The sequence below is a fragment of the Brevibacillus antibioticus genome (assembly GCF_005217615.1).
Lineage (GTDB): Bacteria > Bacillota > Bacilli > Brevibacillales > Brevibacillaceae > Brevibacillus > Brevibacillus antibioticus.
The window spans coordinates 4,835,001-4,950,343 of sequence record NZ_SZNK01000001.1; the positions used below are offsets into that span (position 1 = coordinate 4,835,001).

Annotated in this window: 106 protein-coding genes, 10 tRNA genes and 2 pseudogenes (2 of these 118 cut by a window edge); 75 read left to right on the top strand and 43 right to left on the bottom strand. The window is 45.2% G+C overall.

The window, feature by feature from the left end; genetic code table 11:
- The 16 genes from E8L90_RS23455 to dnaA form a co-directional block, all read right to left on the bottom strand.
- Window positions 1-21, bottom strand: a tRNA-Gln gene (locus E8L90_RS23455); it reaches 54 nt to the left of the window's first position.
- An 18-nt stretch (window positions 22-39) separates the two neighbouring features.
- A tRNA-Tyr gene (locus E8L90_RS23460) sits at window positions 40-124 on the bottom strand.
- A gap of 47 nt (window positions 125-171) precedes the next feature.
- Window positions 172-247, bottom strand: a tRNA-Thr gene (locus tag E8L90_RS23465).
- A 14-nt stretch (window positions 248-261) separates the two neighbouring features.
- A tRNA-Phe gene (locus E8L90_RS23470) sits at window positions 262-337 on the bottom strand.
- Window positions 338-372: 35 nt separating this feature from the next.
- Window positions 373-449 (bottom strand) — tRNA-Asp (locus E8L90_RS23475).
- A gap of 25 nt (window positions 450-474) precedes the next feature.
- A tRNA-Val gene (locus E8L90_RS23480) sits at window positions 475-550 on the bottom strand.
- A 33-nt stretch (window positions 551-583) separates the two neighbouring features.
- A tRNA-Glu gene (locus tag E8L90_RS23485) sits at window positions 584-657 on the bottom strand.
- Between the two features lie 7 nt (window positions 658-664).
- Window positions 665-740 (bottom strand) — tRNA-Asn (locus E8L90_RS23490).
- A 17-nt stretch (window positions 741-757) separates the two neighbouring features.
- Window positions 758-833: transfer RNA gene (locus tag E8L90_RS23495), tRNA-Ala, on the bottom strand.
- A gap of 44 nt (window positions 834-877) precedes the next feature.
- Window positions 878-954: transfer RNA gene (locus tag E8L90_RS23500), tRNA-Ile, on the bottom strand.
- 219 nt (window positions 955-1,173) lie between these two features.
- On the bottom strand, window positions 1,174-3,099 hold the full coding sequence (gene gyrB / locus E8L90_RS23505) for a DNA topoisomerase (ATP-hydrolyzing) subunit B (RefSeq protein ID WP_137031561.1): 1,926 nt from the start codon (window positions 3,097-3,099) through the stop codon (window positions 1,174-1,176).
- Window positions 3,099-3,386 carry an extracellular matrix regulator RemB gene (gene remB / locus E8L90_RS23510; RefSeq protein WP_137031562.1) on the bottom strand — a complete coding sequence of 96 codons (288 nt, stop codon included), beginning with the start codon at window positions 3,384-3,386 and terminating at the stop codon, window positions 3,099-3,101. Before remB ends, gyrB begins: the two co-directional genes overlap by 1 nt.
- 11 nt (window positions 3,387-3,397) lie before the next feature.
- Entirely contained in the window at window positions 3,398-4,516 is a 1,119-nt protein-coding gene (recF, locus tag E8L90_RS23515) for a DNA replication/repair protein RecF (protein WP_012683787.1), read from the bottom strand.
- 16 nt (window positions 4,517-4,532) lie between these two features.
- Window positions 4,533-4,748: a S4 domain-containing protein YaaA gene (yaaA, locus tag E8L90_RS23520; RefSeq protein ID WP_017246846.1), complete on the bottom strand. Its 216-nt coding sequence runs from the start codon at window positions 4,746-4,748 to the stop codon at window positions 4,533-4,535.
- Between the two features lie 32 nt (window positions 4,749-4,780).
- Window positions 4,781-5,920: a DNA polymerase III subunit beta gene (dnaN, locus tag E8L90_RS23525; RefSeq protein ID WP_137031563.1), complete on the bottom strand. Its 1,140-nt coding sequence runs from the start codon at window positions 5,918-5,920 to the stop codon at window positions 4,781-4,783.
- A 207-nt stretch (window positions 5,921-6,127) separates the two neighbouring features.
- The gene (dnaA, locus tag E8L90_RS23530; protein ID WP_017246844.1) at window positions 6,128-7,489 is read right to left on the bottom strand and encodes a chromosomal replication initiator protein DnaA; all 1,362 of its coding nucleotides are present in this window, start codon (window positions 7,487-7,489) and stop codon (window positions 6,128-6,130) included.
- A gap of 584 nt (window positions 7,490-8,073) precedes the next feature.
- On the opposite strand from dnaA, the gene rpmH reads away from it, so the two are divergent.
- From rpmH to E8L90_RS23610, 16 genes are all read left to right on the top strand, one after another.
- Window positions 8,074-8,208 (top strand): 50S ribosomal protein L34, encoded by a 135-nt coding sequence (gene rpmH, locus E8L90_RS23535; protein WP_007720125.1) that lies wholly within the window; start codon window positions 8,074-8,076, stop codon window positions 8,206-8,208.
- A 162-nt stretch (window positions 8,209-8,370) separates the two neighbouring features.
- On the top strand, window positions 8,371-9,339 hold the full coding sequence (locus E8L90_RS23540) for a hypothetical protein (RefSeq protein WP_137031564.1): 969 nt from the start codon (window positions 8,371-8,373) through the stop codon (window positions 9,337-9,339).
- A gap of 142 nt (window positions 9,340-9,481) precedes the next feature.
- Window positions 9,482-9,850 (top strand): ribonuclease P protein component, encoded by a 369-nt coding sequence (gene rnpA / locus E8L90_RS23545; protein ID WP_137031565.1) that lies wholly within the window; start codon window positions 9,482-9,484, stop codon window positions 9,848-9,850.
- Window positions 9,851-9,854: 4 nt separating this feature from the next.
- Complete coding sequence (gene yidD, locus E8L90_RS23550) at window positions 9,855-10,079, top strand: membrane protein insertion efficiency factor YidD (protein WP_205669431.1); 225 nt, start codon at window positions 9,855-9,857, stop codon at window positions 10,077-10,079.
- A gap of 38 nt (window positions 10,080-10,117) precedes the next feature.
- Window positions 10,118-10,876: a membrane protein insertase YidC gene (gene yidC / locus E8L90_RS23555; protein ID WP_137031566.1), complete on the top strand. Its 759-nt coding sequence runs from the start codon at window positions 10,118-10,120 to the stop codon at window positions 10,874-10,876.
- The gene (jag, locus tag E8L90_RS23560; RefSeq protein ID WP_137031567.1) at window positions 10,873-11,502 is read left to right on the top strand and encodes an RNA-binding cell elongation regulator Jag/EloR; all 630 of its coding nucleotides are present in this window, start codon (window positions 10,873-10,875) and stop codon (window positions 11,500-11,502) included. The genes yidC and jag overlap by 4 nt, the downstream gene beginning before the upstream one ends.
- A 289-nt stretch (window positions 11,503-11,791) precedes the next feature.
- Entirely contained in the window at window positions 11,792-13,168 is a 1,377-nt protein-coding gene (mnmE, locus tag E8L90_RS23565; protein WP_137031568.1) for a tRNA uridine-5-carboxymethylaminomethyl(34) synthesis GTPase MnmE, read from the top strand.
- Window positions 13,169-13,183: 15 nt separating this feature from the next.
- Window positions 13,184-15,082 carry a tRNA uridine-5-carboxymethylaminomethyl(34) synthesis enzyme MnmG gene (gene mnmG, locus E8L90_RS23570; protein ID WP_137031569.1) on the top strand — a complete coding sequence of 633 codons (1,899 nt, stop codon included), beginning with the start codon at window positions 13,184-13,186 and terminating at the stop codon, window positions 15,080-15,082.
- A gap of 11 nt (window positions 15,083-15,093) precedes the next feature.
- Complete coding sequence (gene rsmG, locus E8L90_RS23575) at window positions 15,094-15,810, top strand: 16S rRNA (guanine(527)-N(7))-methyltransferase RsmG (protein WP_137031570.1); 717 nt, start codon at window positions 15,094-15,096, stop codon at window positions 15,808-15,810.
- Between the two features lie 297 nt (window positions 15,811-16,107).
- Window positions 16,108-16,530 carry an MgtC/SapB family protein gene (locus tag E8L90_RS23580; protein ID WP_137031571.1) on the top strand — a complete coding sequence of 141 codons (423 nt, stop codon included), beginning with the start codon at window positions 16,108-16,110 and terminating at the stop codon, window positions 16,528-16,530.
- Window positions 16,531-17,165: 635 nt separating this feature from the next.
- The gene (noc, locus tag E8L90_RS23585) at window positions 17,166-18,020 is read left to right on the top strand and encodes a nucleoid occlusion protein (protein WP_137031572.1); all 855 of its coding nucleotides are present in this window, start codon (window positions 17,166-17,168) and stop codon (window positions 18,018-18,020) included.
- Window positions 18,021-18,502: 482 nt separating this feature from the next.
- On the top strand, window positions 18,503-19,261 hold the full coding sequence (locus E8L90_RS23590) for a ParA family protein (protein WP_015894094.1): 759 nt from the start codon (window positions 18,503-18,505) through the stop codon (window positions 19,259-19,261).
- On the top strand, window positions 19,258-20,103 hold the full coding sequence (locus tag E8L90_RS23595; RefSeq protein WP_137031573.1) for a ParB/RepB/Spo0J family partition protein: 846 nt from the start codon (window positions 19,258-19,260) through the stop codon (window positions 20,101-20,103). The genes E8L90_RS23590 and E8L90_RS23595 overlap by 4 nt, the downstream gene beginning before the upstream one ends.
- A 15-nt stretch (window positions 20,104-20,118) precedes the next feature.
- Complete coding sequence (locus tag E8L90_RS23600; RefSeq protein WP_137031574.1) at window positions 20,119-21,273, top strand: aminotransferase class V-fold PLP-dependent enzyme; 1,155 nt, start codon at window positions 20,119-20,121, stop codon at window positions 21,271-21,273.
- A 30-nt stretch (window positions 21,274-21,303) separates the two neighbouring features.
- Entirely contained in the window at window positions 21,304-22,017 is a 714-nt protein-coding gene (locus E8L90_RS23605) for a DUF554 domain-containing protein (RefSeq protein ID WP_137031575.1), read from the top strand.
- A gap of 167 nt (window positions 22,018-22,184) precedes the next feature.
- Window positions 22,185-23,084, top strand: a complete 900-nt coding sequence (locus tag E8L90_RS23610; protein ID WP_137031576.1) for a diacylglycerol/lipid kinase family protein — start codon at window positions 22,185-22,187, stop codon at window positions 23,082-23,084.
- Window positions 23,085-23,173: 89 nt separating this feature from the next.
- Here E8L90_RS23610 and yyaC read toward each other — a convergent pair whose 3' ends face one another.
- Window positions 23,174-23,779, bottom strand: a complete 606-nt coding sequence (gene yyaC / locus E8L90_RS23615) for a spore protease YyaC (protein ID WP_137031577.1) — start codon at window positions 23,777-23,779, stop codon at window positions 23,174-23,176.
- 210 nt (window positions 23,780-23,989) lie between these two features.
- On the opposite strand from yyaC, the gene E8L90_RS23620 reads away from it, so the two are divergent.
- From E8L90_RS23620 to E8L90_RS23635, 4 genes are all read left to right on the top strand, one after another.
- A complete protein-coding gene (locus E8L90_RS23620; protein ID WP_137031578.1) occupies window positions 23,990-24,271 on the top strand; it encodes a putative Se/S carrier protein in 282 nt (93 codons plus the stop codon).
- Window positions 24,268-25,143 carry a mechanosensitive ion channel family protein gene (locus E8L90_RS23625; RefSeq protein ID WP_137031579.1) on the top strand — a complete coding sequence of 292 codons (876 nt, stop codon included), beginning with the start codon at window positions 24,268-24,270 and terminating at the stop codon, window positions 25,141-25,143. Before E8L90_RS23620 ends, E8L90_RS23625 begins: the two co-directional genes overlap by 4 nt.
- Before the next feature lie 15 nt (window positions 25,144-25,158).
- Window positions 25,159-25,368, top strand: a complete 210-nt coding sequence (locus E8L90_RS23630; RefSeq protein ID WP_007720174.1) for a DUF951 domain-containing protein — start codon at window positions 25,159-25,161, stop codon at window positions 25,366-25,368.
- A 114-nt stretch (window positions 25,369-25,482) separates the two neighbouring features.
- Window positions 25,483-26,262: an Ig-like domain-containing domain gene (locus tag E8L90_RS23635; RefSeq protein WP_137031580.1), complete on the top strand. Its 780-nt coding sequence runs from the start codon at window positions 25,483-25,485 to the stop codon at window positions 26,260-26,262.
- Between the two features lie 226 nt (window positions 26,263-26,488).
- Here E8L90_RS23635 and E8L90_RS23640 read toward each other — a convergent pair whose 3' ends face one another.
- Complete coding sequence (locus tag E8L90_RS23640) at window positions 26,489-26,575, bottom strand: YjcZ family sporulation protein (RefSeq protein WP_017246824.1); 87 nt, start codon at window positions 26,573-26,575, stop codon at window positions 26,489-26,491.
- Window positions 26,576-26,931: 356 nt separating this feature from the next.
- Between E8L90_RS23640 and pepF the strand changes: the two genes are divergently transcribed.
- Window positions 26,932-28,842, top strand: a complete 1,911-nt coding sequence (pepF, locus tag E8L90_RS23645) for an oligoendopeptidase F (protein ID WP_137031581.1) — start codon at window positions 26,932-26,934, stop codon at window positions 28,840-28,842.
- A 66-nt stretch (window positions 28,843-28,908) separates the two neighbouring features.
- Here pepF and E8L90_RS23650 read toward each other — a convergent pair whose 3' ends face one another.
- Window positions 28,909-29,532, bottom strand: a complete 624-nt coding sequence (locus E8L90_RS23650; protein ID WP_137031582.1) for an NAD(P)-dependent oxidoreductase — start codon at window positions 29,530-29,532, stop codon at window positions 28,909-28,911.
- A gap of 164 nt (window positions 29,533-29,696) precedes the next feature.
- Here E8L90_RS23650 and E8L90_RS23655 point away from each other — a divergent pair, with 164 nt between their 5' ends.
- Together E8L90_RS23655 and E8L90_RS31435 are read left to right on the top strand one after the other, a co-directional pair.
- Window positions 29,697-30,047, top strand: coding sequence for an N-acetylmuramoyl-L-alanine amidase (locus E8L90_RS23655; protein WP_244297366.1), 351 nt, complete (start codon window positions 29,697-29,699; stop codon window positions 30,045-30,047).
- Window positions 30,034-30,297: a sigma factor-like helix-turn-helix DNA-binding protein gene (locus tag E8L90_RS31435; RefSeq protein WP_137031583.1), complete on the top strand. Its 264-nt coding sequence runs from the start codon at window positions 30,034-30,036 to the stop codon at window positions 30,295-30,297. Before E8L90_RS23655 ends, E8L90_RS31435 begins: the two co-directional genes overlap by 14 nt.
- Window positions 30,298-30,386: 89 nt before the next feature.
- Here E8L90_RS31435 and E8L90_RS23665 read toward each other — a convergent pair whose 3' ends face one another.
- Window positions 30,387-31,247, bottom strand: coding sequence for a stalk domain-containing protein (locus E8L90_RS23665; RefSeq protein ID WP_137031584.1), 861 nt, complete (start codon window positions 31,245-31,247; stop codon window positions 30,387-30,389).
- Between the two features lie 424 nt (window positions 31,248-31,671).
- On the opposite strand from E8L90_RS23665, the pseudogene E8L90_RS31440 reads away from it, so the two are divergent.
- The 11 genes and pseudogenes from E8L90_RS31440 to E8L90_RS23720 form a co-directional block, all read left to right on the top strand.
- A pseudogene (locus E8L90_RS31440) lies at window positions 31,672-31,761 on the top strand (excalibur calcium-binding domain-containing protein); the annotation flags it as partial.
- Between the two features lie 158 nt (window positions 31,762-31,919).
- Window positions 31,920-33,020 (top strand): redox-regulated ATPase YchF, encoded by a 1,101-nt coding sequence (gene ychF, locus E8L90_RS23675; RefSeq protein ID WP_137031585.1) that lies wholly within the window; start codon window positions 31,920-31,922, stop codon window positions 33,018-33,020.
- Window positions 33,021-33,163: 143 nt separating this feature from the next.
- Complete coding sequence (rpsF, locus tag E8L90_RS23680) at window positions 33,164-33,451, top strand: 30S ribosomal protein S6 (protein ID WP_007720183.1); 288 nt, start codon at window positions 33,164-33,166, stop codon at window positions 33,449-33,451.
- A gap of 29 nt (window positions 33,452-33,480) precedes the next feature.
- Window positions 33,481-33,960, top strand: coding sequence for a single-stranded DNA-binding protein (locus E8L90_RS23685; RefSeq protein ID WP_137031586.1), 480 nt, complete (start codon window positions 33,481-33,483; stop codon window positions 33,958-33,960).
- A 40-nt stretch (window positions 33,961-34,000) separates the two neighbouring features.
- Entirely contained in the window at window positions 34,001-34,231 is a 231-nt protein-coding gene (gene rpsR / locus E8L90_RS23690) for a 30S ribosomal protein S18 (RefSeq protein ID WP_016739387.1), read from the top strand.
- Window positions 34,232-34,332: 101 nt separating this feature from the next.
- Window positions 34,333-35,265, top strand: coding sequence for a DUF2232 domain-containing protein (locus E8L90_RS23695; protein WP_137031587.1), 933 nt, complete (start codon window positions 34,333-34,335; stop codon window positions 35,263-35,265).
- A gap of 4 nt (window positions 35,266-35,269) precedes the next feature.
- Window positions 35,270-37,207 (top strand): DHH family phosphoesterase, encoded by a 1,938-nt coding sequence (locus E8L90_RS23700; protein ID WP_137031588.1) that lies wholly within the window; start codon window positions 35,270-35,272, stop codon window positions 37,205-37,207.
- Between the two features lie 26 nt (window positions 37,208-37,233).
- Window positions 37,234-37,677, top strand: coding sequence for a 50S ribosomal protein L9 (gene rplI / locus E8L90_RS23705; protein ID WP_015894079.1), 444 nt, complete (start codon window positions 37,234-37,236; stop codon window positions 37,675-37,677).
- 24 nt (window positions 37,678-37,701) lie between these two features.
- Window positions 37,702-39,051: a replicative DNA helicase gene (gene dnaB, locus E8L90_RS23710; protein WP_017246818.1), complete on the top strand. Its 1,350-nt coding sequence runs from the start codon at window positions 37,702-37,704 to the stop codon at window positions 39,049-39,051.
- A gap of 181 nt (window positions 39,052-39,232) precedes the next feature.
- Entirely contained in the window at window positions 39,233-40,519 is a 1,287-nt protein-coding gene (locus E8L90_RS23715) for an adenylosuccinate synthase (protein WP_137031589.1), read from the top strand.
- Window positions 40,520-40,650: 131 nt separating this feature from the next.
- Window positions 40,651-40,866 carry a hypothetical protein gene (locus tag E8L90_RS23720; RefSeq protein WP_020477510.1) on the top strand — a complete coding sequence of 72 codons (216 nt, stop codon included), beginning with the start codon at window positions 40,651-40,653 and terminating at the stop codon, window positions 40,864-40,866.
- Window positions 40,867-40,933: 67 nt separating this feature from the next.
- On the opposite strand, the gene E8L90_RS23725 is transcribed toward E8L90_RS23720, so the two are convergent.
- Window positions 40,934-41,389: a hypothetical protein gene (locus E8L90_RS23725; RefSeq protein WP_137031590.1), complete on the bottom strand. Its 456-nt coding sequence runs from the start codon at window positions 41,387-41,389 to the stop codon at window positions 40,934-40,936.
- A 173-nt stretch (window positions 41,390-41,562) separates the two neighbouring features.
- Here E8L90_RS23725 and E8L90_RS23730 point away from each other — a divergent pair, with 173 nt between their 5' ends.
- From E8L90_RS23730 to E8L90_RS23755, 6 genes are all read left to right on the top strand, one after another.
- Window positions 41,563-43,059, top strand: a complete 1,497-nt coding sequence (locus tag E8L90_RS23730) for a LysM peptidoglycan-binding domain-containing M23 family metallopeptidase (RefSeq protein WP_137031591.1) — start codon at window positions 41,563-41,565, stop codon at window positions 43,057-43,059.
- A gap of 205 nt (window positions 43,060-43,264) precedes the next feature.
- Window positions 43,265-43,975 (top strand): response regulator YycF, encoded by a 711-nt coding sequence (yycF, locus tag E8L90_RS23735; protein WP_048035465.1) that lies wholly within the window; start codon window positions 43,265-43,267, stop codon window positions 43,973-43,975.
- On the top strand, window positions 43,972-45,795 hold the full coding sequence (gene walK / locus E8L90_RS23740; RefSeq protein WP_137031592.1) for a cell wall metabolism sensor histidine kinase WalK: 1,824 nt from the start codon (window positions 43,972-43,974) through the stop codon (window positions 45,793-45,795). The genes yycF and walK overlap by 4 nt, the downstream gene beginning before the upstream one ends.
- Window positions 45,792-47,174, top strand: a complete 1,383-nt coding sequence (locus E8L90_RS23745; RefSeq protein ID WP_137031593.1) for a YycH family regulatory protein — start codon at window positions 45,792-45,794, stop codon at window positions 47,172-47,174. Before walK ends, E8L90_RS23745 begins: the two co-directional genes overlap by 4 nt.
- The gene (locus tag E8L90_RS23750; protein ID WP_137031594.1) at window positions 47,161-47,934 is read left to right on the top strand and encodes a two-component system regulatory protein YycI; all 774 of its coding nucleotides are present in this window, start codon (window positions 47,161-47,163) and stop codon (window positions 47,932-47,934) included. The genes E8L90_RS23745 and E8L90_RS23750 overlap by 14 nt, the downstream gene beginning before the upstream one ends.
- Window positions 47,935-47,977: 43 nt before the next feature.
- Window positions 47,978-48,766: an MBL fold metallo-hydrolase gene (locus E8L90_RS23755; protein WP_106835570.1), complete on the top strand. Its 789-nt coding sequence runs from the start codon at window positions 47,978-47,980 to the stop codon at window positions 48,764-48,766.
- Here E8L90_RS23755 and E8L90_RS23760 read toward each other — a convergent pair.
- Window positions 48,761-48,997, bottom strand: coding sequence for a hypothetical protein (locus tag E8L90_RS23760; RefSeq protein ID WP_137033573.1), 237 nt, complete (start codon window positions 48,995-48,997; stop codon window positions 48,761-48,763). The two genes, E8L90_RS23755 and E8L90_RS23760, sit on opposite strands and share 6 nt — an antisense overlap.
- Window positions 48,998-49,278: 281 nt before the next feature.
- Between E8L90_RS23760 and E8L90_RS23765 the strand changes: the two genes are divergently transcribed.
- From E8L90_RS23765 to E8L90_RS23855, 19 genes are all read left to right on the top strand, one after another.
- Window positions 49,279-50,511, top strand: coding sequence for a S1C family serine protease (locus E8L90_RS23765; protein ID WP_137031595.1), 1,233 nt, complete (start codon window positions 49,279-49,281; stop codon window positions 50,509-50,511).
- Between the two features lie 679 nt (window positions 50,512-51,190).
- The gene (locus tag E8L90_RS23770) at window positions 51,191-51,457 is read left to right on the top strand and encodes a CxxH/CxxC protein (protein ID WP_244297369.1); all 267 of its coding nucleotides are present in this window, start codon (window positions 51,191-51,193) and stop codon (window positions 51,455-51,457) included.
- A 3-nt stretch (window positions 51,458-51,460) separates the two neighbouring features.
- Window positions 51,461-51,940, top strand: coding sequence for a 23S rRNA (pseudouridine(1915)-N(3))-methyltransferase RlmH (rlmH, locus tag E8L90_RS23775; RefSeq protein WP_015894066.1), 480 nt, complete (start codon window positions 51,461-51,463; stop codon window positions 51,938-51,940).
- 278 nt (window positions 51,941-52,218) lie between these two features.
- Window positions 52,219-53,529: an SIR2 family NAD-dependent protein deacylase gene (locus E8L90_RS23780; protein ID WP_137031596.1), complete on the top strand. Its 1,311-nt coding sequence runs from the start codon at window positions 52,219-52,221 to the stop codon at window positions 53,527-53,529.
- Window positions 53,516-54,007: a hypothetical protein gene (locus E8L90_RS23785; protein ID WP_137031597.1), complete on the top strand. Its 492-nt coding sequence runs from the start codon at window positions 53,516-53,518 to the stop codon at window positions 54,005-54,007. Before E8L90_RS23780 ends, E8L90_RS23785 begins: the two co-directional genes overlap by 14 nt.
- Window positions 54,004-55,995 (top strand): coiled-coil domain-containing protein, encoded by a 1,992-nt coding sequence (locus tag E8L90_RS23790; RefSeq protein WP_137031598.1) that lies wholly within the window; start codon window positions 54,004-54,006, stop codon window positions 55,993-55,995. The genes E8L90_RS23785 and E8L90_RS23790 overlap by 4 nt, the downstream gene beginning before the upstream one ends.
- A 389-nt stretch (window positions 55,996-56,384) precedes the next feature.
- Window positions 56,385-57,380 carry a tyrosine-type recombinase/integrase gene (locus E8L90_RS23795; RefSeq protein WP_162309115.1) on the top strand — a complete coding sequence of 332 codons (996 nt, stop codon included), beginning with the start codon at window positions 56,385-56,387 and terminating at the stop codon, window positions 57,378-57,380.
- A gap of 544 nt (window positions 57,381-57,924) precedes the next feature.
- The gene (locus tag E8L90_RS23800) at window positions 57,925-58,692 is read left to right on the top strand and encodes a restriction endonuclease (RefSeq protein ID WP_162309116.1); all 768 of its coding nucleotides are present in this window, start codon (window positions 57,925-57,927) and stop codon (window positions 58,690-58,692) included.
- Window positions 58,693-58,974: 282 nt separating this feature from the next.
- Window positions 58,975-59,499: an SRPBCC family protein gene (locus tag E8L90_RS23805; RefSeq protein WP_137031601.1), complete on the top strand. Its 525-nt coding sequence runs from the start codon at window positions 58,975-58,977 to the stop codon at window positions 59,497-59,499.
- Between the two features lie 246 nt (window positions 59,500-59,745).
- Window positions 59,746-60,573, top strand: coding sequence for an AraC family transcriptional regulator (locus E8L90_RS23810; RefSeq protein ID WP_137031602.1), 828 nt, complete (start codon window positions 59,746-59,748; stop codon window positions 60,571-60,573).
- A gap of 87 nt (window positions 60,574-60,660) precedes the next feature.
- A complete protein-coding gene (locus tag E8L90_RS23815; protein WP_137031603.1) occupies window positions 60,661-61,644 on the top strand; it encodes an ABC transporter substrate-binding protein in 984 nt (327 codons plus the stop codon).
- Between the two features lie 29 nt (window positions 61,645-61,673).
- The gene (locus tag E8L90_RS23820) at window positions 61,674-62,012 is read left to right on the top strand and encodes a cupin domain-containing protein (protein ID WP_003333727.1); all 339 of its coding nucleotides are present in this window, start codon (window positions 61,674-61,676) and stop codon (window positions 62,010-62,012) included.
- A 247-nt stretch (window positions 62,013-62,259) separates the two neighbouring features.
- Window positions 62,260-63,180, top strand: a complete 921-nt coding sequence (locus tag E8L90_RS23825; protein WP_137031604.1) for a helix-turn-helix transcriptional regulator — start codon at window positions 62,260-62,262, stop codon at window positions 63,178-63,180.
- A gap of 79 nt (window positions 63,181-63,259) precedes the next feature.
- Entirely contained in the window at window positions 63,260-64,111 is an 852-nt protein-coding gene (locus E8L90_RS23830; protein WP_137031605.1) for a DUF2785 domain-containing protein, read from the top strand.
- Window positions 64,112-64,437: 326 nt separating this feature from the next.
- A complete protein-coding gene (locus E8L90_RS23835) occupies window positions 64,438-66,111 on the top strand; it encodes a DUF6138 family protein (RefSeq protein ID WP_137031606.1) in 1,674 nt (557 codons plus the stop codon).
- Between the two features lie 96 nt (window positions 66,112-66,207).
- The gene (locus E8L90_RS23840; protein ID WP_137033577.1) at window positions 66,208-66,705 is read left to right on the top strand and encodes an imm68 putative immunity domain-containing protein; all 498 of its coding nucleotides are present in this window, start codon (window positions 66,208-66,210) and stop codon (window positions 66,703-66,705) included.
- Between the two features lie 122 nt (window positions 66,706-66,827).
- Window positions 66,828-67,340, top strand: a complete 513-nt coding sequence (locus E8L90_RS23845) for a DUF4303 domain-containing protein (protein ID WP_137031607.1) — start codon at window positions 66,828-66,830, stop codon at window positions 67,338-67,340.
- A gap of 28 nt (window positions 67,341-67,368) precedes the next feature.
- Window positions 67,369-67,782, top strand: coding sequence for a hypothetical protein (locus E8L90_RS23850; RefSeq protein WP_167497568.1), 414 nt, complete (start codon window positions 67,369-67,371; stop codon window positions 67,780-67,782).
- A 55-nt stretch (window positions 67,783-67,837) separates the two neighbouring features.
- Window positions 67,838-68,260, top strand: coding sequence for a tetratricopeptide repeat protein (locus tag E8L90_RS23855; protein ID WP_137031609.1), 423 nt, complete (start codon window positions 67,838-67,840; stop codon window positions 68,258-68,260).
- 206 nt (window positions 68,261-68,466) lie between these two features.
- On the opposite strand, the gene E8L90_RS23860 is transcribed toward E8L90_RS23855, so the two are convergent.
- On the bottom strand, window positions 68,467-69,510 hold the full coding sequence (locus E8L90_RS23860) for a zinc-binding alcohol dehydrogenase family protein (RefSeq protein WP_137031610.1): 1,044 nt from the start codon (window positions 69,508-69,510) through the stop codon (window positions 68,467-68,469).
- A 125-nt stretch (window positions 69,511-69,635) separates the two neighbouring features.
- Between E8L90_RS23860 and E8L90_RS23865 the strand changes: the two genes are divergently transcribed.
- A complete protein-coding gene (locus E8L90_RS23865; protein ID WP_137031611.1) occupies window positions 69,636-70,013 on the top strand; it encodes a winged helix-turn-helix transcriptional regulator in 378 nt (125 codons plus the stop codon).
- A 160-nt stretch (window positions 70,014-70,173) separates the two neighbouring features.
- Here the strand turns inward: E8L90_RS23865 and E8L90_RS23870 are convergent, their stop codons facing one another.
- From E8L90_RS23870 to E8L90_RS23915, 11 genes are all read right to left on the bottom strand, one after another.
- Window positions 70,174-71,196 carry an ATP-grasp domain-containing protein gene (locus E8L90_RS23870; RefSeq protein ID WP_137031612.1) on the bottom strand — a complete coding sequence of 341 codons (1,023 nt, stop codon included), beginning with the start codon at window positions 71,194-71,196 and terminating at the stop codon, window positions 70,174-70,176.
- Between the two features lie 72 nt (window positions 71,197-71,268).
- The gene (locus tag E8L90_RS23875; protein WP_137031613.1) at window positions 71,269-72,159 is read right to left on the bottom strand and encodes a TerC family protein; all 891 of its coding nucleotides are present in this window, start codon (window positions 72,157-72,159) and stop codon (window positions 71,269-71,271) included.
- A 17-nt stretch (window positions 72,160-72,176) separates the two neighbouring features.
- Entirely contained in the window at window positions 72,177-73,409 is a 1,233-nt protein-coding gene (locus E8L90_RS23880; protein WP_137031614.1) for a TerD family protein, read from the bottom strand.
- Window positions 73,410-73,538: 129 nt separating this feature from the next.
- Window positions 73,539-74,123: a TerD family protein gene (locus tag E8L90_RS23885; RefSeq protein ID WP_137031615.1), complete on the bottom strand. Its 585-nt coding sequence runs from the start codon at window positions 74,121-74,123 to the stop codon at window positions 73,539-73,541.
- A gap of 36 nt (window positions 74,124-74,159) precedes the next feature.
- Window positions 74,160-74,741 carry a TerD family protein gene (locus E8L90_RS23890; protein ID WP_137031616.1) on the bottom strand — a complete coding sequence of 194 codons (582 nt, stop codon included), beginning with the start codon at window positions 74,739-74,741 and terminating at the stop codon, window positions 74,160-74,162.
- 51 nt (window positions 74,742-74,792) lie between these two features.
- Entirely contained in the window at window positions 74,793-75,401 is a 609-nt protein-coding gene (locus E8L90_RS23895; RefSeq protein WP_137031617.1) for a TerD family protein, read from the bottom strand.
- Window positions 75,402-75,591: 190 nt separating this feature from the next.
- The gene (locus E8L90_RS23900; protein WP_137033579.1) at window positions 75,592-76,407 is read right to left on the bottom strand and encodes an HAD family hydrolase; all 816 of its coding nucleotides are present in this window, start codon (window positions 76,405-76,407) and stop codon (window positions 75,592-75,594) included.
- Entirely contained in the window at window positions 76,404-77,549 is a 1,146-nt protein-coding gene (locus E8L90_RS30475) for a cysteine protease StiP family protein (RefSeq protein ID WP_208759443.1), read from the bottom strand. The genes E8L90_RS23900 and E8L90_RS30475 overlap by 4 nt, the downstream gene beginning before the upstream one ends.
- 21 nt (window positions 77,550-77,570) lie before the next feature.
- Window positions 77,571-78,950, bottom strand: a complete 1,380-nt coding sequence (locus E8L90_RS30480; protein ID WP_244297373.1) for a phosphoribosyltransferase family protein — start codon at window positions 78,948-78,950, stop codon at window positions 77,571-77,573.
- On the bottom strand, window positions 78,883-80,088 hold the full coding sequence (locus E8L90_RS23910; RefSeq protein ID WP_137031618.1) for an HpcH/HpaI aldolase/citrate lyase family protein: 1,206 nt from the start codon (window positions 80,086-80,088) through the stop codon (window positions 78,883-78,885). The genes E8L90_RS30480 and E8L90_RS23910 overlap by 68 nt, the downstream gene beginning before the upstream one ends.
- An 80-nt stretch (window positions 80,089-80,168) precedes the next feature.
- Window positions 80,169-80,624 carry a tellurite resistance TerB family protein gene (locus E8L90_RS23915; protein WP_137031619.1) on the bottom strand — a complete coding sequence of 152 codons (456 nt, stop codon included), beginning with the start codon at window positions 80,622-80,624 and terminating at the stop codon, window positions 80,169-80,171.
- A gap of 343 nt (window positions 80,625-80,967) precedes the next feature.
- Here E8L90_RS23915 and E8L90_RS23920 point away from each other — a divergent pair, with 343 nt between their 5' ends.
- Window positions 80,968-81,624: a hypothetical protein gene (locus E8L90_RS23920; RefSeq protein WP_244297375.1), complete on the top strand. Its 657-nt coding sequence runs from the start codon at window positions 80,968-80,970 to the stop codon at window positions 81,622-81,624.
- Window positions 81,625-81,660: 36 nt separating this feature from the next.
- On the top strand, window positions 81,661-82,401 hold the full coding sequence (locus E8L90_RS23925; RefSeq protein ID WP_137031621.1) for an ATP-grasp domain-containing protein: 741 nt from the start codon (window positions 81,661-81,663) through the stop codon (window positions 82,399-82,401).
- Window positions 82,402-82,806: 405 nt separating this feature from the next.
- On the opposite strand, the gene E8L90_RS23930 is transcribed toward E8L90_RS23925, so the two are convergent.
- The 4 genes from E8L90_RS23930 to E8L90_RS30485 form a co-directional block, all read right to left on the bottom strand.
- Window positions 82,807-84,648: an ABC transporter ATP-binding protein gene (locus E8L90_RS23930; protein ID WP_137031622.1), complete on the bottom strand. Its 1,842-nt coding sequence runs from the start codon at window positions 84,646-84,648 to the stop codon at window positions 82,807-82,809.
- Between the two features lie 19 nt (window positions 84,649-84,667).
- Window positions 84,668-85,981 (bottom strand): lanthionine synthetase C family protein, encoded by a 1,314-nt coding sequence (locus E8L90_RS23935; protein WP_137031623.1) that lies wholly within the window; start codon window positions 85,979-85,981, stop codon window positions 84,668-84,670.
- Window positions 85,971-89,192 (bottom strand): lantibiotic dehydratase, encoded by a 3,222-nt coding sequence (locus tag E8L90_RS23940; RefSeq protein ID WP_162309117.1) that lies wholly within the window; start codon window positions 89,190-89,192, stop codon window positions 85,971-85,973. Before E8L90_RS23940 ends, E8L90_RS23935 begins: the two co-directional genes overlap by 11 nt.
- 145 nt (window positions 89,193-89,337) lie before the next feature.
- Entirely contained in the window at window positions 89,338-89,517 is a 180-nt protein-coding gene (locus tag E8L90_RS30485; RefSeq protein WP_137031625.1) for an FDLD family class I lanthipeptide, read from the bottom strand.
- Window positions 89,518-90,399: 882 nt separating this feature from the next.
- Between E8L90_RS30485 and E8L90_RS23950 the strand changes: the two genes are divergently transcribed.
- From E8L90_RS23950 to cysI, 7 genes and pseudogenes are all read left to right on the top strand, one after another.
- The gene (locus E8L90_RS23950; RefSeq protein ID WP_162309118.1) at window positions 90,400-91,491 is read left to right on the top strand and encodes a BC_2427 family protein; all 1,092 of its coding nucleotides are present in this window, start codon (window positions 90,400-90,402) and stop codon (window positions 91,489-91,491) included.
- A gap of 139 nt (window positions 91,492-91,630) precedes the next feature.
- Window positions 91,631-92,380 carry a CsxC family protein gene (locus tag E8L90_RS23955; protein ID WP_137031627.1) on the top strand — a complete coding sequence of 250 codons (750 nt, stop codon included), beginning with the start codon at window positions 91,631-91,633 and terminating at the stop codon, window positions 92,378-92,380.
- 333 nt (window positions 92,381-92,713) lie between these two features.
- Window positions 92,714-92,995: pseudogene (locus E8L90_RS23965) on the top strand (BBE domain-containing protein); the annotation flags it as partial.
- A 174-nt stretch (window positions 92,996-93,169) separates the two neighbouring features.
- A complete protein-coding gene (locus E8L90_RS23970) occupies window positions 93,170-94,027 on the top strand; it encodes a class I SAM-dependent methyltransferase (protein WP_137031628.1) in 858 nt (285 codons plus the stop codon).
- Window positions 94,028-94,155: 128 nt separating this feature from the next.
- Entirely contained in the window at window positions 94,156-97,293 is a 3,138-nt protein-coding gene (locus E8L90_RS23975; RefSeq protein WP_137031629.1) for a hybrid sensor histidine kinase/response regulator, read from the top strand.
- A 156-nt stretch (window positions 97,294-97,449) separates the two neighbouring features.
- Entirely contained in the window at window positions 97,450-99,276 is a 1,827-nt protein-coding gene (locus E8L90_RS23980; RefSeq protein ID WP_137031630.1) for an assimilatory sulfite reductase (NADPH) flavoprotein subunit, read from the top strand.
- Between the two features lie 34 nt (window positions 99,277-99,310).
- Window positions 99,311-101,032, top strand: coding sequence for an assimilatory sulfite reductase (NADPH) hemoprotein subunit (cysI, locus tag E8L90_RS23985; protein WP_137031631.1), 1,722 nt, complete (start codon window positions 99,311-99,313; stop codon window positions 101,030-101,032).
- 52 nt (window positions 101,033-101,084) lie between these two features.
- Here cysI and E8L90_RS23990 read toward each other — a convergent pair whose 3' ends face one another.
- Complete coding sequence (locus E8L90_RS23990; RefSeq protein WP_137031632.1) at window positions 101,085-102,464, bottom strand: SMI1/KNR4 family protein; 1,380 nt, start codon at window positions 102,462-102,464, stop codon at window positions 101,085-101,087.
- 130 nt (window positions 102,465-102,594) lie between these two features.
- Between E8L90_RS23990 and E8L90_RS23995 the strand changes: the two genes are divergently transcribed.
- Window positions 102,595-103,041, top strand: a complete 447-nt coding sequence (locus tag E8L90_RS23995; protein ID WP_137031633.1) for a DMP19 family protein — start codon at window positions 102,595-102,597, stop codon at window positions 103,039-103,041.
- Between the two features lie 43 nt (window positions 103,042-103,084).
- On the opposite strand, the gene E8L90_RS24000 is transcribed toward E8L90_RS23995, so the two are convergent.
- On the bottom strand, window positions 103,085-103,633 hold the full coding sequence (locus E8L90_RS24000) for a hypothetical protein (protein WP_137031634.1): 549 nt from the start codon (window positions 103,631-103,633) through the stop codon (window positions 103,085-103,087).
- A gap of 349 nt (window positions 103,634-103,982) precedes the next feature.
- Between E8L90_RS24000 and E8L90_RS24005 the strand changes: the two genes are divergently transcribed.
- Window positions 103,983-105,482: a malate:quinone oxidoreductase gene (locus tag E8L90_RS24005; RefSeq protein ID WP_137031635.1), complete on the top strand. Its 1,500-nt coding sequence runs from the start codon at window positions 103,983-103,985 to the stop codon at window positions 105,480-105,482.
- 146 nt (window positions 105,483-105,628) lie between these two features.
- Here E8L90_RS24005 and E8L90_RS24010 read toward each other — a convergent pair whose 3' ends face one another.
- On the bottom strand, window positions 105,629-108,742 hold the full coding sequence (locus E8L90_RS24010) for a S8 family serine peptidase (RefSeq protein WP_137031636.1): 3,114 nt from the start codon (window positions 108,740-108,742) through the stop codon (window positions 105,629-105,631).
- A gap of 231 nt (window positions 108,743-108,973) precedes the next feature.
- On the opposite strand from E8L90_RS24010, the gene E8L90_RS24015 reads away from it, so the two are divergent.
- Complete coding sequence (locus tag E8L90_RS24015) at window positions 108,974-110,053, top strand: ankyrin repeat domain-containing protein (protein ID WP_137031637.1); 1,080 nt, start codon at window positions 108,974-108,976, stop codon at window positions 110,051-110,053.
- Window positions 110,054-110,148: 95 nt separating this feature from the next.
- Here the strand turns inward: E8L90_RS24015 and E8L90_RS24020 are convergent, their stop codons facing one another.
- Entirely contained in the window at window positions 110,149-111,576 is a 1,428-nt protein-coding gene (locus E8L90_RS24020; protein ID WP_137031638.1) for a M56 family metallopeptidase, read from the bottom strand.
- 3 nt (window positions 111,577-111,579) lie between these two features.
- On the bottom strand, window positions 111,580-111,957 hold the full coding sequence (locus tag E8L90_RS24025; RefSeq protein ID WP_047070220.1) for a BlaI/MecI/CopY family transcriptional regulator: 378 nt from the start codon (window positions 111,955-111,957) through the stop codon (window positions 111,580-111,582).
- A gap of 189 nt (window positions 111,958-112,146) precedes the next feature.
- Here E8L90_RS24025 and E8L90_RS24030 point away from each other — a divergent pair, with 189 nt between their 5' ends.
- From E8L90_RS24030 to E8L90_RS24040, 3 genes are all read left to right on the top strand, one after another.
- A complete protein-coding gene (locus E8L90_RS24030; RefSeq protein WP_137031639.1) occupies window positions 112,147-113,289 on the top strand; it encodes a YcdB/YcdC domain-containing protein in 1,143 nt (380 codons plus the stop codon).
- Window positions 113,290-113,583: 294 nt separating this feature from the next.
- Window positions 113,584-115,137, top strand: coding sequence for an RtcB family protein (locus tag E8L90_RS24035; RefSeq protein ID WP_244297376.1), 1,554 nt, complete (start codon window positions 113,584-113,586; stop codon window positions 115,135-115,137).
- A gap of 132 nt (window positions 115,138-115,269) precedes the next feature.
- Window positions 115,270-115,343, top strand: partial view of a hypothetical protein gene (locus tag E8L90_RS24040; protein ID WP_137031640.1) — the beginning only. Its footprint extends 1,057 nt past the window's final position; the window shows 74 of its 1,131 coding nt (coding positions 1-74); the start codon lies at window positions 115,270-115,272; the stop codon falls past the right edge of the window.

The following is a 115,343-nucleotide window of genomic DNA, read 5'->3' on the forward strand; positions in this document are numbered from 1 at the left end:
TTACCGCTTGGCTATACCCCAATAGCCATGAAGTAAAGATGGTGGGGAGAGACGGATTCGAACCGCCGAACCCGGAGGGAGCAGATTTACAGTCTGCCGTGTTTAGCCACTTCACTATCTCCCCAAGCTTGTCCTTCAAAAGCAAAGCTTATTCAACTTTCAAAGAAAAAATGGTGCCGGCAATAGGACTTGAACCCACAACCCCCTGATTACAAGTCAGGTGCTCTACCAATTGAGCTATACCGGCGTGTTTTGTACAAATGGTGGCTCGGGACGGAATCGAACCGCCGACACGAGGATTTTCAGTCCTCTGCTCTACCGACTGAGCTACCGAGCCTCAAGCGTAATTGTTTCGCCATCGCTTGAGAAAAATGGCGGAGCTGACGGGACTCGAACCCGCGACCTCCGGTGTGACAGACCGGCGTGAACTCCAACTTCACCACAGCTCCATGTAAAACATTCAGTTGTTAAAAGTGGTGGAGGCTGACGGGATCGAACCGCCGACCCTCTGCTTGTAAGGCAGATGCTCTCCCAGCTGAGCTAAGCCTCCAGGACCCCTGCAATTGCAGGGCGTTTTGCTAGGTGACCCGTAGGGGATTCGAACCCCTGTATGACAGCGTGAAAGGCTGCTGTGTTAAACCGCTTCACCAACGGGCCATCTGAATGGCTCCTCGGGACGGACTCGAACCGCCGACCGATCGGTTAACAGCCGATTGCTCTACCAACTGAGCTACCGAGGAATAATGATGTTTTAGAATGGTGGAGCTGAACGGGATCGAACCGATGACCTCCTGCTTGCAAGGCAGGCGCTCTCCCAACTGAGCTACAGCCCCATCCTAACGCTTTCGTGACACGCTTGTCATGTCAGCTATGTAAGTGGTGGGCCTAGGCTGACTCGAACAGCCGACCTCACGCTTATCAGGCGTGCGCTCTAACCAACTGAGCTATAGGCCCGTAATTACTTCCGGAACTTTAATCTATCACACCTTTAAGTTCATTGCAATAGAAAATTTGTTTTTTTTTATTGTGTGGGTGAACTTTTTTGTGAAAGACGAGGTTAACAAAAGCAAAATCTATTATAAGTCATGTTCATCGTATATTTCAAATGTATTTTTATATTTTCATTAAGAAAAAGCTTGCCCGGTAAAGGACAAGCTTTTCTTCGTTCCCAATTTAAATATCTAGATCGCGTACATTTGCCGCGTATTGCTCTATAAACTCCCTGCGAGGCTCTACTTCGTCACCCATTAGGGTCTCAAACACCATATTGGCATCCATAGCATCCTCCAGATCCACCTGAAGCAACGTACGGACTTCTGGATCCATTGTAGTCTCCCACAATTGATCGGCATTCATCTCACCTAGTCCTTTATAGCGTTGGACGTTCGGCTTCGGTTGAGCCTTCAAGGTAGCGAGAACCTCATCACGCTGCTTGTCGGTATAAGCATAATGCAACGTCTTCCCTTGCTTGATGCTGTAGAGAGGCGGCTGCGCAATATAAATATACCCCGCTTCAATCAATTGTTTCATGTAGCGGAAGAAGAACGTCAGTAGAAGCGTACGAATATGCGATCCGTCGACGTCGGCGTCCGTCATAATAACGACTTTGTGGTAGCGTGCCTTTGTAATATCAAAGTCTTCGCCAACACCCGTTCCCAAAGCCGTAATAATAGCACGGATCTCGTTGTTGCCGAGAATTTTGTCCAGACGCGCTTTTTCTACGTTCAATACCTTACCACGAAGAGGAAGAATAGCTTGGAAATGACGATCCCGTCCCATCTTCGCAGAACCGCCCGCAGAGTCACCCTCTACAATGAACAGTTCAGATTCGGATGCGTCCTTGGAAGAGCAGTCCGCCAGTTTACCTGGCAAAGCACTTACTTCCAGAGCACTCTTGCGACGAGTCATTTCACGTGCTTTACGAGCTGCCTCACGGGCACGAGAGGCCATGAGCGCTTTTTCCACAACTTTTTTGGCTACACCCGGGTTTTCTTCCATAAAGGTGTTAAAACGGTCACCGAAGACAGACTCAGTAATGCTACGCGCTTCCGAGTTACCCAGCTTTGTCTTTGTTTGTCCTTCGAACTGAGGCTCTTGAATTTTTACGGAGATAATCGCGGTAATGCCTTCACGCACATCGTCCCCGGAAAGATTCGGATCCTTTTCCTTCAGGAAGTTAAACTTGCGGCTGTAGTCGTTAATAACACGGGTAAGAGCCGTTTTAAATCCGGTTTCGTGAGTACCACCCTCATGCGTGTTGATGTTATTGGCAAAAGAGTAGATGTTGCTCACATAGCTGTCGTTGTACTGAAGGGCAACCTCCACGACAAGACCTTCTTTTTCTCCTTCGCAATAAATCACATCGTCATGTAGAGCTTCCCGGTTTTTATTCAAGTGTTCTACGAACTGGATGATACCGCCCTCGTAGCAGAAAGACTCTTCCTTCTGGTGATCTGGACGTGCATCCTTCAGCGTGATGCGCAATCCTTTGTTAAGGAACGCCAGCTCGCGAATACGTTTTTGCAAAATCTCGTATTCAAATACCGTTGTTTCGGTAAAAATAGTCGGGTCGGGTTTGAAGGTAACTTTTGTTCCTGTCTCTTCGGTCTCGCCCACAACAGCAAGATCGGCATCCGGTGCGCCTACTTTAAAGCGCATGAAGTATACCTGGTTATTTTGTTTAACCTCAACTTCCATCCATTCGGATAGCGCGTTTACTACCGAGCTACCTACCCCGTGAAGACCGCCAGACACTTTATATCCGCCACCGCCGAATTTACCACCGGCGTGCAATACAGTCAAAACGGTTTCAACAGTAGATTTCCCGGTCTTTTCATGAATGCCGGTCGGGATTCCTCGACCGTTATCGGTTACGGATACGGAGTTGTCTGGATGAATGACCACCAAGATCTCGTCGCAATAACCGGCTAGCGCCTCGTCAATGGCATTGTCGACAATCTCCCATACCAGGTGATGCAAACCTCGGCTGCTGGTCGACCCGATGTACATGCCGGGACGTTTCCGAACTGCCTCTAACCCTTCCAGTACCTGAATCTGACTCGCATCGTAGTTTGTATCTTTCGTCGTCACTTGATCCACTACTCTGTCAACTCCTCCACTTCAGCTTGTACAAAGGGAAACTGATCCAAGCTGTCCACGAACTGAGCGCGTCGCTTCAGCGTCAGAGAAGAAATAGGTGAACAGTAAATGGCGTTCTTGGTGATTACATAAGACTTCGTTTCTTCCTCGCTATGGTCAACAACTGTCTTACTTTTTTCGAGTAAGAACGCTTTATTGATTTTTGAGGATTTCACAGTCTGATGATCAAGAATGGAAATGACTTCCTTCGTGCTCACCACAGTATCTCCACCAATGTGAATAAACATCCCTGTACCCCCTACCTTTCTCCGGAGATTTTCCCTTCCCTCACGTAAAAACGAGAGGCTTGCTGGAGAACCTGATGCTTTAAGCCTTCCACACCTGTGGTACTTACAAACGTCTGTACTCGATCCTGAATGGTTTCGAGCAGCAATGTTTGCCGATGTTCATCCAACTCTGACAAGACATCATCCAACAACAGAACGGGGTATTCTCCCACTTCTTCTTTAATCAGCTCAATTTCGGCTAATTTAATGGACAGCGCACTGGTGCGTTGCTGTCCCTGGGAACCATACGTTTGCACATCCATGTTGTTCACTTTAAGTGAAAAATCATCACGGTGTGGCCCAATCAGGGTGCTCCCCCGCATGATTTCCCGGTCGCGAACCTCTTCGTAGGCAGCAAGCATTTTATCTACAGCCTGATCTATCGTCATTTCTTCTGTTACGGGCGATGAGTTAACGTAATGCAAAGAAAGTCTTTCCCTGCCATCGGTAATGCCAGTGTGGATTTCCTGTGCCCACGTCTCCAGCTTCCGAATGAACTCAAAACGCTTCCGTAACAATTTTACCGCTAAATCGGCTAATTGGGTATTCCAAATTGCCAGCATTTCCAGCGAGTTACTTTTTTTCATGGCCAAATCCTTTAAAAGCTGATTTCGCTGGGCCAGTACTTTGTTGTAATTGCTCAAATAATAAAGATACGTAGGTGAAACCTGACCGATTTCCATATCGATGAAGCGTCTGCGCTGGGCAGGTGCGCCTTTGACAATGGAAAGATCCTCGGGTGCAAACATGACGACATTCAATGCCCCCACATAAGCACTCAGCTTCTGCTGTTCCATTCCGTTGATTTTGGCCCGCTTTCCCTTGGTTGTCAACTGCAGCTCTAAACGAACAGAACCGTAGCGACGAAGAACATCGCTACGGATCGTGGCATAATCGGCATCCCAGGAAATTAGCTCCTTGTCGCGGGGCGTTCGGTGGGATTTGGCGAGTGCCAAAACATAGATCGATTCGAGAGCATTCGTTTTCCCTTGAGCGTTGTTGCCAATAAACAACTGGATGGGACCGTCAAACGACAGGGACATCGTTTCGTAGTTGCGATAATTGGTTAGCGACAGGTTCTTGAGAAACAAGAATCACGCTCTCCTCTCAGGGGCGTACCACTTGATAGCGACCATAGCCTTCAATCGCTACTTCATCGCCAGGATATAACTTGCGTCCACGTCTGTTGTCCAACTCTCCATTGACCTGGATCGGAACCTCAGCCAAAAAAGCTTTGGCCATTCCCCCCGTATCAATGATTTCAGCCAGCTTCAAAAATTGGCCGAGAGCAATATAGTCTGTGCTAATGGAAACCTCACGCATGGCTTGGCTCCTTTCTTTTACGTAAAAACTAATTAGTACGTACGAACTGGCAAAATCAGATGGAGCATCCAGTCATGATCGGTCGGACGAATCACAAATGGACTCATCGGGCCACTGAAGCTCGCTTTAATTTCCGCGCTATCGATTGCACGCAGCGCATCGATCATGTATTTGGCGTTGAATGAAATTTTCAATTCTTCGCCATTCATTGCTTTTGGCATCAAAATGTCCGTTACTTTCCCGATTTCGGGTGCATTGGACGTAATTTCGACGGTTCCATCAGGCATCGTAACGAGCTTGACTACGTTCGATTTGCCTTCGCGGCTCAGCAAGGAAGCGCGCTCAATGGATTGCAAAAACTCCTTGGTGCTAACGGTGATCTCCGTTTTGCTTCCTTGTGGAATAATTCTGGTCGTGTCCGGATAGGTTCCTTCCAAGAGACGGGAATAGAACAGAATATGCTTGGACTTCACCAAAATTTGATTGTCCGCAACAACGATGTCCGCGAGATTTTGGTCGTCATCTAATATCTTTACCAATTCATTGCAGCTTTTACCCGGAACAACCACGTTATGGAAAGAAAGATCCTCTGGGCATTCGACCATTGCGGTACGGCTAGCCAAGCGATGACTGTCGGTTGCCACAAAACGCAATTTTCCTTGATCAAGCGACCACATCAATCCGGTCAAGATCGGACGCATTTCGGAAGTGGAGACACCAAAAACAGTCTGGCGAATCATTGCCTTCAGTAAATCACAGGGAACACTGAAGACTTTATCTTCTTCCAGATGCGGCAGTTGTGGATATTCGCTGGCATCCATTCCGTTAATGGTGAACTCAGCTTGTCCGGAACGAATTTGGGTTACGAGACGATCATCGACTTGAATATCGATTTCATTGCTTGGCAGCTTGCGCACGATTTCGCTGAAAATACGTGCAGTCAATACAATACTGCCAGGTTGATGTACCGTTACTCCCCATTCTCCGGCTTCTTCCAGCGGGATCTGAACTTCAATAGACACATCAGAATCGCTTGCTGTCAGTGTCAAACCTTCATCATCCGTTTTGATTTTAATCCCGGTCAAAATTGGAATCGTAGTTCTGCTAGATACTGCTTTGCTAACATGCGATACGGCGTTCGACAGCTTTTCACGCTGAACGGTAATATGCATCGACGTGAGCCTCCCTCTCCGGCGCCATTATTTTTGGTTGGAATCTGCATAATGGCTGCGCCTTTATCATAACTTATTAGGATAGATCTTTTTAACAGAAGTAGTAATAGGGCCTGTGGATTTGTGGATATGTGGGTCAAATACGTAAAAGAGAGCCTATACACATGTGGGTAAGTTGTGTATAGGCTTTTTGCGTTATGCACAGGTTTAATGGTTTGCTTTTAACTTTTCAATGAGCGACTGAATGGTTGTTTGCATATGAGGGTCATTTGCCAGCGCACGAGAGATTTTCTCATGGGCATGGATGACTGTCGTATGGTCACGGCCGCCAAATTCATCACCGATTTTCGGCAAGGAGGCATCCGTCAGCTCTCTGGAGAGATACATCGCAATCTGACGGGGGAAAGCGACGGTTTTTGTCCGTTTTTTCGCCTTAAAATCTTCTAGTTTCAGGCTGAACGCTTCTCCGACCGTTCGTTGGATGTCCATAATGGTAATCACGCGTGGGCGAGAGGAAGGAATAATGTCTTTCAGTGCTTCCGCTGCCAGCTGCGTGTCGATATCGCGATTAATCAAGGAGGAGTAGGCAACGACACGAATCAGTGCGCCTTCCAGCTCCCGGATGTTGCTGTCGATCTGGTTGGCGATGTACGCCATTACCTCATTAGGGATATCGAGATTTTCTGCTTTCGCCTTTTTGCGCAAAATCGCAATCCGCGTTTCGAGGTCTGGCGGCTGAATATCAGTAATCAGTCCCCATTCGAAGCGTGAGCGGAGGCGATCCTCCAGTGTCGGGATCTCCTTAGGAGGTCGATCGGAGGAGATGATGATTTGTTTGCTTTCTTCATGCAAGGCATTGAACGTATGGAAAAACTCTTCTTGTGTCGATTCTTTGCCTGCTAAAAACTGAATGTCATCAATTAAAAGAACGTCAACACTCCGGTATTTATTGCGGAACTCGACGGCTTTGTTGTCACGGATAGAGTTGATGAATTCATTGGTGAATTTCTCAGACGACAAATAGACCACTTTCGCCGATGGGTTGTGCTGAATGACATAATGGCCAATCGCATGCATTAAGTGGGTTTTGCCAAGTCCGACTCCTCCGTAAATGAAGAGGGGATTGTAAGCTTTTGCAGGAGCTTCAGCAACCGCAAGCGATGCGGCGTGAGCGAATCGATTCCCTGAGCCAATGACAAACGTGTCAAAGGTGTATTTGGGATTTAAGATACTGGGTGGCTGGTCATCCGCGACTGTTGGCGGTTCGCTCATTTTCACCCGTGGGGCAGGTTGTTCGTCGGCAAAAGCCGCATCAGGATTTTGCATTGCGACGAACTTTACTTTCATATTGATACCCGTCACTTCATATAGTGTATCGGTAATCAGTTGTGCGTACCTAGTTTCTAGCCAATCACGAGCAAAGTCGTTTGGTGCGACGACGATCAGTGCATCCTCTTCTAATGTAGTTGCCTTTGTCGCCTTCAGCCAGGTATCAAAACTGGGTTTGCTTAGCGATTTTTCTATCTTGGCAAGTACTTTGCGCCATAGTTCGCTAATCGCTGCATCCAACCAGAATCCCTCCCTCTGGACCATCCGAAAAATTGATGAAGCACCGATCCATAATGATCGAGAAAAAGTGCAAAAACCTGCTATGTTGTGACCTAATTGTCAACACAGCCGTTTGTAGCGACTGTGGATAAAAAAAGTCGAAATATAGGGATTCCGCTCGTAGAAGTGAAAAAAAGCAGACGGTTATCCTCAATCCTGTGAGTAACGACATACACAAAGGAAAGAATCTGTCCACAAACTTATCCACACCCTGTGGAAAAACCGATTTACGCATCGGAGTTATTCACGCTTCAAAACAAAAACATAATAACAGATATAAGGCATGGTATCAATGGTTTTTTCATACTTATCCACAAACACAACTTCTGGTACTCCCCACATATTCACATCTCTATATTTTGTGTACAAGCTGTAGATAAACTTGTCGAAACCTGTTTTTGTGGATAAAATGATATCCACAGGTCCGGGAAATAGTTTTATGGGGATATTTGCCTTGGTAATGAAATTCCACGGTTACTTGACTTTTTAGGCATATGTTCTTATAATGCAAAAGAATGTCTTTGCAAGACGGAGGTGTATACGTAATGAAACCATCTTTTAATCCTAACAACCGCAAGCGCAAAAAGGATCATGGATTCCGTAAGCGCATGAGCACAAAGAATGGCCGTAAAATTTTGGCTGCTCGTCGTCAAAGAGGTAGAAAAGTTCTTTCCGCTTAGGCCACACTTTCAGTGGCCTTTTTGTTTGTTTACGTATGTCTGAAAATTCTTTGTTCTTATAAAAGAGGAAGGTTTACTCCGATGTGGAAACCTTTTGAGGGATAATCGTTACCTAGCTACCGAAAATCCTACTATTTTTATTGAAGAGACAGGAGAAGGCCGATGGAGCAACGTAAGGATGTAACCGACTTTTTTCTATCGTTGGCGCGCGAGTTTCTTGATGAATGTCCTCTAGCCAATCTGGTATGTGCTTATGCTGGTGGATCTGTCGGGAGGGGAGAAGCGGACGCGTACAGCGACCTCGATTTACACATATTTGTGGAGGGAGAAGGTGATCATTCCTTTGAAAATCGTCTGTTTAGAGGGCATATGATACAGCTGCAGGTCCAAGCTGCTCCTACAGATGAAGAAGTATACGAGAATCCGTGGGCATGGCGTTACTTAAAGGAAGCAAAGGTTGTTCTGGACCCAGAGGATCGGTTCACTTCCTGGATGAATGACATGTGTGCCTATATGGATTCTCCGGCTGGAAAAGAGAAAATGTTCGCACAGGCAAAAACGGAGGTAGATTCGTTCCACGAAGAGGCTCAGGCTGCCTTAATAGAAGGCTTTCCTTACTCCGCTTATTTGGCTGCATGGGCAGGATGGATCGGTGCACTACAAATGAGTGCTGTCTTCCAGGGGCATTCATTGAGCGATGCACAGTTGTATCAGCTGATTCAGAAAGCAAGACGTTCGGATGGTAGAGGTGGCTTTTTTCAGGAGACATACTTGAGTAATCATGATGTACAGGATGCGCTCATGCTATTGACGGACTATCGGGCTCATCTACGGTCAATAAATGAGGGGAACCAGTTTGCGCTGGCAGCTGAGAATGATTGGTTAGTAAAGAGGAAGGTTCAGAGATTGCAGGAGAAAAATCAGCATGATATGGCTGGGTTTTTATTATTTTCAGAGGCGATCTGGTTATATCATAGCGTGGATTCTAATGAATGGCTGGAGAATCATTGGGCGAATCTGCCCACCCAGCTTTCCTTGTCTCTTCAAAAATTGGGCTTTTTCCAAGCGGATGAGCAATTGCTCGCTCACTTGTGCCAAGCGAGTGCAGAAATCATCGCAGAAATTCGCTGATAGCCTATCGTTTTTTCGCTGAATTTTTGATTTTGTTGTAAACCGAGTATACTTAGGGGAAAAAAGTGAACGAAACAAGGATATACTGGTAGATGCTGTTTACGTTTTCTACTATAATTGTGATGTTAGGGGTTGTTTACCTTTGCATCGTTCACACCGGCTCAAAAAAAATGAGCAATTCCAAGCTGTGTTTCAACGAGGAAGTTCTGCTGCTAATAAGCAGTTTGTCTTGTATTCAGCAAAGCAAGAGGGGCAAGCGGCTTTTCGCGCTGGAATTTCCGTCAGTAAAAAAATTGGCAATGCTGTTGTCCGCAATAGAGTCAAGCGGCTTATACGCGAAGCAGTAGCCCGAATGGAGTCTGATATTCCAGTCGGTCTCGATCTCGTCATCATCGCCCGTCCGGGTGTGGAAGCGATGACGCTTGAAGCCATTGAGCAATCTCTGTTACATGTGATGAAGCGAGCCAAAGTGATCAAACAGGCACCCGTACATAATGGAAAAAGAAGGTGAAACGATGATGGTGAAGATCATGGTTTGGTTGATTCGAGGATACCAACTGATGATTTCTCCGTATAAACCACCTTCATGCAGATTCGCGCCAACCTGTTCCCATTACGCAATCGAGTCGATTCGTCGATTCGGAGCGTGGAGGGGAGGCTGGTTGGCCCTTCGTCGCATCTTGAAATGCCACCCGTTCCACCCGGGCGGGTATGATCCAGTCCCGGATCAGCACAAATAAGATTACCTCAATTGAAGCGGGGAAAAGGAGGATCACCCTTGAGTAGACGTACACTCAGCATTCTTATGCTGACTATGCTGGTTCTAGTTTTGTCGGGCTGTAACCCCCAAGCTGCAGCACCAATTGGCCCTGACGCAACCGGCATTTGGGACAAGTATTTTGTTTATCCACTGTCCTGGCTAATTAAAGAGAGCGCGTTGATACTCGGAAACAATTACGGTCTGGGTATCCTGGTCGCTACGATCATCATTCGAATCATTGTGCTTCCATTGATGGTCAAGCAAATCAAGAGCTCCAAGAAAATGCAAGAGATTCAACCGGAGATGCAAAAGATCCGTGACAAGCACAAGAATGATCCGCAAAAAGCACAAGCGGAAACAATGGCCTTGTTCCAGAAGAGCGGTGTCAATCCGTTGGCTGGATGCTTGCCAATGTTGGTACAAATGCCGATTTTGATCGCGTTCTACCATGCGATCATCCGTACGACCGAAATTAACTCACAAACGTTCTTGTGGTTGACGTTGGGAGAAAAAGACCCGTATTACATCTTGCCAATCATTGCTGCGATTACGACGTACCTGCAGTCCAAGATGATGGGTCAGGCAAACCAAGGAAACCCACAAATGCAAATGATGATCATCATGATGCCGCTGATGATTTTGGCGATTGCTGTCACATTACCTTCAGCGCTGTCTCTGTACTGGGTATACGGTAACCTGTTTACCATTGTACAAACGTACTTCCTGTATCGTGATAAAGGTAATATGCCTACTCCTAAGGGGGGAGCCTCCAAGTGAAAAAGGTGGTAGCTACGGCAAAAACGATCGACGATGCTGTGCAAAAAGCTTTGCTGGAATTGGGAGTGCCGCGTGAGCGGACAACGATCCAAGTTCTAGAGGAACCAAGCAGAGGATTGTTTGGACTGATTGGGGCAAAGGACGCTAAAGTGCAAGTAGAATTTCACTTTGATCCGGCTGCACAGGGACGTGACTTTCTTCAAGACGTTTTGTCGAACATGAAGGTGAATGCCAAAGTGGAGACGCGTACAAATGAAGAGGGCATGCTGTTTGACATCCAGGGAACCAATCTGGGAATCATTATTGGCCGCAGGGGACAAACTCTTGATTCATTACAGTATCTCGTAAACGTCGTAGCGAACCGTCATGCGGACAAACATGTACGTATCACTCTGGATGCCGAAAATTACAGGCTGCGTCGCAAGGAAACATTGGAGCAGCTCGCAGATCGTGTGGCCAAAAAAGCATTATCGACCAAACGGGATGTACGTCTGGAACCAATGTCTGCTGCTGAACGGAAAGTAATCCACGCCTTCTTACAAAAGAGAGCGGATGTGGTTACCTTCAGTGAAGGAGACGAGCCAAATCGTTATATTGTGATTGCACCGAAAGAAGCCTCTCGCTAGGCTTCTTTTTTTTGCCTGAATACAAGTGAGCAAGCGACGACATTTTGAACAATCTCCTTCAAAAAGTTGTCCACTGTGGATAATTGACCAAATGGTTGAGGATTTGCGAAAATGATTATACTGTGGATAACCAAAACGGACAGCAACCTTGGAGAACGGGTTGCTTTTTCCTATTGGGTGTTTAGTCAGATGGATTGGCTGCACTTTCTTTTGGAATTTTTCTAGACGATCTGTTATGCTAGTAAGTTAGTGGCTGACTTGTAAGAGTGGAAAGCTTGAGGTGAACAGCATGAAATTCGATACAATAGCGGCGGTCGCAACACCGATGGGTGAAGGCGGTATTGCCGTGATCCGGGTAAGCGGTACGGAAGCGATCGAAGTTGTGGATAAGATATATAAAGGAAAGCAGCGGTTGTCCACTGTGGACAGCCATACGATCCATTATGGGCACTTGTATGAGCCAAACACAGGTGAGCGAGTGGAAGAGGTACTGGTTTCCGTAATGAAGGCTCCCCGTACATTTACGAGGGAGGATGTAGTTGAGGTTAACTGTCACGGAGGAATTGTTTCCGTTGAAAAGGTTCTGGAGTTAATCTTGGATAATGGAGCAAGATTGGCTGAGCCGGGTGAGTTTACGAAGCGTGCTTTCTTAAATGGACGTGTCGATTTGTCTCAGGCTGAGGCCGTCATTGATTTGATCCGGGCCAAAACAGACAGGGCGATGAAGGTCGCATTGAATCAAGTAGAAGGGAAGCTGTCCAGGCTCATTCGGCAGCTGCGTCAAAACTTGATCGAAGCAATGGCTCATATAGAAGTAACACTGGACTATCCAGAGCATGACGTTGAGGAGTTTACACAAAATTTCTTGCGCGGAAAGTGCCTGGAGGTTAAAGGTGAGATCCAACGACTGTTGCAGACAGCACAGCAAGGAAAAATTTTGCGTGAAGGCTTGTCGACCGCGATTATTGGACGCCCGAATGTAGGGAAATCCTCTCTATTAAATAGTCTGGTCCAAGAGGAAAAGGCGATTGTGACTGACGTTGCGGGAACGACACGCGATGTCATCGAAGAGTATGTCAATGTGCGCGGGGTTCCTTTGCGGCTCATCGATACAGCAGGAATTCGCGATACAGAGGACATCGTGGAGAAAATCGGGGTAGAGAAATCGAGACAGCTGCTGCAAAAGGCTGACCTCGTGTTGCTCGTGATCAATTACAATGAGCCTCTCTCTGCTGATGATTACGCGATTTTTGAAGCGGCAAAAGGGTTCCATGTGATTGTGATTGTTAATAAATTCGACCTGCCGCAAAAAGTGGATTTGGAAGAGGTCAAGCGTCATTTCCCTCAGCAGCCGTTGATTATGACGTCTGCGCGTGAGGAGACGGGTATCGATCTTCTGGAGCAGGCTATTGGGGAGATTTTCTTCAGTGGCCGTGTGCAGCAGGATGACTTGACCTACGTGAGTAATGCTAGACATATTCAACTGCTTCGTCAGGCAGAACGAGCCATAGATGAAGCGCTGGGTGGAATCGATGATTTGATGCCAGTAGACATGATTCAGATCGACATTAAAAAGTCGTGGGAGCTGCTTGGTGAAGTCATCGGGGAAAGTGTCGGCGAGGATTTGATTGACCAGATTTTCTCCCAGTTCTGTCTGGGTAAGTGATTAGGAGGACAAAAAATGAACGTTGTACCTGCATATGAAGCGGGCTCGTTTGACGTCATTGTCATTGGTGCGGGTCATGCCGGTGCGGAAGCGGCATTAGCGGCTGCACGTATGGGCTGTAGTACATTGCTGTTGACGATCAACCTGGATGCTGTGGCGTACATGCCATGTAATCCTTCCGTAGGTGGTCCGGCAAAAGGCCACGTCGTACGCGAATTGGACGCGCTTGGTGGAGAGATGGGACGCAATACTGACAAAACCCATATCCAAATGCGTATGCTGAATACAGGGAAAGGACCTGCTGTGCATGCCTTGCGCGCACAAGCAGACAAATTTGCGTATCAGCATGAAATGAAGAAAACGATTGAAAATACTCCGAATTTGATCCTGCGTCAAGCGATGGTGGAAGAGCTGATCGTGAACGATGGAGTCTGTGAAGGGGTGATTACGCAAACTGGGGCGCGATACATGGCCAAATCCGTTGTATTGACGACCGGAACTTATTTGCGCGGAAAGATCATCCTCGGAGATCTCCAATACGAAAGTGGACCAAACAACATGCGTCCGTCCATTCGTCTGGCCCATCATTTGAAGGAACTCGGTTTTGAAATGACACGCTTCAAGACGGGGACGCCTCCACGTGTTCATAGCAGCAGTGTGGATTTCTCTAAAATGGAGATTCAGCCTGGTGATCCGGTACCGCGTGCTTTTTCTTATGAAACAACGGAATTTATTATGGACCAGCTTCCTTGCTGGTTGACATATACAAATGAAGAAACGCATGGACTCATCAATAGCAATCTGCATCGTGCGCCTATGTATTCGGGAATGATCGAAGGAACAGGCCCGCGTTATTGCCCTTCGATTGAAGATAAAGTAGTTCGTTTTAACGATAAGCCGCGTCACCAAATTTTCTTGGAGCCAGAAGGACGCAATACCGAAGAAATGTATGTACAAGGCTTGTCGACCAGCTTGCCGGAGGATGTTCAGCTTTCCATGCTGCGCTCCATGGCTGGAATGGAAGAAGTCAAAATGATGCGCCCTGGCTATGCGATTGAGTATGATTCGGTCGTGCCGACGCAGCTCTGGCCTTCTTTGGAAACCAAAGTCTTGCCTGGCTTGTTCACAGCAGGACAAATCAATGGTACCTCTGGCTATGAAGAAGCAGCGGGTCAAGGTCTCATGGCAGGAATTAACGCAGCACGCCGCGTTCAAGGGAAACCACCAGTTGTTTTGGGACGAGAAGAGGCGTACATCGGTGTCTTGATTGACGACCTTGTTACGAAAGGAACGCATGAGCCTTATCGTTTGCTTACTTCTCGTGCAGAATATCGCTTGCTGCTGCGTCATGACAATGCGGACTTGCGCCTAACGGATATCGGCCATGAAATTGGTCTGATCAGCGAAGAGCGCTACCATCGATTTAACCAAAAACGCGAGCTGATCGAGCAAGAAAAAGAACGTGTGGCAAACACCCGCGTACGTCCTGAAATGGCACATGTTCAAGAGGTTTTGCGCAACGCAGGCTCTCCTGAACTGACAGATGTCATCGAGCTGGCTCAATTGCTGCGTCGTCCGGAAATCAACTACAGCCACATTGCTCAAATGGTCCCTGCACCAGAAGCACTGCCTGAGGATGTGACCGAACAGGTTGAAATCCAGATTAAATACGATGGCTACATCAAAAAGTCATTGCAACAGGTTGAGCGGATGAAAAAAATGGAGGAGCGCCGCATCCCAACAGATATTGACTACCACCAAATCTCCGGTTTGTCCAAGGAATCCCGCGACAATATGACCAAAATTCGTCCGTTGAACATCGGGCAGGCGGCTCGTATCGCAGGGGTTACTCCAGCAGACATTTCCGTTTTGATGGTATATCTGGAGTACAAACGTGTGGGAGTAGCCGAGTAAGGAGAAAAACTATGACGAAAGAACAGTTTGCCGAGGTACTTGCAGCCCAGGGGATTTCTTTGACAGATCGTCAGAAGGAGCAGTTTGATCATTTTTTCCGCCTGCTGGTGGAATGGAATGAGAAGATGAATCTGACTGGGATTACCGAAGAGGAGCAAGTGTACAACAAGCATTTTTATGATTCGATTACACCGGCTTTTTACTTTCCGTTTGACCAGGTGCAATCCGTTGTAGATATCGGTGGGGGTGCAGGATTTCCGAGTATTCCTTTAAAAATTTGCTTCCCACATCTGAAAATGACGATCATTGATTCCTTAAACAAGCGTATGAGCTTTTTGCAGCATGTAGCAAAGGAACTGGGCCTGGAGAACGTAAATCCCGTACATGGTCGTGCTGAGGATCGTGGGCAAGAAGCGATGTATCGGGAGAAATTTGATCTCGTAGTGGCACGTGCGGTTGCGAGACTCAATCTGTTGTCGGAGTTCTGCCTTCCTTTTGCCAAAGTCGGGGGACACTTCGTCGCTCTCAAGGGAGCGGAGATTACTCCAGAGCTTGCTGAAGCGAAAAAGGCAATCAAGACGCTTGGTGGAAAGACGAGAAAGGTCGAGACATTCCAGCTTCTAGAGGAAGCGGGAGAACGCAATATCGTCATCATGGAAAAAATAGAAGCGACGCCGAAAAGCTATCCGCGTAAGGCAGGAGTTCCTGCGAAAAAGCCGTTAGTGTAGGAGTCAGTCATAAGAGAGGGTCGTAGCCACATGCTGCGGCCTTTTTTTGTATGGAAAGTTTACATGAAACTGCCCATTTCTGATGAAAAGGAAGTATGCCTCAAAAGTAGTCTCTAAGGTTTACTTCTTGGATCATCTACAACTTGGCATATACATAGTACTAGCTTCCTTCGAGAAGAATGACATCGTATGAGAGGGTAATTAGACTATGCAAGCAGCAGTACTTTACTCCTTTGTTCCTCCAGAACTCCGACCATATTGCTTCGACTCTTTCTTGCTTTTTTAGCAGGTGCCATCATGGGATGGGAGCGAGAGGGATTTATAAAGGATGTGAGTAGGCAAAGAGGCGCTGGGTTTCGAGCGTATAGTCTCGTTTCCTTTGGTTCGTGTCTTTGTGGACTAGCTTCCATTTACGGTTTTTCTTTGGGTGGCGTTAATCATGATCCGGGGAGAGTAGCTGCACAAGTCGTGACGGGCATGGGATTTTTGGGAGTGGGAGCTATTATTAAATTCAATGGTACGGTAAAAGGGCTGACGACGACAGCAGGGATGTATGTCACTATGATCGTTCACTATGATCGTTGCCGAGGTTTTTCGTACCTGACGTTAGTCTTTCATAGACTTTTTCCTCAGTTGTTCTCTGTCACCAAAATTTCACATCCTACTGATGAGAGCATTGGAAGTGATGAGAGGCCGAAGCACCGTGACGATCAAGATTGATGTTTCACGTGAAACGTTTTTCTTTAGCAGGAATTGGACGAATCTTGCAGAATTACATATATATAAATGAACCTGAAGAAAGCGTGTAGGGAAAGAAGATTAGGTCAAAGGCAATTTTACAAGCTGACCGGATGGGCAAGAAGAGTCTGTTATGCAGTATGTACGATAGGGCTTGTGAAGCCTTTTTTAAAGTAGATGCATGCTGTCTCTAACGATGTAAGAGGAGGACCTATGTTAAAAGAGTAGGACTGGACTCACTTACGGCGCTACTATGCCATTTTTCCTTAGCAGCAATAATCAAAGAACATATTCAATCTGTCATATCCGGACAATGGATGTGAGGGGGATACAAAATGTTTCCAGGGAGATTCTGTCGTTGATTGGACAGGACCTTTTTCAGTTTCAAGGACGTATTCAAAAGGTTTCTTTTCAGCATTAAGAAAGTGGCGAGAAGCTGAAGAAAGAGGAGCGGAATGTAGGAGAGCTACATGAGCACCGGGATTTCGAAGGTGAACGCTAGTTTCGTTGTCGCGCAATCTTTTAGGATTACTTCGTGATCAAAAATGACTTTTTGAACACCTCTTAAAGACTTTAAAATAGCACGGATGGAACGGGTAGAAGTGGGGGATTTTTCTATGGCAGTTAAAGATTCATTTTCTCGGATTTTTGGCTTGACGGACAAGACAGATAACGAAGAAATCAAACAAATACCGGTTGAGGAGATTGTACCGAATCCATATCAACCTCGTACTGTATTTGATGACGAGAAAATTGATGAGTTGTGTCAAACAATACGAACTCATGGGCTTATTCAACCGATTGTCGTGCGGGTTCGCGATGGTCGTTATGAATTGATTGCTGGGGAACGACGTTTGCGCGCAACTAGAAAATTGGGCATGGAGAGGATTCCTGCGATTGTCAAAGAGTTTAATGACTCGCAAACAGCCTCTATCGCATTGATTGAGAATTTGCAACGAGAAGGTTTGACAGCCATTGAAGAGGCAGTCGCATATCAAAAGCTAATTGATTTGCACAATTTGACGCAAGAGAGTCTTGCTCAACGTTTGGGCAAAGGACAATCGACAATCGCAAACAAACTGCGCTTGCTCCATTTGCCGCAAGAAATTCAAAATGCATTGTTGTCCAGACAAGTAACAGAGCGTCATGCAAGGGCTCTGATTCCGTTAAAAGATCCAGAATTACAAAATAAAGTACTACTGGAGATTTTGGAACGGGAATGGAATGTAAAACAGACGGAAGTGCGTGTGAAGCAGCTTCTGGAGTTGGCCGAGAACCCTAAATCGGAAAAAGATGCGAAGCCTCGTTGGAAGGCATTTTCAAGAGATACGCGGATTGCGATAAATACCGTTCGGCAATCAATCGATATGGTGATTCAGACGGGCCTACCTGTAGAGACGGCAGAAGAAGACCATGATGAATTCTATCAATTCACCATTCGTATTCCGAAAAACAAGGAAACAGGAAAATAAAAGATGGTAACAAAAATGGCGACAAGGTCGCCTTTCTTTTTGGGCAAATGCTGATTATTTAGAGGAAATGGCGTTTTTCTGCACGAGTTGGTTCCCCAAAATAGGTATTCCCTGTAAAAAGGCTAGGGAAATCTGCATTTTCGGGACAAAAATCAGGCTTTTTTGTCTCACTATCTTAAAAAAACAGCGTACGACCAAGCTGCAAATCTGATAACATGGAGAGTACCAACCTGTGAATACTTGCTGGTTTACTCGATAATGAATGAGGATGACCTTTCAGAGACTTTTTTCGTCTTATCATGTACAGGCCATGTAAAGGTTATTGAATAAAAGATCATCGTTGTACAAGAATACGAGCAAATCGTAAATAGACTCGAACGACTAACTAGATGAGGATACAGAAGATGACTTTGAAAGACGTACTGGAGAGTGTACTGGTCAAGCCACAAGCTTTCCTACACGACAAAAAAGAGGTGGAGAAGTTGGGAAAAATCATTGCGGTTGCGAACCAGAAAGGCGGCGTCGGGAAAACGACTACGTCCGTCAATCTAAGTGCTTGTTTGGCCGCATTGGGGAAAAAGGTGCTGCTGGTTGATATTGATCCGCAAGGAAATGCCACCAGTGGGATCGGGGTAAATAAGGCAGATGTTAAGTACTGCATTTATGATGTCCTGATCAATGATATCAACCCCGTCGATGCGACTTTACCAACTGAAATTGAAGGATTAATGATCATTCCTGCCACCATTCAATTGGCAGGTGCGGAAATCGAGCTGGTTCCTACGATTTCCCGTGAGGTTCGTCTGAAAAAGGCGCTGGAAGTAGTCAAGGACAAGTACGATTACGTCATCATCGATTGTCCGCCATCCTTAGGGATATTGACCGTTAATTCTTTGACAGCATCTGATTCCGTCTTAATTCCAATCCAGTGTGAGTACTATGCGCTAGAGGGATTGAGCCAACTGTTGAACACGATTCGTTTGGTCCAAAAACACTTGAATTCACAGCTTGCCATTGAAGGTGTCGTGCTGACGATGCTGGATGCACGGACGAATCTCGGTTTGCAAGTGATTGAAGAAGTGAAAAAGTATTTTCAGGACAAAGTATACAAGACAATTATTCCTCGAAATGTTCGCTTGAGTGAAGCACCGTCACACGGACAAGCCATCATTACGTACGATCCACGCTCACGAGGAGCGGAAGTCTATACTGATTTGGCGAAGGAAGTGGTAGGGGTATGAGTAGAGGATTGGGAAAAGGACTGAATGCGCTAATTACTTCCAATCTCATCGAAGAAGGGGAACAGGTAAAAGAGGTTTCCCTCAATGAGATTCGTCCTAACCCTTATCAGCCCCGGAAAGAATTCGAGCAATCAGCTATAGATGAACTGGCACAGTCGATCAAAGAGCATGGGATCATCCAACCGCTGATTGTTCGGAAAAGCATCAAAGGTTACGAGCTGGTAGCTGGGGAAAGACGATTGCGTGCTGCAAAGGTAGCGGGGTTAAAAGAGGTGCCGGTAGTAGTAAAAGCATACACAGACCAGCAATTAATGGAGATTGCCCTGATTGAGAACTTGCAACGGGAAAATCTGAATCCACTCGAAGAGGCAGAGGCTTATGACAAGCTGATTTCCCACCATGATTATACGCAAGAACAGCTTGCACAAAAGATAGGGAAGAGTCGACCGCATGTAGCCAACATGCTGCGTTTGCTGCAACTGCCAGAGAAAATCCGGAAAATGGTCTCAGCAGGGGAACTATCCATGGGACATTCGCGTGCTTTGCTTGGGGTAACGGATAAGAAAGTACAACAACAGCTTGCAAATGACGTGGTGGAAAAAGGATTGAGTGTTCGTCAGCTGGAAGAGCTTGTGAAGCAGCTCAATGTTTCACGTGAAACAAAAAAGAAAAAGCCAGCGAAAAACGAGCCAGTATTGATTCAGATGGAGGAACGGCTGCGCAGCCGTTTTGGAACATCAGTCAAGATTAAAAAAGGATCGAAACGCGGCAAGATCGAAATTGACTTCTATTCACAAGAAGACTTGGAGCGAATCATCGATATGCTGAATATAGAGAAGTAAGTCCAGGAGGTAGTCATGGCGATCATCTATTTGGATAACGCAGCTTCTACATGGCCGAAGCCACCAGCAGTCAAAGAAATGATGGCCGAGGTCATCGAGGAATTTGCTGCAAATCCTGGCCGAGGTGGACATGCACTGGCGATGAAAGCAAGTAAAGCTGTGTTTCGGACACGAGTGCAAGTATCGCGGTTGTTTGGGATTCAAAACCCGAATAACCTCTTTTTTTATCTCAATGCCACTCAAGCGCTTAATCAGGCGATAAAAGGATTCTTACAAGCAGGTGATCATGTTATTTCTTCGTCTGTTGAGCATAATTCGGTAAGACGTCCCATCGAGTACATGCGCAAAAACAACCAAGTAGAAGCTACTTTTGTCGAGCCAAGAGAAGATCATCAATTCTATGTAGAGGATTTTGCCAAGGCAATTACGCCCGCGACGCGGTTAATCGTTGTGAGTCATGCTTCTAATCTGACAGGTGTCATCCTGCCTGTAGCCGAACTGGGGAAACTGGCAAAAGAGCACGGCATTACTTTTTTGGTGGATGCTTCTCAGTCTGCTGGTGTTTTGCCTATCGATGTAGAGGCAATGAATATTGATATGCTTGCTTTTCCTGGGCACAAAGGATTGTATGGTCCACAAGGTACAGGTGGTTTGTACGTGAGTAGTGATATTGATCTCGAGCCGTTGATTCATGGGGGGACAGGCAGTCAGTCTGAAGCGATCGATCAACCGACAACTCGTCCAGACCGATACGAAAGCGGGACACTCAATACGGTTGGTTTGGCAGGGCTGCAAGCAGGTGTTGATTTTGTCATGGAAAAAGGTGTGGACAACATTCGTCAACACGAATGGGAATTGGTGAAGCAAACAATCCTTGGATTGCAGCAAATCGAGGGTGTACATGTCTACGGACCAGGGATTGAGACCGAACGTGTAGGCGTGGTTGCTTTTAATATCGGAGAGGTGGATGCAGCAGAGGTGTCGTTTATCCTGGATCAACAATACGGGATTGCGACCAGATCGGGTTTTCATTGCACGCCACTGGGTCACCAGACTGCCGGTACCGAACAACGTGGAGCAGTTCGAGCCAGCTTTGGAATTTTCAACTCAGAGAAAGATGTAGAAGCGCTTCATAACGCTGTTCGGGAAATTGCAGCAGCGTTTGTGTAAGGGTAAGGCATCTGTAGGGGGACAGCGCAAGTGATCTTGCTGGGAACATTGGTCAACGCCGGAGCAATCATCTTAGGAGCATTGTTAGGCAGAATGTTGAAGCGAATTCCGGAGTCGATGCGACAAACCGTCATGCAAGGAATTGCTCTGGCCGTATTCATATTGGGCATTAAAATGTGCATGGGTTCAGATAATTTTTTACTCGTGATTATCAGTATTGTGCTAGGAACAGTGCTAGGTGAATGGATTGGGATTGAAAAAGGCTTAACCAATCTGGGGCACTGGCTGGAGAGGAAAATGGGGGGGAGCCAAGGCAGTATCGCCACTGGTTTTATCACGGGGACGCTGGTGTACTGTATTGGAGCCATGGCTGTACTGGGTTCATTGGACAGTGGTTTGCGTAACAACCATGATGTGCTGTTTATGAAAGCATTGCTAGACGGCTTCTCTTCGATCATTTTCGCATCAACGCTAGGAATCGGTGTCATCTTTTCGGCTGTGCCCGTGTTTTTATATCAAAGCGCGATTGCGTTATTATCTACGAGCATTTACAGTGTGGTGAGCGAAACGATGCTGGATGCGATCTTGGTAGAAGTAACGGCGGTAGGTGGCTTGATGATTATTGCCATTGGACTAAACGTTTTGGAGATCAAACAGATAAGGGTAGCCAACATGATGCCAGCATTAGTGATCGCAGCAGTTGGCGTTCCTTTTATCGATTGGATTTCAAAGCTACTTTCATAGTTGGCACAGAGGCTCTTCCTTCGGGAGGAGTCTTTTTTCATGAAAAATCAACTATCATCGATAAAAATAGCATGCGATAATATGATACAAAAACTTGATTTGAGAGCAAATATGGATAAGTGGGACGGGACAGTACGGTACGACAGCATGTTGGGGAGAGAATTACTATGTTGGGTGTAATCGTCAATCCTGTATCAGGTAATGGCACAGGGTTGAAAGTATGGAGGCAAATTGAGCCGACGCTACGACGTCTAGGAGCGCCTTTTCATGTCAGGTTGACATCAGGAGAGGGGGACGCGGAAAAATTATCAAAAGAGCTGATTCAAAAAGAGGGAGTAAATAAAATCATTGCTGTCGGAGGGGATGGAACGGTCCGAGGCGTGGTGAACGGGATATACGATTCGAAACAAGATTGTCGATTTGGATTGGTGCCGGCTGGCTCCGGGAATGATTTCGCTCGCGGGCACGGAATTCCGATGAAACCGTTACAGGCATTAGAGCGAATTCTGTCGGAAAAAAGGGAAAAGAGAATCGATCTGATTTTATTGAATGGAGAAGTAGCTGTGAATTCAATCGGGGCCGGATTCGATGCACAGGTAGCAAAGATAACGGATCAAGCTGCGTACAAAGCTTGGCTGAATCGGTACAAGCTAGGAGCACTCGCCTACATTATATCGGTGATTCGCGTCGTATGTACGTATCAGCCCCGTGACGTCGTAATAAATGTTGATGGTCATGAGATTCGTATAGAGGCTGTCTGGCTAGTTGTCGCTGCCAATATTCCGAATTACGGAGGCGGAATGCTGATCTGTCCTGATGCTATACCAGACGATGGCATTGCGGACATTTGCGTAGTAAGTGGTGTGGGTCGACTCGGATTGTTAGCCGCTTTTTCGAAAATATTCACAGGAGCTCACCGTCATCATCCGGGTGTCCATTTTTATAGGGGCAAGCAGGTAACGATACAAGCAGCAGGACAACTGCCTGTCCATGCAGACGGAGAAAGCGTGGCCCCAACGCCGATCAGCGCCCAAGTGATCGAAAAGCGCCTGACGATTTTTGTGTAAAAAAATAGACCTGTCATCCGTTGAGGGAGAGAACAGATCGAAAAGCAAGTTTTCTAAAGAGGGATGGAACCTTTTGCAGAAAGAAACGGTCAATCATATAAGACACTATCGAATCGACTCGGCGTAGAAGCCAGTGTTACGGCTTTTGCCAGTCCGGAAGCTATGATATCTGCCATGTTCATAACGATGGAGAGGCGGGTATTTTGAAGGACAAAATACTCCATGAATCCTCCTACGTTGACAATCCCAGTAATGTGAAAGGAACCAACAGGAGGCAGCTCTTTTTTAACGCCTGCTCCTGGTTTTAGTGGACCATTAATCACATTGATATTTCCGACGTGGCTAAATTGACCTAAACAGGCATCGACTGCAATGAGTGCAGCTGTCGGATGATTCGTGTGGATGAGCTCTAATTTTTCCTTAAGATTCATGGCGTGTACAGGGTCCTCAAGCGTTCCGTACACTTGCAAAAAACGAGGTGACTGTGCGATGAGCTTGGTTCCTACTAATGGACCTAGAGCATCACCAGTAGAACGGTCTGTCCCAATACATACAATGACAAGGTCGTCATCGAACCGATTTAAGCGAAAGCGCTGCGCAAGGTGACCGGCGAGATGCTCGTCTGCGTTTTCACTGCGGTATTCCACTTTAAAAGGTGGCAAAGAATAATCCCTGCGATTATCGGATGTACTCATGGAAACCCCCACTCTTGCCGACTTGGCTTAAACCAATCTGTAAAAGGTTATATAAAAGTATTCACAGTATCGTACCGATATGACATTTTTATACCTGCTAATGGGAAAGTTACGTAGGTTTTGAAAACTCAGCGGCTGGCATGCATGAAAACGAACAGGTAAAATAAGAGGAGTTATGGTAGTTTGCGTAAAAAGATGAGGGGGAGTGAGATGGGAGGAGAGACAGTGCTGATCGCATTTGATTCCACGCAGCAAGCCTTGCGGGCAGAAATGTTGCTGGAGTACGAAGATATTGAGATCGATACAAGACCAACACCAAAAGAAATAACGGCAGGCTGTGCCCTTTCCATTGAGTTCCCACTGTCGGATTACTTACGAGCGAAGGCGATCATGATGGAACAGCAAGTGGTAATACGAGGATACTTCCGTCAGTTTTTCGGCCAGTATAGCGAGGTGGATGAAAACGGGGAGCAGAAGGAGCGGGAGGAATGAATCAAGCTGGTTTTTTTGAGCGAATTTATGCCCAGGTATATGCGTATGTGACAGATTCAGATATGTGGGTAAATATAGGGATGGTTGTACTGAAAATCGCAGCGATCATCCTGTTATCGCGCATTGTCGTTTCCGTGGTGCAATCAGGCGTAAATAAAGTGTTCCAGCACCGCCATGGAAGCAAGATTCAAATGGATCAACGCCGAGTGGACACGATGCGGGTGCTCGTCAACAATGTCGTGCGGTACGGCATATACTTTTTGGCGATTCTCATGATTTTGCAGCTGTTGGGCATTGATTTGCGCCCTGTTTTGGTAAGCGCAGGGGTACTGGGGCTGGCAGTCGGTTTCGGGGCGCAGAGTCTAGTGCGTGATATCATTACGGGATTCTTCATTATTTTTGAGGACCAATTTGCTGTCGGAGACGTCGTAACGATCAACAATTTGACGGGCACGGTGCAGGAGATTGGTCTGCGCATTACAAAGGTGCGAAGCTGGACCGGTGAGGTACACATCTTTCCAAACGGCACGATTAATCAGGTGACCAACTTTTCTTTGCAAAATACGTTAGCGGTTGTCGACGTTTCTGTAGCGTATGAAGAAGATCTGAATCAAGTTGAGTCTGTGCTCAAAGAAGTATTGGCATCGGCTCGAGCAGAATTGACGGATATCGTAGCCGAGCCACAAATTTTGGGAGTACATGCACTGGGACCTTCCGAAGTCATCATCCGGGTTACGGCTGAGTGCAAGCCAAACACGCATCACGGGGTCAATCGAAATTTGCGTGCCAAGATCAGATCGGAATTAACCAACCGCGGCATTCAAATTCCGTATCCAAAAATCGTCGCGGTGTCTGGAAAGGGAACAGTGTAGAGAGGAGAAAGAGATATGGAACGAAAGCAATTTGGACTAGGGGATGTCGTACAGATGAAAAAGCCACATCCATGTGGCACGAATGCGTGGAAGGTCATACGCATGGGCATGGATGTGCGAATCAAATGTACGGGTTGCGATCATAGTGTGATGATTGGACGACTAGAATTTGAACGAAAGCTAAAAAAGATACTGATTCGCGCGGAGGAAGAACCGCAAGCATAGACCATATTTCTTTGATCAACCCATCTGTCTTTTTCTACAATGCCTGTAAACGATGAAGCGACGCGCTTATATACTCCAGGAAGCGGCTTTGTCGTTATAGACGGGAGGGGTTCGATGAAAAGGATGAGTGTTCGGTGGTTGCAATGGGTAGTAGTGCTTGCGCTTTTCCTACTTCCATCACAGGGAGTGTGGGCAAAGTCGGCAAACGAATGGGGAGTGAGAATATCCCCGGCTGACAAATCGGCGGAAATTGACCCGAATCAAATCATTACACTGACATTTTCGGGGCCAGTTTCGTTAAAAAATGGGCAAGAGATCTCCGACAAGTCTGGTCTCTCGATCATTTCGCTCACGGATGCGAAAAAAAAGAAGATTCGTTTTACGGCAAAATGGAACAAAACAGATCGAAGCATGACGATTGATCCGGTAGGAAATCTGGAAGCGGGGGCGTCCTATCGAGTAAGCTTGGTGGCCAAAAAAGTGAAGGATCAGCGCGGCAATTTGAATCCAGAACTGACCTACACGTTTCAAACGAGAAAACCTGTGGATAATATCGCTCCACAAGCAGTCATGCTGCCCGGACACGGGGCTAAAAATGTAGGGCTCCAGGATAAAGTGACACTCCAGTTTGCAGAAGAGATTGCTTTGGTTGGTGGTGAAGTCCTCTCTAGCAAAACGGCCGGGCCATTAGTTCGCGTGACAGATGAAAAAGGGGCTATCGTTCCGCATACCATTACATGGAACAAAAGCAAGCGGATGTTGTCTGTGAAGCCAAAAGGAAAGTGGCAGCCACATACGAGATATCAGGTAAGTCTCATTGCGGGTCTGGTAAAGGACACAGCAGGTAATGTAAATCAAGCGCAGTGGATAACTTTTCAGACAGGATCTAAATAATTAATTCAAGCATGTGGGTAAATAAAAAAAAGGATGCAGCCAAAAGAGGCGCATCCTTTTTCCTTTTGTACGATCAAATGTATCTCCCGGTGATGGTACGTAGGTTATGACTGATCATTATCCCTAGGCTGCATTGCCTTGGCTATGATCTATGTGGAATTGGAGAAGGTAAGGCTGCTGAGGATGCAAGCTTACCTTCAGATAGGCTGGATGGCAGCGGAGTAGGTTAGTCGCAGTCGCAACCTACGATAACGAGAAGGATGAACAGAACCAAGATCAGCGCGAAATCGTCGAAGCCGTTAAAGATACCCACTTGCTAACACCTCCTACCGTAGTTTCAATACTCATGCTATGTAGGAACCCACTACGAGGTATAGGCGGATGCCCTAGTTCCAAGAAAATAAGTTATTCACAGCATATCCACAGAAAATGTGGACAACTTTTTACGGGAAAAGGGAGTGCTTGCAAACGCTGAGGGGAATAAAAAGTTGTTAGTAAATACTTATCCACAGACTTATCCACAAAAGAGAATTTTCTCTGGATAAATTGACGGTTGTTATTGAATATTTTAAAAATTTTTATTAGTAAGAAGGAATTTGGCAGGTGAAAATATAATTACACACTTATGATTTTGGCAAAAATAGATAGAAGAAAAGGGGCGATTCAGATTTGAAGAAGCAAGTATTTGCATCAGTTACGGCTTTGGCCATTGCATTGTCGACAGTATCGGTACCATTTATTCCTTACAGCACGCAGGCGGTAGCTCTTGCTGCTGAAAAGCCTTCTTATCAAACTCGCGCTGAGATCCCAGATGCGTACAAGTGGAAGCTGGATCATATTTATCCGACTGTTAAGGAATGGGAAAAGGATGTTGCAAAGGTTGAATCTTTAGCGAATGCTTTCACAAAGAACCAAGGCAAGGTGGGTACATCTTCTGCTGCGATGCAGGCGGCATTCGATGACTACGTTGAATTGATGCGCTTACATGACAAAGCATACGTGTACGCAAGCATGTCTCTCGATGTAAACTCCGCGAATCCTGATCTGCAAAAGCTGAGAGACCGCGCTGAGAAAATGTCCACGCTTGTCACAGAAAAAACTTCATGGGTACAGCCTGAAATCGTTGCGATTCCCGATGACAAAATAAAGAGCTTGCTTTCCGCAAAGGAGGTTGAGCCTTACAAGCTGTTTATCGAAGACATGCTGAGGACGAAGCCGTACGCACTCTCTGCGGATATGGAGCAGCTCCTGGCGAAATCGTCTCCTTTGGGAGGTGCACCGACAAATATTTACGGCATGCTGTCTAAAGATGTGAAGTTCCCTAAAATCAAAGATGAGACAGGCAAGGAAGTTCAGTTGACTCGTGCCAATTTCATTTCCTATATGGAAAGCAAAGATCAAAAATTGCGCAGAGAAGCTTTCAAGGCATATTATGGGGCTCTGATCGATTTCCAAGACTCGTTTGCATCAACATTTGCTGCCAAAGTAAAAGCAGATAATTTCTATGCAGCGGTACGCAATTACGATTCTGCGTTGGAAGCAAGCCTAACACCGAATAACGTACCGACGAAGGTGTATGATGAGCTGATTGATACGGTGAATGACAATCTGCCGTTGCTGCATCGCTACATTTCTTTGAAAAAGAAAATGCTTGGCGTGAAGGAATTGCACATGTACGACATTTACGTGCCGATCGTTCCATCCGATGACAAATATATTTCCTTCGACGAAGGAAAGAAAATCGTCGTTAATGGTTTGAAGGTAATGGGTGATGACTATGTGAAGGCAATGTCTGACGGCCTGGATGGCGGCTGGGTAGATGTCTACTCCACTGATGATAAGCGCACAGGTGCTTACCAATGGGGTGCTTATGATTCACATCCATACGTACTGTTGAATCACCAAGGTACGCTCGATGATGTGTATACCATCGCCCATGAGATGGGACATGCCATGCAGTCCTATTATACGAATAAAAACCAGCCGTACATTTCGTCCAACTATCCCATCTTCACGGCAGAAGTGGCTTCTACCATGAATGAAACACTGCTGTTCAAGAGCATGTACGCGAAGGCGAAGACGAAAGAAGAGAAGATGTATCTCTTGAATCACTATCTGGAAAACTTCCGTTCCACGCTGTTCCGTCAGACGCAGTTCGCGGAGTTTGAGAGAGTGGTTCACGAGAAGGAACAAGCCGGGGAATCTCTGAATGCGGAAGCAATCAAGAAGATCTACCTCGACATCAACAAAAAGTACTACGGCAAAGATATGGTTTCCGATGAGGAAATCGGTATGGAATGGGCACGTGTGAGCCACTTCTATAACTATAAATACTACGTTTATCAATACTCGACGAGCTTTGCCGCTGCACAAGCATTAGCGAAGCAAATCATGGATGAAGGTCAGCCAGCAGTGGATCGAGTTCGCAAAAACTTCCTCGAAGCGGGTAACTCTGCTCCACCTATCGAGGTGCTAAAAGCAGCAGGTGTGGACATGTCCACGTCCCAGCCAATCGAGCAAGCAATGGAAATCTTTGAAGAGACATTGAATGAGCTGGAAAAGCTGGTAAACGAGAAGTAAAGAAGCAATAGAAGAAAAACAGGCTCCTATCCGTAATGGAAGGGAGCCTGTTTTTCTCTATACGTATTAATAGGCAATGCCGACTCGTGCCCGTATGTAATCGGAACTAGAAAGCTGTTGATATGTAAACTCCGCCGTATCGGGCACGGAAATTTGTATCCCATCTACAGGTAGCTGGTGAGCCTCGACCCGGTAAGTGCCTGTATACTCGCCATCAGGCAAATACGTCGGGCATACAATGGTCCAATCGAGCTCGGACTGTTCCAAGAGCGAGTATGCCTTGTGATGTTCCTCGGCAGCACGCGTCAATTTTTGTCTGGATTCACTGGATTGATAGCGGAGCAGGTCAGGAGAAACTCTGCTTTGCAAGATGCCGGCGGTGCCCACCGTAATAATGCGTGAAACGACTTCACGTTTCATTGCTTCAATAACATAGGGAGTTCCCTCGGATAACGTCGTCGCTTTATCTGTCCCCAGCGCGCTAATGACCGCGTCAACTCCACGCATGGCTGATGCAACATCCTTTTGATCGAGAACATTTCCGGTCAGGACTCGCACATTTTTATCAGCCAGATGAAGGAGCTTGTCTGCTGAGCGAACGAGAACGGTTATTTCATGCCCATCCTTTAATGCATAGTCAAGGATATGACTTCCAACGCGACCAGTCGCACCGAGAAGTAAGAGCTTCATTTTTGCAGTCACCTCATTTATAAACATGTCGAGATAATTCAAAGAACAAGTTTTTTCCAGTCTAGCATTTCTTTTTCTGTCCCACCACCTGAAGGTATTTTCTATGTTATGGAACAAGTATATGGAGTATAAGGTAGTGTGTAATATTACTTAGTTCGTCACGCTTGTTTTTCTGGTGTAACGATCCAGAAACAATTTCCTACCACGTAGGCAATAGCAACCGACATGCACTAGGCATTTGCCTTGTCGGGGACTTCCGGACACAGCAACCGAGGCCTGAGCAACTTGATGTCGCCAATCACCTGATTAAGCACTTGCAGGTACAGATTCCTACCATGAAGCAGGTGCTGGGTCACCAGGAGTACCCCGGCTACGCGTCGGTAGCCAATGCTGCTGGTGGAAAAGAGGAGTGGATCGAACAGACGAAGGATGTTCGCGTGAACGGGAAGGATCTGAATGCTTGGAACCTGAACAATCGAGAGGAAAGAGGCTGCGTAATGAATGCCCGATCCTGAACGACTTGGCAGGCAGCAGAGTACGATCGGAAGCGACGATAACCTTTTTGTTGAAGAGCTATTACAGCAACTCCCTAATGAAAAGGAAAGGCACGTCATTCGCAAGATCATATTGGAAGGCTTCACAGCAAGAGAAGTCGGAGAAGACCTACACATGGGAGAAAGAGGAGTGAATCAATGCAAAAATCGGAGCCTGAAAAAACTGCACAATTATGCTGTTCCGTTTTGTCCCTGTTTTTTACCTAGATAGGTGAAAGCGACGATGACCGGTCAAAAACTGGTGCTTATCACGCACTCCCTTAATTGGTTCATATACAGTTGTTTAATTCGTTCGCCATGCTAATTTTGTGAAATTGAAATATTCTTCATTTTGTATTTGCCATCTTTAAAATAATATTCAATCGTTATATACCCAATATATTTCAAATAATCACCTTCCACACCAACAGTGGCCGTTATTGTATTATCTGAGATCCCATAGTAAATGAAATTTTCATAACTGATTTCAGAAATTTTATCGGGAAGAAGTTTGGACTCTTTAAAAGGGATATTCTCTAACTTGATATTTGAAATCGTTTCACCTACTTTTATTTCCACTTCGGTATCAGATATTATTTTTGTTGTAACATGGTTTTTTATTATATCTAATGGATTTTCTATAGGATACTCAGTAAAGTTCTCAGGATTTACAATATGAATGGTTTCGCTAGAAAAACCTGTCCCATGACCTTTACTTAAAAGAATAGCCAATTCTTTTTTTTGATCACTATTTAAATCTAAATAAAACAATTCGGGTAAATCTGTAATCATTGCAATGGTTTCCCAATCAAAAACTTTTTTAACCCCATTGATGCTTACAATTAAATCCTTATACATGTTTGTATCTTTATCTTTATTTAAAACATATAAGTAAATTTCTTCTTCTGGAATAGAAGCGATCATTTTGATATCAGTGTTGATATCAACTGTCTGTTTCTTGTCATCCCAACTTACTTTAGAACCTAGAGATTCCGCCATTAACTTAACTGGTACATACACGCGTCCGTTTATGAATTGGGGATCCCAATCGGTCTTTTGTTTACCATTCAGATAAATAGCTATTTTTTGTTGTATGGCACTACTATCATTCATCCAAAAACTAAAGAAAACGATTGAGAAAAGCGATAAAGGAATAATGAACTTTGTTTTTTTAGGTAGCATTCTAATCCTCCTCTTATTTCTTTGTTCGACTCAACCCATTGAACATGGTACGTAGCATTAATTCGATCTAGTGCGCCTCCGCTTTCTGTTATAGGTGCTTTTAGCTTAATTATACCGCGTATCAACATCACGAATCCATCTACTGCAAAAAAAGGGGTTTATTACCTATATCTATCAGCTCACGAAATGGAAAAGAAGGGATATACTCTTCACTGGTGGATACACCTGAAACAAATGGACTTGCATGCGTAGTCTATATGTATGAACCAAATACAAGGAATCTTGCTAGGAACGTGGACCTCCAAACTAAAGCGCAGTAAGCTAAACTAGAGGTTAAAGCAAAGCATGAGGTTGCTGCTAAGCCAGCCACGCCGGCAAAAAACCACAACCAAAGCCTGCAACAACGTTTTTCTACAAGACATGTAAAAACGCGAAAGCATCAGGGGCAGCACAATTGTACGCAGGTGATCCGGGATATCGAGATAAGTTGGATCGGGCTAAAGGATGGCAATAGCGTGTGAGTAACCTATTTAATCCGACCCTATTTTAGGAGACGAGTCGTTTACTATATTAAATCGTATGCATTGTTTTCAAGTTAATGGCTGATTGGACGTAATGGCAGAATGTGATAGACTATTCGAGTTGGATATTAAATGAACGAGGTGTATATAGATGGGTGCATCATGCGGGATTGTAGGTCTTCCTAACGTAGGAAAATCGACATTGTTTAATGCCATTACACAAGCGGGCGCTGAATCGGCTAACTACCCGTTCTGTACGATTGACCCGAACGTAGGGATCGTGGAGGTGCCAGACGAGCGTCTGGAAAAGCTGACACAAATCGTTGTACCGAACAAGGTAGTTCCGACAGCTTTTGAGTTTGTAGACATTGCTGGGTTGGTAAAAGGCGCGAGCAGAGGCGAAGGCCTTGGCAACCAGTTCCTTGGACACATCCGTGAAGTGGATGCGATTGCACATGTTGTCCGTTGCTTTGAAGATGAGAACATCACTCACGTAGCAGGCCGTGTCGATCCTTTGAGCGATATCGAGACAATCAACCTGGAGCTGATCTTTGCTGACTTGGACTCTGTTGATCGTCGTATTGACCGCATTGCACGCAAAGTGAAATCCGGCGATAAGGAATCCAAGCAAGAGCTGGACGTGCTGGAGAAATTGAAAGCAGCATTTGAAGAGGGTCAATCTGCTCGCAGTGTCGAACTGGATGACGAAGAGCGCAAATGGATTCGCGATTTGCATCTGCTGACAATCAAGCCAATGCTGTACGTGTGCAACGTAGCGGAAGACGGCATTAACGATGCAGACAACAACCCGCATGTGCAGACAGTTCGCCAGCATGCAGCGAGTGAAGGTGCAGAAGTGGTTGTCATCAGCGCGAAAGTAGAAGCAGAAATCGCTGAGCTCGAGGGCGAAGACAAAGAAATGTTCTTGGAAGAGCTGGGGCTTTCTGAGTCTGGTCTCGACCGCCTGATTCGTGCTGCTTACAAGCTGCTGGGATTGGTAACATACTTCACAGCAGGTGTACAAGAAGTACGCGCTTGGACCATCCGTCAGGGTACAAAGGCTCCAGGAGCAGCAGGCGTGATTCATACTGATTTCGAGCGCGGATTCATTCGTGCCGAAGTGATTGCTTATGATCATCTGGTAGATGCTGGTTCCGTAGCAGTAGCGAGAGAACGTGGGAAGTACCGTCTTGAAGGGAAAGAGTACGTAGTGGCAGATGGAGATGTTATGCATTTCCGCTTCAATGTTTAGTACGAAATTCTTGATTCGAACTAGGCTGTTTGCTATAATACGATAATGCGAGTATTTATGGAGTGCATGTTTTGTGCGTTTCGTTTTAGCACTCGCTCCTTGCCCGAACAGGGCCGCTAAAGTCCATAAGGAGGTGAAAAGGTATGCGCCAATACGAAGTAATGTATGTATTGCGTCCAGACCTTGAAGAAGAGAAAGTAAAATCCAATGTAGCTCGTTACAGCGATGTTGTAACTAACTATGGTGGCGAAATCTCTAAGCTTCAAGAAATGGGTAAACGTCGTCTTGCGTACGAGATCAACAAGTTCCGTGAAGGTTACTACGTTTTGATGAACTTCAAAGCGAACTCCGATGCTGTTGCGGAAGCTGAGCGTCTGATGAAAATCAATGACGACGTAATCCGCTTTATGTTTGTTCGTGATGAGAAGTAATCATTGTCGCGATCAGAGGGGGAACCAAGATGAATAAAGTCATTCTCATCGGCAACCTGACGAAAGATCCTGAACTTCGCTACACGCCAAATGGCGTTGCCGTTGCTACTTTTACTGTGGCCGTTAATCGTCCCCGCACCAATCAAGCGGGAGAGAGAGAAACGGACTTCATTAACATTGTCGCTTGGCAAAAACTTGCCGACCTGTGCGCAAGCTATTTGCGTAAAGGTAGACAAGCAGCCATCGAAGGACGTATGCAAACACGTTCCTATGATAATAAAGAAGGTAAAAAGGTATACGTGACGGAAGTCGTTGCGGAGAACGTTCAATTTTTGGGCGGTCGAGGCAATGAATCCGGCGGAGACAATTCAGGATACGATCCAGGACCGGGCATGGGTGGCGGTAACAAACCATCCGGTCAAAAAAATAATGACTATGATCCGTTTGGTGATCCTTTCGCGAGTGCAGGCAAGCCGATCAACATTTCAGATGATGACTTGCCGTTCTAAGATCGTATAACTTTCACATTCCTAAGAGGGAGGGACTATCATGGCACGCAAAGGACGTCCTAATAAGCGTCGTAAAGTATGCTTCTTTAAAGTGAACAAAATCAAGCACATCGATTATAAAGATGTTGACTTGCTGAAAAAGTTCATCAGCGAGCGCGGCAAAATCTTGCCACGTCGTGTAACTGGTACTTCTGCGAAGTATCAACGTGCACTGACAATCGCAATCAAGCGATCCCGTCAAGTAGCACTGTTGCCTTACACTGCTGAATAATTTTCAAAAGCTATACAAAGAGGGGCACAATTGCGTGGCCCTCTTTTTTCCATAGTTTTCTATGGAGAGGGTACATGAGACATGAATAATGAGGTGCTGACATGCCGTCCAAAACGAAACACTTGGCTGAAAATGCCCTTATGCTGGGTATCGCACTGGTGCTGCTGTTTCTCAGTACATATACGGTACTGGGAGGACTCGTCAGTTTCTTGATACCTCTGCCGTTTATCCTTTTGGCAGTAAATCGAACAGTACCTAACATGGTGTGGATCTCCCTTGTCTTCACGTTTCTCGGCTGGATCATTACTGGTCCGTTTGCGGCGGCTACACTTGCTTTTTCAAGTGCGGTTTGGGGTTCAGTCATGGGGATTTTTTATGCGAGAAAAGGAGCGGCTCTTCCGGCGATTGTGGCAGGGGCAGGCGTTGCCTTTTTAAGTGTCGTTTCCATGATGGCATTTATGGCATTTGGGATGAACGTTGATTTTAATGTCATCATGCAAGAAGTTGCTAAGCTGCGTCCAGCAATGGTGCCAAAAGAGCAGTTTGATCAACTCCTTGAACTGGGCAAAATCATCTTGCCTACGAGTATTGTCATGTTCAGCTTTTTATCGACCGCCATTATTCATGGATTGGCGCGTTGGTCTGGAAGGCGTCTGCGCAGACCGATTCCAGCATTGAAGCCAATTCGGGAATGGAACTTCCCGCGATCATTGCTGTATTACTACTTCATTGCGATGATCAGTCTTTTGTTGTTTGCTGAAAGCATGCAGGGCACGTTCTGGGAAATCGCCCTGATGAACCTGAAAGTCATGCTGGATGCTGTTTTTACCTTGCAGGGCTTGAGTTTTTGTCTATTTGCTGCCTATTTATACGGCTGGAAGGGATGGGCTATTGCGCTCGTTGTCTGTCTATTTATTTTTCTCTCTCCAAGTACTATAATTACTATACTTGGTCTGGTACTTAGTCTAGTAGGGATATTTGACCTAGGAATTCGTTTGCGTGAAAAACTGGAAACAAGAGTGAAGAGGGGCTGAGGAAATGCCCAAGTTCCTGTTAAAGCGTTGGTACGGGATGCACATGGTCCTGGCACTCAGCTTTAGCTTGTTGTTGTTGGGGATTTTGACCTTGTTCCATTGGATGTACGGGGCGATCGGCATAGTTTGCTTGATTGGCTTGGTTCTTTACGCTCTTCAAGCAGAAAAGGGGTTCCAACGAGACTTGCGCCTGTATTTGGCGACGGTCACCCATCGCGTGAAGAAGGCGGGAGAAGGCGTTATCCAGGAACTGCCGATCGGAATTCTTTTATACAACGAGGAAAAGGCAATTGAGTGGGTAAACCCGTATATGACGCATATGTCCGGGGATGAAACCATGATCGGGAAAAGCCTTCAAGAGGTATTTCCCCAACTGGTTTGGAAGCCGGAGCAAAAACGGCTGGAGTTTACTTATAACGAGCGGGTATACGAAGTCATTGTTCGGTCCGATGAGCGCCTTTTGTATTTCAAGGACATTACGGATTTCAAAGAATTGACGACTCGTTACCATCGAGAAAAGGCTGCACTTGCCATCATTCACCTCGACAATTTGGACGAGGTTGGACAAGTCATGGATGATCAGAGCCGTACGCTGCTCTCTACAAGCGTGGCTGGTGTGATTACAGAGTGGGCCAACAAACATGGCATATATCTTCGCCGAATCACAGCCGACAAGTTTTTGGCTCTGATGGAACGGGAAGCACTTGATAAATTGGAAGAATCGCGATTTGACATTCTCGATGTAGTACGGGAGATGACGGCTGACAACAAGATTCCGATTACGCTCAGTATCGGGGTTGGAGCGGCGGCTACCACTTACATTGAGCTGGGACAAATGGCGCAATCAAGCTTGGATATCGCATTAGGGCGCGGTGGCGACCAGTGCGCTGTCAAGATTGGCAACAAGCTCACTTTCTACGGTGGGAAATCGAATGCGGTGGAAAAGCGGACACGTGTCCGGGCTCGTGTTATTGCACATGCGTTGCGTGATCTCATTCATGAGGCCGAGCACGTCATTGTCATGGGGCATAAACAGCCTGACATGGATTCCATCGGGGCATCACTTGGTGTATTGAAAGCTGTGCAGTTGCACAACAAAACGGCTTATATTGTCATGGATGAAGGCAATCATTCTGTAGAGCGTCTGATGAAAGAGATTTATGCCAATGAAGAGTTGGCTGAGACCTTTATCACGCCAGAACAGGCAATCCGACTCATCTCCGGTCGCACATTGCTGGTAGTCGTCGATACGCATCGACCATCGCTGGTGATTGAGCCGAAGCTGTTGACGGAAACCAGCCGAATTGTGGTGATCGACCACCATCGACGTTCGGAGGAGTTCATTGAGCCAGTGCTCTTGTATCTGGAACCATATGCTTCTTCGACGGCCGAGCTTGTTACAGAGCTCTTGCAATATCAGAGCGAGCGATTGAATATCGACAATCTGATTGCAACGGCACTGTTAGCAGGGATTGTGGTGGATACCAAAAGCTTTGCCTTCCGCACAGGTTCACGGACCTTTGAAGCGGCGTCTTTCCTTCGCCGTAACGGGGCCGATACCGCGGCTGTCCAGCGTCTGTTGAAGGAAGATCTGGGACAGTATGTGAAGCGGGCAAAAATTATCATGAACACGGAGACGTACCGCGACAACATGGCGATTGCCATAGGCGATCCGTCCGAGGATTACACACAGGTACAGGTGGCGCAAGCTGCAGAGCAGCTACTCACTTTGTCAGGTATCCAGGCGTCGTTTGTTGTTGCAGAGCGTTCCGACGATACGATCTTGATCAGCGGACGTTCTCTGGGCGACATCAATGTTCAGTCCATCATGGAACTGCTTGGTGGAGGCGGTCACCTCACTGGTGCTGCGACACAAATTCAAGGCATATCAATTAAAGAAGCAACACGTCGTTTGAAAGAAGCGATTGACTCGGTCGTATAGGCCAAAATATAAAGGGGGAAACGATGATGAAAGTCATTTTTCTTCAAGATGTAAAAGGCCAAGGGAAAAAAGGCGAAGTGAAGGATTTGTCAGAGGGCTATGTACGCAACTTCTTGTTGCCAAAGAAGCTGGTAAAAGAAGCGACAGATAGCAACGTGAAAACGCTCGACGCTCAAAAGCGCAGCGAAGATAAGCGCAAGGAGCAGGAAAAGCTGGATGCTCAGGAGCTGGGCAAAAAGCTGGAAGAGCTGACAGTGAAAGTAACAGGAAAAGCAGGCGAAGGTGGTCGCTTGTTCGGTGCAATTTCCAGTAAACAAGTAGCGCAAGCGCTGGAAGATCAGTATAAAATCAAAGTAGACAAGCGTAAGCTCGAAATGGATGCCATCCGTGCTTTGGGCGTGACGCAAATCAAAGTAAAACTGCACAACGAAGTAACTGTGACTCTGAAAGTACACGTTGTGGAAGAATAATGACTCAAATGTGGGGGGTGTGACGTGAGCGACCTGTTTTTGGATCGTGTGCCGCCACAGAACAAGGAAGCGGAACAATCGGTACTGGGTGCCGTGTTCTTGTCTAAGGAAGCTTTAATCACGGCCATTGAGATTCTCCGTCCGGAGGATTTTTACAAGACAGCGCATCAGCGCATCTTTCAAACGATGGTGGACCTGTATGAAAAAGGCGAGCCTGTCGATCTGGTTACTGTTACAGCGGATCTACAGGACCACAAGCTGCTGGATGAAGTCGGCGGGGTTACGTATCTCACGGAAATCGCCAGTTCAGTTCCAACGGCTGCCAACATCGAATACTACGCAAAAATTGTAGAAGAAAAATCGCTGCTTCGGCGATTGATTCATACAGCTACAAAGATTGCCAATGACGGGTACTCCCGTGAAGATGATGTCACGCAGATCATCGCGGATGCGGAGAAGTACATCATGGAGATCGGTCAAAATCGCAACAGTGGCGGTTTTACACCGATTCGTGATGCCCTTCTGGAAACGTACGAGCGAATTGAATTTTTGAGTCAGCGACGCGGAGATATTACGGGGATTTCTACGGGATATACGGATTTGGACAAGATGACAGCAGGATTGCAGCGCAGTGACCTGATTATCTTGGCAGCCCGTCCTTCTGTAGGGAAGACGGCTTTTGCCTTGAATCTCGCGCAAAACGTAGCAGCCCGTGCAGGCGAGACGGTAGCCATCTTCTCCTTGGAGATGGGTGCTCCTCAGCTGGTACAGCGTATGATTTGTGCGGAGGGTAATCTGGATGCGTCCCGGATGCGTTCAGGGTCACTGGAGGAAGATGATTGGCAAAAGCTGACGATGGCAATCGGTACGCTGGCGAAAGCGCCGATTTACATCGACGATTCACCCGGGGTTACTGTACAGGACATCCGGGCGAAATGCCGTCGCCTTCAAACAGAGAAGGGCTTGGGCCTGATCCTGATCGATTACCTTCAGCTGATTCATGGACGAGGTAAAGGAGACAACCGTCAGCAGGAAGTATCTGAGATCTCTCGTACGCTAAAAGGGATCGCGCGTGAGCTGAACGTGCCGGTTATCGCCCTGTCGCAGTTGAGCCGTGGTGTAGAGCAACGGCAGGACAAGCGACCGATGATGTCAGATATCCGTGAGTCGGGGTCGATTGAGCAGGACGCCGATATTGTTGCCTTCTTGTACCGTGATGACTACTATGACAAGGAATCAGAAAACAAGAATGTCATCGAAGTCATTATCGCCAAACAGCGTAACGGCCCAACCGGAACGGTGGAGTTGGCGTTCCTAAAAGAATTCAACAAGTTCGTTAACTTGGATCATCGCTTTCGAAATCAAGCAGGTTAATAGTTGGAATGGAAGAAAAGCCGGAGAAATTCCGGCTTTTTTTTCTATATTGAATTGCCGAACATATCAACAATTAAGTATATGAATGTTCGTATTTAGCGTTGACATGGGGAGTCTCGTTTAGTAAACTTAGATTGTTTCAGGCCCGAAAAGACATGATAATATCAGGAGGTGTTTTTCGATGTCAACAGTCGTTGTCGTCGGAACCCAGTGGGGCGATGAAGGTAAAGGTAAAATTACAGACTATCTAGCGGAAAGTGCAGAGGTAGTGGCTCGTTACCAAGGCGGTAACAACGCAGGCCATACCATTATTTTTGATGGTAACAAGTATAAGTTGCATTTGATTCCATCCGGAATTTTTTATAGTGACAAGACCTGCGTAATCGGAAACGGTATGGTAATCGATCCGAAAGCATTGGTAAAAGAGCTGGAGTACATTCACAGCTTCGGTTTTTCTACAAGCAATTTGAAAATCAGTGATCGCGCGCATGTGATTCTGCCGTACCACATCAAGCTGGATGGCGTAGAGGAAGATAGCCGCGGTGCTAACAAAATCGGTACGACTCGTAAAGGTATCGGACCTGCTTACATGGATAAAGCTGCGCGTATCGGTATTCGTATCGCTGACTTGTTGGATCGCGAAGAGTTTGCTCGCAAACTTGAGCGCAACCTGGCAGAGAAAAACATGCTGCTGGAGAAAATGTACAACACAACTGGCTTTGAGCTTCAAGAAATTTTGGATGAGTACTTGGCACTCGCAGAGATCATTCGCCCATACGTGACCGATACTTCTGTTGTTCTCAACGATGTGATCGATCAAGGCAACCGTGTTCTGTTTGAAGGCGCACAAGGCGTATTGCTCGATATTGACCAAGGTACGTATCCTTACGTAACGTCCTCCAACCCAATTGCGGGTGGTGTGACTATCGGTTCTGGTGTTGGACCGACCAAGATTCACCAAGTAATCGGGGTTGCAAAAGCTTACACGACGCGTGTAGGTGATGGTCCGTTCTTGACTGAGCTGACTGATGCAACTGGCGACCATATTCGTGAGGTTGGTTTCGAATATGGTACAACAACAGGTCGTCCACGCCGCGTAGGCTGGTTTGACAGTGTTGTCGTTCGTCATGCTCGTCGTGTCAGTGGTCTCACTGGTTTGGCGATCACCAAGCTGGATACCCTGTCTGGAATCGAGACCCTGCGTATTTGCACAGCGTACAAATACAATGGAGAAGTTATCGAATCATTCCCAGCGAACCTCAACCTGCTTGCGAAATGTGAGCCAGTTTATGAGGAGTTGCCAGGTTGGACAGAGGATATCACAGGCGTTCGCAATTTGAACGACTTGCCAGAAAACGCTCGTCACTACATTGAGCGCATCACGCAACTGACTGGTATTCCAATGTCGATCTTCTCCGTAGGACCAGATCGTGAACAAACTGTCATTGTTCGTGGCATTTACGGATAAGCTATTGCCTATATAATAGAAGAAAGCTGTCGAGCATTCGGCAGCTTTCTTTTTTTTGCAACGGACAGACACGAAACGACACCCTCTGGGCATATGGATAGACATAGGGAGAAATGGAGAGGTGAAAAGTGATGATGGGTTTTGGATTTGACCAAAAGGCCATGAAGCTGTTGGGCAAAAATGTACAGGTAAAGATGATCAATGGCGTCGTCATCAAGGGAACCATGACTCATTTCAACAATGGCTACCTATGCTTTATCACCACATACAAACAACAAAATGACGCCGAGAAAACGAAAATACGCAGACTTGCGTTAAAAGACGTTACCTCAATGCAAGAGGTGTGAGTCCCTGATGTCCATAACGAAATAAGCCATCTTCCCTAGTTCATTTAGGAAGATGGCTATATTTATTTTAGATCATCCCTCCATACGATCGGATGATCTCAGTCGCAAGATCACCTTGTTCCTCTGGTACCACTGCCGTTAACAAGACACTGCGGTTCAAATTGCCATCGCCCCGATCGGCCATGCCGCTGGCGTCTGGATTTACTGCAGCCATGACGCTTGCATCTCTGCCGCTTGGGAAGTCAGCTGCCAGTGTAAGGTTGCCCAAGCTGGGAAAATCTCCGGTTATAGGATTCAGGATCTGTTCATTCCCGTCACCAGGGAATTGGCCGATTCTGTCGATCTGAATGATGGAAAAACCAGCTTCCCGAAGTGCATTTTCTGCCTTTTGGGCATCATCTTCGGTGCGAAATCCTGCAAGAATGTTACGTTCCTTCACGTGTATCAGCCTCCAGATATGATAAATGCTACCAATTGTTTGTACATATAGTGACTCTACGTCTATTTTTTTATTCGACAGCAATTTACACTTGATGTTGTCGTTAATCTTATGGTAAAGTCGACATAGTTGGTTTCTTTAGGCAATTTGTCAGATATATGGAAACTAAATTATGGGATTTACGACCCAGTCAATATATTAAAAATTTTCAGGAAATGGAACGAGCAAGTTGTATCTGTTTTCAGGAGGGACAAGTTATGCATTGGTCGGAATGGAAGGCCAAGCTGCAGGAACGGTCATCACGAATCGTTCGAGATTGCAGTGATCTGGCGAAACGTACAATGAAACGTACAAGCTCTTACATCCAGTCGCATAAAAAACAATCACTTTCAATTGCGGCAGGTCTAGTATTGACGATTGCTGCTGGAGCATCTGCACAATACTATTACACAAGCAATGTCAATTCTGTCTACCATGTCAGTGTGAACGGCAAAGAGATTGGCGTGGTAAATGATCCAAATGTGATACATAACTGGACAGTAGCAAAGCTGGAAGAGGAAAAGTCAAAAACAGGCCTCAACTTGCAATTGGCTGACTATATCACATTCGAAGAAGAGCGTGAATTCAAGGCACCGTTTAATAATGATGCCGCTGTACAAGCTCTGGCATCCGTAGCGGATCTCAAGGTTCAGGGCGTTAAGCTAATGATTGACGGCAAAGTAGTAGGTTACCTGCCAGACCAGCAATCGGCTGATGAAGTACTGGCTGAAGTGAAGCAAAAATATTCCGGAGTTCCTGCAACGACAGGGAAAAAGTCTGTTGTAGCAGCAGCATCCACAGTCCCAGTCAAACCAAATCCGGTAAAAGAAGTCGCATTTAAAGAAAATGTAGAGATGCAAACCGAAACAGTCGATGCATCTCAAATTTTGTCTGCCGATAAACTCGAGGAGTTGCTGGTAAAAGGCACCTTCAAGGATATGAAGCACACAGTCGTAGAAGGCGATTGCATCGGTTGCATCGCGAAGAAATACGACATTACATCAAAAGATATTTACGCGAACAACCCAGGTGTTACGGAAAATACCGTTCTTAAATTGGGACAAGAAATTAATGTAACCGCAGTGCGTCCACTGGTTACTGTACAAGTCAAAGAAGAAGTAGATCAGCAAGAGGTTATTGCTTTTAATACCCAAATTAAAAACAATGACAAGGTTCCTAAGGGCGAAACTAAGGTCGTACAAGAAGGTAAAAACGGCAGTAAAACAGTTAAGTACGAAGTTTTGAAAGAAAATGGACAAGTCGTTAATCGCAAAGTCATCAAACAAGATGTAACTGTGCAGCCTGTAACCCAAATTATGGAGCGCGGTACAAAAGTTATCCCATCGCGTGGTACAGGCCGTTTGAGCTGGCCTGCTAGCGGGTATATCAGCAGCGGCTTCGGCAAACGCTGGGGCAGCATGCATAAAGGGATTGATATTGCCGGTGCTGGTTCTGTCATGGCGGCAGACAATGGACGTGTTACGTTCGCTGGTTGGAATGGTGACTATGGAAAATCGGTTATCATCGACCACGGCAATGGAATGAAGACGTTGTACGGTCACATGAGCATCATTAATGTGAAAGCCGGCGATGTTGTTAGCCAAGGAAAGAAAATCGGCGTAAAGGGTTCTACTGGGCAATCGACCGGCGTCCACCTGCATTTTGAGGTTCTACAAAGTGGACGAAATCAAAACCCGATTCGTTACTTAAAATAGACTAGTAATTTCTGGGTAGGAAAGGGCAACTCTTAGGAGGGGCCCTTTTTTTGCTGGCAGGGATTGAATGCCAAGCCCTTCTTTACAAGGCGTACATGGTGTATTGTAGAGGAATAGTAACGGTCGAAGTGGAATCCTTGAAGAGGCAGTTAAGAGGAAACAGAAGACTGTTGAACACGTATTTACAGAAAAGGGAGGGCGCAGGATGGCAAAACTCCTCGTAGTTGACGATGAAAAACCGATTGCAGATATTTTGAAATTCACGTTTGAAAAAGAAGGATATCAGGTCGTATGCGCCTATGATGGTGATGAGGCACTTGTCGTGGTCAAGGATGAGCGACCGGATCTGATTTTATTGGATGTTATGCTACCAGGCAGAGACGGAATGGACGTATGCCGAACTGTTCGCCAGACGTATGATGTTCCGATCATCATGCTGACTGCCAAAGACTCTGAATTGGATAAAGTACTCGGGCTGGAATTGGGAGCGGACGATTACGTGACGAAGCCATTTAGTACGCGTGAGCTGGTAGCCCGTGTAAAGGCCCATTTGCGTCGTAACCGCTCGAAAGTGGAAGAGAAGGATAGCCAGCATGTACTGCGCGTGCATGAGCTGGAAATCGATTTGCACTCGTATACCGTCGAAAAGGTGGGAGAAGCATTAGAGCTGACGCACCGTGAGTTTGAGCTGCTGGTGTACCTCGCTCGCCATCAAGGACAAGTATTGACGCGAGAGCATCTCCTGCAGTCGGTCTGGGGATTTGACTATTTTGGCGATGTGCGGACGGTAGATGTGACCATCCGTCGTTTGCGGGAAAAAATCGAGGATGATCCGAGCCAGCCGAAGTACATTATCACGCGACGTGGTTTGGGCTATACATTACGCAATCCCGGCATGGGAGGCCAGCCTGGATGAGGCGGCTGTTCAAGACCGTTCAATGGAAAATGGTCATCATTTACATGCTGTTGATTTTGCTTGCGATGCAATTTATTAGTGCGTATTTTGCCCGGGAAGTCGAGAGCTACTACATCAACAACTTTTCCGAGGCCTTGAACGGACAAGCTAGTTTGTTAGCGAGTTTGCTGGAAAGCGATTTGCGCCCGCATGATGGGAAGGAATCCAACACCGAACAAAACCGTCAGTACATCGACAACCTGATCAACAACCTGGTAAAAATCAATGGAGCGAATGTGCAGGTCATCGATCAGACAAGAACGGTGGTTGCGACGACGGACGACAAAAGTACAATTGGACAGCGGACCTCGCAGCCTGAAGTGACGGTTGCCTTGCTCGGGACGCGCAGTGAATCGATGCGGATCGACCCGAAGACGGGGGCGCGGGTGAAGGTGTTGGCATTACCTGTTAAGGGCGATCAGATTGTATACGGTGCGGTCTACATGATCGCTTCGATGGAAGGCACTTATGCGACGATTGGTAAAATGAACGGCATCTTGGGGACAGGTACGATGATCGCCATGGTCATTACGGCGGTGCTCGGGGTCGTGTTGGCCCGCACTATCACCAAGCCTGTGAAGGAGATGACCCGTCAGGCACGATTGGTTGCAGACGGGGACTTTAACAGTAGTGTACGTGTCTATAGCGATGATGAAATTGGCCAACTCGGTATGGCCTTTAACCATATGACCTTACGTTTGCAGGAAGCCATCTTGCAGCAAGAGGAAGAGCGTGAGAAGCTCGCAGGGATTTTGAGCAACATGACGGACGGTGTTATTGCCGCAAACCGGAATGGACAGATCATCCTGTTTAATCGGGCCGCAGAAGATATGTTGCAGGTGACGATGGCTGACGTCCTTCTCAAGAGGCGCACCTTGTATGATCTGTTGGGTCTGCCGCCAGAGGATGAGATGTCGCTCTATGCGCAGGAAGAACCGCTTATTATTGAGATGACGCTGCCGAATAAGGAAGAAGTAATCCTGCGTGTGACGTTTACGCCCTTACAGCACGATAGCAAAAAAATGGGCGGGATCATCGCCGTCGTAGCCGATGTGACGGAGCAGCAACGACTGGAGCAGCAGCGACGCGAATTCGTGGCGAATGTATCGCATGAGCTGCGGACACCACTGACGACCATTAAAAGCTATGTGGAAGCGCTGCTGGATGGCGCAGTGGAAGAGCCAGAGCTGTCCCAAAGGTTCTTGAAGGTTACGTCGTCGGAGACAGAGCGCATGATTCGCTTGGTAAACGATTTGTTGCAGCTATCGCGGTTTGATTCGCAGGGGGTTCGTCTGCATTGCAAGGAAGCGGACCTCAATCGATTGCTTCGCTATGCTGCCGATCGTTTCTCCATGTTCAGTGAACAACAGGAGGTTCAGCTCAGTCTTGATATGCCGAGCAAGCTTCCGCAGGTTTATATTGATTTAGATGCGATCAATCAAGTATTGGATAATCTTCTGTCCAATGCAATCAAGTATACGCCTCAAGGAGGCACCGTGGTTCTTATGGCAAAAGAGGACCACAAGCAAAAGCGGGTCCAAATCTCCATCATCGACACAGGAATCGGTATTCCCAGCCGTGATTTGAAGCGAATCTTTGAGCGCTTCTACCGCGTAGACAAGGCGCGTTCGCGCGGTCAGGGTGGAACAGGTCTGGGATTGGCAATTGCCCGCGAATTAGTACAGGCACACGGTGCAGATATCGAGATTACGAGCGAATGGAACGTGGGAACGACAGTCACGTTCTGGGTGCCATTTGCCCAAGGAGGAAAAACGGGATGAAGCGGATGCTAGAGCCTGCCAAGACCGTCTTACTCAATCTGCTAGTGCTAGCCAGCTTTGTTTTGACAGCGATGTTGTGGTCGAATCAGCCTAACCTTCAATTTATTGAGCCGGCAGAGTACACGCAGTCAAAGCCAGTTCAGGAAAAACAGCTCGAACAGCTCGTTACGCCGGAATCCGTTGTTTTTCACTATGGGGAAGATCGCCACACGAAAGCATCCGCAACCGATGCTCCTTACAGTTTGATCGTACGAGAAATGTCGAAATGGATCTTCCTCGATTTTTCTCCTCTCACCATCTCCAATGAGAAATGGGAAGATATTGCCCGGGAAAAGATGGGTTTGGAAGTGCGCTTTCGGAGCACGGTTCCCTTGTCAATTGTAGGTCGGCTGGTAACCTTTCGGGATGAGTTTGACAACCGAATGAAAGGGATTGACCGATTATGGTTGTACTACGAGAAGGACGAGGATGTCGTCTACGCATTATTTTTGTCGACTGAGGAAGGTCGAATGATGCGTTCTCGAACATCGATCAGCCCTAAGGATTTGCGAGAATCGTATTTGGCTTCTGGTGATTTAATGCCTGAACAAATTATGAAAATCGTCAAACCAGAGCGAAGCTTCGTAGATTTGGAAGGACCTGCGCTGATGTGGAGCACGTACTATTTGCCCAAGAATCAGATGCGCATGCAGCAATTCCGCTACAGCTATGTACCGGTTACGAATGATAGATTGATCGAGTCTTACTTTATCGATCAGTCGCTCGTCAGACAGATCATGGAGCGGGACAAAACGGTTATTTTTACAGATGGCAGCAGATCGATTCAATTGAGATCGGAGCAGCAGGCATTCACGTTTACTGATCCAGCGTACCAACAGCGGGATCAGGAGCTGTCTGATGAAGAAAAAGTGCAGAGTGCCGTTACCTTCATGAATAAGCACTTGGGCTGGCTTGATGAGTACCATTTTGAACGAATCAAGAAGAGCTACAATGAAAAAGACTTGATCACGTTCCGCCAGTACTTGGGGGCGTATCCCTTGATCAGCGAAGGGGAGGCCAAGCATATCGATACCATCCAAATGACTTCAGAGGCAGGCCAGATTGTGACGATGAGCCGATCGCTGCTGGATTTGGACAAATATATCGATAACAAAGAGTGGACGGTTATGTCTGGTCCGGAGCTGTATCAATATATCCGCGACAAAAAGCTGGCGGATACAGAAAAAGTCACCAACGCTTATTTGGCTTACCATACCAAAGTAGGCGAAGGATACGTGGATCTGATGCCAATCTGGGTTGTGGAATTGGCGAATCAGGCGAGCCTGTATATTTCTGCGCACACCAAGCAGGGAGGAGGGAAGGCGCATGGATTGGAGTAGGACCAAGACGATTCTGATCTGGGCCTTTCTTCTCCTCGATTTGTTTCTCTTGTATCAGGTGTATGTGACGCGCATTAGCCTGTGGAATGACAAGGAAGTCGCGCAGAGCGAGAAATGGAATACAGAGCTGTACTTGAATCAGCAAAATATCACATTGGATACAGAAGTGCCGCAGGATACACCGGAAATGTCCAATTTGGATGCGGAGTATATCGGAATTAATCCGATTTCCTTGCATGAGATATCAGGACTTCAGGCGACGGTAGAAAAGATGGCGCTGGCTGCTAAGCTGGACCCACCGATGCAGATTCGTGGTCAACTGAATCCGCAGGAGCTCTTGCGTCAAATTGGTCCGAGGCTGATTTATTCCGATCAATACGTAGCCGATCCGTATCAATCGAATCAAGCGCGGCTCTTGTATTGGCAGGTCTATGATAAAATGCCAGTATTCGTCGCCCCGTTGGAAATGTATTTGGACAACGGAACGATACTTGGTTACAGGCAGACCTTCTTCCACCTTCGCAAGCAGCAGGGGGAACGACAGGTGATCTCTGGTTATGCGGCACTACGCTCTCTGGTGGACAAGCAAATCATTTCACAAGGAGAACGGATTGAGAATGTGAGCCTGGGTTATTACGGTTCTTACGATGCGGATATTCAGACGCTGGTACCTGTTTGGCGTGTGGTTCATGATGGCAAATGGCATTTTGTCAACGCGATTACAGGAGCGCTGGAGCGTCCGATGGTCACGCAGCGCTGAATAGATAGACTACCTGGGAAAGATACGGGAAGAGGGATGTTCGGTGAGATTTAGTGTGTTGGCAAGCGGGAGTACGGGCAACGCCATTTACGTGGCGACAGACCGTGTTTCCGTATTGATCGATGTAGGCATTACAGGAAAGCAGGCAGAAGCGGCACTGGAGACCATTGGCGTCAATCCAGCCGATCTGAGCGCGATTCTCGTCACCCACGAGCACGTTGACCATATTAAAGGAGTCGGCGTCATGGCTCGACGATATGGATTGCCGATTTACGCCAATGAAAAGACATGGTCGGAGCTGGATGGGCAAATCGGGACGATCAAGGAAGATCAGCGACGCTTCTTTTCTGTAGGGGAAAAGAAAGAGTTGGAGGACTTGGGCATCGAGTCATTCGGAATCTCACACGATGCCGCCGAGCCGATGGGCTTCTGTTTTTATGATGGCAAGAAAAAGCTCAGTGTCGCGACAGATTTGGGGTATGTCAGTGATCGGATCAAGGAGACGATTCGTGGAGCAGATGCGTATGTGTTCGAGTCCAATCATGACGTTGAGCTGTTGCGCATGTCCCAGTATCCTTGGAGCATCAAGCGACGTATCTTGAGTGATGTCGGGCACTTGTCCAATGAAGCGGCGGGCGATGCTTTGCTCGATTGTCTGACGGGTGGGGCAGAACGTGTGTACCTTGCCCACTTGAGTAAGGAAAACAACATGATTGATTTGGCCCGACTGACGGTCAAAAACATCTTGGAGGAGCGGGGGCTGTCTGTTGGTAACGATGTGCATCTGCGCGATACGTACCCGGATCGACCTACCAAGCTGGAAGAGTTATAAGATCGGTTTGATCCCTGCTTGACGACTGGCGATGCGCTCTGTGAGCTTTGCATACGTATCGATATGGAAAGTTAATTGTGTATCGAGCTCATTCACTTTGGCAGTCAGCTCGTCATGTGTCACCAGTCCTTTGGCTACGAGCAGCTCGATTAGGGCATGCAGGACAAGCGTATGGTGGTAGTCTACTTCCTGAAGGTCAGCCAGCTTGGCGATGAGGTGGACTTCTTTCAAGTCTATCAATCCTTTCTATTTGGTTTGGCAGGAAAAAGCTTTTAATCTATCATATCCGTGCTCTCGGAGAAATATTCCGGGAGCTTTTTTGTATTCCACAACCTTTCCATAATTCTCACGCCATTTTGCCGAAAGCGGGTCGTATACTAAGGGTGTCAAAAGGAACAGACATCAACGGAATCAACCATGCAAACCAAATACGGCGCATGTCATTGTGTATACGAGCATGAAAAACCTGCAAAGCTAGTAATGGTAGAAGATAGAAAGGAGAGGTATGAATCATGGGTTTCTATGATGATTTAACTCACGTGGAGCGAAAAAAACAACGCGGTTCTAACATTGGACGTATGGTCGTGACGTCGGTAACGTCCGCGGTAATTGGGGGGATGGTCGTCCTGCTCACGCTGCCGACTCTCTCCAATGCGGGATATATTAATATGGTTGAGCCTGGAACAGAAAATGCGATAAGCAGCAATGCCTCGTCGTCTAACTTGTTTGCCAAGCCAGTATCTGTAAGTGTAGGCTCGGGTACAGTAGAGGCGGTGAAACAAGTAGAAAATGCGATTGTCGGTGTAATCAACATCGGTCAGCGCAGAAACAGTTGGATGCAGAACTCGATGGATGTAGAGCAGGGCCAAGGCTCTGGTGTCATCTTTCAGAAAAAAGGCGGAAAAGCCTACATCGTTACGAACTATCACGTAATCGATAAGGCGCAAAAGCTGGAAGTCGCCCTGCCAACAGGGGAAAAAGTATCGGCGAAAGTAGTCGGCGCCGATGGTTACGCCGATCTGGCTGTACTAGAAATCGACGCCTCCAAGGTTACGGACGTTGCTGAGTTTGGGGATTCTTCTACCTTACAGGTGGGCGAACCCGCCATTGCCATCGGGAACCCATTGGGTATGCAGTTCTCCCGGACCGTTACACAAGGCATCATCAGTTCCAAAGAACGCTCCATGCCAATGGACTTTAACGAAGATGGCCAGGACGACTGGGAGCTGGACGTCATTCAAACAGACGCAGCGATCAACCCTGGTAACAGCGGTGGTGCCCTCGTAAACATCGAGGGTCAGGTCATCGGGATTAACACCTTGAAAATTTCCAAAGCAGGTGTCGAAGGGTTAGGTTTTGCCCTCCCGATCAATGATGTCAAAGTGATCGTGGACCAGCTGATGGCAAAAGGCACGCTTCAACGTTCTTACCTCGGTGTGCAGCCACTCGACTTGGCCAATGTGCCGCGCTACGAATGGAAAGAAACCTTGAATCTGCCTGACAATGTGAATACTGGCGTTGTCGTCCAAACGGAAGTGGGCAAATTCTCTCCTGCGGGTCAAGCGGGCTTGAGACAATTCGACGTCATTGTCAAGCTGGATGACAAGAATATTTCCACCAGCGCTCAGCTGCGGAAGTATTTGACGATGAACAAAAAGCCAGGCGATACGATGGACGTTACGTACTATCGTGATGGTATCCAGAAGACTGCCAAAGTGAAGCTGACCGCTCCGCCACAGCAGTAAAAAGCACTGACCAGGCCTTTTTGTGGGCAGGCATGTGAAGGAAACAAACTTCTTTTATGGGCAATTCCGGGATGTATTTTATCCCGTTTGCATATATGCAGTTTCTGAAGTTCCCCCCTCTATCTATTTTTAAATAGATCCCTTCTTAAGAGCGTCGAGCTGATACGGCGCTCTCTTTTTTTGTTAGACGGGCTTTCGGTGGAGGAGAGAAAAAAGAAGAAAACGCTCAAGTTCTTGGGCTATCTGCTGGGAGGCGGTTCTGCCCAGCTCCATAAAAAAACTCCTATACGAAGCTAATTCACGGAGGAGCGACCGCGTTTTAGAGGAAAGTTTTTATGCGTTTCAGAAAGTTTAAGCATAACAGCATGTTCACAATGAAGTAGTTAAACTTTCCTACACGGTGGAAAAAGGGAAACCCGCGTCCAAAGTCGTTCAGCTACGTAGTGTCTCAGAGGTGGACGCTAAAGGCAGGTTTCCCTTTTTCCATTGCGCTTCGGATGGTATCCCAAAGACTTTCGCCGTTTTCTTCTTTTTTCTCTCTACAGCTTTCATTGTCCGTCGAGGTTTTTAAAATAAAAGCTATAAAATATAAAGGCTTATGATTGCAAACTCATCGATGTCTTTTTGGTGGATTCATTTGTTTTGTGGCGGTTCTGGGGTAGAATAGGAAGCGACATTAATGAACGGAAAAGAGGCATTGGATATGGACATGAAGATGAAAAGCTTGCAAATAGAAGGCAAAGAAGTTGAGCTGTTGGCGGAATATCCGGTGCGGTTTGCTTGCATGGAGCATTTGGAGCAGGAGTTGGATGATTACGTAAATGATTTTGAGGCGGCGCCGGATACGTATGCGGCACAGGCGATTGAGGGCGATGGAGTAGACAAGCGTTGCCGGGAATGTGGAGAGCCTGCGCAGATTGCGCTTTTGAAAGAGAAGGGAATGTAGGGCATGCAGATTTCGATTATTACAGTAGGGAAGCTGAAGGAGAAATATTTGCGTGAGGGCATTGATGAGTATAGCAAGCGTCTGTCTGCTTACTGCAAGCTGCAAGTGATCGAGGTCAATGATGAAAAGGCGCCGGAAGAGATGAGCGCGGCGGAGATGGAGCAGGTGAAGCGCAAGGAAGGCGAGCGCATCCTGGCGCAGATCAAGCAGGATCAGTATGTGATTGCGCTGGCGATTGATGGGCAAATGTGGTCGTCGGAGAAGCTGTCTGCGGAGATGGACAAGCTGGCTTTGCATGGGCGCAGTCAGGTGGCGTTTGTGATTGGCGGGTCGTTGGGGTTGGCCGATCAGGTGTTGAAGCGGGCGGATGCGTTGCTGTCGTTTTCGAAGATGACGTTTCCGCATCAGTTGGTGAGGTTGGTGCTGCTGGAGCAGGTTTATCGGGCGTTTCGGATTAGTCGGGGGGAGCCGTACCACAAGTAACGGCAACGGTCGTATCCATTAGATATTTAGGTTGCGCATAGCTTAACAATTCAGGGGAGCACAACAGTGAAGCTTCCGTTCAGGAAGGTTAGAAAAGGCAAAGTGTATAATGGATGACTTTAGTACTATTTGTTAGAATAGTATAAATAGGGTATAGCTTTGAAGATCTAATTACGATAGAAAAATGTTCGGCTTAATTTAAATAGTACGAGAATATAAATATATTTATGGAAGTACTTCGAGGGCTAAAAGTAAGCACAATGGGAAGAGGAGATTCTATGAGTATTTATTTGGAAAATCTGCGGCAAGATTACCAAGATGGTAAAGTGATACCATTCATTGGAGCAGGATTGTCAGTTCCTTTTAATATCCCTTCTTGGGGAGATTTGATTAGAAGTTTAGCAGAGAAATATGCAGTTGGTGATCTAGAATTTGTAAAAAAAGCAGTTGAGGTAGATTTAAACCGCCATAATTATTGGGGTGCTATTGATGCTTTAAAAAATTATACTACGGTAGTAGAAGAAGATATACAAGAGGAAATTTCTAATTTAATACAAAAAAGACAGATCAAACTTGAAGATGATGCTCTACATAACTATTCGGATCTAGGCAAAATGGGCTTCAAGTTTTGTTTAACAACAAATTATGAACATCTTCTACACCAGTATATGAAGTTTGAAATTCAACCTATTTTGCTAAAAGATGTTCTATTCAATACTCAAGATATGTTGGATCAAAAAAGAGTATGTCATTTGCATGGTACAATCTCCAATTATGGTACGATCGTTATTAGCAGGGAGAGCTATCAAGAATTATACCGTAATAAAAAGTACGATGATTTACTAAAGCTTGTAACAGGCAATAGAAAACTACTTTTCATGGGATTCTCATTCGATGATCAATTTATTAGTACTTTAATCAAAGAACACAAGGAATCGTTTAACGGAAAACATTACATCCTTTTGGCTAATCCTACCGATGCAAAAATAAAAGAACTGCGGTCAGAATATGGTTTGCTGACCATTCCTTACAAAACTGAAAATTCTTCGCATACAGCTGAAATAAGAAAAATTCTTAATAAAATAGCTGAACCGTTGATAACGCATGAAGTAGAAAATCCGATGAATGGTAATACTCCATCAGCTACTTCAATTATAATTGGAGCTGGGTTGGGGAATCTAAAAAAGAATGTATCAGGGAACTTATTCTACAGAAAATTAAAATTAGAGAATATAGATGAATCGATGATTGAACTTAGCTCGGCATTTTATGTAGCATCTGAGGAGTATATTCGTGAGTTGCAAAAGACGGGTATAGCACTAAATGTTATTGAAGCAATGTTAGCGAAAGTGTTTATCAAGTATAAGGAAAGGTATGTTGATACGTACAAAAGATACGGTAAAAGTGAACAGTTTTTATTGGCAGTTCATAATAGTTTGGCGGAGCTCGACTTTGGTAGACATGCTTTATTGCTTAAAGGTAATAAGTCTGATGAAAATGAAAACAGAGGTTTAATCCATCTTTTGGCCGATGATGAAGATATTGACGTGTGGTGGGGAGAGGAGCGATTAGGCAGTGACTCAAAATAGAATTCCATCATCAGTTCCTCTTTCTATCGAACTGTTGTTTAATAATGAAAAATTGGAATTAATGAAGGTACTTTGTCTGATGTATGCATTTTCGCTTCAGAGTAAGAAACGCAGGAAACTATCGGAAACTCTATTTTATTACTGTCTCGTTAATTTTAACTTGCTCAAATTATTTGAAGCAAATGATGAGGAACTACGTAATTGTTTAGCTCCATCGCCTAATTTATACTTTCGATTTCAAAAAAAGATTAATGGGATTCTTATAAATATGTTGAAAGTACAATTTATAGATGTGAAAGGTGATATATCTAACAAGCTTGAGGACATAACAGTGCTAATAACACCAATAGGTAAAGAATTTTATCAAAAACAAAATTCGGAATTCTTCTTAAAATTACAGGAAAAATATACAAATGCATTTGAAAAGGTGAGTTTTTCAACGAATAACATAAAGGTATTAAAGGGGGTGCCACAATGAGCTGTATGATTTTACAAAAATTAATTGTCCAAGGATTGTCGTATAGACGAACCATTCAATTTAATGATGATTTTACGATAATAAGTGGAGAAAAGACTTCAGGTAAATCTTTAGTTTTAAGTTTGATTGACTACTGTTTAGGCAAAAAAAGCAAAATTGATTTAACAGTTCAAACAGAACTAGATACATTTTGTGATCAGGTATTTCTTGAATTAAAAATTAACGATGAATTTTTTACATTAAGTCGGCTGTTGAAGGAAAAGCAGGACAAAATCAGTATATATTTCTGTGCTTTTGAGAACTTAGATGAATACACGTCAAAAACGTTAGATATTAAAGAAGCTATGAAGTTTATGATGCAAAAATTAAACATTAATGAATATCAAATTATTCGTCATCAAAAGCATAGTACAAAAAAAGAGCTCGATACGGTTTCTTTTCGAGATATTTTCCGATATGTGTATATTCATCAGCATGCTCTAGGAACAGGAGACTTTTTAGAGAAAAAGACTACGTTTAAAAGTATTAAAAATCCGCATGCGTTCAAGATGATGTTCAATTTAGTAGATATAGATAAAGATGCATTAAATGAACAGCTAGTGGAGGTACAGAACAATATTGAGGAAACAAGAAAGGAAATATTGGGATTAAAATCTTATTTAAAAGATAAAGATGCCGAAGATCGTATTGATCTACAAGCAAAATCTGATAAGTTGAATAAGATGATTGAAAGTCAAAGACAAGACAAGTTGGTTGTTATACAAAATAGCAAATCTAATAGTAACAATGAAAATAAGATGTATATTAAATTGAAAAAGGACTTAGAAGGGATCGCTAATGAACTGTTCGACCTTCACCGTGAAAAAAGGCATCTTCAACTCTCCGTTAATTCCAAAAAGTTGTTACTAGAGGAATATGGGATTGAACAAAAAGAAGTAGAAGAAACCCTCGAACTTAACTACAAGATAGTCATCCCTGATCAAAGTATTGAATGTCCTCTTTGTAATTCAAAGGTTTCAAGTCACACGCATGCACAGGTACATCGAAATGCGGATACGGAAAAGATGCTACATAAAGTAAAAAGAGAAATCACGAACAAAATCAACTTAGTATCGAGTTTGATTGATTCTGAAATGGAGAATATTGAAGATATCGACAAGGAAATAGCAAGGTTATCGAGAAAGCAAATTATTTTCAATGAGGCCATTTCAGAGTTCGCTAAAGTGACAGATGTCCCTTTCCTTTCTCAAATCGATAGTATAAACAGTATGATAAACAGATTAATTAAAGATCGAGAAATGGTAAAAGAGGAGCTGCGAATTCATCATAAAATTGATGAAAAGGAAAAGCATATTGAAGATTTACAGTCTACAGAAACTCGGTTAAAAGGTGAAATAGCAGCATTACAAATTAGTGATGAAGATCGAAACAAGATTTTTAAATTCCTAAATGCTGAGTACAAACACTTTATGGGTAGATTGAAGTACAATACAACAGGTGAAACGTTTATCCATCCCGAACAATACATTCCGTTCTATAACGGAGCAAGTGTATATGCTCATGAAAGTGGTGGTCTATTAGAATGTATGCAGCTATCATATTTAGGAGCGATCTTAAGAAGTAAAGAAGCAGGTTTTGCTCCCGGACACCCAGGATTTTTGTTGTTAGACTCTCTAAGTAAATATGTTGGAACCCTCAAACAAGAAGACCAGCAAACAGGGGAACAAGGTGAAAAGCAGACACAAGAAGAAATCGCAGTAGAAAAACAAACTGAAGTAAAAGAAAAGAATAAAATTAACGATCCGGAAGTTTATGAAGAATTCTATAAAATACTGATTGAATTAAGTGCCAACCATCAAATTATCCTCGTAGAAAACACACCACCAAAAGAATTTAATAGAATGTATACAAAGTATACGTTCCTTAATGGTGAACATGGATTAATAAATCAGGAAATGAATGAAATTAAACAAGACTCGGTATCATAAAGGGTCTGCGGGTCTGTCAGGGTCTGTTAAGACTTTTGTGAAACTTAATCAACCGATATATGAAATGGATTCATCTCCTAATGAGGGACAGATTCAGTAGTTGTAAGTATCAAAGATAGAGAATAAAGGAAGCTATTAAGTTAACATAATAGAAAAATAGACTAATATTAATCGAGGGTAGGAGAATACTTTGTCTTGAGTGTTCCTCTTACCCCCTTTATTACGTCATTGGGTTTATTTCTCCTTTTAACACACTTCCTATATCCAGCACCAAACCCTAAGGATCACCATAGTATACATGTAATTTGAAATTATAATAGCCATCTTGATGTTAATCATAGATAAAAAATTCAATAAAAAACAATTTTATTCACAGTAGGTGATTGTACTTGAAAAAGAATGATTGTCAAAGAGATCATGAAAACTGTCTAGCGAGGTATCTAAAAAATTGCAAACAATTTTCGATGCCAGATAAATCAATTAATACTCGTAAATCGGCAATTAAAAAGTTTTTAACATTTCTTGAGGAAAAAAACAAAAAAATTGGTGAAGCAACTCATTTAGATATAGAAGAGTTTTTAGAGGATGAAAGGGATAATGAAACTTCTCTTAGTACTATAAATAACTATTATGCATTTCTAAAAGGGTTCTTTGCGTTTTGTCGTGAATATGGGGATAACAAGACACTAGATTTTAGCAAGGTGAATTTTAGTTTAACAAACGCAAAAAATATAGAATTATTTAGTGATGAAGAGATAGATGAGGTATTCTCCATTATTTCCCTGATAAAAAAGGACTCTGTTAGAATTAGAGATGATTTAATGATTAGTTTATTGCTGTTTACAGGTTGCACGTTAAGGGAATTACATTCATTAAATGTTTATACATTGCAAAAAACATTAAGGGAGGATGACGATTACTGTATATTATTAAACGAACAGTTAATTTTGTTTCGGAGCAATAGTTTAAGGAAGATCAAGGTTCCTGAACTGATTATTGAAAAAATAAAAGAATATCGAAATCAAGTACTTAACAGCAATACTGATATTGAAGAGCTAAAAGAGGGGACTGCTCTATTTTTGTCCACTTATGGTGAGAAAAAGGGAGGATTCCATAGAATCAATTACAGCACATTACAAGATAGAATGAGTCAGATTAAAAAGAAAAGTAGATTCAAGGATAGAAAAGTATCAATTAAAAATATTCGTCACACAGTAATCTCAAAACTAGTAAATAGTAGTCAACGTTTAGACTTAGTTAGTGAAATTGTTGGACTTGATATTGCCAGTCTTAAATATTATATTGAAGATCAATCTTCTTTTGAAGAGGAAATAAGACAATTAACCTCTAATTATCATCCTTTTAAGTCATATTTTTCCCAATAGTATTACAAGGGTTTATCAGAAATAAATACTAAAAAATATATAGACCAAATTTTGTATAACCGCTGTAGGCGTTAAGAAAAAAGTAAGGCGAAGCGATCTACATTTTACCGCTTCGCCTTTTCACATAAAACGTTCCCTAGCCAACTAACAAGCCACTTAGTTGATTATCAAATCTCCATTCGATTTGTGCTATTTTCCTCTCCTCAGTCACAGTTATTCCCTTGATCATCGCATGAAAAATATATCGAGTACTTCTAATAATTGCTTTTTGATAATTAAAGAATAGAAAACATAACCAGGGTATTGATATTATTGCAGTCATAGTTTAATAAGATAGGGTGTTCTTAAGGCGCTTGAGTTGTATTTACAATTTTCTTTGGAGTGAAGAAACTGTTAGTTCTGCTTTTTGCTATTTTTCAAACAAGGGAGTGAAAGGTAAATTTCGGAGGCTATTCAACTTTAATACAATTACCTAGTGAAATTTATACACTCTGAATTAAATAAAGATAAAGATAAAGTATATGAAAAGAGGATGAAGTCGATAATGCCAAAACGTGGGGATGATTTTGAGAGCTTTGTACATTTTGTGTATGACTCAATTATCAGACTAGAAGATAGAAATACTCTGGTTTCAAAGAATGTTTTAGTAAAAGGGCGTTCTGGAGCTAGGCATGAATTTGATGTATACTATGAATTTACAAAAGCTAATGTAAAGCATAGAGTTGCAATTGAGTGTAAAGATCATAGCGTACCAATTTCAAAGGGAAAAGTAACCGAATTTTACGGCAAATTAAGTGATGTTGATAATTTAGCTGGAGTAATGGTTACTAGAGCAGGATACCAGTCTGGAGCAAAAGAATATGCGACACATTACGGTATTTCTATATTAACAATTGACGACCTCCCTAGTTTACCGCAAATTACAGCTCTTCAATTAAAAAAAGCATTTTTACCCGATGAAAGTGTTATTGGTGAACCATTTTGGACATTAATGGAGACAAGGAATGGAGAAGTAACCGGAACGTATATTTGCCCACCAAGTAATTCTTCTTCAAAACAAATTGCACTTTTTTACTCTAAAAGAGTAGCTGAGAAGTTTCTATTACTTATGAATGAACAGAACGCAACAGTAAGAGGAATGAATCAACAACAACTAAAGGCTTTAATTACCTATATGGAGCCGATAAAAAGTAAAAACTACAAAAATGATGCCGAATTTGTAATAATCCCGTTTGAACCAAAAAATGAACGTGAATGGTTGGCATTACCAATCGGGTTGGATGTTTTAAAAAACGATTACTTAACAATATAATAGAGTAGAAGAAGCTGCGAGTGCAGCTTTTTTCGTTGGAGTTGTTCAAAACTCGGTGAGCCTTATCATAAGTAACGGCAAGTATTTACAAGCATTAACAAAGTAGTTGCCTTGAAATAATGTTCGTAATGATTAGATTTATATATTTAACTGGGGGGTATGTTTAAAGGTATTAACTTTGTTTGATAATATTGGCGGTGTCAGTAATCGCGGTTGGGCACGGCATCTCGTACAAGCACTTCTATAAATTAAAAGTGAATACTGATTGATGGAGGAATCGATATGACGCCCAACTCGGAAAGCAAAGAGTTAGTAATAACGCGTGAGATTCATGCGCCACGTGAACTTGTATACCAAGTATGGACTGAAGCAGAGCACCTGAAGCACTGGTGGGGGCCGAAAGGGTTTGAAATAAGTGTAAAGCATCTCGATTTTCGTGAGGGCGGATTTTTCCACTACAGCATGCAAGCTCCTGATGGCAGTCAAATGTGGGGTAAATTTGTGTACCAGGAGATCAAGGCTCCCGAGAAGATTGTCTGGATCAACTGCTTTTCGGATGAGGCAGGAAACATTGTCAGGTCTCCATTCAGTGAGTTGATCCCGCTCGAAATTCGCAATGAGGTAACATTGAGCGATAATAATGGTACAACCGACATAACCCTTTGCAGCCGACCGATCAATGCTTCTGAAGAAGAGCGCAGCTTCTTTGAGGGGATGTTCGATTCTATGAAGCAGGGCTTCGGAGGAACTTTTGATCAGCTTGAACAATATTTGTCGGAGGAAAAAACTAGCCAAAGCGTCCAATAGGATGTCTTTTTTTTGTCCAAAGTTCCGAGAGCAGAAAAGTTATCTTTACACTTGCCGCACCCGCTGTTTGAACATTAGCGGGTGCGGCATTTTTATTGTCCTCATACACCGAGAGTGATAATCGTTATCGATGGTGATAAAATAAACAAGACCCCTCATCTGCTTCTGATCAAGAAGCTGCATAGGATGTACAACGATCGATCGTAGGTATTAATGGCAAACGACTATTGAAATGAGGTATACAACGTGAAAATCGACGTTAATCAGTTAGCGGAGCATTTGGCACACATTCCTTTTCAAGTAGAAGGAGTATATCGATATGCGAAAAATCCAGGTGTACCTTACGCTGAATATACAGATTCTTTTCCTGGATTTGTGTTTCCACTTACAGGGAAGGTACAATTTCAATTTAATGGAACGCCTTATATCTTTTCTCCAGGAAAAGTTGTGCATGGCGGTGCAAGAATGAAACTAGCTCAAAAAATGTTCGGTAACACAAACTGGGAATATATCCTTGTTTTATACCGGATATATAACTCAGAACTAAAAGAGACAAGCTTTTCCCATCAGCATTTTGAATTATCAACGGGTCAATCTCCTCGTCTGATTGAATTAATTATGCGCCTTTGGCATGTGTATAATCAGCCTGGTGGCATTTCGATGTTTCAGACCGAAATGCTGTTTCGTGATGTACTGAATGAAACCTTATTATGTGTTGTGAATAGGCAGAATAGCTGTGAATCACAAAATTTGTTCGAACGGGTAACTCGTTATATTCATGAATACTATGATCAAAGCCTTACAATAGCATCGCTTGCAGAACAACATAACGTGAATCGAAATCGACTGTCTTATGTATTTAGAAGACATGCAGGTATGGGACCAGCGGAATACATATTAAAACATCGTATAAACATGGCGCAAGAAATGCTATTTACAAGTGATGCGTCTGTACAACAAATTGCGCAAACGGTTGGAATTGCTGACCCGTTTTATTTTAGTAGAGTGTTCAAGAAACAGCTTGGTATCTCTCCTACTGAATATCGAGAGAAGTTCATCAATAATCCATGCTAATTTCAACAGGCATCCATTCTCATCTGAAAATTCCTTTTCTATACTAATGGCAAACGAAAGATAACATGATGTTGGAGGAATTTTCGTATGCAAAAGATGAAAGGCCTGCTAATCTCCATGCTATTAGTAGCAGGCTTACTGGCAGGTTGTAATGAAACACCTGCTGAAAATAAAGGGTCAACGACAGAAGGCGCATCTACAACAGCAGGTAAGGTAGATACAACTGAATGGCCAAGAACATTTAAGGATGCCTTAGGTAAAGAAATTGTTATTGAGAAACACCCAGAAAATATTGCTTCATTATGGTATTTTTACCCTGAAATACTAGTTGCATTAGGTGAGCCGCCTGCTGCTTCTACTGAAAAAGAGTATCTATCTTCTTTAACCTATTTAAAAGGAAAGCTGGATTCAGCTGATGAATTAGGAGAAAAATTATCACCTAATATTGAAAAAATCCTATCGATAGAGCCTGACATTATTTTAGCAACTGAGCAACATGAAAAAATGTATGATTCACTAGAAAAGGTTGCGCCAGTCATTACGTTAAAATCCAAGGACATCTATGACGATTGGCAATATGGACTCCGTACAGTAGCCGAGATTATTGGAAAAGAAGATGAAGCGGAAAAAGTCATTGATAAAATGATGAACGAAATCACAACTGGGCGCGAAGCATTAAAATCGATTGAAGGAGAGTCAGTAGCCCTTATATTGTCGTGGGATGGAAAAACGTTTAATGTCCTAGGTGAAGGAAATCCGGTCTATATACTTGCGTTTGATAAAGAGAAGGGACTGGGACTTACACCAGACCATATATTTAAAGGTACGACTAATAAATTTACTACGTTTGAAGGAATATCAACTGTTGAAGCAGACCATATTTTCCTTATTGGTGACATTACCAAAAAGGAAAAATTAATGAATGACCTAAAACAAAGCAATGTATGGAATAATCTCAATGCCGTTAAGAAAAGAAATGTTCATTTAATGGATGCGTCCGCTATTACTGGTGGCCCATTAGCTATCGAATACGCTTTGCAAAATATAACAAGTGCCTTGCGTAAGCTCTAAAAAGTCAAGAAAAATGAGGAGGGATTCATATGCATTACCAAGCTATTAATCTGAATGAGAAGCTATCTACATTCAACGATCTCTGGTCTCCAAAAGTCATTGCTGAAATAAATGACTATCAATTTAAGCTCATTAAGATTGCTGGGGATTTTATGTGGCACGAGCATCAAGGGACGGATAAGGTATTTATTGTGCTCGAAGGAGAGATGTTCATTGCTTTTCGTGATGGACAAGTGAAAATTTCCAAGGGTGAGATGTTTATTGTCCCGGGGGGAGCCGATCATAAGCCTTTCGCCGAAAAGGAATGCCATATCATGTTGGTGGAGCCTAGAGGCGTAATAAACACTGGCGGTACTGAGTCCGAATGAACAGCAGCCAATGATACTTGGAGTGGTTACAGCACGTAATTTACGTGATATCGCCGATAGCCCGTTAAGCTGAACCTTATCACAAATAGTAGTAAAACAGCGGATTGAGCTAGTAGTACAGTTGAATCAAATAAGAAAGTAGTATTTACTTGAGAAAAGAACAAAATGACCGGAGGGGGCAGGGAAGACTCCGTTCGGTCTTGTAAAATAAGAGAGGATACGTTGCAAATCAACGTAATCTATATAAATGCGCGTAGATCGATTACTATCCATGTTACTCCTTATCTCAAAAAAAGGTACGGTTACAGGCAAAGAGCTTGCGGAACATTTTGAGGTGTCCATACGAACAATTTACAGAGATATAGAAAAGTTAGGTGAAGCAGGCATCCCAATCGCATCCATTGGTGGTAAAGGTGGGGGCTATTACATTATGGAAGACTATAATGTGGACAATCTTTTTTTAAACAAAGATGAAGCCGCTACTTTCATGGCGATAATGAATAATCTAAGTTTTCTATTTGGGAAAAACACAACGTTTCATGATATTGTTTTAAAGATCGAGAATACGCTTAAACAAGAAAAGAATACAAGCAAGTTAGACATTAATCTGTCTCATTTCAGTATGGAAAATGAATTAAAGGAATACCTGCTTCTATTAAACAATGCTATTGAAAAAAATAAGCTAGTGGTATTCGAATATATCAACAGAAGTATGGAGTATCTCGAAAGAACAGTAGAACCGTTTCAAATTACCTTTTCCGCCGGTCAATGGTATTTGGTGGGCTTTTGCAAAGAAAGAAATGACTACAGAAGGTTCAAGCTAGTACGGATCAAGAATTTGAAAATAGGTGAGGACTTCGAAAAAAAGGATATCTCAAATAAAGAAATCGAGGAAGTCATTAGGAATAGCTATCTTACGCGCGGCATAACTGTTACCTTAAAGTTTACTCATAAAATGGGAGAGCAATTAACGGAGTATTTTCAAAAAGAGAAAATAACTAAAACACCTAACAATCAATATATCGTTGTGGATCAATTTCCATATGAGGAGGGATTACTGAAATTTATTTTAAGCTTTGGTAAGGAATGCGAGATAGTGGAGCCCTGTTATTTGAGAAATGAATTACAAGAATATATAAAAACAATATTGCTACCATACAATGACTGACATACAGGTGTCAGTCATTTTGTTTTATAGTAGGGGTGTAAGTACTCCGGAAATAGCGTTTATTCAAGGGGATGAGATAGTGAGCAATACAAGGACGAAACTCATGATAGACCTGCAAAGAATTGAGAAGGAACATTACCAGCTTCGTGAAGGTGAGCGGACTCAGGATTTTTTAACTCTCATGCTGCAATTTATCGGGGATCCTCAACCGGAATTACGGGATGGACTGATCTATCCGACACTGTATACATGGATTTATGAAGAGAATCGGTTTACGGAAACGGAATTGAGCAATCTTCTGGCCATTCTGACCGATGAGCATCATTTGTTCTATCATATTGGTAGCGAAGGTGATCAGTCTGTATTTACAAGGACGTTCTCTGTTCTACCAGTTGCTTTAATAGTACGGCTTCACAGCAAGAAGCCTTTTCTGGATTATGCTGAATTCCAAAATCTTAAGCATTCACTGCTCCGCTATTATAAGGAGGAAAAGGATCTGCGCGGCTATCTGCCTGAAGGAGGCTGGGCTCATGGTGCGTCACACGGTGCCGATGCTTTGCTGGAGCTGGTCAAGTGTCCGGAGAGCGATAAAGCGGTACAGCTTGAAGTACTTGCTGCTATTGAGGGGATGCTCCATAATGGGAAACAAATTTTTAGCGATGAGGATGATGAGCGGATCGCCAGTATCGTGGATACCATGATTGAAGAGGGGTTGCTTCCACAGCAGGAGATTGCTGACTGGATAAGCGGTTTGACAAAATGTGTCGACTGGCCGAAAAGCTACGTTCAGACGATCGCCCGTGTGAACAGTAAAAATTTCCTGCGTAGTCTCTATTTCAGAAGAGGACAGGGCAGCCGCGGAAATGTTCTTGCCGCTGTCATACTTGCTACAGAGACGAAATTGAACAAGTTTGCGAGAGGGAGATATTGAATTCATCCTTTCCGAAAGCTGCTTTTTTGCAAAGTCTAACACAGCTTTTTCTGTGCGAATACAAGGCTTGAAAAATCGTAAAAGGGAGAACGGCCTCTATGGCGTTCTCCCTTTTGCTCTGCGGAGATGATAATTTGTGCATAAGCCTATGGTCATATGAGCGGCTTTGCGCTCTTACATTTCTTCGCATATTCGTATAAAGGAACGGACTAAGGCTTGAGCTTTAGCCGATTTTCAGGGAGTCGTATACAATTCCAACAAGCTTTCCCATTCTCATAGTATGATTGTATTGAGCTAAGATGGAACACGCAAAAAGGTGGGAGACAATGAACGAATTACAAAAAGAAGCGCTGGAAGAGATGAAAACGGCGATTCATAAATGGTTTGACGAACAGGAAAATAGAAAGGACATAGAAGAAGTAGTCTTACGCACCACACTGCAAGTAGGCATCTTTAACTTTGCCACACTGGATTATCGGCCGGGCAGGACTAGGGTTGAAAGTTCGAAATCTGTGGGGAGTGCCGCAGGCAAAAAGTCGATGAAAGCTTCGCCCTTTACGCCGGAGCAGATATTGCATGAGGTTCAGCCCCTACTGGAGGATATCGTAAGGGAGAGGCTGGACAAGCTGGAAACGTCGCCGTTGATCAACTACCGTTTTACTTTCCAAGGAACCTTCGCAACGACGGATGGGCTTGTGGAATTAACGGTGCTGGAAACTGTGTATGAAGAGAAAAAGCGGCAGCTTCTGGAGCGAATTCAGTCTTATATGGAGGAAAAACTGGAGAAGGGCTCTAACCCGACAAACAGGCTGGAAACCTTCTTTTTGGCGCGTCATCTGCTTGATCCGCATTTGTTCCCCGAACCGCAAGCCGCAAAGACGATAGCTTTATTTGACCGGATTCAGGAGTTGAATAAAGAACGGGTTGAGGCTCTCGCGGAGCATCGAAGAGATATCATTAGGGCTTTGACCGACTGGGTCGAGAATGTATTTTTGCCGCGTTACTATGATGTCACCCGTTCCGAATACAGAACCAATGAGTATGTAATCAAGCTGGATGCTGTTTTTGAGGACAAGGATGAGCCGAATCAACCTATCGACCTTTTGTTGTACGGAGCGGTGATGATTATTCGTTACGAGCCCGACTTCAACAAACTCAAGGGTCAGACTTTTTTGGAGCTGGCGAAGCAGCTTGGCAGTGGTAAAGCCGCGCGTATGCTGAAGGATGGCAGCGATAGCTTCTCGCAAGAAGACGTCCTTTTGCGCCATGAATTGGTCGAATGCAAGGCTAACGATGTTTTTTCCCTTTTCACAATCGTTATTTGCAAGGAAGAAGCCGGCGCGTACGAGCGGGCGATTTCGTTTATTCTCTCCCTGCTCCGAAAGGACTTCCCGAAAAGCTACAAAATCAAGTTAAAATCCAGCGTGAAGGAGTATTTGCCCATCAAGGGGTTAGCCAAATCAGACACGCACCGTTTTTTTGCGAATGCTTTGGTTTATTCCGAGCTGCATCCTTTATTGGAAGAATACGCTCGTGAGGCGATGGAAGAGTTTGAATGGTACGAGGATACAGAAAGCGAAAAAAGCGTAATGCCGGGCAGCTATGCTGTGTTCGGGCTGGGGCTTTCGGATGAGCGGTATTTTCCGCTTGTTGAAGCTTACATGGATCTTGTGGATGATGAGCATCAGCTGGTGCATGACAAGTTCACAGCCGTTTTCGCCGAAACCTATGGCATAACGGAACGCTCGACTCCCACCTTGATCGCCTGCCTGCTGCGCTCCCACGATTCGCTAAAGCTGAAGATTCAGCCGGAGCTGGAAAGCGAAGACAAGCTGTCGCTATTCGTACAGCAAATAGAGACGCTGTCGGATGACGAGGCCGAGCGGGTGCTGTACCCGATCTGGGGCAAGGCGGAGAAACTGGCTGCATTGGCTCGAAAGGCGCAGGGACCGCGCAAGGAGCTGATCATTCGTCTGCTAAAGGCTGCGGGTATAGCCTGACGGGGGCTCGGTGAAAGCGGCATTGATAAGTATGCTTTTGAGTGAAACGATCTTATTTGGATCATTACCATGCTGAAAAGAAAGTGGGAGAACAACATGTACATAAGCAAATGGTGGGGAGATTTAATTGGCGGTTCCGATGATTCGCTGGCATTAATAGACTATTTGGAGCAATTGGACGCAACGAATGTGACGCTCAATCAGATTTTAAAGGACTTGGGTCTGGATGTTCTGCTTTCCGAGGGAGACTTGAAAAGCGGTGGAAGTATTGGATTTGACATAAAAAATGCTAACGGCACGTTTCGAGCAGAAATTGATATTGCCTGCTCAGCTCTAATCGATCTCTCAGCCATTGTGTTGGAGTCTCAAAAATCAGGCTATGTCGATTTGCATGATTTGGATAAGGATAGGCAGCCGTGCAAACTTTCTATAGATGCCTCCGACGAATTAAAGAACCTGCTTCGGGAGGAATTGTACAAGTTTTCCCGTGATCCGTTGGCTTACGAATTAGCCGAGCTTGTTCCGGCCGATGATATGAGAGAACTTGCGGAAAAGGCAAAAATAATCGCAGATGAGTTGGCACCGTTAAGCTGAACCATACCACAGTAACGGCGAAATTTTTGGCCTTAACCGCGAGAATTGCCTCGAAGCCGGAGGGTGGGAAGTCTCCAATCTTGTCGTTACAGGCTCGACTAAAGTAGGACAAAGGAGAGAACATGGATTTTCAAGTGCTGCAAGTAAAAATCGAGGCGGCTGCGAGGGCTGCATTCGAGCAAGTAAGAAACAAATATGCAGGACAAAGCTTTTGCGGTTACGCCTTGTATTCCGACTCGGATGCAATCACCGTATGTCCGGCGGTAAACTCAACCGATCACTTGAACAAAATGATTGCCGGAGACCCTGATGATGCGATTTATTATCGCTGGAGTCCAGGGGAATGGGATCATGAATTTGAAGGTACTGAATTCTTTGAGAATATTTCCAATCAATTATATAACGAAGTGATGAGTATGCAGTCGGCGGAAAGACACAGGGAATATAAAGAGAAGGTTTATGAGTGTTGCGTGGCTGCGCTTGAATCACTGAAAAAGGAAGGTTTTTTCTCCGATATGAGCGAATCGGGAGTAGTAGTCTTTACTGTATCGGATGACACAAATGCATGTGATTGGATTGCCCGATTGAACCGAAATGAACTTGCTCAAGAATTTCAGAATTGGATTGGCGGTTGAGAATATCCAGTACGATTGGGGAGATCTTATGTCCGTAATACATGCCTACCTTGCGAAGTCGTCCGATTCTTACTCTCATGAGCGTCTTGCTTCTGAGTTAAGCGCCTACTTTGATTTTGAAACAAAGAACGGACTGGAAATTGGTGTATCAGCGAATCCGTTTACGCGGGAGAAATACTTGATTCTCCGTTGGCCAGGTTGGAATTTTTCAGCGTATTTTGAAACTGGTCGTAATGTAAGTGCAGATGCAAATTACATTGCAAGCGAAATCAAGAATTGTCCGCCTGAAATCACGAACTGTTCCGAACGCATTCGCTTCGTATTCTCGCCTGATGAAAGACGGGATTTCACGAATCATATCATTTGGGCGATAGATTATTTGTCGGCAATACCAGGCGCAATCATTTTTGATGAAAGTCAAAAAACAATAGTGAGTTGCTGATAAAGAGACGAATACCTACGGCGGCTTCAAATCACACAGGATAGGAGAGACGACAGTGCAACTTTCAGATTCTACCCATACCGAAATTACCTCGCTGTGTAAACAAGGGGATGATTTGGTGAGAGCAGGCAATCTTGAGGAGGGCAAGAATAAGTACGTCGCGGCCCTCCGATTACTCCCGGAAAATCATCGAGAATGGGAGGCCGCAACGTGGATATATGTGGCTATTGGGGATGCCCATTTTCAAATGAAGAATTACGATAAGGCATTCAAGTGTTTCTTTAATGCTGTACAGTGTCCGGAGGGGATGGGGAATCCCTACATCCATCTTCGGTTAGGGCAATTGTATTACGAACAGGAAAACCTTGAAAAAGCTGCAGACGAGCTGACCCGGGCTTACATGGGTGCCGGGATTGCGATCTTTATGGAAGATGACCCCAAGTACCTTGCGTTTCTGGAGACAAAAATAGAGATTTGAAGTTCCAGGATTAGAAAAACATGATTGGTACAGGGAAGGAACAACAACAAAAGGAGCTGCCGAGGCATGCTCCTTTCGTATTTTTCGGGTGGCTTTTACAGAGCCTGGGAAGGATTTATCTCACCAGCACATACCGTTGGCCTTTGAGTGGTCTATTCACATCATCACATTTTGGAACCAAATGTGCCTACTTCGCCTTCATCGTATCAGAAGTTTTCTAAAACGATTTTTCCAATGGTCCGTCCAGATTCCAACTTCTCATGCGCGAGACGTAGGTTTGCTGCATTGATGGGCTCCAGTCGTTCCGTCAGCGTAGTTTTTATTTTTCCATCATCGATTAAGTCCGCCAGTTCATTCAACAATTCGTGTTGTTTGATCATGTCATTGGTATGAAATAAGGACCGTGTAAACATGAACTCCCATACAAACGTTACACTTTTAGAAAATAGCAGGTCCATTTTCAAGCTCCCTGCCCAGGTAGTTTTATTAGCGGGAACGATAGCGCAAATTTTACCTTGGGGGACAATGACTTCTGCCATATTCTCAAGATGCTGAACCGTATCATTCAAGCAAAGGATATAATCGACGGCGTCAATACCAACTTCCTTGAGTTGAGGGTGAAAAGGGTTGTTGTGGTTTATGATAAAATCCGCACCGAGACCTTTAGCCCATTGAATTGACTCTGGACGTGAAGCAGTACCGATGACGGTCAAACCTGCTAATTTTGCAAGTTGAATGGCAATCGATCCTACTCCTCCAGCTGCACCGATAATGAGTATGTTTTTGTTTTCGCCTGTATTTACGCTTATTCCTAAACGATCAAAAAGGCCCTCCCATGCAGTTATCGAGGTAAGCGGTAATGCGGCGGCGGCAGCGAAATCCAAACTTCGTGGCATATTTCCCACAATTCGTTCATCAACTAAGTGAAATTCGCTGTTACTGCCTGGTCGAGACACACTGCCCGCATAATAGATCTTGTCCCCAGGTTTAAACAATTGGCAGTCAGGACCGACTTGTTCTACGATTCCAGCGGCATCCCAACCAAGAATTTTCGGTGAACCGGCTTCGTAGTTATGACTTTCACGGACGCCTACGTCTGCAGGGTTAACGGAGATTGCTTTTACACGTACAAGCAAATCGCGGCCTGTAGGTTCCGGTTTATCCAAGTGCAGATCAATAAGGCTTTCCGGATTGGATATAGGGAGGTATCGGTAAGCACCGACAGCTTTCATCTTTTGGTCCGTATTCATGGGTATCCATCCTCTCAAATAGGAAATGTTGTACAGTTGCATTGTAAATCGATTCAATTACTTTAAGTAAGTACGCATATTTTTATGGTATAGTATTAAAAATCAAACCATTGGGGGATTTGCTGATGGGAGACCGAAGAAAGAAATATGGAGTAAGTCCAGATATGCAAGCATGTCCAGTTGAAACAACGCTGGATGTTATTGGTGGCAAGTGGAAGGGGATCATTCTCTATCAGCTCCTGAATGGAACGAAGAGATTCAACGAATTCAGGCGCCTCAATCCGGGAATCACGCAGTTTATGCTCACCTTGCAGTTAAGAGAGCTTGAACGGGATGGCATCATTCATCGCGAAATATATAAAGAGGTTCCTCCAAGAGTGGAATACTCCCTTACTGATTTCGGAAGGACTTTGGAACCGGTCATTATGTTAATGAAAGCATGGGGCGAGTCTTATAAAGTGCGACTTAGTGAAAACCTAACGACTCAAGGGGAGGAGAGTTAAAGGCAAGTTGGGTAACGAGGCGGTGGGTACTGGGCCATAGCGAAAGGGCATGAAAAATTGACCGTCTTACGAAGAGGAGTATCAGAAGTGAAGAAAAAAAAAGGGGAGAAGCCTCGGAAAATGAGACCTCTCCCTTATAAACTTTAGCTTTGTATATACTTTACAAAAACCTCGTCAAATCTCGCTCTTGTTCAACGTAGGTAGTCAAAATATCAAGCTGTGGAACAGGAACGTCCGCCTTTCCAGTCAATAGCAGTTTCAGTGCCAAATAAGGAAAATTCACTCCAGATCGGCAAGAGATATACATGCCGCCGGAAGCTCGCGGATTGATTTCCAGCAGCTTGGGAACACCTTCCTTGTATTTGATTTGCACATTAAACAAATACGAAAGCTGCAGTCGCTGCTGCACTGCTTCGGCTATTCGCAGCAGCTCATTGTTGTCCTCAAGCTTGCGAATACGCCCCTCCACTTTCTTGCGCGGCACTGCTGCCAGCAACTGTCCTTCATAGGCGAGGCAGTCGATGCTGTACTCATACGAGTCCAAATACTCCATGATCATTATATCCTCAAACGTCTCCCGTGTGGAAAGCGTGCGGACTACTTCTTCTATCGTGATTTGCTGGTGGGCTGATCGAAACAGTCGGTCAATCGGATCAAGCTGCTCCTCCACAATATAAAAGCCCGCTCCGCCTTCACCTTGGGCAGGCTTGAAGCAAACCTTGTTCCCGTTTTGTTTCAGTTGTTCATATGCGGTCTGGAATTGTTCAGCTGTATTCACAATCGCATACGTGGGTAACGGTACTTCCGGTACGTCCTGAAACAGTTGAAACAGCTTCCCCTTATCTGAAATTTCGTTCAGCAACTGATGCTCCTGGGCAATCATAACCTGTGTGCCCTGTCGCTCAAACTCTTTGATATGTCTGGAGATTTCCACCAATCGATAGTTAGGAAGAAACACGTCAATCTGGTGTTCTTTACAAAACGATAGGCAATAGTCGATGTATTCCGGCACATCCAGCGTCGGCTCCAATTCAGCATAGTCGGCGATTTGCAGCATCACACTATGACGTTTCGGGTGAGTCACATAAATCTCGAAGGTGAAGTTATCCGGGTTATTGCGAATCATTTCGACGATTGGATATGCTGTAGCAAACGTTCGATTGAACCAAATCCGTTTTTTCATCTGCTGCCCTCCTTTTTTCGCAAAGAAAAGCGAGCGTCTGTCGACCTCGCTTTTCTTTTACCTCATGCTGTTTTATGCAACGTTTTCCTTCGAGACTTCCTGTTCCCCATGTTTCCCTTTTTTCATCTTATGCACGATGAAGGTACCGAGGAAGGTGAGAACCAGAACGCCGAAGAAGAGGTAAGACTCGATGTGTAAGCCCGCTGCGCCCAAGAACATTTTCACGGAGATGAGCGCAATTAGTACGAATGCGGTTGTTTCGAATTCCGGAATTCGTTCGATCAGTTTCAGGAAGATTTGAGCAACCCCCCGCATCATCAGGACACCGAGAATTCCGCCTAGGAATAGAACCCAAACTTGGTTGCTGACACCAAATGCAGCTAAAACGGAGTCGATGGAGAAGGCAATATCCATCATCTCAACTGCGAGTACAGTTTTCCAGAAGCCTTTGCCTTTGTTCTCGGTTTCTTTTTCTTCGTCCCCACCAGATTTGAATACGCGGTAGAGCAGCCAGACGATGAGCAATCCACCGAGAATTTGTACAACTGGGATTGGAATAAAGTACAAGCACGCTGCCATTCCCAGATATAGCAGCACATCGATTGCTTTTTGCGCTTTTTCATTATCGCCAAAGAAGTGGTCTGCTGCAATCTTGAGCAGGTAGAGTGCACCCATTACTTTGATCGCTGTCATCTTGACCAGGAAAACCCCTAAACCGATTGCTAGGAAACGGAATAGATAAGCACCGAGCAAGCCGTAAAACAATGCGCGTTTCTTTTGCTTTTCTGGCAAATGATTTACCATTACTGCCAAGACTAATGCATTGTCGGCTGACAGTAATCCTTCCAGGATGACCAATGAGAGAATAATTGTCCAGTTAGCAGGATTGGTCAGTACCCCCTGCAAAACCTCCCATGAAAAAAAACTTGAATAGGTTTCAATCAGCCCATTCAAAAACTCCATTCTTTTTTCCTCCTAGGTTATTTGCTGCCTGCGGCCCAACGCATGTTCCAACCGTAGTAGCGATCCATTTGTTCATGTCCGTTGAAATATTCAACGAGACGCTTGATCTCAAAGGTATCTCCTTTTCTCTCTATCATGGCAACGGCACACATAATCTTCCGAGGGTCGTGCACGTCCATGCGGACCACAATTTCCGGGTTGTCGGCCTGTTTGATCGTGACAACGCCATCCGTTTCAGCCCATTTTGCTACACCTTCATAGATATAGGCAAAGATCAGGACACGATTAAACTCCCTCACATGGTTGCCGTTAATGCGGAGATTTTCCCCATCAGTTCTGGATCCTGTACGGTCATCTGCGTCCAGCTCGATAAACGGGAAGTCCAGATATTCTCCAAAATTCCCGCCCAGCGCTTGAATACAACCTTTATTCCCGTCTGACATCTCATACAAACATCCAAGATCAAGATCGATGCCATCGGATTTATCAAAACCCAAAAAACCAATTGATTTCTTGACTTTTCTATTCCAGTTTAGGTTTACACTGATTTGCCCCAACGCCCCGCTTGATTTTCGCAAGCTGATCGTTTCACCTTTTTTCGTCAGCTCAACCTTGGATAGGTTGATCGCCGGTGCCGGTGGTTGCTCAACCTTTGGAGGTGGCGCCGGAATGGTTGGACTCGGTTGTGGTGAAGAGGATTGCTCCTGTGCCACCTCTACGCCGAAATTACTGCATAAGGCAGTAAGTCCACCGTTAAAGCCGCTTCCAATCGCATTAAACTTCCATTCGCCATTGTAGCGGTATAATTCACCTGTCACGATCGAATTTTCTGTAGAAAAATCAACTAATGGAAATCGGATCATTTCAGTGAATGTGACAGGATGCAAGATTCGCAAATAAAGATCGGAAACCTGTCGAAACGTTTGGCCACGTGAAATGGCGTCGTAAATGGTAATCGTAAAGGCGATCTTTTCTACGTCAAGCGGAATTGCGGAAAGTTCCAGTTCGAATTGCTGTTTATCTCCAGTGCCGTCCCGCAGGGAGACAGCTCCGTTCGTTGATTTGGGATTTCCGTAGAATATGAAATCCTCCTCACGATTCACTTTCCCAGTTGCGCCCAACTGAAATGCCGATGCATCCAGCTCAAGTTCGCTGCCGGTATGCCAGCCAAGACCCACAATTACCTTGGTCAGCCCTGGAAACTGCTTCGTTACATCAACCTTTTGTCCCTTAACAACCATCATCGTCATCACTATCACCTATTTTAGAAAACTGGGTTCCGCCAAGTCCGTGGCGTTGCCTTGGTTTTGTCTTGCCGAAAAAATAAAGGAAGGATGCTAGTCCCTACTATCAAACTAGCATCCTTTGGCTGGTACGAATTAACCTGCTTGTAATCCGAAGTTATTGCAAAGCGCTTTGAGGCCGCCGGAAAAACCACTGCCTACCGCAGCAAACTTCCACTCGCCCTGATAGCGATACAATTCGCATACGACGATAGCGGTTTCAACGGAGAAATCCTCGCCCAAGTCGTAACGAAGAACTTCTTGGTTCGTATTTTCATCAACGACACGAACGAATGCGTTGGAGACTTGTCCAAAATTTTGACGTCTCGCTTCTGCATCGTGAATCGTAATCGTAATAGCGATTTTTTCAATCTCGGCTGGTACTTTGGTCAGGTCAATCTTGATCTGCTCATCATCGCCATCGCCTTCACCCGTCAGATTGTCACCGGTATGAATGACGGAACCGTTGCCGCCTTGCAGGTTGTTGTAGAAAACAAAGTGCTGAATGTTGGTTGCTTTGCCGTCTGCGTGGAGCAAAAACGCTGCTGCGTCGAGGTCAAAATCAAATCCACCATTATATTTGTTCGTATCCCAACCCAGTCCAACGATCAGTTTGGTCAGATTCGGATTGCCTTTCGTCAGATCAATTTTTTGACCTTTGGATAAGCTGATTACTGACATGGCAAGTTCATCCTTTCCACGGTTCGTACTGGTTAATTAGCCGATGTTTACACCATAATCACGCGCCAGACCAGCAAGACCGTCTTTGTAGCCTGAGCCGATTGCGCTGAATTTCCATTCGCTGCCGTGGCGATACAGATCGCCAACTACAACAGCGGTTTCAATGGAGAAATCTTCTCCAAGGTCGTAGCGGATGAGTTCTTCGCCATTGCTTGCGCTCAGTACACGCGCATACGCATTGGATACTTGACCAAAGTTTTGGTTGCGGGTAGCCGCATCGTAAATCGTGATGGTGAAAGCAACCTTTTGGATATTCGCGGAAACTTTGGACAAGTCGATTTCGATCACTTCGTCATCACCATCGCCATCACCAGTGCGGTTGTCACCGGAGTGAACAACGGAGCCGTCAGGGCTGGATGGATTGTTGAAAAATACGAAATGTTTGTCGTCTTCCACTTTGCCTTGGTCGTTCAGCAGGAATACGGACACATCCAGGTCGAATTCGCCGCCACCATCATATTTGTTGGTATCCCAGCCAAGACCTACCTTGATTTGGGTCAAGCCAGGGTTTGTTTTCGTCAAATCAACCTTTTGTCCTTTTTGCAAAGATACTGCCATGTGTTATTCCTCCTAAAATTTGGGATTTATCGCAATAAGTATAACCTGGTGCTACGTGTAGCGTCTGACCAGCTGGGAAATCGACGTATCGGTTGTTCCTTCACCAATAGCAGCAAACTTCCATTCACCTGAATGGCGATACAGTTCACCCACGATTAGTGAGGTTTTCCCTGAGTAATTCTCCGTCAGATTGAACTTGCACAGTTCCTGACGAGAAGATGGATTCATGATGCGGATATATGCGTTGCCAATCATTCCGAAATCCTGACGACGACTGACACAATCGTAGATATTGACCACGAAAATCAGCTTGTGAACATCGGAAGGGACACGTGAAAGCTCGACAGATATCTGCTCATCGTCGCCTTCCCCTTCACCGGTAAGATTGTCCCCCGAGTGATTGACACTTCCGCAACCGCTTCGCTTATTTCCGAAATAGACGAGATTTGTTTCTTTTGAAAACTTTCCATTTTCATTCAGCATGATCACGGAAGCATCGCAATCGATGTTGGCTTGTCCACCACCACCAAACAGCCCGCTAAGCAGTCCGCCGGATTTTTTTACCGGATCCCAGCCAAGTCCAACCAGCACTTTGCTCAAGCCGGCATTTCCTTTGGTCAGGTCAATTTTTTGCCCTTTTTGCAAACTGATAACTGACATGTCACCCTCCTACTCTGTCCGGGCTATCACCCAGTATTTTGCAGATTACAATTCGATTATTTCATTGCAACCCAATAAAATCTACACATTTTTGCAAAAAACAACAAATTACATCTATTTTGTGTCTTTTTTTGAGCGATGGCGTTTTTTCATTTCTCAGGATCAAAGCGCCGCAAGTTCACGACTTGTTTTATGTTGCTTTGACCAGTTGGCGATACCATGACAGAACGGTTTGCAAAATCTCTTCTGCAGCGCTGATTCCCGACGCCTGCGTAAAGTGGAAGTTGCTCACAGCGCCGCCGTGATTACGAGTCTGATAAATCTCCCCATGCGGTGGAACGATCGCCAGTTGCGCTGCTTCCAGTAGAGGCAGGTCCAGAAGCGAATCACCAGCTGCGATCAGCTGGTCATCCTGCTCCAGCTCGCTCACGTACAAGGTCGCATCGCGCTTGTTGACCGCCTGGGGCACGAGGTAGAGCTTTCGGCCCTGAATCGACATGCTCCAGTTTTGTTGAGTCACCCAGCGCTCGAAGTCGCGCAGCTCGTCGACAGGCATTTTTTCTCGATCAATGATGCTGTAGAAGAACAGATCTTCTGCCATTCTTTCCCGAATCACCCAACTGTCATTGCTGATCTGGGCGAAACCGGCCAGCATGTCGGGAAACGGCGCGCATTCGTTGACCATTCGGCTATGTACCTGACGACTCCACTGCTCGTCTATTCGTCCGTCACGGATCACATTGCCGCCGTTGCTCGTAATGGCATAGCGCGGTAAAAGCTCGCTCTGGAAAATCAAAATTCGCTGATACTGCTCAATCGTTCTCGTTGTCACGGGTATAAATAGACACTGTTGATGAACTTCATGAAGAAGTTGGATTGTCCGGTCAGACATGTGCGAGATTGGTTCGCCTTCAAGCACTTCGACTACCTGAAACGACTGCATTTCGTCCGTGAGAAATCGTTTCCCGTATAGGAGGGTCTGGTCCAGGTCACTTGCAAAAATCATTGGTTTTCCCCTCTCATCGTTCGGATAATACCACAGCAGGAATAGCTCATATCCGAACATTCCTCCACCAATACACCACGATCTTTGGCGAGCATGATGATATGGGCAAGGTTAGGGTTGTCGACTGAATCGACGAGAATTTTCCATGGCACTCTACGCAAAAGCACGCGTGTCGTTTCGCCAACTCCGGGTTTAATTAAATTCACATCATCAATTTGCAGCTCTTGCTGAATCCGCCCAATGTCGCGCATTCCCTTCCAGGTAGGCACGTGGTCGTCCTCGTGGCTGATCAATTCAGCTGCCTTTGCCTTTGCTTCGTCGACAATATCCGCAAAATGCGCCGAAATCGAATTGACGAACAGGTTGGAAACGTCTTCGTCAGCCCATTCCCGATAAAATTTGGCTCCGTGAAATTCACCAGCTGCGATTAGGTCGTCACGGTGCACGGTACGACTGATCAAACCGGACACGGTCGAGTTCAGGCAAGCGCTCGGGATCAAAAAATCTTCGCGAGTGCCAAACGTTTGCACGCAATACCCTGGGTCAGCGAGCACAGCTAAATCGGCATCAAGCTGCGTATGGAATTGCTGGTTAAAGCGGGAGATAGACTCATGCAAGACCGATGTAATCGCGCCCTTGCCTGTCCAGCCATCTACGAACTGAATGCCTTTGCCCGGATGATGCTCGAGAATATAGCGCAGCGCATTCTCGTCAATGCCTTTGCCGCGAATGATCGAGATGCTGTAGTGTGGCGTATCTAGCTGGTGAATCTGGCTCAAATAGCGGCGGATCAAAACACCGATCGGCGTCCCTGCTCTTGCTAGCGAGGCAAGCACAATCTCCTTGCCTTTGCGGGCAATGATTGATTCAGCCACTACCCCTGATGCCAGCGCCACTTTTCGTGCAGTCGTCTGCAAGGCTTGATGGAACAATGAGATGTACTCGGCAGAAGGCTGGTACTCAACAGGCAGCATCTCGGAGTAATGTGTCCCCGCCTGAATCAATTCTTCCCGGTCCTCCGTGTTGGTTTCTTCCATCAATTCGCTGATTTCTTTCAACAGGAAAGTAACATCTTCTGTAGGGTAGCTCCCCATTTTGATCGGCTGCATGAGTTCAACGGTGCATAGTGAGCCTTGAACCATTCTGTTTACCCCTCTCTGCGGTTAGCGAAACATTACGAGATACTTGTTCGGAATAGGCAGTTCGGCCAAGGCCGCATAAAGGCTATTCAGCCGCTCCACGCTTGTCCCGCGTTCAAGGAACAGGAACAGCTCGTCATACCGCTGCTCCGGGATGTTGTACATAAAATTACGAACGGCAGGATCATTCGGACTTTCGTACGCAAATGCATTTTGAACGGCATATGCTTCCTTTGTTGCAGGATGAATAGGGCTTCTCGTCGTTGATTGATACCAAACCCCATCGCCCATAGAAGCGGCGATCATCATCGGCACGTACATAAACTCGCCTGTTCCCATACACAAGGACGTACCCGTGCGATATTGCTGCAAAAACTGGCCCAGCTCGCCAAGCGTGCCATGCAATTGACGCTGCTGCTCGGAAGTCATTCCAAAGCGTCCAGTTTGTTGCAAGTACGGTAAGGTATTCACAAACCCTGTCTGATCGATAGAAGAAAAGGGCAGTTTGGTTAGCGCAGCGGTATCCAGCGTGATGACGGTCGGCTCAGCTTCTGTATGGACAAAGGCAGGCTTCATCTGTTCAGCTTGCTGTTCGCCAAGAACGCCGCTCACCTCAATCTCTCCCTTAATCAGCGAGATAGCTGTGATCTCGATACCCAGCTCGGCTTCAAGCTCCATAAACTTGCGGTGATCCTCAGGCGAGCGCCAATCCAATAAGGAAGCAATAAAGTATTGCTTTCTCGGAAAATGCTGCTGAATCTCGCGAATGATGTTAAGCGCTGTCTTGCCTGTCGTAATCTCATCATCTACTAATACGATTGGACACGTAGAATGTAGCAAGTTTTTATCCAATGGATAAAAGTGATGGGCTACTGCGTGAGAATGCTCTTCTTCAAAGTCAATCGTGGACGGAACCTCTTTGATCAGCTCTCTTGTTGTATGGATGTATTCTGCCTTGCTGCCAAAAGTGCTAAACATGCTGTGTCCGAGCGCAGTGGCAGTCTCGGCAAAGCCGATGAACAACAAGGGTTCGGGTAATTCGAGAGGCTGTTGCAGGAGCTTGTGAAGAATCTCTTCGCTCTTCTCCTGCTGAATGATACCTTGCACGATCGCCGGAAGCTCGCTGACTTCACGAGAATAAAATTCTTCAAGGAGACGTGCCGCTAATGCCATACCGCTTAGCACAGAGACTGCCGGCCGCACGGGCAAATGCTTTCCCAGAACCTTGCTAACAAACAGGAAGCTTCGTTTCTTATTGATTCGGGCAGCCATTTGGAATAGCGCTTCCAATGGAAAATGGTACGGATTTTGTCGAACGTGGATGGTGATGTTCAAATCACCGAGAATATTCAAATTGAATATTTGCTGTTCGAGCGAGGAGGTTGATAAAGTTGTTATGCTCATGGAACACCCCGTACACTTTTGATTTGATCATTATTTTTTTCGCCCAGTTCGTATGTGGCTTGATTTCGTTCATCTTATTAGCGTAGAGACTTTTCGTTACCCCGTTTGTTTGGCTTTGCAGGATTGTCCTGGCGTCCTCGTACTCTTCGCGCGTAATCACCGCAAGTGAGTGGACAATTTTGATATGGCTTGGGTGGATGATCGTTTTGCCGCTCAGGCCGTTTTCCTTGTCCAGCAATATTTCTTTGATTAGCCCATCCTGCCATTGATTCAACAATTGCTGGCGAAGTCTGCGTCCTGATGCGCCGCCCAGCTTTTGTTCAAACGGAGACTGGCGGAGCTGCGGTTTTAGTAATCTTTCGCCGGTGCTGAAATATTCCCAGACCGGACCAGATACGACATGCTCACTGCCCTGTCGTGTAAACATGTTTACAATATCGCTGATGCAATCACGAATCGTGGAAATGTCATAAATCGACACATCCGGTCCGCGGCGCAATCCGAACAGGCTGGAAAAATCCGTTGCTCCCATGCGTACGTTCAGGACGAGGTGTCGGTATTTGTCCAAAATTTTTCTGATCGCGAGCAGTTCGTCTGTTCGGGTTTCTTTGTAAATAATGTCGGCTGACTCCAGAATCGGCATGCCGTACACCGGGAAGGGAACGTATCGGTTGCACGCTTGCAACGCTTCCAGATATTCCTCAGCGTTGCGGCTTGTAAACTTCGGGAACACAAACCCGGTCAGGCTGATCAAATCCTCTTGCAGTTCTTCAACAATCCGGTTCATTTGGTGGACATCTCGTACACGCACGAACATGATCGGTATATCGTCCTGCTGGATGAAGCCGTTCCGTAGACGGATGGAAATATCACGGACCTGTCGAATCAGCGATTGCTCTGCCTCGGAAACCTCATGGTCGCCGATAGCGTCTTCCAGACAGATGACCATGGAGACCAAGCCCTCGTGCTTTTGCGTCATTACATCCTGCGAGATAGTGGTTCGTATGGCGGGCATATAGAGAGTAGCTCCCAACGCATGGGCTAGCACTTCCTTCTCGGTGTTTCGATTGATCGGAAGGGGGTGTACACTGAACAATTCTTTTCTTTCGTCCTCCAGCAAGTAATCAAAATGCCTCATAAAAGAAACGACTCCTCTTCATCCCAACTCGACAATAGCAAAAAATAAGACTGCCCCTTGATTCGAGGCAATCTTGCTTGTTACAACTGGAAATCACCTGGATTCAAATTAACGGTCTGGCAGATTTCCCGAACGACTATTTTTTCTTTTTCATCAAAATCACCGTCAGCTGCACCGATTGCGCAACAGACGCTGACGAGAACTCGCGCTGCTTCCGGGTTATTTTTTATTTTGCCGATTGCCTTGAGCGCTTCCATCTTCCCGACGCCGTGGTCAAATTCAAATCCACTAACAAAATGGTTGAAGCGGCTAATTACATCGTTCATATCAAAAACTTTCAATTCTTCACTTCGGTTGATATAAGAGGCCATCTTTTGTTTTTCAGAGGATTCAATGTGTCCATCAGCGGCCGCAACCAATGCGCATCCGGCAACGACTGCATCCATGAAGTCGCGATTCTGAAACTTTTTCACCTGGTCTCGCAAGGTTGCTTGTGTGTTTTTAAGCCAACTCGTAAATGTGGCAGAAAATGACATTCTAGTACCTCCATCGACAAATTTCTCACTTATACGTTTATTCTACAATCTTACATCAATAGATATATTTTGGCAAAAGAGATACATAATCTGTTAACGCCCCCGAATGAGGGAAAGGTTGTGCTTGACATCATGAAGAAAAGTTGGAATAAACTACAAGTATCTATTAGATCAATTCAGCGTGTGAAGTGGGAAATAGGTGCCACGACTGGCATAAATGATTATTCTTCCGCATTCCTAAGCAAAGGAATTCAAAGATGAAAGGATGGGGGTGAGGCAAATGGAACAAGAGCTCGTTGCTTTCGCGTGCGGAGTATGCAAAGGCGTATCAGACCGCATAAGGATGGAAAGTGAGCTGTTTGATATTGCTGGCTTCGAAAATGATATTATGGAATGGTCAGATTATGAAAACGAAGTTCCCTTATTGGATGAGCGAGATTGGCTGCGTTCTAATCGCCCGCCTGAGCGAGGTCAGGTTAGAACGGTGAAGGTCTCCCATCCTTTCCATATGAGGATGGGAGAACCCTTTTGGATCATGTACACTCCGGTACTCTCCAGTTTTAATGGATGGGATTCGCATCCCGAAGAGATTGAACAATTTTCTTTTGTACAGTGTTCCATTGAACGTGTCATTGAGCGGAATGAGTTTACAGCCTGGTTGTGCATAAAGATTTTAAATGTATGGATGATTAAGGATTACAGTGAGAGATTTCCGGAGAGAGATGGAAGAGAAGGTTATTTAGAGGGTTTTGAGATGTTTGGAGATCGTTACATATTCAACTACCAGAACTGGCTATTTTTCAGTGCTGGTTTACAGGGGAATATCGGCGTATGGGGACTCGTAAAACGAATAGATAGCCAGTACCATATGCTCGTATATGGAGATTGGGACTTTCATACGAATAATGCTTATGGAGGAAACATCCTGCTGCCTAAGGATAGGATCGATGGATGGCTCAAGCAGGCGATGGAGAATAATCGTTATGAAAAGATAGAGTAGCATGGTGATCGAATATGAAAGGAAGGAGCGATATGGATGAGAGCGTACATACAGACAAACAAAAGTGGAGAATTCTACAATGTAAATGCATTTATTGCTTCTGAAGGTTTCACTTCATTAGGATGGGAGATCATTAAGTTTCAGGATATTAATGAAGTTCAAGAAAATATTCCAGAAGACATCGTAGTTGGCGGTATTGGCAACGTGAGAAGACGCCTTGAAATATTGGGGATAGAAAGAAGCCAAGAAGAGATCGATTATCCAGATTCTTTATCTAGTTATTTTGGCAGGAAAATATGGACGACAACGATTCAACAGCTTTTTGAGAATAAACAGGATTGGAATGTTTTTGTAAAACCGAAAGATATAACAAAAAAATTCGCTGGAACAGTCGTTAAAGAATATAAAGATTTTATCGGATTGATTGAACAACACGAGGATACGAATATTTGGTGTTCGGAAATCGTTGATTTTGTGACGGAGTGGCGTTGTTTTATACGATATGGAGAAATACTTGATGTCAGGCAGTATAAAGGTGCCTGGGATTCAACATTAGATCTACGTGTTATAAAAGGTGCTGTGAAGGATTTTGCTGATGCGCCAGCTGCATATGGTTTGGATTTTGGAATTGATCGAGAAGGGAATATGAAGCTGGTAGAGATTAATGATGGCCATTCCTTAGGGACATATGGAATCGCTCCTATAAACTATGCAAAGTTTCTTTCAGCTAGATGGTCAGAATTAACAGGGACGAAAGACTATTTAAGAAGCTTATAGTTTATAATGCGAAAGCGAAATATTCCTGAGAATGTTCGAAGAAGCTGGATCAAGCGGACAATAGTGTTAATGGCTTTGAATATATACAGCATCCTCCATAACGCCGGAGAAGTTACCTCGCTTCGCATCCGCCTCTTTGTTGTGGAATTTCTATAAAGTAGAAGACAAAAAAAGCTCCGCCTTATCAAACAGGCGGAGCTTTATTATGTGTTCAAAAGCTCCTAAAGTTTACGTTAACTTTCCCCAGAATCATCATTTTTCTTTTTCTTATTCGAAACCCATTTCCATATCCCAATCACAATCAAGATGATGAGTGCGATATGAATGGCTCCAATGTGAGCTAAGCTGCTCATTAGCGCCGCAAGAAAAGTCAAAGTCGTCCGCTCCTTTTTAGCAAAGTGTATGTCAACTTTGGGAAACAAAAGGTGACGCTTGCAGATTATACAAGCTCGCATACTTTTGTTGTAAACGGATCAATTCGGAGTGGGTGCCAAATTCAACGATTCTCCCTTGATCCAGCACCATGATTCGATCAGCATACTGAGCGGATGAGTAACGGTGAGAAATAAAAATTCCCATTCGCTCCTTGGTCAACAGGTTAAATGCATCAAATACTTCTTTTTCTGCCACAGGGTCCAGTGCTGCACTTGGTTCGTCGAGAATATAGAGGTCTGCATTTCGGAAGAAAGCTCTAGCAATGGCAATACGTTGCCACTGTCCACCCGATAACTGAAGGCCTTCAGTGAACCATTTTCCCAACTGAGTATCCAAGCCTTGTTCAAGACCTTCTGCCAAGCTTCGCATGCCTGATTTTTCAAGTGCGTGATAGAGCTTGTCATCGTGGCGAAGAAGAGATAGATCACCGAACCCGACATTATTACGAATAGGCATCTCATACTGCATAAAATCTTGAAAGACGACTCCGATTTTTGCTCGAATCTGCTCCAAATCAAAAGCGTTCAAGTCGGTTCCATTAATGAGTATTTGTCCGTCATATTCCTTATATAACAAAGTAAGTAGCTTGACTAATGTCGTTTTGCCAGACCCATTCTCCCCTACAATCGCCAGCGACTCTCCTTTGTTTATCTTGAAAGAGAGATTTTGAAGCACGGATCGTTCTGTTTCCGGATAGGTAAATGAAACATTGACGAACTCAATACTTTCAAGAACAAAAGGGTCGTTCTGTTGAGGAGTGGTGATAGTCACTTTCTGTAGCTTGACAGGATCAGACGAATCTCTTTCCAAAAAGAGAAATAACTGTTCCACAAACATGTTGTGTTGAGAGAGCCCAATCAGGGAATGCATCAACGACTGCGACGTTGTTTGGGTTAATGTAATCCCCTGAATATAACTAACCAAATTACCTAGCAGAATCTCTTTTAGAAAAGCCGCTTTTATAGCGATAAAGCTCATAAAACCAATCATCGCAATCGTTAAGCTTTCGAAAACAAGTGAGGTCTTCAAACGAGTTGTGGCGATCTTTTTGTCTTCATAAAAAAACTGCGTGATCATATCTCGAAATTGTGTGATGAGATAGGAGCCCAGTTTATAAATTTGGACTTCCTTAAATGCTCGATCGTGGGTTAATAAATGACTGATGTACCAGCCTCTTCTCTCCCTTTCAGCTCTGCTCCAACGAATATAGAACTCCTGTTGGCTTAATCGTAAATAGGAATAGAAGGAGATAAGCGGAAACAACACCAGAATGAAAACAACCCACCACTTCCAAAAGATCAGAAACAGCGAAGTAGATACCAGGGAAATAACACCGGATACAATACTAAGAACCAGCTCAAAAATCTGATAGGGACGGTAGCTGGTTTCTTGTTGTGCACGTTTTAGCTGATCTTGCACTTCTGCATTTTCAAAATCGGCTAACCCCATCGAATTTGCTTTTTCCAACACCATTTCGCGGAGGCGATTTGATAGCAAGGATTGAAACAATCCTTCGACATAATTCTGAATAAGGGTAACGAGTTGTTTCACTAAAATGAAGGAAATGAAGAAAAGGAAGCTGATTAAGACAGTATCCCCATCTTGGCTTACTCCACCGGAAACAGCGTTAACAAGTTCCTGGGTAACATACAGCATACCAACAGGAAACAGCCCTTGGAGTATATTCAGAATGACAATGGTTATAAAATATCCTTTTTGTACAGTCCAGAAAAGGCGAAAAATTTTCGGCCAGTTTCGAAAAGACTGGATGACAGTTTTTAGGGTAAACAAATCCTCTGTTGGTCCGTACATGTAGTCTCCCCTGCCTCAGCTATTTAAGCAAAAAAATGCAGTCCCATTCGGGTTCATCCATACTCAGGCAGCTTAGTAAGACAAGTGCTACTCCTGCTGCACCTACCAACAATCCTGGCAGGTCCCGAAATTGTCCATGCTCAATGTCTTGAAATCCGTAAGTATGATTATCGTTGAAATCGCTCAGAATCTGGTTTACCAGTTTCTCGCGGTATGCTTCAAAAGCATCAGGGCCGGTGTCCATCATCATTCGTTGTAGCATCCAAAGTGTCCCAGCATAGCCGTGACAAAACGTCGGGGATTCGAAACTGAGCGATTCCACTGACCGTTGGACAAGTGAGTGATAAGTTTGTTGAGCCAAAGACTGGATTTCAGAGTCGCCCAATGCTTTACCAGCCAGCCACAATACTCGTGCTATGCTTGGTTCCCCGTAGCACCATGATGCATTATGGGCAAAATGGTTCTGCATCTGTCCACATATTTCTTCTTCATAACTGATTCTCTCCGGCCAAATAGGCCCATGCTCGTCTTGTGCCTTCCACTTGCGATAATAGGAACTAAACTTGCGAAGGGCATCTCGTTGTCCCTCCAACTCTATTCCTTCTATTAAAGCAAGAGAGAGCAAGGCAAACGGACCGGCAATCCCGTGGGAAATCCCGAGATTAAAGTTGCCATTTGGGTATCGTTTTTTTTCAACTTCCAAAAACTGATTCTCACTTCTGATATGCCAGCCTGGAACACTTTCGTCATTGAATTGGGTATTTTTAGATAATTGTATAATATATGACAATGCTTTGTTAAGGTTTTCTTTACATGCAGGATGCTCTTTAAAGAAAAGAAGATATCGACTGATACCAGCTAATCCTTCTATTACATCGTAATCAGACATGAATAAATTGTTCCCGATTCGCCCTCGAGCTTGGTCAATGAACTCATCAATCGCGGGCTGTATGAGAATATGCAGTTTTTCGATAAAATTTTGATATCTACCTCGATCACGGGCAAGAATGGAGGCGACTACAGGTGCTGCGGATAAACCACTCCACAGGGAAAACGAATCAAACATATCTGCGTTAATCACGGCTTGTACATGTACCAAATAGTTATGGGCGACGACATCCCATTGCTCATCGGGGTACAGCCGATCCAATTCCGCATAAAAGAGGACGATGCCCAATGCACCAGAGGCAAGCGAGTCTGTACCGGGAACAGGTTCGCCCAGGACCTCGTGAGGAAATTGAAGCTTACGGGCTACCTGCTTTACGACGTACTCCATATTGTTAATCAGCGTAACGTTATGAATTGGTTGCCAGCTCTTTGTATTAGAAAGCATGCGCAGTCTCCTTTGTGTGACTTTCCTCTTGCAACAGGAAATATCGCAAGTTGTGCAGGGTATGGCGGGCCAAGGTCATTACTTTCCTTTCCTGTTCCCGATTTACTCCAAGCAGCCTATTTATATGCAGATGGATGATGCTGCCTATGATTTGCTCCTGCGAATTATACAGCTCCGATTGGGCTTTCAGTGAATGCATGACCGTGGAAAAGTTGTTGATCGCCTCTGATCTGACTTGGAATAGCTGGTGGAGAACGGAACCACCCTCTAACAGCTTCAGCTCTTGCCAATCATTCGTATAGCGTCCCGCTTTCAGGTAGAACTCTCTGTCTGTGCGGAAATCATCGAGGTAGGCTTTATACGAAATGATTCTGTTCAGGAAGCTTAGCTTTTCGTCGATCGTATGCAAGAATTGATGCAAAAGGTCGATGATGCTGATTACTGCAACCTTCTCCAATGGTATATTCATCTGCTTTGTACGATGCAGTTGTAGCCATTGAGCCACAACTATACTGTCCATGGAAAATAGCTCCTCAGCCAGGGGAATCAATTGAGGTCCACCATATCGTTCAATTTCAGGGTCATAAGTATCGATAGTTGTTTTGGACAGATAGCCTTGTTTTTGCATTTCATATGTCCATGGATACATTTCTGAGAAAATAGATTGCAGCCCTTCGATGGATGTCGCTTGAAAACGCAGACGGATATGAGGCTTCGGATCGGTGTACCTCATGAAGAATACCTTTTGACAAGCCCCTTTTGCGTGCATCGCTTCGCATAAAATCTGAAGTGGAAAGGCAATGAACTCATCCATCCTGGTTTCGTCACAGTAAAGCTTGTAAAATAGCCAATCACTACCTGGCATTTTCAATCGTTCTTGATCAGAAATAAATGCGCGACGGGGCTGTACACCTGTGGCCACAGAAACCGATTCGGTTACAGATGCTTCGACGGGAGTATTTTTTACAAGTGGGAAGACACACTCCATATGAAAGGCACCGTCTTCCCCTTCAACTACACAGTCCTTTAGTTCAGCACCTACTTCTGTCAGAACGAGAGCCTCACCAGATTTCAGCTTTTGAAGCTCCCGGATCAACTCAGTGAGATGTCTTTCACTTTTTAGATCGAGCAGCATTTTGTTGTCATGGTCGGTGATATACACGTAATCTGGAACTTGGTATTGACGTTTCCAGATTTGAACGGCTTCCATCCAGTCTTCTTTTCCGTCTTTTTTGGAAACAGACAATAATGCTGGATCTACATTCCATGTAGCTGGTACCAGTATAATCTTTCCGTAACGCAGACGAGGCAGGACAGGAGCGTGACGAAAGCTGCCCCAGCTGAAAGGCATCCAATTTCGCTGCTTTGCCATCCCTAATTCGCACAGAAAACGATATACATTGGGAACGGAGCCTACGTAGTTAAGCATATGGCCGGTAACAGGAATGACTTCCTTATTCATTGATCGAGACTTTAAATAAAAGGAATCCGATGTAGCCCCTACAACCAAATCAGACAAGGGAATGTTTAAGGAGTGATGTTCGGTAGAGGGGGCTCCGATCAAAATCTCGTATTTCCGTTTGCTCTTTGAGAGAACGACATTGGTGATTCTTCCGTGCCGTGGAAAGTAAACAACTTCAGCAAATATACTGTCCGGGTATGCCTTCTGGTGTTCCTGATTGATCTGCTCCAGTTTTTCTTCGAACGACTCTCCAAGCATGTCAGTGAATCGTCCAAAAGATTTTCCGGCCAGCGTAGATCCGGTATTCCCACCAATATGAATAGTGAAATCACCGTTATCCATGGCTTCTGGTGAAGGGGCAAACAGGGAGGCATACAATTCCATCGAAAGCGGGACATGCTCCCATTTAGGTGATACTGGCTCCAGCTTTTCGATCAGATCGTCTGTCAATTCTATTTCCTTGCATCCTGTCAAAAGCGAGTGGGACAACAATTGTAATAGTATTTTCTCATTTATCTTGTCATGGCTAGATGGGGTATAGTTTCTTTTGCTCATGGGATTTTCATAGGTGGCAGGAGCACCTAACCCCCTGTTTTCATCTAGTAAATCAAGTAAGGGAACTTCTCGTTCAAAACCGTATCGTTCAATAAAAGAGTCCTTATATTCCGCCAAATGGGGCCATCCAACATGAGTGGGTGATAGTCTCCACAGCAGTTCTGCTGCTTTGCTCAGATCCTTGGCAATCGATTTCGGAAGCGTCACCTGCTCAGTTGACAATGATAAATCTACCTGCAACTGTGACGACGATGACTCTACCGATTTCATTTTGGAGAGCGTGGAGAGGAAATGTGCTTCTCCCTCGCCAATTTTCAGCTGGTCATAAGCGATGATTTCCTGCCTGATCGACAGCAGTTGCTGGTACAGTTCATCTATACCTTCAACTCGATCCAATACCGCCAGCAGATGATCAAACGGCGATGAATGAGTGAGATGCGGGCGAAGGCTTGTGAACAGAAACTCATTCTTGACCAGCTGAAACAAAAAGGATTCAATTCGGCTGTCTTCCGTATCGGGGTACGATTGTTTAATGATTTGCAATAATTCCATAAACAGGATCGGTTCTCTTGCATTTTGTAAAACGAGAGCAATCAAATCATTCATCGCAATCGAGGAATTTTCTATTTGGTAGCCATTGTGATTCTGACCGTATCGCGTAATATACGGTAGTGACAACCGATTACCCACGACCTCAGACATTGTGTTTGCCTGGATGCGAAGCTGCTTGACCACATCCAGATTCTCTTCTAGAGATTGAATGATTTTCAGGAGCCATTCCATGTCGGGGCGGCTCCGTTTTGTATGCTGTTCCATTTTGTTTACAAGGAGATTGGTGTTTGAATCAAAATATCCGCAGGCTATTCCGGAAAATAGCCCAAATGGCGTCGAACGCGTACTCATTCGGATTCCATATCGGAGCAAGCTTCTTGAAACTTGCTCAAGCTGCTCACGGTCAGACTGCTCCAGTTTGCTTAGCGATTCAAGCAACGAAGGACTGGCAACGGCAAGGCACTCTCGAATGATGGCTTGTTTTCTTGGATCGAGATTTTCCAGTTTCCAATCGGAATGACATAACTCTAAAAACATATCTATAGGCAACAATGGCGTTCGAAGCATGAAAAAATCCATCGTTCGAAAAAAGGATCGGGATTCTTTCTTTGCGTGTTTTTTCACTTTTGACTGACGTTCCACCTTAGATCCCTCCTTTTGTAAATGGGGAAAGGATAGTAAATGCTGGTGGTAGAAACGTCTTGCACCACGCATTTACTATCCATATAGCTGGGGCTACTGCCCCAGAAGATTTGTGCTCCACATTGGTTTTTAGTTGGACGTTATCCTATTTCTCGTCGGAGAATGGGCAACCTGGTGTACACATAGCCGTACATACGCAAGTGCAAGTGCTTCTGCAAGTTACTCTGGTAACCCAGCACAATGTAGTTCTTACCGTGTTAGGTTCAGCGTCATTAGAGCCTACTGCGTTTACTTGTACATCCAAATCAAACATGTCTTTGTTCATTTCCGGTTCCCCCAATTTTTAATAGTTTTAGATGAGTATAGAGCTGACAATGTGGAGCACAAAGAGTAATGGGTAGAGGAAAATATACCCAGTTATTCCAAAGTGATTAAAACAAATATTCTGATAAAATTCAACGCAACATTTTCAACATTTTTCGATATATCTTAAAATTTGGAATAAAACATTAGTTTGCTGAAAAAATATACCATCGATGATTTATGGAATGGATATAGAGATTTAATTCCAAATACGGAGGGGGTTGATTAGGGAACGAGTAATAAGCCCTTGGTGGGATCTCAGCAAGGTTTTTTATGCAGCACGCAAGCTCGACAAAAGTGTTGTAAATGAGAAAAAATTTTAAAAGAACTACATGAATTTGTATTTGTATAAAGTTATTTCGTGATAAGAAATAATCGAAAAATGTCGAATAATGAATGGAAGAATAACTCATAAAAAAAGATTAATCGAGTAATTTCGAGGTGTTTTACCAGAAAATTACACATCAAGAGGAATTCTGCGAAAGAATTGCTTACAGGAAAAAAGTAAGGCAGGCTTGGCTCCGAGTCGTACGATGAAATCAAAGGGGAAGATCCATCGTGTCGAAAACAATCGGAACCTGGGCGAGGGGAGCTTAGCCGTACTAAAAGAAGCGGACCATGCGTATAAGATGGCGAGGAAAATACGTCTCCAGCATACTGGGGATGCCTTCCAGGCGAATCTCGTGCCACTTAAGAGGAATTAGGAGTCAGCCTTTAAAACGGTTGATCGGAGAGCTCTTAAATAAGAATACATCTTCAATGTATATATTAGCCTAAGGGCAAAAACACTATTACAGCATATATTAATATAACGATGATCTTCTTTATTTGGGAGTGAAATATTGTGAAAACTCCATGGATTAATTATACGAAGATGGAGCAGATAAATTTAAAACAAAAGAATAGTAAAAACACTAGGATACCGACAAAAAAAGAAATCGGTCTAAAAAAAAATAAAAAGAATGATGGCAAACAGCGAATGGATGTGAAAAATCGCAGAGCTGGAAACTATCATTATTGTCAAATAGATATGAATTCTGATTGTAACGACAACTCTCAGGACGATGAGTTTCCTGTTTCTGATAATGTTATAGAAGTGGAGGATTCCAAAGATATTGAGCATGTTTCTCAAATTGAGCAAGTCGACGAACCGACTAATGATCCACAAATCGAATCGTTACAATGTGGAAGAATCCATTCGCTAACAACTAAAAGCCCATTCTCGACTATTGTAAAAATTAAAGATTTTCTTCATCCCCCCATTTTTGGCGGTACAGATCAAAATACAATTGAATTTATAGACCCAAATAATAAACACTGGCCTCAATTAGATACAAAGCTAGTCAATAGTACAGCTCATTATCAGGAGGAGATTTTGGGTCGTTTAATTCATTCTAAAATTTCTGGAAGTATATTTTTAACTAATACTGTTCACGAGCTTGATGATAATAAACAAAATAATCTATATCATGCTTTTGCAGCTCCCATCCATGACTCGCCAGTTACAATTTCAGCAGAAACAAATAATACAACCTGTCCTGCTCATCATTTCATAAATATCAGGGTCCCAGTTATTGTAGGAGAATATATGGTTGAGATACCTCTAGATGAGGAGATTATGTTTGAAGAAGAGATACTGGGTATTAAAGGAATCTCAAATGAGGTAATCCTTAAAGAGTGCAGATTGGTTCCTACTCAATTTCATCCATCATTAGGGGAAGGAACTAGAAAAGCCCGGGAAGGAGATTTATTCCTGGAGGGATATTTACATCAGAATATCGAGTATTCTGTCGCTAACAAAACAAATGGTACTACAATTCAAAAAGAGTCAGTAATGAATTTTTATCAATTACATCAAAAAATTGTAGTGGAATTAATTGTTCACATACTACAAATTCAACCGGTTCGAATCAGTTGTGATGGCACTAAAATTTAGGCGATCACGGAATTAAACACCCACTTATATAAAATGGGTATGTTGTCTAAGAGATTTGCCCTTACTAAAAAAGGAATGCGGAATATAGTGTTATCGAGTTTAAAAAACTCAAATTGAAAATTGGAGTTGATTTCCAATTATGAGTAATGTCAATCCAAATCAAGTGACCCCCGCATGTCCAGTATTTTCGACAGAACAAATTCCATTAACCGTCGAACCAACCACGATCATTTCTCAAGCAGCTGCACCAACCATTAAGGTTCCAGTTGTACTTGTAGAGCCAACACTTCAAATCGTTGTAGAAGCAAATATTCCACTTAACCCACCAGCAACTGAGATTAAGAGAGTGGTAAAACATGTATTCCTCAATCAGGTTAAACTTGTTCCTGTCGCATTTCAGCGTATTGGTACTACTGACTTTTTCAATGTTACAAGAGCCAAGTTATTTGTAGCAGGATTCATTCGTAAAAACATTGAATATGCTGGTGCTGGATGTAGTGGAGCACTTCAAGATGTCATTGCGGATGTTTCGTTTACAGGTTTTGCTGACATCAGAACATTTTTAACAAGGCCAATTATTGGTGTTTCTGAGGCGAGTAAAGCATTTTTCCTCAATGACACGGATGGTCAGGTTCCACGTTTGGATAAAAATTTCTTCCAAAATCTCGTTAAATACAACGAACAACCATTTGGTGAGTTGGTAGCTGCCAACTTCTATGAACTTGATTTTTCACCGGTTCCAGCAACACCTGAGGGAACGTTTACTAGCCTGACTGAAAAAATTGTCCTAGACCTTACTGTAAAAGTGTTGCAAACACAACAGCTATTGGTTGCTGCTACGCAACAAATTACAATTCCTCCTGCGGGTACAGTTGGTTGTGATGAATAAGTTTTAATCTAAGAAGGTTATTCCCCATCGGCCAAAATGGTCGGGGGAATGACCTTTTTTCATTCGGTTCACGATCGAATACTAGATTTGCTCCAGATTTATTGGAGATATGCGAGAAAGGTGCTGCCGCGCCTCCTTTTCTTTCAAAATAAGTTCGGTTTAAGGCATGTGCCGTTACCAGGTCTAGTGTCCCCACATAGGAATAAGCAGATGAGAAAAGCTTACTCCAGAACGAGGTGGGTGAAGATTCGATGGCACAAAAACGGAAAAAAGCACGTACACGTTTGACCGGTAGGATTGTGTTGCCGGGCAACCCGTCTTACAATTCGGTGCCAAAGTTTGGGTGGTGCAGGAAGCGCAGTGAGCCGGGTCTCCCCAACTGCAACGGCCTATCCTCATCGGAAGGCAGAAACGATCTATGAGCTGTCGGCGCGATGGAGGAATGGCAACGAGCAACAACGGAATATTCAGTGGGTGAAAAGGTTCCGCAGAGCGCTACGTCCTTTCGTCGTTGGGGATTATGTGAACTTTGCCAGATTACAGCGAGTGAAACGAAAGTACGATCCGCATAATGTGTTTCGTTTTGCCCAGAGTATTCCGGTGGGTAGCAGGTAAGCAAATCAACAAGGAACATGCTGCGGCGTACTCCTTTTTTATTTTTTTCTGATAGGCGGCAAGTTATTGGAGGAGGTTGGTCTAGAGGTATTGAATTGCTATTTGGCAGGATTGTTCTAGTAAATTGGAGCATATTAAAATCGGACATTTTGTATTGATTAGGAGAGAGCAGCCATGCATGATAAGCCAATTACGGTGCCAGACCACACGGCGTTGCGGGTAGCGTTGTGGCGGGCATTGCACGTACAGATCGATTCTCTACCACATGTACTGGAAGACGAGATTGGTCTGCGGCTGGCGGCCCCGGAAGACGACTGGCGCCAACGCCCTGACATGGACCCAGAGAGTACGAGCGGATTCCGAGCATCTATCGTGGCCCGTGCCCGTTTTATAGAGGACTTGGTCACTGAACAGCTCGGCCACGGCGTCACGCAGTACGTCATCCTTGGAGCTGGCCTCGACACCTTTGCTCAGCGCCGACCGGAGATCGCTTCCCAGATGCGAATTTTCGAGGTTGACCAGCCAGATACGCAGAACTGGAAGAGGCATCGCCTGCAAGAGCTTGGCTTTGGCATCCCCGAGTGGCATCGACTCGTGCCTGTTGACTTCGAGGTAGGTGGGGCTTGGTGGGAGCAACTAAAGGTCGCTGGCTTTGACGCTAGTCAACCAGCTGTGGTGGCATCCACCGGCGTCACCCAGTACCTTACCAAGGATGCGATTGTGGCTACGTTACGCCAAGTAGCGATGCTTGCTCCAGGCTCCACGCTGGCTATGACGTTCTTGCTCCCCTTTCATGTCAAAGAAACGGAGAAGCGTCCTGAGGTTGAAGAGGCGGAAAAAGGAGCGCGAGCAAGCGGTACGCCTTTTATCAGCTTCTTCACACCACCGGAGATGCTGGCCCTAGCCCGCGAGGCTGGTTTCCGGGAAGCCCGTCATGTATCCTCGGCAGAACTTAATCAGCGCTACTTCACCGACCGCACCGATGATCTTCGGCTGCCAAGCGGCGAGGAATTCCTGGTAGCCACTACATAGAGAAAACTGCATACAACTCCATTTGAAAAGCTACGGTATTTCTCAGATAACCGCAGCTTTTTCCATGACAACTGTATTTCTCCAGATTCTTTTTGGATGTCTAAGAAGAAAATGATTAGGAGAGTCAAATGAAAAAGGGCTATGTCCTACTATTACTAGGATTAGTAGTAATGATCTTATCAGGTGCGCGTATTTTGTGGATGGAATCATTTCGTGATCAACAAGCGTCGATTAAGAATGGGCAATTCGATTTGCGTGAGTGGAATGCAGAAGATGGCGACATTCTCTTACTCGATGGGGAGTGGGAGTTTTATCCCTCAAAATGGTTGATAGACGACAGACGGCAACATGGAGTAGACGAGAAGGAGCCAGCGCTTATTCAGGTTCCGGGAAAATGGAATGAAGCTCTGCATGCTGACAAGTCAACTCCATACGGATTTGCTTCGTATCGCTTGCGTTTGTATGTAAATCCTGAAAAGAACCTGAATTATAGTATTCGTGTACCCAGCGTGCGTACGGCATCAGAATTATATGTAAATGGCCGATTGCTAGCTCAATCGGGACGCGTGGCGGAATCGGAGGATGCATACCTTGCGAAGAACCTGCCTTATACGACAACCTTTACGGCAGACGAAAACGGCGTAATTGATCTGGTGATTCAGGCGGCAAATTATGTGGATAGTCGAGGCAGCGGCATTGTGCGATCCATTAAATTTGGAACAGAAGAAGCCATTACAAGGGAAATGAAAATCTCCATTTCTACGCAGCTTCTAGCAGCTGTTATCTTTCTTATGCATTCTATGTATGCGCTTATTTTGTTTTTGCTAGGAAATAAGGAAAAGAAGCTACTTTATTTTTCCTTGGTGACATTATGTAGCGCACTTACTAGTGTGTTCAGTAATGATGAGAAGTTGTTCCACCAATTATTCTACATTGGGATTGATTGGGATTTTCGGCTAGCGAATATTGCTCTCGTTATTGGCGCCTATGCGTTGTTGGCGTGTACGAATCATCGCGAACTCCCTTATTGGAGCAGGGTGTATCCTGTATATAGGGTAATGAATTTAGGGACTGTTGGGATTACGATGTTTTTAGCCCCTCATCAGGTGATTATGCTCTTCCCTGTATATTTTCTATTAGGTGGGATTGCAGCAGGAATTACGATGATTGCCATCTTTAAAAAAGTCATCAAGGATATTAAGAGCAATCTTTTACTGCTTTTTTCTATTCTTGCGTTGACTCATCACTTTATTTGGACGTTAATCTGGCGGGAAAGCGGTTTGAGTCTGGTCTACTACCCGTTTGATATGATTATTTCGATGGGGTGCCTAGCCTCTGTATGGTTTAAGGATTACTTTAACATGCATGCCAACACGAAAGAGATTGCCGCAACCTTAGAAAGAATGAATGACCATAAGGATCAATTTCTGGCCAACACTTCACATGAATTTAAAAATCCGCTACATAGCATTCTGAACATGTCACAATCCGTTTTAAATAGGGAGAGACATTTGTTGCAGGAAAGGAGTATCAAAGAGCTTGAAACGGTTTTATCTGTCGGACGACGGCTGACATTGATATTAAATGATTTGATTGATGTGATGAGTTTACAGGAAGGCAACCCGCGCCTACAGAAAAAAGTCATATGGATTCAGCCCATCGTGATCGGGGTACTTGATATGCTGCAATTTAACGCAGAATTGAAGTCTGTAAAAATCGCAAATCAAATCCCTGAAGATTTTCCTCCCGTACACGCAGATGAGAACCGTGTGATTCAAATCGTTTTCAACTTACTTCATAATGCTGTGAAATATACGAATGAAGGGATCATTTCGATTCAAGCTTTTGCCAAGGACGGAAGAGCCTTTATTGTGATTCATGATACAGGGATTGGAATAGATGAAGACATGCAGAAGCGCTTATTCCGTCCGTACGAGCAAGCCAGCACGAGCGAGACTATGATTGAAGGTGGCTTTGGGTTGGGCCTGAGTATAAGCAAGCAGTTGGTTGAGCTCCATGGAGGTACGTTGGAGATGTCTTCTGTTTTAGGGGAAGGCTCAACATTTACCTTTTCGTTAAAGCTGGCACATGGGGAAGCGGAGGAAGAGGTAGCGGTAGCGGTAGCGGTTGCTCGCTCATTCGAACCGTCAGTCATACAGTCTATACCGATTCAGGAAAAAGTGGAGATCCCTTTGGCTACGAAACTAACAGCTTTATTAGAAGGGAATCGCAATTGTCCGCGCCTATTAATTGTGGATGATGACCCTGTTAACCTTCAGGTGCTGGAAGCCATACTACCTCCAGACGAGTATGATGTAACAATGGTGACGAGTGGGAAGGAAGCATTAGCGATATTGGATACAAAGGAATGGGATCTGGTCATCTCCGATATTATGATGCCGCAGATGTCCGGTTATGAGCTGACACGAATGATTCGCGAGCGGTTTACACTTACAGAGCTCCCTGTGTTGCTCCTTACCGCAAGAAGCCAACCAAAAGATATTCAAAGTGGTTTTTTAGCGGGAGCAAACGATTACGTGACTAAACCAGTAGAAGGAATGGAAATAAAATCGCGGATTGAGGCTCTCACTACGATTAAACATTCTGTTCGGGAACAACTGCGATTAGAAGCAGCATGGCTGCAAGCGCAAATCCAGCCTCATTTTTTATTTAATACGTTGAGCGCTGTAACAGCTTTAAGTGAAATCAATTTGGATAAGATGCGTGATTTGCTTTACGAGTTTAGCAATTTTTTGAGACATAAATTCAAATTTGAAGATATGGACGGGCTTGTTCCGATCGAAACGGAGCTAAGTCTGGTGCGCTCTTACCTATATATTGAAAAGGTTCGGTTTGAAGAAAGGCTGCAAGTTACTTGGGAGATAGATGACTGTGGGGATGTAAAAATCCCTTTTCTTACGATCCAGCCTCTCGTTGAAAATGCGATCATACACGGTGTGATGAACCGCATTCGTGGGGGGAAAATTAAGATTCGGATATCTGTCCAGGAAACGCATGCAGAAATAACCGTTGAAGATGATGGGATCGGAATGGACGAAGATCAATTACAACGACTTTTAGAAAGAAAAGCAGATAGCAGTTCAGGAGTCGGATTGATCAATACGGATCAGCGATTAAAACGGCGCTTCGGAAAAGGACTGCATATCGAAAGCACGTTAGGTACAGGGACAAAGGTAACTTTTCATGTACGTAACAAGTTGAATAGCAAGAATTTGAGTGTAGATCACCCCGGTTCCTTATCTTAGGACCGGGCTTTTTTATGCCGTTTACCAATGATTAGGGAAACTTATGATGACAATAATGAATTCCAATTGCTCGGGTTCTACTCACTGTGGTAGCTTAAAGTAAATAATCACATAAGATTACTCGGAATTAATTTTTTCTGTGTGAGGTGCATATCGTTGGTACTTAAGGTAACAGACAGTCCTTTCAGTCAGGAACAAGTTGAGCTCCTAAATCGGTTGCTGCCCACGCTTTCGGAGGTGCAAAAGGTATGGCTGAGTGGATATCTTACAGCTCTGCACAAAGTGGAAGCGCCGATGGTCGCTGGGTTTCAAGCCGCTTCAACTGCGAATGGGGCAGTCATTTCCAAAGAGGTGACAGTGCTTTTCGGGTCTCAGTCCGGGAACAGCCAAAAGCTGGCCAAGATGCTGACCGGAAAGCTTCAGGAGCACGGCTTCTACGTAACGCTCTCCTCCATGAGCGACTTCAAGACGAATGCGTTGAAAAAGGTTGAAAACCTGCTTGTTGTGGTAAGCACACATGGGGATGGTGAACCACCGGACAATGCCATCTCCCTCCATGAATTCCTGCACAGCAAAAGAGCGCCGCAATTGGTGGGTCTACGGTTTTCCGTGCTGGCATTAGGTGACACCTCTTATGAATTATTCTGCCAAACCGGCAAAGAGTTCGATAAGCGGTTGGAAGAACTCGGCGGCAAGCGTCTTACTCCTCGAGTCGATTGCGATGTGGATTACGACGATCCAGCCTCTGAATGGATGAATCAGGTTCTGGCCTCTCTCAGTGAAGCTTCGGCGACCCAGGTTGCTGCTGCAAGCGCAATTGTGGGCGGTGCAGTGATCGGGTCAGGGTCACAGATTGAGTATTCACGGTCGAATCCGTTTCAGGCTGTGGTCTTGGAGAACTTGAATCTGAACGGACGTGGATCGGATAAGGAGACTCGCCACTTGGAAATCTCCCTTGAGGGTTCTAATCTCGAGTATGAACCGGGTGATTGTTTGGGGATTTATCCCCAAAATCATCCTTACCTTGTCCGTGAGCTGATTGACGCGATGGGTTGGAAGGCGGAAGAGCTCGTACCCATTCATAAAAACGGGGAAGAGCGCACGTTGGAAGAGGCCTTGTCCAGTCATTTTGAAATCACGGTTCTCACCAAGCCTCTCTTGGAACAAGCAGTAAAGTTAGCATCAGGGAACGGGATGCAGGAATTGCTTGCGGAAGGGCGGGAGCAAGCGCTTCGTGATTATGTTCGAAATCGGGATTTGCTGGATCTGGTGGAGGACTACGATTTGAAGGGCGTGCCTGCCAAAGAATTTGTCTCCATTCTTAGAAAGCTGCCGCCACGTCTCTATTCGATCTCAAGCAGCTTAAAGTCCTACCCGGACGAAGTTCATCTGACAATTCGCAATGTTCACTATCGGGCTCATGGGCGTGAGCGGTACGGCGTTTGTTCGAGCTATATCGCGGATCGTTTGGAGACAGGTGATACGCTACCAGTATTTGTGCAGCATAACCCCAACTTTAAGCTCCCGGTTAACCCGGACGCCCCACTGATCATGATTGGTCCCGGCACTGGTGTCGCTCCATTCCGTGCCTTCCTGGGAGAGCGGGAGGAGCTTGGGGCGACGGGCAAGACGTGGCTTTTCTTCGGCGATCAGCATTTCTCCACGGATTTTCTTTATCAGCTCGAATGGCAGCGTTGGCTCAAACAGGGCGTACTGACGCATATGGATGTCGCGTTCTCTCGAGATACGAGCGAAAAAGTGTATGTTCAGCACCGGATGCTTGAAAAGAGCAAGGAGCTTTACCAATGGATGCAGGCTGGGGCGCACGTATACGTATGCGGAGACGAGAAAAAGATGGCGCATGATGTTCACGCCGCCCTGCTCACCATTCTCCAACAAGAGGGCGGACTTGATTCTGAGGAAGCGGTTGTGTATTTGAAACGGATGCAGCAGGAAAAACGCTATCAGCGAGATGTCTACTGAGTGTTGAGAAAGAATGAGAGGGGAGATAGGAACGATGTCAGAAAATCATTTGCTTTCGCCAAACAGTCCTCCTCACAGCGATGTAGAGGATATTAAACGCAAAAGCGATTACTTGCGGGGGAGCCTGGCGGAAACGCTGGAAGACAGGATTTCTGGGTCTATCCCTGAGGATGATAACCGCCTGATGAAATTTCATGGCAGCTACATGCAGGATGACCGGGATCTTCGCAACGAACGGAGCAAACAGAGGCTAGAGCCGGCCTATCAATTCATGGTGCGCGTTCGTGCCGCTGGTGGCGTTGTCACACCAGAGCAATGGCTCATGATGGACGATATCGCCCAGCAGTTTGCCAACGGAACGATTCGCCTGACGACTCGTCAGTCTTTTCAACTGCATGGCGTGATTAAGTGGAATATGAAACAGGTGATTCAAGAAGTAAACGAAGCCTTGCTAAGTACACTGGCTGCTTGTGGGGACGTCAACCGCAACGTCATGTGCAATCCGAATCCGTACGAGTCGGAAGTTCATCAAGAGGTTTACGAATGGGCGAAGAAAATAAGCAACCATCTCGATCCTCGTACCCGCGCCTATCATGAAATCTGGCTGGATGAAGAAAAGGTTGTCGACAGTAGGGATGGAATAGAGCAAGAACCGATCTACGGGCCTGTCTATTTGCCGCGCAAGTTTAAGATCGGGATCGCCGTACCACCTGCCAACGATGTTGACGTTTTTTCGCAGGATTTGGGCTTTATCGCCATTCATGAGGAAGGTCGATTGCTGGGCTTCAACGTTGCGGTCGGAGGCGGAATGGGAATGACCCACGGCGATCCTAAAACGTATCCGCAGGTGGCGCGGGTGATCGGCTTCGTCACACCGGAGCAAGTATTGGATGTCGCCGAGAAAACAGTCATGATCCAGAGAGACTACGGAGATCGCGTGGTGCGGAAACACGCTCGGTTCAAATATACAATCGACGACCGCGGTATCGAATGGTTTATCGATGAACTAGAGCAACGACTGGGCTGGGAGCTAGAGGAGGCACGATCCTATCACTTCGAGCATAATGGTGATCGCTACGGCTGGGTGAAAGGAAGTGACGACAACTGGCATTTTACCCTTTTCATTCAGAATGGCCGTGTAAAAGACGAGGACAACTACCTCCTGAAGTCCGGCCTGCGGGAGATTGCCAAGGTGCACACAGGGGATTTCCGCCTGACGCCGAATCAAAATCTCCTCATCGGGAATGTCACCAGTGAAAAGAAGCCGGAAATTCAACAGATCATTCAAGCATATGGGCTGACTGATGGAGCTTCCTATTCTGCACTGCGGAGAAACTCCATGGCTTGTGTTTCGTTGCCGACTTGCGGACTCGCAATGGCTGAGGCAGAGCGTTATTTGCCTACATTGCTAGATGAGGTCGAGCTGATCTTGGATGAGGCGGGTTTGCGCGAGGAGGAGATCGTCATTCGCATGACAGGATGCCCAAATGGATGCGCAAGACCTGCATTGGCGGAAATCTCTTTTATTGGGAAGGCTGTCGGTAAATACAACATGTATTTGGGCGGCGGTTTCTCCGGCAATCGATTGAACAAGCTGTATCGTGAAAACATCGGAGAAGCAGAAATATTGAATGAACTGCGGCCAATCTTAAATCGGTATGCCAAGGAACGTGAGGAAGGCGAGCACTTCGGAGATTTCGTCATTCGGGCAGGGTATGTGAAAGAAGTCAGATCCGGACTCGATTTTCACGAATAGTGTAGTAGCGAAGAGAGACCATCCGGTTAAGGATGGTCTTTACCTTTGTTTGTTAGGCTTCGCGTAGCTGCTGAATCACTTCCGCTGTGAACTGATCTGTAAACCGGATGTGTCCATTTTCCTGTACGATCCGACCATCCTTCTCGCGACGATCCAGCCATTCGCTAATCCATCCTGGGGCATACCCGCCTTGCCCGAATTCTCCGCCAAAGGCGATCATTTTCTCATAGACTGCCAGGTACTGTTCGCGAGTGGTATCGGGATATGACTTTGTGTATAGCCAAAACTGCACATCGTACATCAGATACGAGAGTTCATCCGCATGAAAAGAAAAATAACCTTTTTTCTCTACAATCCGAGTACAAATGCTGCGTATCTTCTGATCGATTTGCTTCACTTCCGTTACTGGCGTGCACAGCCCCTCCAGCAAGGAAGAGAATTTCCCGTGGGCTACTTTATAAAGAGCCGCTTCCTTGTCCTCCTCGGAGGTATCGTATTCTTCTGCGCTCACTAAGCCTCTGATAAACGCCTCGAAATTTTCAGCCAAGAACGTAATTTCATAATCGAGTTCCTGATCGACGTGAATGACTTCGGGTTCACCATCTCTCCCGCATGCCCGGTAATCCAGCATGACTACGTCGTGACCTGCTGAAGGACAATCGCAGATGACGACTCCAATGTCGGGATATCCCCAGTCTTCAATCATAAATGGGCTTCCAAGATCCCCACAGAGCGAATAGCTTTTCTCTCGGCCAATGCCTAGAATGCCCGTAATGGCAATGTGATCCTCAGCCCAGGAGGTAGGCTCCTCTGTTGGAAAGCACGTGTTATTCGGAATTCCGCCATTCTGTTGCTTCATTAGTGCAAGATAGGAGGCAGGGAGCTTGTATCCGAGCTCTTCCTCGATTGATGCGATCAGTTCATCCGTGGGTGGCTCGGATTGGTATTCCTGTTTCGCGTACTCGCTGTCGTCCCAGAAGTCTTCAAGTGACATGTTCGAAAAAGGAACTTCCGCCGATGCCGAACCCGCAACAGCCGCTGCCCTTTTAGCAGCCATCCGAAGCTCTTGTCTTTGCTGCTTCTCCGCTTTTTGTAAGCTCCATTTTAAAAATAATTCGGTATTCTCATCACCGGCTTTTAAGTTGTCAGAGGTACGGAATGCCTGTACCGCTTCTTCATATCTTTTCAAATGATAGAGGGCAAAACCTATCCGAAAGTGCCAGACTGGATCTTGTTGACCTGCTTCAGCAATATTCTCCAATTGGTCGAGCGCTTCTTCATAAAGCTCCAAGTTGTTATAAGCTCTGCCCAGTCGGCCGACCGCTTCATAGCCTCGTTCCTCTTCGGGAACGGTTAGCAGCAAGTCCACAATTTGCTGGTGTTCGTCTTCTTCATGCCAGCGATTCAATTGTTCGATAAGTGTTTGGTCCATTGTAACCTCCTAAACGATTCTTTTTCTTAGATGCCAGCCACGCGGGGCTACCACCATCTACCAAATGATTATGTATTCATATAAGATTAATTTATTTCGTATGGTTTGTCACAGATGATCTAGAAGGGGATTGAGTAAGATGGATATCCATGATGTATGGTTCGATTTTGCCGCAGCCTTTGTACAGAAAAAGAATGCTTCGGGCTGGAGCACACTGAGCTTACAGGAACAAGAGATTGCCGCCCTATGGTTGTTGGAAGCTGATGCATATAACGGCGGGTTTTTGCAGTTTTTTTGCAACTGGGGAGAGGAGGCATATATTTACGCGGTACGGGCCTTACAAGCCATCGGGGCAGTCCATGCACTCGAAATCGTCCAGTCCGGATATGCCTGCATCGAGCATTTATCGGAAGACAACCGACTCACCCAACTCTGGGATATTCCACAGTTTCTCACCGAGGAAGAGGAAGAACGGCTGGATAAGCTTGATCAGAGCTTCTGGGAAGACCAGGATCGCATTGCAGAAGTTGCCCATCGATATTACGTACAGCAGTTGGGAATACCCACCCCGTCATAAGGAGACGTGGGTGGGTACGGACTATCATAGGAGACACCGATATCTATTCGACAGCACGTTCCCCTTCTGACTGGAGCATAAGGAGCAGCTCTTGAATAGCGGGAGCGAGCTTATCATTCTCTTCCATAATCGCAGTGAAAACGGGAATGGCATCCTTTAGCAGCAAATAGCTGTAAGAAAAATAGCTAGAAAATGCTTCCTGATCATAGCCCCGCGGCTCCTCTTCTTCCCACCATAATTCATCGTCTTCCTCGTCCTCTGGCCATAAGTACTTTTCGTCCAATAGCTCGTTCATGGTCTCAACTGCATGTTGTGAATCCATTTCGTCCACGTTTATAGTAGAAGCTACAGCCGTGTACAACTGAATTTCCTGCAAAGAGACTTGTTCTGGCTTTTGTTTGGAAAGCTCCTGCAGGAGTATCATCAGTACCCACGGAGTCGTCTGCCACAAGGTGCTTTGGTGCTCGATTAGACTGGACAATTCCTCATATTGCCCGGTCTCTATAAGCTGCGGAATGTCCGTCCCTCTGCCATAAGCTGTCGTCAAACGTTGCCACGGAATGTTGTTTGTCAGGTGGGTCAAAGAGTCCATCTCCATCTCTCCTTAGATACGGGATTTTACCAAGTTTTACCATTCGGAAAACAAAATTTATATGGTAGGCGCCTCACTGGTAACAACAAACCAAATAGGAAACCCCTGCAAGAAACCGAGATAAAACCAGGGTTTTTACGTGTTCATCAGGCACCGTTTGCGGAATCCTCCCTTTTTTACCAACATTAGATAGTTATTAATCCTCTAATTATAATAGATAATTGAATCAATAAATAATTTCTATGATATAGTTATAGTTGTGAAAGGTAAGATGTTTGCGTAGCGTCTTGCAACGGGGCAAGGAGCTACTACTTCTTTTTTACAAAAACAGTAGATAAGGAAGGGTAATATGAGCTCCATACAGCAAAAAACAGACGTTATTTTGATTGGTGCAGGGGTCATGAGTGCAACTCTGGGAGCATTACTAAAAGAATTGGCACCGGAGTTGGAAATCAAGGTTTTTGAGAAACTCGCAAAAGCAGGGGAAGAAAGCTCTAACGAATGGAATAATGCGGGTACTGGCCACGCGGCACTCTGTGAGCTGAACTATACATCCGAGAAAGCTGACGGATCTATAGATATTAGCAAAGCGATTAAGATCAATGAACATTTTCAGCTGTCCAGACAATTTTGGGCTTACCTTGTAAAAAACAATCTCATCCAAAATCCGCAAGACTTTATCATGCCAATACCTCATATGAGTATGGTACAAGGCGAAAAGAATGTAAGCTTTTTGAAAAAACGTTTTGAAGCGCTGGCAAACAATCCTCTATTTCAAGGGATGGAATACTCCGATGACCCTGAAAAACTGAAGGAATGGATTCCACTTATTATGGAAGGCCGCGCATCGAATGAACCAATAGCTGCGACTAAAATCGACTCTGGTACCGATGTCAATTTTGGGGCTTTGACACGTATGTTGTTTGATTACCTGAAGACGAAAGACGTCAAGATCAACTACAACCATGCTGTTGAGGATATCAAACGTACCAGCGACGGTATGTGGAAATTGAAAGTGTACAATATGGGCACTGGTAACATCGAAGAGCATATTGCCAAATTCGTCTTTATCGGCGGTGGCGGTGGAAGCTTGCATCTGCTCCAAAAAACCGGTATTCCAGAGTCCAAGCATATCGGCGGTTTCCCGGTAAGCGGATTGTTCATGGTTTGTAAAAATCAGGAAGTCGCAGAGCAGCATCATGCAAAAGTGTATGGTAAAGCAAAGGTCGGTGCTCCTCCAATGTCGGTACCGCATCTGGATACCAGATACATCGACAACAAAAAATCGTTGCTGTTTGGACCTTTTGCGGGATTCTCGCCAAAGTTCTTAAAAACAGGTTCCAATATGGATTTGATCACTTCCGTAAAACCGAACAACGTCATCACGATGTTGGCGGCAGGCGTAAAAGAAATGGCATTGACCAAATACCTGATCGAGCAAGTTATGTTATCGCATGAAAAGCGCATGGAAGAACTACGGGAGTTCATTCCGAATGCGAAAAGCGAGGATTGGGGTATCGTGGTAGCGGGCCAACGCGTGCAAGTTATCAAGGATACACCAGCAGGAAAAGGTACCCTGCAATTTGGTACAGAAGTGGTTAGTGCCGCTGATGGCTCCGTAGCTGCATTGCTCGGCGCATCTCCAGGTGCTTCTACAGCCGTTCAGGTTATGCTTGAGGTATTAGAAAAATGCTTCCCACAACGTATGGCAGAGTGGGAACCGAAAATCAAAGAAATGATTCCTTCTTATGGCGTGTCACTTATGCAAAATCAAGAGCTTCTTCAAGAGATTCAACGTTCGACAGACGAGGTGCTTGGTCTTTGCGAGAAGGAACTAGCTTATAGTTAATTAGTTAATGGCAATCTTTTGGAACCTTTGATCCATTTTTGGATTGAAGGTTCTTTTTTGATTTCGCAGAGTAGGGGGATAAAAGGAAGAAGGCCCCGCACACATCATGGCGGAGCCTTCCTTCATCTATTAAGCGTCATACCAAACTACTCTACTGCCGCCTCCAACGTAACTTCTACCTTCACAGTCCTTGTAACCGACGCATCTTCCTTAGAAGTAATCGTCACATACAGGGTAACGGTTTCTTCACCTTCGGCAGGCAGCTCCTTCAAAATCCCCTCATCGTCGATAAACGCCGTATCAGAGCTCTTCGTCACCTGATAAGTCACATCATCGCTCTCTTCCGGCAGGGCAAGCACCGGCTGATCCAGCTCTGTAGTGTTCGCAACCTCAAACTCGAATTGCTCCTCGGCTCCTTCAACTACTTTTGACAAGACAGCGTTTTTATCAGATGCCTTAATCATGAAGGATTTCCAAGCCTCGTATTCGTTTACAATCTGCTCACCCTTCGGCTTGCTTTGGTCAACGCTGCGACCGACGAGCTTCAGCTTGTATTGGCCTGGATCGAGTTTTTTCGCTACTTGGGAACCATCGTAGTAAGTACCATCGAGATTAGAGAAAGTGATAGGGCCTGGCGCAATCAACGCGTAATTGTTGAACACGGATGCGAGAGTACCGACGTATTTATCGTCCAAGCTCCATGCTTCAACAGAGATCTGGTTTACGTCTTTGGCTTGCAGCTCGGCTTCGAGTGTGAACGAATCCTCATTGCCATCGCCATCAGGCGTGATTGTCGTATCGGACAGCTTCAGGTTGTCGAAACCGAAGTTGGTATCCTCACGTTTGTCTCCTACGTGCACAGCAAACGGCAGGCGCAGGTCAGGGGTGCCTTTCGCTTTCAGCAGTACTTCTCCTTCATACACGCCGTCTTTTGCATCGGAGTCAACGGACAGGTTGAGCTCAAATGTGGTCGCGCTGCCTTTTTTAGCGGAGATGGAATCAACGGAGATTTCCACATCAATGTCATCGACATCTGGCGTTTTGGAGCCTGGCTTGTACGGGTCTGTCGTGACGGACGGATGCATGATCACTTTTGCATCGTAAGAAACTTCGCTCTTGGACAGGTTTTTCAGCTGGAGCGTTTTCGTGACCGTATTGCTGCCAGCCTTCAGCAAGCCAAAGGAAACGTTATCTGCGTAATACGGAATGGTTTTCGGCTCAAAATCTTCGCCCAAAATGGTAAGCTGCTCTACCGTTGTCAGAATAGCAGGTGTTTTCGATGCGGCGTGGCCGTTTACGCGACCTGCACCTTGGGAGTACACATCGTACAGTGTGCCGTCTGGGCTATACAGCGGTTTTGAAGTGTTCGCAAGCGCTGCCTTGATATCGGCAGGTGTCCAGTCTGGATGTGCCTGTTTCAACAGCAGGGCGAGACCGGAAACGTGCGGAGCCGCCATGCTTGTACCGTTTAGACGAGCGTATGCTTTGTCGTACTTGGCGTCAGGGATCAGCTTGCTCCAAGATGGATAGCTGGATAGAACCGCTACACCTGGCGCAGCCAGATTCGGCTTGATGCTGTAATCGTCGCCCATGATTGGACCGCGTGAGCTAAATCCGGCGATGCGGTCGCCCGGATCATTTGTGCTTGGATAGTTTCCTGAGAACGTAAACGTCAGTGTTTTCGCTTTTTCAGGGTCAGCCAGCAGCTCTTTTGCCAGTGTCCGACCTTCCAGACCCTTCATGTCAAAGGTAGGGATCGCTTCGATCTGGTCACCAAGGATCGTGCTGACATAGCCCTCGCGATCACGGATATCCAGGTCAGCTACGCCATCCCCGTCGACGTCGTTACCGTTAAAGACCACGATAGCGACAGCGCCAGCTTTTCGGGCGTTTTCGATTTTTTCCGTGAAGCCGAGAGAACCGCGGGAAACGAGAGCGACTTTGCCTTTTACATTTGCCTTTTCAAAATCGCTGCGAGAGCCAAGGTTGGCATAGACGACTGGCAGCGGTTTGGTTCCGATGATGGAGGAGAAGTTATCCTTTTTCACTTGCCATGCCATCACTGGGAATTCGTATTTGGTTCCGAAGGACGAGGTTGCTGAGCCGTCATATTGTACGGTAGGGGAGTCTACCGCTGCAACTGTGATCGGCAGCCTCGCACCAGAAGGTGAGCCAGCCGTGTAGAAATGTCTGCCGCGCTCTTTGTCGGCTGCATTTCCACTCGATACAACCGTGATCACACCAGACAGTACCGCGTTATTCACAGCGATGGCATCTGGGGAGTCAGAGTCCTTCTCCATAGCGGAGCCAAGTGACAAGTTAATGACATCCATGCCGTCTTTCACCGCTTTTTCGATACCGTCGATGACCTGAGCGGAGCTACCGCCGCCTCGGCCCAATACGCGGTAGACGTAGAGGTCTGCACCGTAGGCAACCCCTTTTACCTGCACGTCCGAGTTCTTGTTTTTGGCGCGTCCTACGATGGTGCCGGAGACGTGAGTTCCATGGCTGGAGCCTTCATATCCTTTTCCATCGCGGTCCTCTTCCACAGGGATTGGCGCTTGTTCATAAGGGTCCTTGTCATTGTCGAAGGAGTCATATCCGCCTTTATAAGCATCTTTGAGATCAGGGTGCTTGTAATCGACACCGGTATCGATGACGCCGACCTTCAGTCCTTTCCCTGTCAGACCGTCTTTCCACATATCGAGAACGCCAATTTGTTGGAGAGGGGCCTGATCCCATTTGGTAGACGATGCTTTCTCGCTAACAGCATCAATTTCGGGAAGCTCATAATACGTATTCTGATAAATGCGCTTTACCTGTGGCAGTTCAGCCAGCTCTTCCAACTCGTCGGCTGACACCGTTACTTCCATCCCGTTGAATACATGCTCAAACTTGCGCTTTACCTTCAGTTTGACCTTGTTGTCTTTTGCCTCATCGAGGAAGGAAGCTTGCTCATCCTCTACTTTTGCTTGCAACGATCTAACGGAAGATTCAGAACCTTCGCTGTGTTTCGCGGTGATCGAAGGTTCACTTTGCAGCTCAATAATGACACTGACATTTTTGCTGGAACTGGTGTTCAGCAGGGGGGAGATTTTCGAGATTTCGGAGCCAAGCTCTACTTCCGCGTTGGTATACTCGTTTACTTTCTCCCAATCCTGTTCGCTTAACTCCACCGCTGCCAATGCATTGTAAGGAAGGCCACTCAGCATGAGTGATGCTGCAAGCGTAAGAGAAGCGAGAGTACGCATCTTCTTCATCGGTCCACTCTCCTTAAAAAATTATGTATAAGACGATTTGCATAAGTATTTCTCTTCTCGTAAAATTACTCCTTTTATTGGACAAAAACTATTTATCGAGCAAATTCGACAAAAATAGGCGTAATTGACTGTATTTTCAAACAAATAAGGGTAAAAAAGTAGTATTTTGTTGTTTTTTGTCAAATTTTTCTCTATATTTTTCATAAGACATAGGCTAGGAGAGGATAATCGATGATCATGTTGAAGGGTATCGGGAGGTTCGAAGAGCTGCCAGAAATCGCGATGCATATTTATCAAGGCAATGTTCCGGCTTTGCAAGATGCGATTGCCGCAGGCTGGGATATAGAAGAGGGCTTTGTGCTTAGCGAATATACGAAGATAAGCCCGTTGGATCTGGCGCTTGTTTCGGAGAAGCTAGAAGTTGTTAAGCTGCTGGTAGAGCAAGGCGTCAATTTGAATGTCAAAAATAATCCAGCTTTTTTGATGGCCGTACGTTATTGCAAGGAGGAAATCGTTCGTTATGTTGCAGCGCAAGGCGCCAAGCTGGACATGCTCAATCAGGTGCGCTCAGGCGCTTATTTGCAGGCTTACTACGGCAACAAAAAGAACATCCCACTCATTCAAGAGCTGGGACTGGATATAAGACTGCATGGCGGCGATGTATTGCGTAAAGCCGTGTCGGATCATGACCTTACGACCACGGCCTACTTGCTCGATCATGGCGTGGACATCAATTACAACAAACCAGATATGGTGTATCCGTATCAAGCGACCCCATTAACAGTTGCCACGCGCTTGGGGAATGTCGCCATGGTCAAGTATTTGGTTGAACGCGGTGCGGACGTTATGGTAGCGGAAAAGGGTGGAGAGCGCCCTTATACCATCGCGGTCAGCAGTAAAGATACTGAGTTGGCTGCGTATTTGAAATCGCTGGAACCTGCCGAGTTGCATGATGTGGAGAACAGAAAGCACGAGCTGCAAAAATATAAACTGACCGAAGAGGTGATTGGCTTCCTTACTGGAGAGGAGCTGCGTCTTGAGTTGGTCGAAAATGAGTATGATATCGGCTACATCGACTTTTTCACATTGACCGATACAATTGAGCTGAAGGTCGGTCGGCAAAAGCTACTGCGTTTGTCTGCCGAAATCGACAACTACTCCCATCTGCATCTTGTGTGGAATCCGAAGAAAAAAGGTAGCATAGGCTTGTATGATGAGGAGCATAAGGAGTATGCGGATTTGTGCAGCTTTACAGAACTTATCGCGCATGCTGATGTGTACTTGATCAAGTTTATGGAGGGTGAGTTGTAAAAGAAGAACCAATAAACAGCAATCAGACAAGCCAGATGGCAGTATCCGATTGCTGTTGGTTATTTGCGAGAAGTAGCGGGAGCTGCAAACGAAAGTTACCGCTTGTTCTCCCCGGGTTCCGTTGCACTTTTGACTGCCGGGTCGATTACGGGACTGTCCGTTATCACTGCGGGAGCTGGAGCAGGAGCAGGTTTAACAACGCCGGGAACAGAAGGTTTGCTTTTTGAATCGACTACGGGACTGCCCGTTATCTCTGCGGGAGCTGGAGCAGGTATAACAACGCCCGGACTAGAAGAGGTGCTTTTTGGGGCAGCTACGGGACTGCCCGTGTTCTGTTCGGGTGCCGGCTCGGGTTCTAAAGTAGGCGAGGCTTCGGAAGTTGAGGATTTACGTTCCGCAGAAGCGGGTTCCAAAGCGGTTCCCTCCCTATCCTCTTCCGGGTTATTTGCGGAAGCTACGGGATCCGCTTGAGAAGCCACCGGTTTGTTCTCTTCGTGTATCGCTATATTTCCGGATGCCGGAATGGACCTTGTTGAGTCTGGCGTTGTGGTTTCGGATTTTGTTGGGCTTAGTTTTAACATAACGCCCGTACCTATCGTAGCCAAAACGATAACCATCAAAAGCGAAATGCCCCATTTCTTGCTTCTTGTATCCATGATGGAAATCACCCTTTTCTTTAAGTCTAGTCTGCTGTCGGAGAAGCTGGTGGAGAGTAAGCTTTGTTCCCGGGATTGCTTCTTTATCAGGCCAATAATGGCCTCTACATACTGCTGGCGATTGCTCATATCGGAATGCTTGATGACTTCCTCGTCACAAGAGAGCTCGCATTGAAGCGCAATTTCCCGGGCCATTCGATAGACAAACGGATTAAACCAATGAAGGGCGGCGGCAATAAGCACAAGTGTTTTGTAGCCCAAATCCCCGCGTTTTAAGTGAATCAGCTCATGCTTCAGGATGAACAGAAGCTCATTGGACGAGATATTTTCAGACGGAAGCAAGATGATAGGACGGACAAAGCCGACTAGCATCGGGCTGGCAATACCCGGATAGACCCGCAAATCCACTTTTCGGGTTATGTTCATGTTCGCTTGAACATCCTGCAACAGTCGTAGCGCTTGTTGGTCCGAGCATTCCATGCCCCAACGCTTCATCATGTGCAGAAAATGTTTGTGCCGTATGGCGTGGTAAGACAAGAACACGATAACTCCGCCAATCCAGAATCCTCCAGCCAGTACATACCAAGGTATTGCCGCCACAGTTGCTGCTGAAGGAGTAATCCCCTGGTCAAGGGAGGTGTGGCCGACATTCTCCAGCACAGGGAGCAGTATTTCCAAGGAAACAACAGACGTGGGGAATTGGAAGCGAAACGGAATAATCAGACCGATGACAATGATCAGCCATGCATAGTAGCGCCCCTTGGCCGTAAATTGGTTCTGCAAGAAGGGGGTAGCGGCCATATAGAGGAGACCGATTACCGACATGGCGATTGAGCATTCCAGCAATGCTATCAGAAAGGTTTGCATCGGTTATTCCCTTTGCTCCTTGGCCCATTTCAGCAGATCATCCAGTTCTTTTTCGCTGGGTTGTTTGCCGTTGTACAGTGTATGGACGAAGCTCAAAAAAGAATTCTCATGATATTGCTTCATAAAATGCTCCGTTTCTAAAGCAAGGTACTCCTCTTTTCCTACAAGCGGAAAATATGTGCGTTCTTTTCCATCCTTCTCTGTATGCAAAAAGCCTCGTTCCACCAAACGCAGCATAAGGGAAATCACTGTAGGAGCTTTCCATTGGCGTTCTTTTCCGAGTTGCTCCATCACCGTTGCAGTCGTAATGGGTGGCTCGTTTCCCCAGACTACCTTCATGATTTCAAATTCGGCATCAGGTAGCTTCTTCCCATTTTTCATTACTCTCACTCCTTTTTTGACAGTTGTCTTATTTGTATTTTACAATTGCCAAAAATCAGATGTCAACCTATTTTTTACAATTGACTAAAACGAAGGTCTATAGGTCATTTTAATAAAAGTTTGTGACCTTTTCTCTTGGTGTCACGACTTATCAATTGGGAAATGTCGGAACGGAAGTGAGGAAATTACATGAAAAAAATGAATTCAATCTTGGCCTTGTTGATTGCAGCACCCTTGTTATGTAGCACAACGGTTTGGGCAAAAGACAAGAATGAGGTCAAGCTCCCTACGCTCGTGAATGAAACGTATGAAGAAGTCTTGGTATCGGTTCCTCAATTAAAACAGTACAAACTGACTTCCGTTGAACAGGAAGACGATCGTTTCGAGCTGATTTTGCAGGGAGAAGAAAAAGGGCAGCATCGGTCTGCCACGATCAAAATCGATGAAAAGTCAGGGGATTTGGTCTTATTCACTCATATTTCCTCGGTAGAGCAATCACAAAAACAACCATCAGATGAAATCGCCAAAGAAAGAGCCACAAAGTTCTTGAAAGAAATATGGGATGAGAAGTTTCACCGATACCAATTTACAGATGTCAAGCCTGCCAACATCAATTTTTATTATGTGGTTGAAAAGGGAGAGGACGTAATAGAGGAAATAGATGTACAGCGGGGTGGGAAGCGAGTCGTGTTCACTTCCCCAAATGATGGAGAGCCCATTCTTTCCGTGCTGGTTGAAGCTAGCGGAGAAATCTACAGTGTAGAAGAAGGAGAGATTTTCAACGTATCCAAGCTGGATGAGAAAGTGAAACAAACTGCCCAACGGTTATTGGAGGCTGTTCCTGAAATGAAGGAAGAAACGTATCATATAAGCAGGTCTGATAATCGTAACTCGAAGTGGTTTAAGGGGCCACATATGAGCTTAGAGAGAGATGTGATCCGTTATGTTTCGGAAAGTAGTAATAAGGTTAAGCTCATTTTTATTAACAACAGAACAGGGGAATTGACTGGCTTTTCTCTTCTAAAAGAGAGAGAAAAATCGAATAACCCCATTACGAAAGAGGCTGCAAAAGAAAAGGCAGCTCACTTTATTCAACAGGTTATGAAGGATAGTGACAAATATAAATTCGTGGGATCTAGGGAAAGGGTTTTGGGAGATGGTTATGTGGAGATAGAAGTCGGATTTACAACGCCATTGCCAGAGTACATCAACTTTGTAAAGCATCTTAAAATTTCTGTCGATCAAGATGGGAAAATAGCAGGGGCTACGACGGGAGTGGAAGAAGCAAATTCTGATTTCCAAGAATACCATGATGAAGGTGGCCCCCGATAATTTGGGGGCTTTTGTCTTTTTGTATTGACAGTAAAATTTACCCAATGGTAAGATCGTGAGCAAGAAACGAAAGGAGGAGGATTCGAACATGTTCGCATACGTAATCAAGCCTGAAACAAACAATGTAGCGATAAAATCCAACTCCATAGGTATGCCTTTTGCGCAATTGCGCTGTTTAAGGGTGAGCCAACTCCGTTTCCCATAGACTGCGGATAACGCCCTTGTGATAACCCAATAGCTCCAAGCGTAAAGGCTGCGATACCATGCTGCATTTTTTCATCCAGGAAGGAAGAAATGAGCATGAAAGCGGCTTTTTCTATTGAAAAACAAAGAACATACGTTCCTGTTAAAACAAACAAAGGTGGTTTTACATTGAGCAACACGCCGATTAAATATTTCATCAATCCGGAAGTAAAAGTGGAAAACAATGCGGTAGAGGAGCTTCATCGACTTTTAGAGGTGAATGAAACAATTGAAACGCTGCAAAAGCATTCACCCGATTATTTTGACGATCCCAATACAGGGGTTTTGGAAGTAGCCATTACGCCCGATTTTCACAAAGGAAGCGGGATTCCTGTAGGCACGACGTTGTTTACACGTGGGTTTGTACTGCCGCAAGCGATTGGCAACGACATTAACTGCGGGATGCGTCTGTATGTCACGGATTTGCACGAGGAACAGATTCGCACAAATCTGGATGCCATTGAACGGAATGTGCGCCATGTTTTTTTCGAAGGGGGCCGCAATATTCCCATGACACGGCATATGCGGGAAAAAATGTTCAAGGAAGGCCTGATCGGCATACTGGACAGCCACAAGGAAGCGAATGGCGAGGGAATTTGGCGTTATTACAACGAGAAGCAGCAGGAGCTCGATCTGAACCATGTTAACAAAATGGGGTCTTTTATCGCAGAATCGACGATTGGACTCGATGACTTCCTCGGTCCTGCTGAGCTCTCCCGTGATGCACAAATCGGTTCACTTGGCGGTGGGAATCATTTTTTTGAGATTCAGGTGGTCAAAAAAGTGCATCAGGGCTCTATCGCCAGTCAGTGGGGGCTGAAGGAAGGGCAAGTCGTCCTCATGATTCATACCGGCTCTGTTTCCATTGGTTATAACAGCGGGGCATGGATCAAAGAGATGCTGAAAAAGATGTACCCGACTTCCTTGAAGCATCCAGATAACGGCATGTATCCACTGCCTCTTTCGGAGCGTTCCCTGCCACAGTGGAAAATGTTTTGGAGTCTCCTGCACAATGCGGCGAACTTTGCATTTGCCAATCGATTGATGCTGGGGCTGATGATGTACAAATCGATTTCCGATGTGTTGGGCGATTTTGAACACAAGCTGCTGTACGATGCACCTCATAATTATTTGTGGGAGGAACAGCTCGAGCAGGTGGGCGGATTTTTGCATCGAAAAGGGTCATGTACGGCGAAATCGGCTGAGCAAATGATGGGCACGCCGTTTCAGTATACGGGCGAACCTGTGTTTATTCCCGGTTCTATGGGCTCGCACAGCTTTATTTTGGCGGGGCTAGGGAATCGGGACAGCTTGTATAGCGCAAGCCATGGCGCTGGTCGTGCACTTTCTCGCGGCGACGCTGCGAAAGTGGATGATGACAGATTTCGCGAGTTTCTTGCCAACTTCCGCGTGATTAATCCGATTGACCCGAAGCGGGCGGATTTGCGCGGACGGAGCGACATTTTGAAGAAATGGGAAGAAGAGCTGAAAAAAGAGGCGCCATATGCCTATAAAGATATTACCCCGGTGATTCAGTCGCATGTCGATCATGGGATGGCTGAGATTGTGGCCGAAGTGGCGCCGATTGCTACGGTGAAAGGGTAGATAGGAACATCCGAATTCACTTTTGTAGTAATTTGGAGGTTTTTTTACAAAAATTGCGACCTTTTTACTAGCTGTAACGACTAATTTTTGAAAGGAAAAAATTCCCTGAACTAATTATGCGGAGGGATTTAAATGCGAAATTTGAAAAAGACTTTGGCTGTGCTGGTTGCAGCGACGATGTTGTCCAGCACACCGGTTTGGGCAAA

Excerpts from the sequence above, each read along its gene's own strand:
- E8L90_RS23870 (WP_137031612.1), bottom strand. The coding sequence starts at position 71,196 with ATGAAAAAACGGATTTGGTTCAATCGAACGTTTGCTACAGCATATCCA.
- E8L90_RS23790 (WP_137031598.1), top strand. The coding sequence starts at position 54,004 with ATGAGCTGTATGATTTTACAAAAATTAATTGTCCAAGGATTGTCGTAT.
- mnmE (WP_137031568.1), top strand. The coding sequence starts at position 11,792 with ATGAAATTCGATACAATAGCGGCGGTCGCAACACCGATGGGTGAAGGC.
- E8L90_RS23910 (WP_137031618.1), bottom strand. The coding sequence starts at position 80,088 with ATGAGGCATTTTGATTACTTGCTGGAGGACGAAAGAAAAGAATTGTTC.
- E8L90_RS23970 (WP_137031628.1), top strand. The coding sequence starts at position 93,170 with ATGCATGATAAGCCAATTACGGTGCCAGACCACACGGCGTTGCGGGTA.
- E8L90_RS23930 (WP_137031622.1), bottom strand. The coding sequence starts at position 84,648 with ATGTACGGACCAACAGAGGATTTGTTTACCCTAAAAACTGTCATCCAG.
- E8L90_RS24025 (WP_047070220.1), bottom strand. The coding sequence starts at position 111,957 with ATGAAAAATGGGAAGAAGCTACCTGATGCCGAATTTGAAATCATGAAG.
- E8L90_RS23835 (WP_137031606.1), top strand. The coding sequence starts at position 64,438 with ATGAACGAATTACAAAAAGAAGCGCTGGAAGAGATGAAAACGGCGATT.
- E8L90_RS23780 (WP_137031596.1), top strand. The coding sequence starts at position 52,219 with ATGAGTATTTATTTGGAAAATCTGCGGCAAGATTACCAAGATGGTAAA.
- E8L90_RS23685 (WP_137031586.1), top strand. The coding sequence starts at position 33,481 with ATGAATAAAGTCATTCTCATCGGCAACCTGACGAAAGATCCTGAACTT.
- E8L90_RS23580 (WP_137031571.1), top strand. The coding sequence starts at position 16,108 with ATGGGATGGGAGCGAGAGGGATTTATAAAGGATGTGAGTAGGCAAAGA.
- E8L90_RS24005 (WP_137031635.1), top strand. The coding sequence starts at position 103,983 with ATGAGCTCCATACAGCAAAAAACAGACGTTATTTTGATTGGTGCAGGG.
- E8L90_RS23650 (WP_137031582.1), bottom strand. The coding sequence starts at position 29,532 with ATGAAGCTCTTACTTCTCGGTGCGACTGGTCGCGTTGGAAGTCATATC.
- E8L90_RS23750 (WP_137031594.1), top strand. The coding sequence starts at position 47,161 with ATGGATTGGAGTAGGACCAAGACGATTCTGATCTGGGCCTTTCTTCTC.
- E8L90_RS23935 (WP_137031623.1), bottom strand. The coding sequence starts at position 85,981 with ATGCTTTCTAATACAAAGAGCTGGCAACCAATTCATAACGTTACGCTG.
- E8L90_RS23540 (WP_137031564.1), top strand. The coding sequence starts at position 8,371 with ATGGAGCAACGTAAGGATGTAACCGACTTTTTTCTATCGTTGGCGCGC.
- E8L90_RS23595 (WP_137031573.1), top strand. The coding sequence starts at position 19,258 with ATGAGTAGAGGATTGGGAAAAGGACTGAATGCGCTAATTACTTCCAAT.
- rsmG (WP_137031570.1), top strand. The coding sequence starts at position 15,094 with ATGACGAAAGAACAGTTTGCCGAGGTACTTGCAGCCCAGGGGATTTCT.
- E8L90_RS23990 (WP_137031632.1), bottom strand. The coding sequence starts at position 102,464 with ATGGACCAAACACTTATCGAACAATTGAATCGCTGGCATGAAGAAGAC.
- E8L90_RS23815 (WP_137031603.1), top strand. The coding sequence starts at position 60,661 with ATGCAAAAGATGAAAGGCCTGCTAATCTCCATGCTATTAGTAGCAGGC.
- E8L90_RS23865 (WP_137031611.1), top strand. The coding sequence starts at position 69,636 with ATGGGAGACCGAAGAAAGAAATATGGAGTAAGTCCAGATATGCAAGCA.
- E8L90_RS23915 (WP_137031619.1), bottom strand. The coding sequence starts at position 80,624 with ATGTCATTTTCTGCCACATTTACGAGTTGGCTTAAAAACACACAAGCA.
- E8L90_RS23850 (WP_167497568.1), top strand. The coding sequence starts at position 67,369 with ATGTCCGTAATACATGCCTACCTTGCGAAGTCGTCCGATTCTTACTCT.
- E8L90_RS23805 (WP_137031601.1), top strand. The coding sequence starts at position 58,975 with ATGACGCCCAACTCGGAAAGCAAAGAGTTAGTAATAACGCGTGAGATT.
- E8L90_RS23900 (WP_137033579.1), bottom strand. The coding sequence starts at position 76,407 with ATGATTTTTGCAAGTGACCTGGACCAGACCCTCCTATACGGGAAACGA.
- E8L90_RS24030 (WP_137031639.1), top strand. The coding sequence starts at position 112,147 with ATGAAAAAAATGAATTCAATCTTGGCCTTGTTGATTGCAGCACCCTTG.
- rpsF (WP_007720183.1), top strand. The coding sequence starts at position 33,164 with ATGCGCCAATACGAAGTAATGTATGTATTGCGTCCAGACCTTGAAGAA.
- noc (WP_137031572.1), top strand. The coding sequence starts at position 17,166 with ATGGCAGTTAAAGATTCATTTTCTCGGATTTTTGGCTTGACGGACAAG.
- E8L90_RS23890 (WP_137031616.1), bottom strand. The coding sequence starts at position 74,741 with ATGGCAGTATCTTTGCAAAAAGGACAAAAGGTTGATTTGACGAAAACA.
- E8L90_RS30480 (WP_244297373.1), bottom strand. The coding sequence starts at position 78,950 with ATGAGCATAACAACTTTATCAACCTCCTCGCTCGAACAGCAAATATTC.
- E8L90_RS23875 (WP_137031613.1), bottom strand. The coding sequence starts at position 72,159 with ATGGAGTTTTTGAATGGGCTGATTGAAACCTATTCAAGTTTTTTTTCA.
- E8L90_RS23765 (WP_137031595.1), top strand. The coding sequence starts at position 49,279 with ATGGGTTTCTATGATGATTTAACTCACGTGGAGCGAAAAAAACAACGC.
- E8L90_RS23610 (WP_137031576.1), top strand. The coding sequence starts at position 22,185 with ATGTTGGGTGTAATCGTCAATCCTGTATCAGGTAATGGCACAGGGTTG.
- E8L90_RS23920 (WP_244297375.1), top strand. The coding sequence starts at position 80,968 with ATGGAAAGTGAGCTGTTTGATATTGCTGGCTTCGAAAATGATATTATG.
- walK (WP_137031592.1), top strand. The coding sequence starts at position 43,972 with ATGAGGCGGCTGTTCAAGACCGTTCAATGGAAAATGGTCATCATTTAC.
- E8L90_RS24020 (WP_137031638.1), bottom strand. The coding sequence starts at position 111,576 with ATGCAAACCTTTCTGATAGCATTGCTGGAATGCTCAATCGCCATGTCG.
- E8L90_RS24000 (WP_137031634.1), bottom strand. The coding sequence starts at position 103,633 with ATGGACTCTTTGACCCACCTGACAAACAACATTCCGTGGCAACGTTTG.
- E8L90_RS23885 (WP_137031615.1), bottom strand. The coding sequence starts at position 74,123 with ATGTCAGTAATCAGCTTATCCAAAGGTCAAAAAATTGATCTGACGAAA.
- E8L90_RS23770 (WP_244297369.1), top strand. The coding sequence starts at position 51,191 with ATGAACGGAAAAGAGGCATTGGATATGGACATGAAGATGAAAAGCTTG.
- E8L90_RS23925 (WP_137031621.1), top strand. The coding sequence starts at position 81,661 with ATGAGAGCGTACATACAGACAAACAAAAGTGGAGAATTCTACAATGTA.
- remB (WP_137031562.1), bottom strand. The coding sequence starts at position 3,386 with ATGTTTATTCACATTGGTGGAGATACTGTGGTGAGCACGAAGGAAGTC.
- ychF (WP_137031585.1), top strand. The coding sequence starts at position 31,920 with ATGGGTGCATCATGCGGGATTGTAGGTCTTCCTAACGTAGGAAAATCG.
- E8L90_RS23955 (WP_137031627.1), top strand. The coding sequence starts at position 91,631 with ATGAGTAATGTCAATCCAAATCAAGTGACCCCCGCATGTCCAGTATTT.
- yycF (WP_048035465.1), top strand. The coding sequence starts at position 43,265 with ATGGCAAAACTCCTCGTAGTTGACGATGAAAAACCGATTGCAGATATT.
- E8L90_RS23820 (WP_003333727.1), top strand. The coding sequence starts at position 61,674 with ATGCATTACCAAGCTATTAATCTGAATGAGAAGCTATCTACATTCAAC.
- E8L90_RS31435 (WP_137031583.1), top strand. The coding sequence starts at position 30,034 with ATGCCCGATCCTGAACGACTTGGCAGGCAGCAGAGTACGATCGGAAGC.
- E8L90_RS24015 (WP_137031637.1), top strand. The coding sequence starts at position 108,974 with ATGATCATGTTGAAGGGTATCGGGAGGTTCGAAGAGCTGCCAGAAATC.
- E8L90_RS23825 (WP_137031604.1), top strand. The coding sequence starts at position 62,260 with ATGCGCGTAGATCGATTACTATCCATGTTACTCCTTATCTCAAAAAAA.
- E8L90_RS23745 (WP_137031593.1), top strand. The coding sequence starts at position 45,792 with ATGAAGCGGATGCTAGAGCCTGCCAAGACCGTCTTACTCAATCTGCTA.
- E8L90_RS23695 (WP_137031587.1), top strand. The coding sequence starts at position 34,333 with ATGCCGTCCAAAACGAAACACTTGGCTGAAAATGCCCTTATGCTGGGT.
- yyaC (WP_137031577.1), bottom strand. The coding sequence starts at position 23,779 with ATGAGTACATCCGATAATCGCAGGGATTATTCTTTGCCACCTTTTAAA.
- E8L90_RS23715 (WP_137031589.1), top strand. The coding sequence starts at position 39,233 with ATGTCAACAGTCGTTGTCGTCGGAACCCAGTGGGGCGATGAAGGTAAA.
- E8L90_RS23700 (WP_137031588.1), top strand. The coding sequence starts at position 35,270 with ATGCCCAAGTTCCTGTTAAAGCGTTGGTACGGGATGCACATGGTCCTG.
- E8L90_RS23635 (WP_137031580.1), top strand. The coding sequence starts at position 25,483 with ATGAAAAGGATGAGTGTTCGGTGGTTGCAATGGGTAGTAGTGCTTGCG.
- E8L90_RS24010 (WP_137031636.1), bottom strand. The coding sequence starts at position 108,742 with ATGAAGAAGATGCGTACTCTCGCTTCTCTTACGCTTGCAGCATCACTC.
- E8L90_RS23880 (WP_137031614.1), bottom strand. The coding sequence starts at position 73,409 with ATGACGATGATGGTTGTTAAGGGACAAAAGGTTGATGTAACGAAGCAG.
- E8L90_RS30485 (WP_137031625.1), bottom strand. The coding sequence starts at position 89,517 with ATGAACAAAGACATGTTTGATTTGGATGTACAAGTAAACGCAGTAGGC.
- dnaN (WP_137031563.1), bottom strand. The coding sequence starts at position 5,920 with ATGCATATTACCGTTCAGCGTGAAAAGCTGTCGAACGCCGTATCGCAT.
- E8L90_RS23600 (WP_137031574.1), top strand. The coding sequence starts at position 20,119 with ATGGCGATCATCTATTTGGATAACGCAGCTTCTACATGGCCGAAGCCA.
- E8L90_RS23630 (WP_007720174.1), top strand. The coding sequence starts at position 25,159 with ATGGAACGAAAGCAATTTGGACTAGGGGATGTCGTACAGATGAAAAAG.
- E8L90_RS23665 (WP_137031584.1), bottom strand. The coding sequence starts at position 31,247 with ATGCTACCTAAAAAAACAAAGTTCATTATTCCTTTATCGCTTTTCTCA.
- E8L90_RS23895 (WP_137031617.1), bottom strand. The coding sequence starts at position 75,401 with ATGTCAGTTATCAGTTTGCAAAAAGGGCAAAAAATTGACCTGACCAAA.
- E8L90_RS23625 (WP_137031579.1), top strand. The coding sequence starts at position 24,268 with ATGAATCAAGCTGGTTTTTTTGAGCGAATTTATGCCCAGGTATATGCG.
- rlmH (WP_015894066.1), top strand. The coding sequence starts at position 51,461 with ATGCAGATTTCGATTATTACAGTAGGGAAGCTGAAGGAGAAATATTTG.
- E8L90_RS23860 (WP_137031610.1), bottom strand. The coding sequence starts at position 69,510 with ATGAATACGGACCAAAAGATGAAAGCTGTCGGTGCTTACCGATACCTC.
- E8L90_RS23620 (WP_137031578.1), top strand. The coding sequence starts at position 23,990 with ATGGGAGGAGAGACAGTGCTGATCGCATTTGATTCCACGCAGCAAGCC.
- rpmH (WP_007720125.1), top strand. The coding sequence starts at position 8,074 with ATGAAACCATCTTTTAATCCTAACAACCGCAAGCGCAAAAAGGATCAT.
- yaaA (WP_017246846.1), bottom strand. The coding sequence starts at position 4,748 with ATGCGTGAGGTTTCCATTAGCACAGACTATATTGCTCTCGGCCAATTT.
- E8L90_RS23975 (WP_137031629.1), top strand. The coding sequence starts at position 94,156 with ATGAAAAAGGGCTATGTCCTACTATTACTAGGATTAGTAGTAATGATC.
- E8L90_RS23800 (WP_162309116.1), top strand. The coding sequence starts at position 57,925 with ATGCCAAAACGTGGGGATGATTTTGAGAGCTTTGTACATTTTGTGTAT.
- E8L90_RS30475 (WP_208759443.1), bottom strand. The coding sequence starts at position 77,549 with ATGGTTCAAGGCTCACTATGCACCGTTGAACTCATGCAGCCGATCAAA.
- yidD (WP_205669431.1), top strand. The coding sequence starts at position 9,855 with ATGATGGTGAAGATCATGGTTTGGTTGATTCGAGGATACCAACTGATG.
- E8L90_RS23720 (WP_020477510.1), top strand. The coding sequence starts at position 40,651 with ATGATGGGTTTTGGATTTGACCAAAAGGCCATGAAGCTGTTGGGCAAA.
- rplI (WP_015894079.1), top strand. The coding sequence starts at position 37,234 with ATGAAAGTCATTTTTCTTCAAGATGTAAAAGGCCAAGGGAAAAAAGGC.
- mnmG (WP_137031569.1), top strand. The coding sequence starts at position 13,184 with ATGAACGTTGTACCTGCATATGAAGCGGGCTCGTTTGACGTCATTGTC.
- E8L90_RS24035 (WP_244297376.1), top strand. The coding sequence starts at position 113,584 with ATGAGCATGAAAGCGGCTTTTTCTATTGAAAAACAAAGAACATACGTT.
- E8L90_RS23845 (WP_137031607.1), top strand. The coding sequence starts at position 66,828 with ATGGATTTTCAAGTGCTGCAAGTAAAAATCGAGGCGGCTGCGAGGGCT.
- E8L90_RS23840 (WP_137033577.1), top strand. The coding sequence starts at position 66,208 with ATGTACATAAGCAAATGGTGGGGAGATTTAATTGGCGGTTCCGATGAT.
- rpsR (WP_016739387.1), top strand. The coding sequence starts at position 34,001 with ATGGCACGCAAAGGACGTCCTAATAAGCGTCGTAAAGTATGCTTCTTT.
- E8L90_RS23730 (WP_137031591.1), top strand. The coding sequence starts at position 41,563 with ATGCATTGGTCGGAATGGAAGGCCAAGCTGCAGGAACGGTCATCACGA.
- cysI (WP_137031631.1), top strand. The coding sequence starts at position 99,311 with ATGTCAGAAAATCATTTGCTTTCGCCAAACAGTCCTCCTCACAGCGAT.